Below are 107,300 nucleotides of genomic sequence, written 5' to 3'. Positions count from 1 at the left end.
CGGTGCGTCAGGCACTGGACCGGCTGGACGATGAGGACGCGGCGCGGGGTCAGGCGGACCTGGCGGCACTGCTCGCCGAGGTCCGGTCGGACGATCGCTGGGTTGCGCGCGCGCGGCCTGCATTCCTGTACGTGATGTACGCGCTGTTGTTGTGGGCGATCCCGATCGGGTTGCTGGCCGCGATAGACCCAGGCGCGGCCCAGGCGATCGCACGCGGGATGGCGGCCTATCTCGCCGCGCTGCCCGAGCCGCTCTATGCGTTGTTCGGAACGGGCTATCTTGGCTACACGGTGGCGCGCAGCTGGGGCAAGGCGCGCGGTGCCGAGCGCTAGGGCCCGCGCGGGTCACGGCGTGCAAGGCGCAGCGACCGGGCGCTGGACCCTGCCAGGACGCGCCGTCGGGGCAGGCGCATGGTGGCCAGTCTGCGGTTCGCGCTACGGAACGGCAAAGCTAATCGGGCGCTGAACCGTGACCAGCCCCAGTGCGGCGCGCCAAAGGGAGTGCTAAATTCGCGTCGACTGGATGTGGGTGTTCTCCGCGATGCGGGCGCCCTCTTGCTCGCCATAGACGAGATTCAGGTACATGGCCGCGAGTTGATGGTGTGCGCGGCGGGCGGGTTCGTTGCTGGCGCTGCGAGCGCGGGTGAGCTCTGTTTCGGCCCGCTGTGCCCAGTAGCGGTGGTCGGAATGCGATAACATGATCCAGGTACCCCTCAGTTCCCACCCAAGCAAATATCACCCAGAGTTTGTGGCTCCCAACGAACTGGATCAAAAACTTACACTTCACTTCACCTAGGTAAAACACGGTGTCGCGGAACCCGTTTGGATGAACGATGTCGCGCGATGAGGCAGCGTCATTGTGTCTGCCCGGGTCCTTCCTACATCGGCGGCCATGAGCGGGAACGATAGCGCCATGCCGGTCTGGCATGGCACCACGATCCTGTCGGTGCGACGCGGCGGCAAGGTCGTGGTCGCGGGCGACGGGCAGGTATCCATGGGGCAAACGGTGATGAAGCCGAATGCCCGAAAGGTCCGAAGGCTGGGTGACGGCAGCGTGATCGGCGGCTTCGCCGGTGCGACGGCCGACGCCTTTACGCTGTTCGAGCGGCTGGAGGCCAAGCTGGAGCGTCATGCCAGCAGCCCCGGCGGGCTGATGCGCGCGGCGGTTGAGCTGGCGAAGGACTGGCGCACGGACAAGTATCTGCGCAACCTGGAAGCAATGATGATCGTCGCGGACAAGGACGTGACGCTGATCCTGACCGGCAATGGCGACGTGCTGGAGCCGGAGGCCGGCATCGCGGCGATCGGGTCGGGCGGCAACTATGCCCTGGCCGCCGCGCGCGCGCTGGTGGACTATGAGGGCGATGCGGAGACAATCTGCCGCAAGGCGATGGGGATTGCCGCGGAGGTGTGCGTTTACACCAACGACCGGCTGACCGTCGAAACGCTCGACAGCAGCAACTGACATTTCCAGGACATCATGAACGACAATCTGACGCCCAAGGCGATCGTCGCCGCGCTGGACGCGCACATCATCGGACAAAGGGACGCCAAACGGGCGGTGGCGGTGGCGCTGCGCAATCGCTGGCGCCGCCAGAAGCTGTCGCCCGAGCTGCGCGACGAGGTGACGCCCAAGAACATCCTGATGATCGGGCCCACCGGGTGCGGCAAGACCGAGATCAGCCGTCGTCTCGCCAAGCTGGCCGACGCGCCGTTCGTGAAGGTGGAAGCGACCAAGTTCACCGAGGTGGGCTATGTCGGCCGCGACGTCGAACAGATCGCGCGAGATCTGGTCGAGGAAGCAATCCGGCTGGAAAAGGAACGCCGCCGCCTGTCGGTCAAGGACAAGGCCGAAGCCGCGGCAATGGACCGCCTGCTGGATGCTCTGACGGGCAAGGGATCGAGCCAGGCGACGCGTGAAGCGTTCCGGCAACGCTTCAGTGACGGGCACCTGGACGCGACCGAGATCGAGATCGAGGTGGAGCAGGCACCGACCGCTGCGTTCGAGATCCCGGGCGCGCCGCAGATGATCAACCTGTCCGAGATGATGAAGCAGTTCGGTGGCGGGCAACAGTTGAAGCGGCGCAAGCTGCCGGTGCGGGCTGCCTGGGACAAGCTGGTCGAGGAGGAGGCCGACAAGCGGCTGGACCAGGACGACGTGACCCGCACGGCGCTGGCCGATGCCGAAGCGAACGGCATCGTGTTCCTGGACGAGATCGACAAGATCGCGGTCAGCGACGTGCGGGGCGGGTCGGTGAGCCGCGAGGGTGTGCAGCGCGACCTGCTGCCGCTGATCGAGGGCACTACAGTTGCGACCAAGTACGGCCCGATGAAGACGGACCATATCCTGTTCATCGCTTCTGGCGCGTTCCACGTTGCCAAGCCGTCGGACCTGCTGCCCGAATTGCAGGGGCGCCTGCCGATCCGGGTCGAGCTGAAAGGGCTGACCGAGGCGGACTTCATCGCGATCCTGTCCGACACCAAGGCGTCGCTGCCCGCGCAGTACCAGGCGCTGATCGCGACGGAGGGCGTCGAGGTGAGCTTTACCGAGGACGGCATCGCCGCCGTCGCACGCATCGCGGCGGAGGTGAACGGCCAGGTCGAGAATATCGGCGCACGGCGACTGCAGACGGTGATGGAAAAGCTGCTGGAAGAAGTGAGCTTCGACGCCGAGGACCGCAGCGGCGAATCGCTGGTGGTCGATGGCGCTTATGTCGACAAGCAGCTTGCCAGCATTGCGCGCAACACGGACCTCAGCCGCTTCGTGCTTTGACCGTGGCGGGCGGCGCTGGCGGGGTCGCTAGCGCCGCTTCACCCGATCATAGGGCGTGAAGGTAGAAAAGAAGCAGGTGCGCGAGGGGATGGTGACCCCCGGCGTCAGCACCCGGAACCGGTCGTTGCGGCACAGCGGGCCGCCCCCGAAGCGTTCAATGACCAGCGTGGAATAAGGGTCGAGCGAGGGGCAGCTGGCGATCTCGCTCACCCACATCCGGTTGGACCCCCGGCGCAGCCCGATCCGATGACCGTCGAGGATCACGGGCGTGGCGGAACTGTCGGCCGCGCATCGGGTGGCCGGGCCGGACGGTGTATAGCCGCGCAATGGATCGTCTTTTGCGCCCGTCAGGGCGGCAAGTGCGGCCAGCGCGAGAAGGCTGCGTGCGATCATTTTGCCCTCCGATACGGCACGAAGTCGCCAAAGGCGCAACTGCCGGTCTGCATGCGTGAGGCGGGATCGACGGTGGTGGCGATGTCACCGCGGCAGGCACGCCCCTGAAGCTGCCGGGTGACCAGGATGTCGCTTTGCGCGATCCGCTCACACCCGCCGGTGGTGTCGTTGCGGTAGATCAGGTCGCGGCCGACCACGTACAGGATGGTCGAGCCATAGCCCTTTGTCTGGACGCCGCTGGACGGCAGGATGTTAAGCGGGAGGCAGGCCTGTGGCGGGCCCGGTGTCAAGCCCGCCAGCCGGCGTTGCAGTGAGTCGGCAGTCGCCTGTTGCGCCTGTTGCGCGCGGGCGGTGTCGGCCGGCAAGGCGGCGCAGCCGGCTAGCAACGCGCCTGTTATCACGGGTAACAGCAAGGCGGCACGGCGCATCAACAGTCTCCGGCGTAAACAGGTCGTTGTTCAGCCCTGGAACGCGTCCTTTCGAGCGCGCAAGGCCCCCAGTTGTTCCGCGCTGCCCGCGCGAAGGAAAGGGTTGGTCAGCTTTTCCTCACCGATCGTGGTCGGCACGGTTGGCTCGCCCCGCGCGCGCTGGCCGTCGACATGGCGCATCCGGTGGACGAGCGACTGGTTGTCCGGATCCTCCGACAAGGCGAAGCGGCCGTTGGACTGGGTATATTCGTGGCCGCAATAGACCAGCGTGCGGTCGGGAAGCTCGGCATAGCGTTGCATATTGCCCCACATGTCCGCAGGCGTGCCTTCGAAGAGGCGACCGCAGCCCATGGCGAACAGCGTGTCGCCGGTGAAGAGCAGGCCAGCGTCCTCGAACCAAAAGGCGAGGTGCCCTTGGGTGTGGCCGGGGACGCGCCAGACCTTTCCCGTCCAGCTGGCGAGGCGGACCACGTCGCCCTCGTCGATGGGCGTGTCCACCGGGCCCTTGATCCGGTCGATCTCCGTACGTGGGCCGATGATGGTGGCGCCCGCCGCCTTCATCTCCGCCACTCCGCCCGAATGGTCGGCGTGCCAGTGGGTCAGCCAGACCTGGCCGACCGTCCAGCCGCGCTCCCTTGCCGCGGCGAGCACGGGTGCGGCGTCACCGGGGTCGACGCACGCGGCCTCCTCCGTTTCCGGGTCGAACAGCAGCCAGGCGTAATTGTCCTGGAGGATGGGAACGCGCACCACCTCTGGCTTGGGCATGGCCTCTGCCACCTTACCATTCCCCGGTGTTGGGCATGGAGGACCACGGCTCCGCCGGGGGCAGCGGGTCGCCGGCCTGAAGCAGCTCGACGGAGATCAGGTCGGGAGTGCGGACAAAGGCCATGTTGCCGTCGCGCGGGGGGCGGTTGATCGTGACGCCGGCGTCCATCAGCCGCTGGCACGTCTGGTAGATGTTGTCGACGCGGTAGGCGAGGTGGCCGAAGTTGCGGCCGCCCGTGTAGCGTTCCGCCTCCTGCCCGTCGGTCGGCCAATTATAGGTGAGCTCCACCTCGGCATGGGCGCGTTCGCCGGGGCCTGCCATGTCCTCTGGCGCGGCGAGGAAGATCAGGGTGAAGCGTCCGGCCTGGTTCTCCATCCGTCGCACCTCGGACAGGCCGAGCAGGTTAAAGAAGCGGATGGTGGCGTCCGGATCGGTGACGCGGATCATGGTGTGAAGGTAACGCATGGGAACTCCGTGGCGGATTCCCTGCCAAGCGCGGCGGCCCCGTGCCGGGTTCCCTTATTGGGGGCTGGCGGGGTCGAATTGACGCAGGGCGGCAAGCGCGGCGCGACCCTCGGGCCCGTTGGGGGCAAGGCGCGCGGCTTCGGCCCAGGCGGCCCTGGCGGCGGCCTCGTCACGGGCGAGCGCGGCGATGTTGCCTGCCTCCAGCTGTACGCCGGCGTCGTCGGGGCTGCGGCGGAGCGCCTCGCCGATGTCGTGGCGGGCGCGGGGCACGTCGCCGGCGCGGCGGGCGAGCGTGGCGGACAGCAGCCAGGCGACGGGATCGCCGTCCAGGGCCGGCAGCGCGGCGTTGATGTCCTCGCGCGCGCCATCATTGTCGCCCGTCGCGACGCGGGCACGGGCGCGGTCGAGGCGGACCTGACCCAGTGGTTCGGCGGCTAGCGTCCCGGCCGCGACCGCCGAGTCGAGCGCGGCGAGGGCTCCCGATGCGTCGCCGCCGGCGAGGCGTGCATTCCCCGCCTGTGCCCAAAGGCGAGCGGCCTCATCATCCTTGGTCGCGGCAGCGGCGCGGGCGGCGGTTTCGAATGCCACCGCAGCGGCGCCCCAGCGGCTGAGCGCCGCGTTGGCCAGACCCTCGCACCGGCCACCCTCCACCGTGTTGGCGAGCGGGGCGCGCGCCGCCTGTACCAGCGCGGCGGCGGGATCGGTGCGGACGAGATCGAGGCAGCGCGCGCCGTTGTCGCTGGCCGGTGCCGGCGCGGCCTGGGCCAGAAGGAGGAGGAGCAGAGCGGTCATGCGCGGGCGACGAGATCCTCCACCGTCCGAAGCAGCAGCGCGACGTCGGTGTCGCGCGACAGGCGGTGGTCGCCATCCTTGACGAGAGCCAGATGCACATCGTCTGAACGCAGCAGGCTGGCGAGGTGGAGCGTGCGGTTCCAGGGCACGTCCGGGTCACGCTGCCCCTGGATCAACCGTACCGGGCAGTCGATCGCGATCTGCCCGAACATCAGCCGATTCGCTTCGCCCGACGACCAGAAGGCGCGGGTGTAGAGCGTCGGTTCGGGGCCATAAGGGTTGGCGCGCTCCAGCTGTCCGGTCTGGAGCAGGGTCATCTTGTCTTCCTGCGAGAAGCCCCAGTCGGTGAAGTCGGGGGCGGGCGCGATGCCGACCAGGCCGACGACGCGATCCGGCCGGGCCCGTGCGGCGAGCAGCATCAGCCATCCGCCCATCGAGGAGCCGACCAGCACCACCGGCCCGGTCGCGACCTGGTCGATCATGGCGAGCACATCCTCCAGCCAGCCGGCCAGCGTCTGGTCGGCGAAGTCGCCCTCGCTGGCGCCGCAGCCGCCATAGTCGAAGCGGAGAAAGGCGCGGCCGCGCGCCTTGGCCCAGACCTCCAGCGCGATCGCCTTAGTGCCGGTCATGTCGGACGCGTAGCCGGGCAGGAACACGACCGTCGGGCCGGTGCCGGGAGTATGGTGATAGGCGAGGTTGGGGCGAGTGCTGGTCATGCGCCGCCCTTACCCGCGCCTCAGCCCGCGAGAAAGGCGTCGAGCGATGTGGTGAAGGCTTGCGGCTGATCGAGCATGACGAAGTGGCCGCTGTCTGCGACATCGACGATGCTGTGTGCGGGCGCAGCGGCATAGGCGCGTTCGTAAAGGGCATGAGCCTGCGCCTGGGGCAGTGCGGCGCTGTAGGGCACGAGCACCGTGATCGGCTGTCGGATGGCGGCCATGTCGGGACGCAGATCCGTCACCATGTCCTCATAAAGGGAGAGAGCGGAAACGCGCGGGTCCGCCCGAGCCGCCCAGGCGGCGACCTGGGCCTGGCTCGCGGGTTTCAGCGCATTGTGGCTGGCGATCGCGGCGGTCATCGCGGGATCGGCGGGCTTGCCATAGGCGGCGGCGATCATGTCACGCATCGCGCGCGCCTGAGGTTCGAGGGCCGCGACGGTGGCGCCCGGGGCGAAGATCTCCCCCACAAAGGGCAGCGCGTCCACGATCAGGAGCTTGCCGACGTCGGCGGGATGCGCCTTGGCCAGCATCAGCGCGACCAGCCCGCCCATGGAATGGCCGACCACCGGCGCGGCCGCGATGTTCTGCGCGGTCGCGAACTGGTGAAGATCGGAGACGATGCCAGCCAGCAGCCCGGGCTGAAGGTTAGCGCGCGGTGCGTCGCCGGCGAACCCGTTCACCTGAACCACGTACACGCGATGGTGGCGAGCGAGCGCGGGAACGACGCCGGCATAGACGTCGCGCGGGCTCGACAGGCCAGGGATGAGAATGACGGGCGACCCCGTGCCGGTCACCTGGACGGAGATGTGCTGCATCTGCGTCGGCGCCGTCACAGCGGCCAACGCAGCCTGCTGGGCGCACGCGGGGGTGGCGTGGATCGCGATCAACGCGACGAACAGGCCGGCAAGGGGCTGGGGCAGGTGACGGATCATCTCAGGACTCCCTGGACGGGCTGGTGAATACCTGTTCGATGGCGAGGCCGAACAGTTCGGCGATCTTGAAGGCGAGGGGGAGCGAGGGATCGTAGCGGCCGGTTTCGATCGCGTTGACGCTCTGGCGGCTGACGTCCAGCCGTTCCGCCAGCTCCTGCTGGCTCCAGCCCCGCTCCCCGCGCAGGTCGCGAAGGTGGTTGTTCACCGGGCCCTCCGCTCGATCAGGGCGTTGACGCATGAGCCAACACCCAGGCCGGCGAACCAGACGACCGCGACGTAATAGCTGTCGATCCGGGGGGCGAGGTCGAAGCTGTTGAGAAAGCCCCACAGCGTCGCGAGGCTGAGCGCAAAGGCAGTTGCGACCAGCGACTGGCGCACCATCAGCATGCGGAGATACTCGTCCCGCTCCTCCACCAGATAGCGTCCGACCGCGACGAACACGCCGATGATGGCGAGCGCCGGGATGACGGCCGCGAGATAGGCGGTCGGCCCATGCGCGCCGGGATGATTGTTGAAGTAGCTGATGCCGCCGACCAGCGAGAAGCCGTAAGCTGCACAGGAGATGAGCACGCGCTTGTTGTAGCGGCGCAGGGCGGGGGTGGCGGGCATTGGTGACCTCCTTCGACTCGTTGTGAAGGAAGCTTTACATGGAAAGCGAGCTTTACGTCAAGGGTGCTTTACGTCCTTACGCGCAGGCTCTCGACCATGTCGGCGGCGAGGAGGCTTAGCGTGTCGTCGCGGGCGCCCATGACGGTGATGCGGTCGCCGGACTCGGCTTCGGCGACAAGGGCCGCGGCGGCGTGGGCTCTGTCGGGGATGTGGCGGGCGTCGTGGCCAAGGGCACGCAGGTCCTCGATGATGTCGGCGCTGGTCACCTCTCGCGTCACGGTGCCACCGAAATAGACGGGGTCGGGCATCACCAGCACGTCGCCGGGCGCGAGGCGGGCGGCGAGGCTGTCGACGAGTTCGCGGCGCATCACCTTGAGCGGGCCATAGCCGTGCGGCTGGAACAGGAGCAGCAGCCGGCCGGGAAAGGCGTGCAGCGTGTCGAGCGTCGCGGCGATCTTGTCGGGGTTATGGCCGAAATCGTCGATCACCGACACGCCGGCCGCCGTGCCGACCAGGTCGAAGCGGCGGCGCAGGCCGGCAAAGCCCTCGATCGCGCGGGCAGCGTCGGCAAGCGGCACGCCCGCCGCGACGCAGGCGCCGATCGCGGCGAGCGCGTTGGCGACGTTGTGGCGGCCCGGGACGGAGAGGCGGACGCGGTGACGCTCGCCCTGGCCGGCGAGGTCAAAGGCGATGGCGAAGGGTTCGGGCGCGAGGGCCGTTGCGGCGATGTCGGCTTCGGCGTCGGTCGCGACGGTCAGCAACCGGTCGCGGGGCAGCGTTGCGGCGAGGGTGGCGGCTTCGGCATCGCCGACGTTGACGACGCTGGTGCGCGCGGTGCCGGCGAAGTCGCCGAACAACTGGCGCAGCTCGTCCAGCCCCTTGTGGTCGAGGCTGATGTTGCCGATCACGGCGACCGCGGGGCGGTAAAGCGCGATGGAGCCGTCGCTTTCGTCCACTTCGCTGATGAACGCATCGCCCTTGCCGACCAGCGCGCTGGCGAAAGGCGCGTCGGGAGTGGCGAAGTTCTTCATCACCGCGCCGTTCATCACGGTGGGATCGCGGCCGAGCGCGTGGAAGATCCAGCCGATCATGCCGGTCACCGTCGACTTGCCGCTGGTGCCCGCGACGCCGATCGGCAGGGCGCTGTCGTTGAAGAGGGACGCTAGCACCTGTGCCCGGGTGGCGCGGGGGCAGGCGAGCTCTGCAGCGCGGACCATGTCGGGGACAGTCGCCTCGATCGCGGCGGAGGCGATCACGAGCTGGTCGGGGGAGGTGATGCCGCTGCCATCCTGGGCGAAGAGCCGGACGCCCCGGGCGCGCAGGTCGTCGAACTTGGCGGGAACGCGACCCTGGTCGAGGCTGCGGTCCGATCCCGACACATCGGCACCGCGGCCGGCGAGGATCAGCGCGAGGGGCATCATGCCCGATCCGCCGATGCCGACGAAAAAGGGGCGGTCCAGCGGGAGCTTGGCGTCAACCATGGCTTCGCGCTATCGGCTAAGGCGACACGGGGCAAGGAAGGGCAGGCGTTGAAGATCGGGATTTGCGCGCCGGCCCGGCCGATCGACCGGATCGTGGAGGCAAAGCTGTCCGCGCTCGCGGCACTTTCGTTTCCGGATGTGGAGCTGGTGTTTCATCCGCAATGCTATGAGTCGGACGGCCATTTCGCCGGGTCGGACGAGCGGCGCGGTGCCGCCTTCCTTGAGTTCGCCAACGACGCCGCCTTTGACGCGATCTGGTTTGCGCGGGGCGGCTATGGGTCGAACCGCCTCCTCCACAGCGTCATTCCGCAGCTGGGCCCGGCGGCGCGGCACAAGACGTATCTTGGTTATTCGGACAACGGGTTCCTGCTGGCGGCGCTGTATGCGCGGCGGATCGGGCGGCCGGTGCATGGGCCGATGCCGTCGGAGGTGAACCGGGCGGATGCGGGCGCGTGCGTGTCGCGGTCGCTCGCCTGGCTGACACGGGGGGAGCGCAGCGTGCTGGAGCCGGGGCTGGCGGGGCGACCGGCGGTGGCGTTCAACATCGCGATCCTGGACGCGCTGGTGGGGACGCCCTGGCTCCCCGACCTGACCGATCATGTGCTGATGCTGGAGGAGGTATCGGAGCCGATGTACCGCATCGACCGGATGCTGTTCACGATCGCGCATGCGACCCAGTTGAAAGGGATCGCTGGCGTCAAACTTGGCATGATCAAGGACGTGATCGAAAACGACCCGCCGTGGAAGGGAACGGCGGAGGACATGATCATTCGCTGGTGCGGCGAGATGGGCGTGCCGTATCTGGGCCGGGCGGTCATCGGCCATGATGCCAACAACCGCCTCGTACCGTTCGGGATCGCCTGACGCGCCCGGCCCCGGCGCACCTTAGCTGAGGGGCGTGTAGCGGTAGCCGTGCACCGTCATGGTCAGCGACCCGCCGGCGGGAAGGCCCGGCCAGGTGCCGGTCCAGCCAACCAGCCCGGCATTGGTGGGATTGGCCGCCCACATGGAGAACCAGGGGCGAAGCGGGGTGGTGATGAAGATGGGCGCCTTGTCCCGCGTCCAACGCTGAACCGACTTGCCGTCGAAGAACAGCTCGATCACCCCGGCGGCAAGATCCATGCGGATCCCGAAGCGATGGCGCTGGCCCGACATGTCCTTGCCAGGGAACAGGCGAACCGATGTCTGCTTCATGGCGCCGTTCACGTTGGCGTGAAGCGTTACGTCGAGGCCCTTCCGCCCGGCATATTCGAAGTCGATTTCGTCATGGGTCTTCTGATTGTAAAGCCACAAGGGCGCCACGACGAGGCCGTCCATCAGGGTCGGCAGGGTCACGTCCGCTTCCCACAAACCGTCGGTCTGTGCAGGCGTGCCGGTCACAGCCTGAAGCTCTGGCGCCCCCGCCTCGTCGAGCCGCAGATACGTGTCCGCGCGATTGGGCTGGGTGACGTGGTTATAGCGCCAGGGGATCGTGCTGACGGCATTGTCCCATTCGGACGCATGCCATTTGCCGGCATAGTTCCACAGCTTCATGTCCGACAGATCGACCGGGGGAAGCTGGGACAGGTCGCTCGCCGGATTGGCGGGCGTGGGGGTACCCTGCTGCGTGGTAGTGGCGGTTGGCGTGGGAGTGGGCGTCGGGCTGGGTGATGGCGTGGGTGTGCTGACCGGCAGGGGGCCGGGCACGACTGCCACGCTGTCCCCAATGGCAGCGCCGGTGCCGCCACCGCAACCAGCCACCGACGCTGCCAAGGCGAGGTGAGTCGCCGACCTGCCCAACCAATTCATAGCCATCACAACCGTTCTCCGTGTTGTGAAAAGCCTACGCTCCCAGTGGCTTAGGTCCGGTTAAAGAGGCGGTGACCATGTTGGCCGGCGACTTCGCGCCGCGGATTCTGCTGCGATGACCATTGCGTCTCCACGTGGTGATCGCAGCCGGTTGACCCGGCGTTCCGCCGCTGCTCTAGTAGGACAAGAATGCGGCGCAGGGCGACCGTGACAAGCGGGAGAGGAGATCTGATGTTGAACAGAATAGCGGGCGCACGCTCGGCATGGATGCGGGGCGCGGCGGCGGGGCTGGCGGCGGCGTTGCTGACGGCCGGGCCGGCGCAAGCGCAGAGCGACCAGATGGCCGCGATCTCCGTACCCGCGCAGCCCGGTGCGATTGCGCTCGGCACGGGGCCGCTGCCCGGCGCCAAGGCACGCGAATCTTGGCACAGCCAATATAACAGCGTGTTCGTCCGCAACGTGACCGAGGCGACACTGACCCCTTTCCTGCCCGATCCGGCCAAGGCGACAGGTACTGCGGTCGTGGTCGCGCCGGGCGGAGGCTTCACCACCCTGTCGTTGCAGAATGAGGGGTGGGACGTCGCCAAGGCGCTGGCCGCACGGGGCGTTGCCGCCTTCGTGCTCAAGTATAGGCTGAACCAGACGCCGGCGGACCTTGCCGGCTATGAAAAGGACCAGCGCGAGCGGTTTTCGGGGACGCGGCCGATGCCACGGCCCGATCCCGATCGCATGATGGCGAACCTCCAGCCGCAGATTGCGGACGCACGCGCCGCCTTTGCCCTGATCCGCCGACGCGCGGGCGAGTGGAAGGTCGACCCCAACCGGATCGGCATGGTGGGCTTTTCAGCGGGCGCGATGCTGACCATGACCACGGCGCTGCATGGCGAGGATGCCAAGCCCGCCTTTATCGGCAATATCTATGGCCCGCTGACGCCGGTAACGGTGCCAGCCGACGCGCCGCCGATGTTCGTTGCGCTGGCGGCCGACGATCCCTTGTTCGGCAATGGCGGCTTTGGCCTGATCGACAGCTGGCGCACGGCGAAGCGGCCGGTCGAGTTCCACCTGTTCGAACAGGGCGGCCACGGCTTTGGCATGTATCCCAAGCCGACGACCAGCACCGGCTGGTTCGACGAGTTCGCGCGCTGGATGGCGATGCACGGCTGGGTCAAGCCCGCCGCCTGAGCCAAAGGGAGAGAAGGCGCGGCTGGCGGGTTAAGGGGGCATGATCGCGCTTCTCCTTGCCGCCGCCGCGCTGCCCCAGGCTGCCACTTCTGCCGTCGCGTCGCCTGTCGTTGAGGATCGGGCCCAGCCGCTGGGCGCCGACCTGAAGCGGTTTGCTTACCCTTATCCCGTGCGCCGGTTCGAGAGCGGGGGCGTGGCGATGGCGTATATGGACGTGGCGCCCACCATCCGTGCGAACGGGCGTACGGCCGTGTTGCTGCACGGAAAGAACTTCTGCGCGGCGACCTGGGGAGGGACAGCGGCGGCGCTGGCCGCGCGCGGCTATCGCGTGATCGTCCCCGATCAGGTGGGTTTCTGCAAATCGGACAAGCCCGACGGCTTTCAATACAGCTTCGCCGCGCTGGCGACACGGACGCGCGACCTGCTGGCGGCGGCGGGCGTGGCGCGCGCAACGCTGGTCGGGCACTCGACCGGGGGCATGCTCGCGATCCGATATGCGCTTCTCTACCCGGACCGGGTGGACGCGCTGGTGCTGGTCAACCCGCTGGGCCTGAACGACACGCTGGCGGAGGGCGTGCCCTATGCCCCGATCGAGAAGCTGCGCGCCGAGGAGGCGAAGACAAACGCCGCGTCGATCAGGGCGTACCAGCTGAAGAACTATTACCACGGGGCATGGCGGCCCGAGTACGATCGATGGGTCGCGATGCTGGCCGGCCAATACGCCTCGCCCGATGGTGAAAAGGTGCGTGAGGCGCAGGCACGTTTGTCGGACATGATAGAGACGCAACCGGTGGCGGCCGAGCTTGAACGACTGCGCGTGCCGGTGACGTTGCTGATCGGGCAGGCGGATGCGACGGCTTTTCGCGGTGCAAGCGCGCCCAACCCCGCCGCGATCCGCACCGTGCCACAGGCAGCGGAGGGCGCGGCAAAGGTCATCCCGGGCGCGACGCTGGTGCGGCTGGAGGGGCTGGGGCACGCGCCGCAGGTGGAGGCGCCCGCCCGGTTCGAGGCGGCGTTGACGCAAGCGCTCGCACGACCGTGACCTGACGCGATTCCTTCCCTATATCGCGGGCGTTTTCATCCTGAGCTGAAAGGAATCCATGTCCGCGCATTTCCGTATCACGCTGCCCGACGGTTCCGTCCGTGAGGTAGCCCCGGGGACTACCCCGGCGGACGTCGCGGCGGCGATCGGGCCGGGGCTGGCCAAGGCGGCAATCGCGGCGCGGGTCGACGGACAGATCCGCGACCTGTCCCGCCCGTTCGAGGGTGATGCCAACCTGGCGCTGGTCACGTTCAAGGACGAGGCGGACGCGCTGGAGCTGGTGCGCCACGACTACGCGCACGTCCTTGCCGAAGCGGTGCAGCACCTGTTCCCGGGCACGCAGATCACCTTTGGCCCGGCGACGGACGACGGATTCTACTACGACTTCGCGCCAAAGGAGCGGCCCTTCACCGAGGAGGACCTGCCCGCGATCGAAGCGGAGATGCGGCGCATCATGGCGCGGAACGAGCCGTTCCAGCGCGAGGTCTGGTCGCGCGAGCAGCTGATCGAGACGTGGCAGCGCCAGGGCGAGACGTTCAAGGCCGAATGGGCCGCCGAACTGCCCGATGGCGAGGAACTGACCATTTATCGCCAAGGCCAATGGCTCGACATGTGCCGGGGCCCGCACATGCCAACGACCGGTCGCCTCGACCCGCAGGCGTTCAAGCTGACGCGCGTGTCGGGCGCGTATTGGCGCGGCGACCAGAAGAACGCGATGCTGTCGCGCATCTATGGCACGGGCTGGCTGAACAAGAAGCAGCTCGACGCGCACCTGACCATGCTGGAGGAGGCCGCCAAGCGCGACCACCGCCGGATCGGGCAGGAGATGGACCTGTTCCACCTCCAGTCCGAAGCGCAAGGGTCCGTGTTCTGGCACCCCAAGGGCTTTGTCCTGTGGCGGCAGCTGGAGGCGTATATGCGCCGCCGGCTTGATGCGGCGGGCTATGCGGAGGTCAAGACCCCGCAGCTGATGGACGCGCGCCAATGGGAGCAGTCCGGCCACTGGGGCAAGTATCGGGAAAACATGTTTGTCGTGCCCGACGAGATCCCGAACACGGAGGATGAGGGCGCGATCCTGTCGGGTGATGCCGACCTGATGGCGCTGAAGCCCATGAACTGCCCCGCGCACGTCCTGATCTTCCGCCAGGGGATCAAGTCATACCGCGACCTGCCGATCCGCATGGCCGAATTCGGCTGCTGCCACCGCAACGAGCCGCATGGCGCGCTGCATGGCATCATGCGCGTGCGCCAGTTCACGCAGGATGACGCGCATATCTTTGTGCGGGCCGACCAGTTGATCGAGGAGGTGCAAAAGTTCTGCGACCTGCTCGACTCGGTGTACAAGGACCTTGGCTTCGACCGTTACGCGATCAAGCTGGCACTGCGCCCGGACAAGCGTTTCGGGTCGGAGGAGATGTGGGACTGGTCCGAGCAGTCGCTGCGCGACGCGGTCGCGGCGACGGGCCGCAACACGGCCGAGTTCGGCTGGGAAGAACTGGAAGGCGAGGGGGCGTTCTATGCGCCCAAGCTGGAATTCCACCTGACGGACGCGATCGGGCGGACGTGGCAGGTCGGAACCATCCAGACGGACACGGTGCTGCCTGAACGGCTGGACGCGAGCTATGTCGGCGAGGATGGCCAGCGCCATCGCCCGATCATGCTCCACCGCGCGATCCTGGGGACGTTCGAGCGCTTCATCGGCATCCTGATCGAGCATCACGCCGGCCGATTCCCGCTGTGGCTGGCACCGGTGCAGGCGGTGGTCGCGACCATCGTGTCGGACGCCGACGGCTATGCCGACGAGGTCGCGGCCGAGCTGGCGCGCGCCGGCATCCGGGTCGAAACGGACAAGCGCAACGAGAAGATCAACTACAAGGTGCGCGAGCATTCGGTCGCCAAGGTGCCGGTGCTGCTGGTGGTCGGCAAGCGTGAGGCCGAGGAGGGCAAGGTCGCCATCCGCCGCCTGGGCAGCCAGGCGCAGGAGATCGTGACGGTTGCCGAGGTGGTCGCGATGCTGCGCGCAGAGGCGACGCCGCCCGACCTGTTGCGTTGAGGATGGGGGCGGCGCTGGCGCTGGCAGGGTGCGGCCGTGCGTCCGGCGACAAGGGCGCGGGGCAGGGCGCCCCGTCCGCCCATGCCGCCACGGGTGTGCCGCGGACCGCGGCCATGCGTGTCGATGACGAGGCAGCGGCGCGGAACCATCCGACATGGGTCCGGTGGATCGCGACCCGGACATCGCCTTTGCGGGCGGCATGATCGCGCATCATCGCGGGGCGGTCGACATGGCGCGGGTGGAGCTTAGCCATCACAATGACACCCAGATGCGGGCGCTGGCAACGGGCGTGACCACCGCGCACGAGGGCGGAATCGCGGCCATGGAACGCTGGATGCGGACAGGGGGCCAGCCACTATCGACGAAAGACCCCTCCGGGCACGCTCACTGACGCCGGCCGGCCTTTTGCTGGAACCGCAAAAACACTATATGGTTGGAAAGACAACCAACAGGAGAATTACCCATACGTCCTCCCATGATGCGCCGTCCCAACCAGGCGCCGCCGATGAACGGTCCTCGATTTAACGAGTGGATCCAGAGCCCCAAGGTCCGCGTGATCGACCATGAGGGTGAGAATCTCGGCGTGATGTACACGCGCGAGGCGATGGCTGCTGCCCAGGAAGTCGGGCTCGATCTGGTCGAGGTGTCGCCCAACGCGGACCCGCCCGTCGCCAAGTTCCTGGACGTGGGCAAGTACAAGTACGAGGCGCAGAAAAAGGCGAACCTTGCCCGTAAGTCGCAGAAGACGCAGGAGATCAAGGAGATCAAGATGCGTCCGAACATCGACGACCACGACTATGACACCAAGATGAAGAAGGTGGCGGAGTTCATCGAGGAAGGCGACAAGGTAAAGGTCACCATGCGCTTCCGCGGTCGCGAATTGAGCCACGGCCAGCTTGGCATGAATGTGCTGCAGCGTGTCGCCGAGCAGGTGGCCGAAGTCGCCAAGGTCGAGGCTTATCCCCGCATGGAAGGCCGGCAGATGCTGATGGTGCTGGCGCCCAAGTGAGTCGCTGACACGCCTGATCCGGCCCGCTTGCCCCAGGGTAAGCGGGCCGGTTCTGTTTCTGGCCGCCGGCAGCGGTGTGGCCGCCTTGTTACACTTTTGGCCCCAGCAGGACCCGTTTTTCGAAGGCGTGAGAAAAGCCTAGACGAACGCTCGAACTCGCCTCTACCTTTCCGGCAAACCCGGGGTTCAAAAACAAGGGAGAGGATACCATGCGGAAGACCGCATTTCTGCTGTCGGCGGCTGCGGCAGCGTTGGCGATGCCGGTCATGGCGCAGGAGCGCCCGACGACCGACCAGCCTACGACTCAGCAGGATGTTCAGGCGCCCTCCCAAGCGACGGCCAATGCCGACGTCGAGTCGCAGAACTCCCGGGTGACGGACGCCGACAACAGCCAGGACGCGACCGGCATCAACAGCCGCGACGTGGTGGTCACCGCCACCCGCCGTGCGGAGCGCCTGTCCAACGTGCCGATCGCAGTAACCGCGGTCAGCCAGGACACGTTGCAGAACACCGGCGCGACCGACATCCGCCAGATGACGCAGGTGACGCCGTCCCTGCTGATTTCGTCAACCGGCACGGAAGCCAACGCGTCCGCCCGTATCCGCGGCATCGGCACGGTGGGCGACAACCCTGGCCTGGAAAGCTCGGTCGCGGTGTTCATCGACGGCGTGTATCGCAGCCGCACGGGCTCGGGCCTCAACGACCTGGGCGAAGTGGACCGGATCGAAGTGCTGCGCGGGCCGCAGGGCACGCTGTCGGGCCGCAACGCGTCGGCCGGTACGATCAACATCATCACCAAGGCGCCCGACTTCCGCTTCGGCGGCTATGCCGAGGTGACGGGCGGTAATTACGACTTCTTCCGTGGCGCGGTGGGCATCACCGGCCCGATCATCGCCGACAAGCTGGCCTTCCGCGTCGATGGTGTCGCTTCAAAGCGTGACGGCTTCTTGTACGACGTGGTGAACCGGACCGATTACAACGACCGCAATCGCTACTTTGTCCGCGGACAGTTGCTGTTCAAGCCGTCCGACGACCTGCAGATCCGCCTGATCGGCGACTATACGTACCGCAACGAGAAATGCTGCGGCGCGGTTTATGTCGATACGCGCGAGAAAATCGATCCGACGCCGGGCGTCCCAGGGGATTTCGCACTGTCGCCGACCAACCGGATCGTCGACGTGATGACCAGCCTTGGCGGCCTGTTCCCCAGCCGGGGCGACCCGTACAACCGCCGCATCTCGCTGACGCCGGGCCGCGCCTACTCTGCCGTGACCAAGGATTATGGCGGGTCGGGGCAGATCGACTGGAACCTGGGCGGCGCGTCGCTGACGTCGATCACCGCCTATCGCGAGTATAAGTCGGAAGGCCAGTCCGACATCGATTACAACAACCTCGACATCGGTTACCGGCCGGACGACGGCAACAGCTATCGCCAGTTCCACACCTTTAGCCAGGAACTGCGCCTGAACGGCGAGCTGTTCGGTGATCGCCTCAACTGGCTGGTCGGCGGGTATTACTCCAAGGAAGACCTGGAGGTCGTCGACAACCTGAAGTTCGGCACCCAATATGGCGCATTCGCCGCGTGCCGCATCGTTGCCACGGTCAACCCGGCGGCGGCGCTGCGCAACCCCACGGCGCGTGGCTGTCTCAGCCCAACCGGGCGGGCGGTCCTGACCGGCGCGTTCGGAGCGGCGGCGCCGTTGGTGCTCGGCGGTATAGACCGGCTGTCGACGCTCAACAACCTCGGTTCGGTGCGGGACCGTTATTACCAGCAGAGCGAAAACTACGCGTTCTTCACGCACAACATCTTCAAGCTGACCGACCAGCTCTCCATCACGGCTGGCCTGCGCTACACGCATGAAAGCAAGGATTTCAGCGCCAACTTCACCAACAACAACACGGTCTGCCCGGCGCAACAGGCCGGCACCGCGCAGGGTGGCCTGGGCGGACTGTTGACCAACCCGGCGCTGGCGACGCTGGCCGGCGGGATCATCACCCTGTCGTGCACGGGCAATTCCAGCGCCACGCTGAACGGCAAGTCGATCAGCGACAATTTCGACGAAAGTCAGCTGACCGGCACGGGCGTGATCTCGTACAAGCCGACCCGCGAACTGCTGCTCTATGCGAGCTATTCGCGCGGCTACAAGGCGGGCGGCTATAACCTCGACCGGTCGGACCTGGGCTCCGCGATCAATCCGGCGGTGACGATCGCGCCAAACGCGTCACTGCTGCGCTTCGACCCGGAAACCGTGAATGCGTATGAAGCGGGCCTGAAGTTCACGACGTCGCAGTTCACCTTCAACGTCGCGGCGTTCCGGCAGGAGTTCAAGAACTTCCAGCTGAACACGTTCAACGGCACCGTTTATGTCGTGCAGAATATCGGGTCCTGCTCGGACAGCCTGAACGGCGGCGATCGCGACAACTCGCCCGCCACCGGCCGGTGCGCGGGCAACGTCAAGTACGGCGTGCGCTCGCAGGGCGTCGAGCTGGAGGCGGGCATCTACCCGACCAGCAACTTCGCCGTGAACCTGGGCTATACGCTGGCCGATACCAAGTACCGCAACAACCTGGTCGGCAGCGAGGCGGGCGAGGCGCTGGATCCTGCGCTGTTCCTGCTGTCGGGCAACCGCTTGTCGAACGCGCCCAAGCATGTCGTGACGTCGTCGGTCAGCTGGACGCCGGAACTCGGCTCCTCCGGTTATTCGGCGCTGTTCTATGTCGATGGACGCCTGTCGTCGGACTATAACACGGGGTCTGACCTGTTCCTGGAAAAGGCGCAGGACAGCTTCTTCCTGATGAACGCACGCATTGGCCTGCGCGCGCCTGATCGGCGCTGGTCGATCGAGGCCTGGGCGCAGAACCTGCTCAACCAGGATTACCAGCAGGTCGCGTTCAACGCCCCATTCCAGGGCGCTGGCAGCCTGGCGCAGACCATCCAGCTTGGCACCACGCCGGCGAACCAGATTTTCACCTCGTTTATTGCCGAGCCGCGCACTTATGGCGTGACTCTGCGCGGCCGCTTCTAAAAATTCGGCTTCGCGATCGGGCCGGGCCGTGGCGACACGGTCCGGCCTTTTCGTGTTCGGATCACCTGGACAGGCATGGAGCCGGTTGCATGAGCGGCGTGGTCCTTCTTCACGGCATCAGCCGCACGGCACGCTCGCTGCGGGCGATGGAGCGCCGCCTGGAGGGCGAGGGCTATGCCACCGCGAATCTTGATTACCCGTCGCGGCGGCGTGACCTGTCCGACATTGTCGACGGCTTGATCCCGGCCGTCCGCACCTTCGCGGAGGGGCTGGACGGGCCATTGCACTTCGTCACGCATTCGATGGGCGGGCTGGTCGCCCGTGCGCTGCTGACGCGGTACCGGCCACCAATGCTGGGCAGGGTCGTCATGCTGGCGCCGCCCAGCGGGGGAGCGAGATTGCGGACCTGTTGCATCGATGGGGGCCGTATCGACGCTGGTTCGGCCCGGCTGGCGGCGAGCTGGTGACGCGGCGGGGTGAGCGGCTGGCGGCGCTGCTGGGCCGTGTCGACTATGAATTGGGCGTTATCGCCGCAAGCCGCTCCATCTACCCGCTGGGGTCGCTGCTGCTGCCCCGGCCCAATGACGGCCGCGTGTCGGTCGCGTCCACGCATGTGCCGGGCCTGTCCAGCCATGTCGTCCTGCCGACCACCCATCCGGGCATCGTGAACAACCGTGCCTGTATCGAGCAGGCCGTGACCTTCCTTCGCAGCGGGAGCTTTGCGCCCTAGCCGCGCCGATCAGGCGGCCAGGTCGAGCGGTTCGCCCGCGGCCACGGCGCCAAGCCGGCGTTCGAGTGTCTTCAGGCGCGCGCCGTCTGGGATCTTATCGCCGGTCAGGTCGGTCAGGTAGAACGTATCCACCGCGCGTTCGCCATAGGTCGCGACATGGGCGGAATGGATCGTCACCTTGGACTGGAACAGCGCATGGGCAAGCTGGTTGAGCAGCGCCGGCCGGTCGCGCGCGTTCACCTCCACCACCGTGAAGCGGTTGGACGCGCCATTGTCGATCAACACGTTGGGTTCGATCGGGAAGGCATCCGCACGCGGGCGCGGGGGTGACTTGGCCAGCAGCCGGTCGGCCATCTTGCCGCGGTTGGCGAGCGCATCCTCTATCCCGCGCCGCAACCGGTCGAGCTGGCTTGTGTCGTCGAAGGGCCGGCCGAGAGGGTCCTGAACCAGGAAATTATCCACGGCCATGCCGTCGCGCGTGGTGTGAATGCGCGCGTCGATAATGTTGCCGCCCGCCAGGTGGATCGCGCCCGCGATCCGGTAAAACAGGCCCGGATGGTCGGCGGCGTAGACGGTGACCAATGTCGCGCCGCGCTCCGCATCCACCCGCGCGTCGATGGCAAGCTGGCCGGACCCGGCGGCATCGATGAACCGCGCGTTCTGCAACAAGACCTCGTCCGGCTCCGCGATCCAGTATGCGGAGGGCAAGCGGTGGACATAGGCGGCGAGCCGCTGGTCGTCCCAGCCAAGGGCGGTGCGCAGCCGGTCCTGCTTGGCCGCGATGCGTTCCGTCCGCCCGGTCTGCTTATGGCCGAGCCGCAGCACTTCTTCCGCCGCTTCGAACAGGTCGGACAGGAGCTGGCGCTTCCAGCCGTTCCACACGCCCGGGCCCACCGCGCGAATGTCCACCACCGTCAGGATCAGCAACAGGCGCAACCGCTCCGGGCTTTGCACCTGTTCGCAGAAATCGAGGATCGTCTTGAAATCCGACAGGTCGCGCTTGAACGCCGTTGCGCTCATCAGCAGGTGATAGCGCACCAGCCAGACAACCGTCTCCGTTTCCGCTGGCGTCAGACCGAACCGAGGGCACAGGCGCAGCGCCACTTCCGCGCCCAGCACCGAATGGTCGCCGCCGCGACCCTTGGCGATGTCGTGAAGCAGCACCGCCACATACAGGGCGCGGCGCGAGGCGATGCGATCGAACATGGCGGTCGCGATCGGGTGATCGATCTTGAGCGTGCCATGCTCGATCCGCGACAACAGCCCGATCGCGCGCACCGTGTGCTCGTCCACGGTGTAGTGGTGGTACATGTCGAACTGCATCTGCGCGACGACGCGGCCAAAGTCGGGGACGAAGCGGCCAAGCACGCCCGCTTCGTTCATCCAGCGCAGCACCAACTCCGGGTCGCGTGGAGAGCAGAGCACGTCGAGGAACAGCGCGTTGGCGCGCGGATCGCGGCGGTAGTCGCCGACCAGTTTCGCATCGCGGGCGGCGGCGCGCATCGCAAGCGGGTGGATTTCCAATCCGTTGAGGTCGGCCAGCTGGAACAGCTCGATCAGCCGAACCGGGTCCTCGGCGAAGAAGTCGTCGCGCGGCAACGCCAGCCGACCGCGGTCGAGCTGAAAGCCGGCAAGGCGGCGCGGCGTGCGGCGAATGGTGGGCAGCAGGAAGCGGCGACCCCGCGCGGCGAACTTCTCGTCCAGATGCGCCAGGAACACGCCCGTCAGGTCGCCGATGCTTTTCGCCTGCAGGAAATAGAGCTGCATGAACCGTTCCACCGCCGACTTGCCAGGCCGGTCGCGAAAGCGCATCCGGCTCGCAATCTCGCGCTGGTAATCAAAGGTCAGCCGGTCTTCCGCGCGCCCGGCGACCAGGTGGAGGTGACAGCGCACAGCCCACAGGAAGGTGTCGGCCCGGTGGAACAGCCGGTATTCGGCGCGGGTGAACAGCCCGACATCGACCAGCTGGGTCGCGCGCTGGACGTCGTAAATGTACTTGCCGATCCAGAACAGCGCATGAAGGTCGCGCAGCGATCCCTTGCCTTCCTTGACGTTGGGTTCGACGACGTAGCGGGTGTCGCCCATCTTGCGATGGCGCGCGTCGCGTTCGGCAAGCTTGTCCGCGATAAAGGTGCGGGCGGTATCGGCCTGTATCTCCGTCTTGAAGCGGCGCGCGGCCTCGTCGTACAGCTCGTGATCGCCCCAGATGTAGCGAGCCTCCAGCAGCGCGGTGCGCACCGTCACGTCGGCGCGAGCCTGGCGGATCATCTCGTCAAGCGATCGGCTGGAATGGCCGACCTTCAGCCCCAGGTCCCATAGCGCGTACAGGACGGACTCGATGACCTGTTCGGCATGGGGCGTCTGCTTGCCCGGCGTCAGGAAGCCGATGTCGACGTCGGAAAAGGGCGCCATCTCGCCCCGGCCGTATCCGCCGACGGCGATCAGCGTCAGCCGCTCCCCCTTGGTCGGGTTGTGCAACGGGTAGAGCCGGTTCGCGGCGAGCTCCATCAGCGCGCCGAGCAGGACATCCGTCAGGTAAGCCTGCGCGCCCGCCACTTCGAGCCCGCGAGAGGGCTGGTCGGCCAGGCGGCGGGCGATCTCGGCTCGCCCGGCCTCCAGGGCGGACTTCAGCTCGGCGGTAGCGGCCCGGCGCAGCGCAACCGGATCGCCGTCGGGTAGCGCGGCGAGAGTTTCTGCCAGCGCGCGCCGGTCAACGATTGCGCGGCGATTGGGGAGATGGTCGAAACGTCCTGCCATGGGCGCCGATGTAGCGTGAGCGGGGCGACGCGAACAGGGAGGTCAGGCCGGAGAAGCGCTCTCCAGTTCGTTGCGGAGCATCAGCGCGCGCGCGAACACCACCTCGAACATCTCGGCCGTCAGCACGCCCGTGTTCTGGTTGTAACGCGAACAATGGTAGCTATCGATCAGCACCCGGCCATCGGGCATGACGTGCTCTGCCAGATGGCCGAACTTCGCCTTGGGCAGGCGGCCGCCCATCGCCTTTACTGCCGATTGATGCGCGATGGCACCCAGCGCGACCACGATCCGCACCTTTGGCAGACGCGCGAGCGGCCCTTCCAGGAACGGGCGGCAGGTGCGGATTTCCTCGGGCGTGGGCTTGTTCTGTGGCGGCAGGCACCGGACGGAGTTCACGATGACCGTGCCGTTGAGCCGCAGGCCGTCATCGGCGCGCGCCTCGTAATTGCCTTCCGCCAAGCCATAGGTGAGGAGGGTACGGTAGAGCAGCTCGCCCGCGAAATCGCCGGTGAAGGCGCGGCTGGTGCGGTTGGCACCGTGCTTGCCCGGCGCGAGACCAGCGATCGCCAGCCAGGCGTCGGGGTCGCCGAACGCAGGGATGGGCGCGTTCCACCAGTCAGGGTGTTCGAGCCGCAGCTCATGACGAAAAGCGACCAACCGCGGGCAGAGCGGGCAGTCATGGGGCGGCTCGGTATCGGGCAAGGCGCTGGGTGCGAATTCCATTGCGGCGCGGTACGGAGCGTGAATGACGAGGGCAACCTACCTCATTGCGCTCGGCAGCAACCGGCCGGGGCGCCATGGCGGACCGGCGGCGGCGATCGGCGCAGCGCTGGCGGCGATCGGCGGGGTGGTGATCGCGTCGCCGGTGATCGCGACGCCGCCGCTTGGGCCGTCCATCCGCCGCTTCGCCAATGCCGCCGCGTTGATCGAGAGCGACGAGGCGCCGCCCGAGCTGCTCGCCCGGCTGAAGCGGATCGAGCGCGCGATGGGGCGGCGTCGCGGCCGGCGCTGGGGGGCGAGGGCGATCGACATCGATATCATCGCCTGGTCGGGCGGCATCTGGCGCGCACGTACGCTGATGGTGCCGCACCCGGCGTTCCGGCAGCGCGACTTCGTGTTGCGCCCCGTGGCCCGCATTGCGCCCGATTGGCGCGATCCTGTCACCGGGCTGACCATGCGACAGTTGGAGCGCCGGTTGACCCGGGCGCGCCCAATGCCTAGGCGGGCGGCGGCTGATGGCCGGGGTCCGTAGCTCAGTTGGTAGAGCAAGCGACTTTTAATCGAGAGGTCCCGGGTTCGAGCCCCGGCGGACCCACCATCGCCCTTCCTCTCACTCACTAACACAACCTGATTGTGCGGTTGGGGCACCCCACGCGCGGAGGCGTGCGTTGCCCGTCCGCGATCGCCCTTAGCTGTGTTGCAGGATCGAAGATCCCGCGCGTGACGTAGCCGTCTCCGCGCTATTCGGCCCTAGTCCCGGCACTGACGAAGCGGTTACGAGCACCGGCGCGGCCGGGCACTACGTCGTAGAAGCGGGGCGTGGCTTTGCAGTGGTAGCGGATCTCGTATCCGCCCTTGCAATGCGCTCCGAAGAGGAGGCGGCCCGCGCTCGGGAGCAATTGACCGTCACCCAGACCGACATCGTTTCGGCGCTAGGGATGGTACAGAAGGCGGACGGCGCGCTCGCCGCAATTTCGGGCGACGTTGCCGAGGTCCATAGCCTTCTTAGTCAGATGGCCAGCGACAACCAGGCGCAGGCGACAGCCATTGCTGAGATCAGCGTTGCCATCAGCACCATGGACCAGTCCACGCAGCAAAACGCAGCCATGGTCGAGGAAACATCGGCGGCATCCCGCAACCTTTCCAACGAAGTCACCACGCTTGCAGACCAAGCAGCGCTGTTCAAGGTCAGCGCCGGGCAGCCCAAGACGTTCCGTCCCGCTGCCTCGCCATCTATTGACAGCGATCCTCGCTATGGATTTCCAGTAAAGGCGCTGCCCGCCTCGATATCGCCCAATCGGACAGCGAGGACTGGACAACTTTCTAGCTGATCGCTTGGCCACCCGCTCCGCACCGCGACTATACCGCCAGACGGCTCTGCTTTCCCGTGTCCGAAGGTGAGCGAGGCACCTGTACGGCGGGCTCAGCGGCGACGTTTCTGCCGCTCAAATTGGAAGGCCGAAGCGCGGTCCAAACCAGGCCATGATGGAATAGAGCAGGATGGTGAGCGCGCAACCGACAACGAGAGCGGGCCAGAAGCCTGCTCCGTGCCGCAGCAGCGCTGGTATCACGAGGAACATCGGCAGGGACGGGATCACGTACCAGAACGTCGCTTCCGCGTGCGCCGCCATGTTCGCCGCGTCGGGCTTGGCGCGCCACAGCCACATCATGCCGAGCACGGATACGAGGGGAACCGAGGCGATCAGCGCGCCGAGGCCGGGGTATCTTGTCGCAACCTCCGACGCGGCGACGATGAGGACGGCCGATACCAGAGCTTTGATCACGAGGTAGAGCATTGGCGTATCCTATCCAGTGATCCGCAGCCGCGTGAACAGCATGAAGCTGGTCGGGTCCGAGCCATATCGCGGCTGCATGTCGCGCGGCAGGTCGTATTTGCTGACAAGCCCGCCAAGATCGAGTGCCACGGGGCCGAACGGGACCGAGTGGTACCCCCCTAGACTGAGCTTGCTGACGTTGAACACCCGCCCGGCGAGCATATCGTCGTCGTGCTCGTCCCCGAACAGCTCGTCCCCAAAAAGCTCGTCCTTGTCGACGTTCTCCGCGCGGCCGAACACGGTCCAGCGGCCGAGCTGGACGGCGCTGTCGAGCAGGAAGGCGTCGGTGGTGTGACGATGATCGCCGCCGGATGGATCGTTGCGGCCCCAGGCGAAGGTGGACTGCCAATTGCGGTCCTGACCCAACGGCAGGTTCCAGGTGATCGACGCGGAGGTGCGCCGCACGTCCTCGTCGGGGTGCAGCCCCTCGGGACTGTGAAGGAAGCCGTGGCTCACCTGCGCGGACAGGTTGGCTGTCGGGTTAACGGTGGCGCGGACGGACCAGCTGTCCATTCGCGGCCGCTCTATGTCCCAGCGGTTCTCGTCGGGCTCGCGGCCGGTGAAGATCGAGCCTTCGAGCTTCAGGCCCTTGTGGACGATGCCTGCCGTCGCGACGCCGAAGGTGACGTGCGTGCTGTCGAGCCAATGGTGCGAGATCGGCGCCTCCGGGTTCGCCATGCCGGAAAAGCGGTGCATGTAGGTTGCAGGCCCGAGCGCCGGCTCGCCGGGCAGGCCGAGGTAGACGAAGCCCGACAGGTCCCGCCCGAGCGGGTGGCTGAAGGTTGCCGACAGTTCCATGAACGCGTCGTGCGGATGCTGGCGGTCGACGAGCTCGGTTCGGCCGTCGGCGGTCTCTCCAGTGGCGAGTAGAAGCGGGTAGCCCGACTTGCCCATCAGCGGGTCGAGGCTGCCCATCGCGCGCAATGTGAGCGTGCCGCGGCCGAGCTCGCGCTGACCCATACCCATCAACATCGACGCGACGAACGCCTTCTGGTCGCCACGCGGGCCGCCCTGGTCGTCATAGACCAGCGTGGCGAAGCCGTGCACCATCGTGGACCAGTCGCCGTGCTTTCCCATGATGGCCCACATCGGCGAGCTCTCCGGCTGCCACGCGGTGCCTGACGCGTCACGCATCATGCTGTAGCCGCCGAGCATGCCCTTTATGCCGTGCATGTCCATGCCGCCGTGATCCATCCCAGCCACCGCGCCATGGTCCATGCCGGGCATGGAACCCTGGTCGATCTGGCCGTGGTTCTGGGGCGTCGATGCCACAGGTGCATCGGCCATCGTAGCCGGGGCCATATCGGCGCTGGAGGCTGGAGACACATGAGCGCTGCCCCCCGCTTGGCTGTGGTCCTTCGTGCTGTGGCCCGTCGCGGGCTGCGACGCAGCGGGCTTTGGGGCCGTCCGTGGTGCCGGCAATGTCCGGGGTTTCGCGGCGGGGCGGGCCGCCTTGGGCGCGGGCTTCGCCCTGGGTGCCGGGACCGCGTGCCCGGCGTGCTGGCCCATGTCCATGCCGGGCATGGACTGGGCGTCGGCGGCGATCGGCGCGGTAAACGCGGTGGCCGCGAGCATTGTCCTGATAATCATGCCGTGTCGTCCAATGTATGTGCCGGCCCGTCGGCGCGCGCCTGATCGCAGCGCCCGTCCCGGCCTGTCGTTCCTTCGGAAGTGGTGGAGCGGTCAGCCCGCCGGTCGCGTCAGGCGGCCCGCGGCGGCGGGGGCGCGGGCCCCCCGGCGAGCCCGGCGAGTAGCAAGGGGCGCGATGGGTCGGACGCCCCCGCCGCTGGAACGGCTACACCGTAGCTGGCGGGCGTGGCCCCTGGCAGTGTCACGCACAGCGCGCAGGCCGCGGCGTCCATCTTCAACGGCTTGTCGGGCTTGGCCGGCATGTCCGTGCAGTGGGACTGTTGGGCCGCGGGCTTAAGTGGTGCCGCCATCGCGTCGCACCCAGCTCCCATCCGCAGGACAAGCCCGAGCGCAAGCAACGCCAGCAATATCCGGCGTAGATCGAAGGATGGCAGCGCGCGCGGCATGGGCCCGTTCTAGGATCGCGATGGACGAGGGACAACCGAAGCGGTCACATCGCACCTGTGCCGACGAGCATCCAAACCGCCATCGCGATCATGCCGAGGTTCTCAGTCAGGGAAACGAAGCCGAGTGGCACGTTGGACGAGCCACCCACGCAGGCACACTTCAGCTCGCGTCCGTCGATGTAGACCGCCTTGAACACGGTCACGGCGCCGACGGTGCCGATGAACAGCGCGATCGGGATCGAAAGCCAGACAAGCGCGCCAGCGGCCATCAGCACGCCCGCCAGGCCTTCGGCGAACGGGTAGACGTAGCCATACCGTACCCACCGCTTCGCCAGCAGGTCGTAGTTGAGAAACATGGTCGAGAACCGTTCGACGTCCTGCAGCTTGAGCAAGGCAAGGACGGCCATGCTGAACCCGCCGAACCATTGGATTGCGTGGGCGGTGAACGGGGATCCGAACGCGCTTTGGCTGGCAGCCATCGCGAGCAGCGCGGTCATCGCGAAAAGTGCAGCGACCGGGCGATAGCTGGTCGCGCCGGGCTCGACGACGTGCATGCCAAAGCGGCGGCGCAGGTCGTCGTAGCCGCCGACGCGCTCGCCCGCGATGAATATCTGGGGCGTCGTCTTCACCCCCTGCTCGGCCTTGAACGCGTCCGTCTCGGCGCGCGTGGCGAGGTGGTGATCCTCGACGTCGAAGCCTCGGCGCCTGAGCAGATCCAGCGCCCTCAGCCCATAGGGACAGGTGTGTTCTGGCATCACCATCCGATGGATAACGGCTACTGGACGGCTGGACACGGGTGCGCTCCTGATTGCCTGCGGCGGTACCCGGCCCATATGGGGTCTGTACCATGGTGCGGAGTAAAGGGCCGATGGCAAGCATGACGGTCTCCAAGCTGGCGCAGGCCGGTGGCGTCGGCATCGAAACTGTCCGCTATTACCAGCGGCGCGGCCTGCTGACCGAGCCGGACCGGCCCGACGGCAGCGGCTTTCGCAGCTATGCCGAGAGGGACATCCAGCGGCTGCGCTTCATCCGCCAGGCCCAGGCCGCCGGATTCACACTTGAGGCGATCCGCGAATTGCTGGCGCTGGATGCCACGGATGATCGGGATCGGGCACGTGCGATCGCACGGGAACGCATCGCAGCGCTGGATGCAAAGATCGCTGAGATGCAGGCAGCAAGGGCGGCGTTGTCCAAACTCGCCGACGACTGCGCAGCCACCTCGACCGGGCCCTGTCCGATCTTGTCGGCATTTACGCCCGAGGTTGGCGTGGCGTCTTAGCCAAACCCGGCGAAGTCAGTGCCTGAACCAACGTCCGTTGATGGGCGCGCCTATCGCGTCCTGGTGACCAGTTCTGGATCGAAACGCGTCTTGGCTCATCGGCGCAAGGCTGCGGGACCTGCGCGTCGCAGCCGACCATACCCTGATACCCCTTGCGCCCGATAAGCACGCCTGAACCTCTCCCGCAAACCAGGGCTAGGCGCGGGTGATCCCCGCCCGCCGCGCGGCCTTGTCGACGGGCACGTCGTGCAGGATCCTGAAGCGTGCCTCGATCAGACTGAACAGCCCAAAGGCGAACAAGCCGACCGCCACTACCGTGTCCATCGGACTCGACAACCAGGACAAGGCCTGGGCCGTGCCGCCCGCCTCGCCAGCTTTTTCATGGAAGCCGGCTTTCAGGAGGGAGTAGCCGCTGATCAGGAAAACCAGGCCTCTGGCGGCGTAGCCTGCACGTCCGCTCCACTGTGCCCAGACGCGCTGCGCCACCTGCGGCTCCAGGTGGCGCAAGAACGTGCCCTTTATGGCCTTGATGAGCTGGATCACGCCAACGCTGATGAGGATCAGGCCGGCGACGACGATCAATGTGCCGCCAGCCGGCAACTGCAAGGCCGTTCGCGCACCCTCGCGTGTGCCATCGCCGGCTGAGGCTGCTCCACGCAGCAACCGGATCGCCTGCCAGGCGAGCAGCAGGTGAACCACCCCACTTGCAGCCGCCCCGACGCGCTCCATCGCGCCCTTCCGATCGGCAGCGTGGCGCTCGATGTTGAACGCTGCGTCAGACAGTCGCCAAAGGCTGTATGCAAGAAGCCCTGTTGTCATGATGATCAGCAGCACTTTGCCGCCGCCTTGGCCAAGGTACCGGAGGGCGCCGCTCGGATCCTCGGCGCGACCGGCGCGGACCACGAGAAAGGCGATGACGAGGTAGAGAAGCCCGCGCGTGGCGAAGCCAACCCGGGTAAGTGTCGTGAGCCGCGCCTGGGTATTCACTAAAGGGTACTCCCCGCTGAGCGGCAAAGAACAGCCGGTTCGACGTGTCCGTTCCGAAGTGGTCACGAGAACCGAACTGTAGCATCAGACTACCGTGAGAACTGCGTCGCGGACGTTGCATTGGTGCAGCAGCAGGCGCGATGCGCTAGCCGGTCGCATCAACGGTCCGTCTTACCAGCGCTGCAGCCGGCTCGACAGGTCCTGACGAACAGAAGGAACACCACTTGGCATTCAAGGAACGGATCGAGCGGGGCGGATTGATCACGTTCCTGGCCGCCATCACCATCGCGCTCGCGGCGGTGGTGTCCGGCTTTGCGGGCGCATTGCTATGGGCGGCGCTGGCTGGGCTGCTGTTCCAGCCCTTGCACCAGCGCGTGCTTTCGCGCTGGCCGGGTCGAAGTAACCGGGCTGCCGCGGTGACGATGCTGATCATCACCTTCGCCGTGGTCATGCCTGCGCTGATCGTCGCCAGCCTGGTCCTGGAACAAGCGGCGGGCGTGTACACGCAGGTGCGAAGCGGGCAGATCAACTTCGCGACCTACTTCCAGCAGATGCATGATGCGCTGCCGCTGCGCCTGCAGACGTTGATGGACAGTTCCGGCCTGGACAGCTTCGAACGGGTCCAGTCCCGTATCTCCGATGCTCTGGGTAGCAGCGTCAGCATGATCGCTCGGCAGGCGTTCTCGATCGGTCGCAACGCAGCCGCCTTCCTGCTGACATTCGGCGTCGGGCTGTATGTCACGTTCTTCCTGTTGCGTGACGGAGCAGAGATCGGTCCTGCCATTGTCCGAGCACTTCCCTTGCAGCCGGACGTCGCAGAGCGCCTGTCGGCAAAGTTCGTGGCGGTTGTGCGCGCGACGATCAAGGGATCTGGCGTTGTCGCGCTGGTTCAGGGTGCGCTGGGGGCGGTGACCTTCTGGATCGTCGGCCTCCCGGCTGCCTTGCTCTGGGGCATGCTGATGGCAATTGCGGCGCTGTTGCCCGCGGTCGGGCCAGCGATCATCTGGGTGCCGGTCGCGCTCTACCTGCTCGTCACGGGCGCGATCTGGCAGGCGGTCGCCGTTGTGTTGTCGGGCGTGCTCCTGATCGGCCTGGCCGACAACATCCTGCGGCCCATCCTGGTCGGACGGGACACCGGCGTCCCTGATTGGCTGGTGCTCGTGACAACGCTGGGCGGCATCAACCTGGTGGGCCTGAGCGGTATCGTTGTTGGCCCGCTGGTAGGCGCGCTGTTCATCACAGGCTGGCAGATCCTGACCGAACAGCGGGCGAGCGAACCGCTCGCTCGCGCACCATCGGCGACCGAGCCGGACTCCGGGTCCGGTCTTTAGCTTCAGCTCAGTTTTGACCCGAGCTGGCTGTCACTGGCAGACCAGACTGAATCAACGCGTGGGCATGCGCCCGAGATCAGGCGCGGTATCGCGTACAAACTTGATCAGGCGAATGACCGAGTTCGTGTTCATCCTTTCGTGACAGCCCGCGATGATGGGCTCCACGTGTCTACTTACGAAGCAGCCAGTCGGAAAGCAGGTCATTCGCCAGTGCGGGAACAGCCGATCGTCGAACTCTAGCCATGGTGACAACCTGATATCAGTGTGCCGCTTATCCATCATTATGCTCTGCATCAGAGTTGAGACGGCGTCGGCATCTCCCTCCAGGAATTGCGCGAAATGGTTCTGTGTCGAAACCAGGAATCCGGTGACATCCAGAGCTACATTTCGCAGATGGGAGAGTGCCTGAATGGCGAGAAGTTGGTCGCCTTCGTCGGCGTGCCCAACCAAGCTGCGGCTCACATATAACAGGGAGCTGAGCATGAGAGCAGTATGCCAGCCAGCATTCAGGTAAGATATCAGGGATGGTACGAACCGAACCGTCATCCCTCTCGCCCGATCAGCCGCTTTCGCCTGGGAACGCGTTGTCACGTCACCGGCGTTAGCGCCGCCGACGCTCTCGATGCAGTTGGTCTGAAAACCTGGGCGAAGCGGTGCCTGTCGTTCCTTGCAGCGCTCGCCAGTACGACCGTACCAACGCCTCTCGGCATCACCTCGGTAGGAACCCCGGTCGGCCCGCGATGGTCGGACCCTTTGCGTGCCCGTCTCGTTCACAAGCCAATCGAATTGGTGGAGCAGGCACATGCAGGGTTTGGATCAGATCCTCGGATCGAACGGCACGGACATCGGGCAACTCGCGGCCCGTTTCGGCATCAGCCCCGACCAGGCTAGCGCGGCGTTGGGCTCGCTCATGCCGGCGGTCGCTGGCGGCATGCAACGACTGGCGGACACGGGCGACCTTGCCCCGGTAGAGCAGGCGGGGTCGCAGATCGACCAGCCCAGCACGTCCGCCGGCAACGACATCCTCGGTCATATCTTTGGCAGCAAGGACGTCAGCCGCCAGGTTGCCGACCATGCGGCCGGGCAGAGCGGCCTGTCCTCAACGGTGATGAAGGCAATGTTGCCGGTGGTGGCGGCGATGGTTGCCAAGCACCTTGCCCAGAATAGCGGCGGTGGTGCGATGGCGCAGGGCGGCGCGGACGGCGGGCTTGGCGGCGGTTTGGGCGGCATGCTCGGATCGGTGCTGGGCGGCGGGCAGGCGGGCGGCAGCCAGTCGGGTGGCGTTGGGGGCCTGCTCGGCGGCCTTCTTGGCGGCGGCGGCAATCCGCTCGACGCGATCCTTGGCGGGAGGCGGTGAGATGACAGGCAAGATCCCGGGCAACGAGCCCGATAGCCGCGACATGGCGGCGGAACCCACCCCGGCGGACAGCGCTACCCCTGCTGCCCCGATCGACCCGGCGCTGGCGGCCGAGGAAGAAGAAGCGGCGAAGCTGGGCGATTTCGCCTGAGCCTCACCGCCCTCGGTCGGCTTACCAGTTCAGCCCGGCGCGGACGTACAGGAAGCGTCCGTTGAAGCCGAAGGGCGAATAATAGGGGAAGCCGACCACGCCCGTGGTGTTGTTCTGCGTGGGTGAGCGATCCGGATACACGTCGAACAGGTTGCTGACGCCCAGCGCGAATTGGCCACCCTTGGTCGCCTGATAGCGGACTTCCAGGTCGGTGATCGCATTGCGGCCGGTGTTGATGTCGCCCGCTTCCGTCGTGCCCGGCTGGTTGACGTTGCCGTAATAGGTGACGCGGGCAAGCGCGCCGAGCTGGCCGAGGGACCAGTCGATCGTCCCCGAGATCTTCTCGCCCGGCGTGCCTTCCTCCAGCGACAGCACGCGGCTGCGGGCGAACAGGGTGGGTGCCGGGTCCAGCGTCGCGGTCGAGGTGGGCACGCGCGTCACCTCGATCTTGTTGATGTTGCCCGCGACGGTAAAGTCGAACGCGCCCGCACCTTCCGTGCGCAGGCGGTAGTGGCCGACCACGTCGATGCCCTTTGCCGTGGAGCGCAGGCCATTGATGAAGAAACGGGCGGCCGTCGCCCCCGTGCCCGACTGGGCGAGAAGGCGGGCGATCTCCGCATTCACCGCCGCACTTTGCGTCGCGGATACCTGGATGTTCTCCGACAGGCCCAGCTGGTCGCGCAACTTGATGTAATAGCCGTCCACGGTCAGGTCGAAGCCGCCAAAGCGCAGCACCGTTCCGGCCGAGAAGTTGGTCGACTTTTCGGGGCGAAGCGGCAGGCCGCCCAGCGCCGCCGAGGTCGGGTCGATGGAGGGGAAGGTGCCGGTCAGCACGGGCGCGCCATTCTGCACGACCGAGGCGACGGAGGTGAAATATTGCTGCTGCAACGCGGGTGCGCGGAAGCCGGTGGACACCGTGCCGCGCAGTGCCAGCCAGCGCGCCAGGTCATAGCGCGCGGTGACCTTGCCCGTCGCGGTGGTGCCGAAGTCGGAATAATCCTCACCCCGGCCCGCGATGCCGACGAGCAGCTTGTCGGTCAGCTGCGCTTCCACGTCGAGATAGATCGAGCCATTGCGGCGGCTGCGATCCACCGCGTTGCGAGGGGAAAAGCCGCCAAAGCCTTGTGCGCCCTGCGCGACGCCCGCAACCGCGCCCGTTGCGGGCACGCCGTAGGAGGCAAGCTCACCCGGGCTGATCTGGTAGCTTTCACGACGCCCCTCGACACCGAAGGCGACGTTCAAGGACTGGAACACGTCGAACTTGCGGGTGACGTCCAGGCCGACGACCCATTGGTCATAGGTCAGCGCGCCGTCGGAGAAGTTCTGCGGGGTCGCGGCGCCATAAGCGTAGTTGGCCGAGTTGAGGGTCCGAAACGCCAGCTTGTTCCAGCCATAGGAGAGCGACAGGTCGATGTTCCACCCGGCCAGCTCACCACGCACGCCCAATGCCGAGTTGATGTCGTTCGACTTGGTGTTGATGATCGGCAGGAAGCCGTTCGGATAACCTGCCAGCGTCGTTGTCGCACTGGCCAGGCGCGGGAAGGCGGCGCCGCGCGTGTCGCGGTCCTGGTAGCCGACAAAGCCATAAAGCTGGATGTTATCGGCCAGCGACGTGCCGGCGTTGGCGAAGATCGTGTATTGCTGCACCGCCGGGTCGCCGAACCGGCCGGTGACGCGCGTCGGGGTGACGCGCGGGTCGAAGTCGGCGCGGTTGGTCGGCTGACGCTTCAGATACTCGCCCGACAGCGTCAGGAAGCCATCGTCGCCAAAGCCGATGCCCTGCCATGCCTGGGCGGTGACGGTATGCTCGCCCGTGACGCTACGGCTGCCGCGCGCGGTGTCGATGTCGGTGTTGTAGATGCCATAGGTGACGCTGGCGCCGCCGCCCGAGCGCGCCTCACGAAGGCGAAGGTTGATCACGCCTGCGATCGCGTCCGACCCGTATTGCGCCGACGCCCCGTCGCGCAGCACCTCGATACGGTCGAGCGCCACGGTCGGAATCGTGTTGAGGTCCACCGCAGCCGCGCCGCGTCCGACCGACCCATTTGTATTGAGCTGTGCCGAGGTGTGGCCGCGGATGCCGTTGACCAGCACCAGCACCTCATCCGGCGACAGGCCGCGCAACGTGGCCGGGCGGACTGCGTCGGTGGCATCGGTGGCCGCCGCACGTGGGAAGTCGATGGAGGGGGCGACCTGGGCCAGTGCCGCGCCAAGTTCCGTGGTGCCCTGGCGCTGAAGGGCCGCCGCGCTCAGCACATCAACGGGCGACGCACTGTCCAGCCGGGTGCGCCCGGCGACGCGGGTGCCCGTGACCACCACGTCGTTGCTTTCGTCCGGCGGCGTCGTCGCGCCGGTAGCGGGGGCGTTCTGAGCCTCCTCTGCCGGTAAGGTCGCCTGCTGGGCGGCGCGCGCCTGGTCGAGCGAGTCCTGTGCGGCCGCTGCCGTGGACAGGGTGGCCAATACCGAGCCGGACAGGAGGGTGAGAAGACGAACGCGAGGCATAAGGAACCCTTTCACCCTGCCGTCGGCGCGTTATGCGTCTCGGGCTCCGGCAGGCAGGGGCGGCTCCCTAACGGGCGCGGGGGGAAAAAGCGTCGCTAATCCTGATTTGTGAACCGCAAACTTTTCTACCGGCGCCCGAGCCTTGGCAGATGGTTTGCGGCCGGGGTGGTGGTGCCCCAGCCGCACGGGATCAGAAGCCGACCGCCAGCTTCGCGTACAGGAACCGCCCGTTGAAGCCGAACGGCGAGAAGTTGCTGTAGGGCAGGAACTGATAGGTGGCGGGATAGCTGCCCCCCACACCGCTCGGCCGCAGACCGTAAGGGCGGCGATCCGGATACACGTCGAACGCGTTATCGACGCCCACGGTCAGCTGCACGCCCTTCAGCTCATAGCTGAGCGAGAAATCGCTGATCCACTTGGGGCTGAGGATCTGGTCGTCCGGCCCCAGTGCGGTCAGGCTCAACGCATTGGCACCAAGCGGCGCGGTCGTTTCCGGCGAGATCACCGAGCCATAGCGGGTCGTGCGCGCGGACACGCCGAACCCGGCGATCTTGCCATCGGTCGCCAGCACCACCTTGGTACGCGGCTGTCCGCGTTCGAAGCGAATGCCCTCAACCCGGCCGAACAGCGCCAGGCCGGGGATCTGCGCCAGCGGGCCCAGCTCGTTCAGGCGCTTGTCGATCTTGTTCTGCGTGTAGTTGTACGCGGCCGAGAAGTTCCAGGCGCCCAGCACGCCCAGGTCCGCGCGATAGGTAGCGACCGCGTCCACGCCCTGTGTCGTGGTGTCGAGGCCGTTGAGGAAGAAGCGCGCCGCGCCGACGGTGCTGAAGCCGTTGGCAACCAGGATCGATTGCACCGCCGCATTCTGCGCCGCCGTGCCGACACCCGCTGCACCCAAATTCTCGGACAGGACTACGCGGTCGCGGATCTTGATGCGGAAATAGTCGACGGTCAGGTTCAGACGACGGATCGGGCTGGCCGTGAAGCCGCCGGACAGGTTGAACGACTTTTCGGGATCGAGCTGCTTCGAGCCGAGAGCGCGGGCGACCGGGCTGCTGACCGGTACGGTTGACACATCCACCGGCACGCCGGCCAGGAAGTTGGTCGAGGTGGTGGTGAAATATTGCTGGTGCAGCGAGGGCGCGCGGAAGCCGTTCGACACCGACCCGCGGATCGCCAGGCCGGGCACGAATTCATAACGGAGAGCCAGCTTGCCGTTCAGCGTGTCGCCGAAATCGGTGAAGTGTTCGAAGCGGCCGGCAGCCGTCGCGGTCAGGCCCGTGAACAGGTCCGCGTCGAATTCGATGTACCCGGCGAAGCTGTCACGGTTGACGTTGGTGCGCGCAGAGGCGGGCAGGCCGCCGAACCCTTGTGCCCCCGCCGCCGCGGCACGGCCGGGGAAGGAGCAGGCGCCGGTGGTGGTGTTGAACACGCCGCCCAGAACCGTGCAGTTCGCCGTGGTCGTCACGCGGGTCGGGATGAACAACGGCCCGGTCTGGTAGGACGCTGGGTCGCCGGGGCGGATTTCGAAGATCTCGTGCCGATATTCACCGCCCACGGCGAAGGTGAGGGGGCCCGCCAGCCCCGCGTCGAACTGGCGCGACAGATCGAGATTGGCGAGGATCTGTGAAAAGGCGAGGCCGCCCGCATCGAAATTGCGCTGGCTGGACGGGCCGAACGAGGTGTTGAGGCTGTTGCGCGTGCGGTAGTTGAGCTCATTGCGGCCGAACCCGACCGAGAAGTCGCTCTTGAACCCGGCCAAGTCGTCCATGCGCACGCCGCTGGTCATGGCGAGGTCGTCGATGTTCGACTGAATGAACGGCAGGAAGCCGTCGGGGGTCAGCGCGACGAAATTGGCGCTGTTGGGCGTCGTCGCGGGGCTGATCACAGAGTAGTTGCGGTTTGCCGCCGCGGAGGCCTGACGGTAGTTGGCCGCGGACAAACCATCGCGGTGGCCATAGGTGCCGAATGCGTAGAAATCGGCGAGGCCGAGCGGCACTTCCATGTTGAGCAGGAAGTTGAAATCCTGCGTCTTGGCGTCGCCATAGCGGAACTCTAGCCGGTCGAAGCCTGCCTCGCGCGGGTCGAACGTGGTCGAGCTGGGCTGGATATAGTTAGGCCGCAGGTCGAAGCCCTGGCGGTTGGTATAGTCGCGGTCGCGATATTCGCCCGTGAAGTTGAAGAAGCCGCCATCGCCGATCGGCAGGCCGACATTGACGCCATAGGTGATGAACTCACCGTCGCGTGCCTTGCGCTCGCCCGAACTGTTCGCCTGCAGGTACCGCGGGTCGGTGGTGTTCAGCACGGGCTGACCGGCTGCGTTGGTGACGAGGCCGTCGAAGTTGGACACATCGTCCAGCGTGGTGACGTACTTGCCATAGCTGATCTGGGCGCGGCCGCCCGAGCTTGCCGTCTTGAGCTGGACGTTGATCACGCCAGCGATCGCGTCGGAGCCATATTGTGAGGAAGCGCCATCACGCAGCACTTCGATCCGCCCGATCGCCAACGCCGGGACCATGTTCATGTCCACAGCCGCCGCACCGCGGCCAACGGTGCCGTTGATGTTGAGCAGCGCGGAAACGTGGCGGCGCTTTCCGTTCAGCAGCACCAGCGTCTGGTCGGGGTTGAGCCCGCGCAGCGTCGCCGGGCGTGTCACGTCCGATCCGTCCGAGATGGAGGGCTGGGGGAAGTTGAAGGACGGGACCAGCTGGTTGAGAATCTTGTTCGTCTCGCCCAGCCCCGACGATTGCAGCGCGCTGTCGGAAATCACGTCGATCGGCACGGGGCTCTCGGCGACGGTGCGGTTGGCGGCGCGGCTGCCCACCACGACCACGGTTGTTTCAGGCTCGCTGTTGGCGGGGTTCTGCGGCTCGGTGCTGGTTTCCTGGCTGGGCGCCGATTGGGTTGTCTGGGCCGTTGCCGGCGCCGCGAGCGCGATGACTGACACGGAAAGCATGTGGCTGAGCGGCAAGCGTCGCATGAAGATCCCCTGTTATGAGCGGGATCCCCATCCCGCCTTGCCCATCAGCATATGACGGGCCAGGCAACATGCACGTGCTGATTATTGCGTCGCAGCGCTGCTGTGGATTTTGCGCCGCCTTTGTTGCAGCGGCGCAACATAGGTTCGACCTTAGCGCCGAATCGTGCGCTCCTTTGGCCGATCGACGCCAAAGCGCCAGACCGTTGTCTGACGGTAGATCTGACCCGGCTTCAGCACCGTCGGCGGGAATGACGCGTGGTTCGGGCTGTCGGGCAGGTGCTGCACCTCCAGCGCCACCCCCGCGCCGGGGGCATAAGGCCGCCCGCCGGGACCAATGTCGGTGCCGTTGAGATAGCCGCCGGTATAGACCTGGATCGACGGTTCGGTGGTCTCGACGGTCAGTGTCCTGCCCGTAGCCGGATCGGCAAGGCGCGCGACGGGGGCAAGGGGGCCCGCCGGCTTGTTGAAGAGCCAGGCATGGTTGTAGCCGCGCGGCGTCAGCGGCGGAACGGGATTGGCCATTCGTTCGCCGATCGCGTGCGGCTGACGGAAGTCGAGCGGCGTTCCCGCAACCGGCGCCAGCGCACCCGTCGGGATGCCGCGATCGTCGGTCGGGAGGTAGCGATCAGCCTGCAGCTGGAGCGTCTGGCCCAGGACCGACCCGCTCGCTTCGCCCGCCAGATTGAAATAGCTGTGGTTCGTCAGGTTGAGCACGGTCGTACGGGTGGTGCGCGCGGTATAGTCAATGTGCAGCGCGTTGTCGGCGGCAAGGCGATAGGTAACAGACAGGGTCAACTGGCCCGGAAAGCCCTGAAAACCATCGGGGCTGATCGTGGTGAACGTCACCCGGTCGCGTGAGCCGCGCGGCTGCGACACCTGCCAGTCGAACGCTTCCAGCCCGGCCTTGCCACCGCCATGCAGGGCGTTGGGGCCGTCATTGGGCTCAAGCTGCACAGGCTTGCCGTCCAGAACGAAGCGTGCATTGCCGATCCGCCCGGCATAGCGGCCCACCGTGGTTCCGAAGAAGTTGTTCTTCATCTTGGTGCGATAGTCGGCCGCGGTGGCATAGCCGAGCACGACATTGGCAGTCTTGCCGTCGCGATCAGGCACCTCGATCGCGGTTACGGCGGCACCTTGCGGGATCAGGCGCACGGTCATGCCGCTGGCATTGCGCAGCGTGATCGTCGGATCGCTGCGATCCTGTGCCAAGCCCGTGGCGGGCATCGCAGAAGCAGCAAGGAGGAGCGTGGAAGCGAGGGTGCGCATCACTTGGCCTTTCCGTAAAGCTTGTCCGCCGCAAGGGCCAAGAACATGTAATTGGTGGCCCCGCCGCCCAGCACATACTCACCCTGTTGCCAGAAATAGGGCCAGACCTTCAGCTCCGGCAGGTCGGGGCGGACCAGGTTGGTGCCCGACACCACGCCGCCTGGCACATAGCTCCAGTCCGCGCGGTTGAAGCCGTATGCGGTCGTGTCCGATACCGCGCCCACGCCCGACACGAAGCTTGCCGTGTTCTCGCCCGGATGCGCGCCCAGCACGAAGTTGAGCGCATTGATATAGCTGTCGGTGGAGGTCAGCTGCGGCCAGCCCTTGTGGAAGAAGTATTGCTGGACCCCGCGCTCCTGGATCGTCCAGCCCGCGCCCCAGATCTGCGGCTTGTAGGGCACTCCATAGGGGCTGTCGGTGCGTGCGTCCGCGGTGACTCTTGCCTGATAGGTTTTCACCGCGGCCGTGACGCGGGTGCGAAAGGCGCCAGGCAACTGGTTCAGGATGTTGGCGAGCGCCCAACCATTCTTGTCGACATGGGCCAGGATCTCGGGCTCCAGCGCGACCAGGCGCGCGACCAGCGCCTTGTCATTCGTCGCCTGAATCAGTTCGGCCAGAGCGAACACCTCGTTCGACTTGTCCTTCGCACGCCCGAACGCCTTGCCCGCCACGTCGCGCGCGGCGGCCAGCGCCTCGCCTGCGAGTGTCGGATTGCTCCTTCGCAGAACCCGCGCCGCCGCCGCGAGCCCGCCCGCGGTGTTGAGCTCGCGATCGGGATTGTCCTCGGTGAAGACCCACCGGTCGTCCGCGACGATGGGCTGGCCGTTGTTGTCGACGCCCAGGCCCTCGACCGGCTTCCTGGAAATGTTGTCCGTCTCGTTCGCCGCTTCGCCCAGCAGGGCATATTGGCGCAGCGCCGGCACCTGGATGCCGCGATAGGTGCGGCCGAGCGCGCGATAGCCGCCGAGAACCGTCAGGAGCCCATGCTCGATCTGCTGGGTCGCATCGTTGATGCCGTCGGGATCGTGGATCTCGACCTGGTGGCGCACCTGGTCGATCCGGGTCGCGTCATAGTCGAGCCCGAACTCCTCGATCATCTTGGACAGGATCCAGACCTCTCCGATCTGAGACTCAACGCGCAGGTCATAGTCGCCCGCATCGTGCCAGCCGCCCGCGGCAAGGCCCGGCACGACATTGCCCGACTTGAAGCGCGACAGGGTGGAGGCGCCCTGTTCATAGCCGTCGATATGGTTGAGCGGCGCCGGGGCCATCAGCGCGTCGTCCATATGGTCGAGGCCATGCCAGACCCGATATTTCTCGCGCACCAGCATGTGGCACATCTGGATCGGCAGGAAATATTCCAGCGTCGGCTGCCAGGCGTGGCGGCTGTACACGGCCGGGTCGATGCGGAACGGGCTCGATAGCTGGTCGCCATAGGCGACCTGGTACATGCCCGGCTGCTTCACCCGGCTGAAGTCGAAGGTGAGATACTGGTAGCGCAGGAAATTACCCCAGCGCGTCGCCGGGGCAGACAGCTCCAGCCGGCGGCCCTCCGGCGTCAGGCGGAAGAGCTGCACCAGCTTGTCGGCGGTTTCCGCTGCGTCGAGCTCGATGACCGCCTGCTTGGGCTGGGCGGGTGCATAGCCGATCTGGGACGTCTGGATAACCGGAGGCCGCTTCCAGCCGGCTTCCGTCGATGGGGTCACGACCCACTCGATCGCCCGCTTGGTCGCGCCGGCCGCCACCGCGCCGCGCACGATGAACCAGCCATTATTATGGGCCGAGCGCCCGTCGATGAGTTGCAGTGCGCCCGTGCGGCTTTCGATCCTGATCCGCTGCGCTTCCGTTTCGGGCGCGACCACCAGCGTGCGCCCCGTGGCAAGCGGCACGCCCAGCGCCTGGCCGTTGGGATCCTGCACCGGGCCGTTCTTTTCGACATTGCGCGGCACGGGGAGCCCCCGGTCGGGCTCACGAGCCATGGGACCGTTCGGCTGGCGCGGGAAGATGCCGGTCTGGCCGTCGAGCAGCCATGCCTTGCCGAACAGCGCGCCCGGAAACAGTTCCAGGTTGAACCCGACCCGGCCGACCCATTTCGCGGGCAGCGGCTTGTCGAGATCCACCGTGATACGAAAGCTGTTGCCGCCCGCCGGCGACACGTTGACCTTATAGTCGAGGTCGAGATCGGGGTAGAAGATCGGGTTGAAGCCGTGCCCGTTCTTGGTCGGATCGGGATAGCGCAGCGCCTGCGTGATGGTGCCCGTCGCCTTGTCCACCACATGCCCGCCATTGGCGGTCGGCATGGGGGACCATTGGCCGGGTTCCGGCTCCAGCCGAAGGTCGCCGTTGGCGGCGACGCGGGTGCCCTGCTGAATCACGGTGACGCCCGTCTGGTGCCCGTCGGGATAGATGTCGTCGAACACGATCACGTCGAGCCCGGGCGCGGTCAGGTAGCCCTTGTCCCCGAGGCGCAGCCCCTGCTGCTGCTGCTGCTGAGCACCGGCGCCCGCTGCAACCGTTACCAGCAGCGAGGCAGTAGCCATCCAGCGCGCGACCCGTTTGCCAATCATGTGATCCTTCCCCTTTGTTGCTCGCGCCTTAGCGTTTCCGTGGCGCGTGCTCTTCCCCCTTCTTTGGTCGCAAGGCGTCGTGCTTGTCGAGGGTCGCGAACCAATCGGCATAGGTCGAACGGTTTGCCATGCGCCGGTTCTGGTCAGGGGCACCGTCGCTCCACCATACCGGGCCACGTTCGCCCAGCGCGACCTTGGCCGCATCGACCGCCGATCGTGCCGACCGGAGCGCATCCTCGTCGCCGGTCCGCAGCGCCGCCCCGACTGCCCGGCGCGCATCCATCAGTGCTGCCACCAACGCCACGCGATCCGCCTCGGGCAGGGCGGGGTTGGTCCGCCGCCACAATCGCCCGCGCACGACCAGGTAACGGCCGTCCGGCGTTTCGAGGGGCGGCGGGCCGCTCACGCCGGGCTACTCATGCTGCGTCAGGCGGCCCGAGAAGTTCCGCCAGCGTCACCGGCGCGAAGCCCCGGGCGTCGACGCCGACGTCGAACTGGCGGGGCATGGGCGTCAGCCGCCCATGGCTGTGCCCATGAAGGTTGATCGATTTGCGATGCTGCCCATTCCACGACCGGAAAGGATAGTGACACAGGACAAGCGCTCGCCCGTCCACCTCCAGCTCCATGTATTCATGTACGCTGTCCCAGCCCGCAGCGGCCAGCGTGTCGGCCGGATCGTTGTTGCCGCGGATCAGGTGCTTGCGACCGTTCAACTGGTCCAGCAGCCCGGCCACGGCTTCAGGCCGACGGGCAACATCGCCCAGATGCCATACCTCATCCCCCGATGAGACTCGCGCATTCCAGTTCGCGATCAGCGCTGCATCCATCGCCGCCGCATTCTCAAACGGGCGGCGCGAGATGTTGATGGCGCGGTGATCGCCAAAGTGGGTGTCGGCCGTGAACAGGATCATGCCAGCCCAGCCATATGTGCTGCACCCACAGGCGGCAACGGAGCGAGCGAATACCGGAAAGCGGGAACAGCGGCATCGCCCCGCTGTTCTCCTGCTATGACAACTATTTCCCCCAAGGCGACCTCCGCCAACGCCATCAGTCCCTGGCAGTTCGACTGGCCGGCATGGAAAGCGGTATTGTGGCGCAGCTGGTCAGAGGCGGGGAACGACAATGTCGGGCTGATCGCCGCTGGCGTCGCCTTTTACGGCTTTCTCGCGATCGTGCCCGTGCTTGGCGCGATCGTGCTCAGCTATGGTCTGGTTGCGACGCCCGAAACGGTGGTCCACAACGTCCAGGGCCTGACCAAGGCGCTGCCGGCGGACGCCGCGCAACTCGTCGGCGAACAGTTGATGAACGTGGTCAAGACATCCGACGGCAAGAAGGGGTTGGGGCTGCTGCTTGCCCTTGCGCTTGCCTTGTTCGGGGCGCGCAACGGCGCGGGGGCAATCATCACCGCGCTGAACGTCGCCTATGAGGAAACGGAGAAGCGCGGCTTCATCAAGGTGAACCTGATCGCGCTCGCCATGACCGCGGCGGGCGTCGTCGCGGCGGTGCTGGCGGTGGTCGCGACGGCGGCACTCGCCGCGCTTGAGGACCTGCTGCCGACCAGCGGGACGGCCACGGTGATCGCGGGCAAGATCGGGTCCTACCTGCTGCTGCTCCTCGCCGGATCGGCCACGGCCGCGGCGCTATACCAGTTCGGACCGTCACGTTCGCGCGCGAAGTGGAGCTGGATCACGCCGGGTTCGCTTCTGTGCTCGCTCGCCTGGCTGCTGCTGACGTTGGGTTTCGGGATCTATGTGTCCAACTTCGGCAACTACAACGCGACTTACGGATCGCTCGGCGCGGTGGTGGTGCTGCTCACCTGGCTGTACCTGTCGTCCTATATCCTGATGCTCGGCGCGGAGCTCAATTCGGAGTGCGAGCACCAGACCGCGACAGACACCACCACTGGCGCGCCGCAGCCGATCGGTCAGCGTGGCGCGTGGGTGGCCGACCATGTTGCCGGTTGCGACGATGCAGCTGGAACGACCGCGGGTAATCCCCGATCAGCCGGCCTCAGCGACGCACCGGCAGACGCCCCCATCCATCACCGGCCGGGCGCAGGGGTGGTCGCGGCCTTCGCAGGCGGGCGGGCCGGCTCGGCCATCGGGGGCAAGGGCGTGGGATTGCTGAACACCGGGCTCGCGACCGCAGGGCTTGCCCTGGTCCGCGGGCGTCGGCGAGCGCCGCTGGGCGCGGCAATGCTGGCCGCGGCGGGAGCACTCGCCTGGGTCCGCGGAAAGCCGGCCAAGCCAAAGCGTGCCGTCAAGCGCAAGTAACACCGGCGGTCGCCTTAGTTACAAACGCCAATTCGGAGCAATTGTACGGAAACGATCTTGCTCGCTACATAAGATCGGCGCATTTTCACGCCATGGCAGCGGCTGAACAGATGGCGATCGCGATCGTGCTCCTGGCGCTGCTCGCCTGTGTGGGGCTGGTGCTTGGACGGCGGCGGGCGCATCGGCGCCAGGTCCAGCACGTCCAGCAACGTCGAACTCGCGCGCTTCATGTTGCGCGCGGCACGTCGTCGGCCAGCGTACCGGCGGCTGCGGTGCGGCGCCGCTTCTGAACCGGCGGAACGCGGGGGGCGCTCCGCCGGTTCGTTGTTCGTGAACAGGATCAAGACTGCCCGTCGCCAGGGCCGACGCATGCCGCAGCTGCTGATGGGGGCGGGCATCGCCGCCGTTGCCGTCACGCTCGCGTTGCTTTTGGGGCTGATTGCTGACCGTTGGCCCTTCGCGATCGACCGCTGGATCATGCTGGCGGTGCGCGGGGAGGTAGGCGGGGTCGGCTGGGTTCGAAATGCCGCCGTCAACCTGACCGCGCTTGGCAGCGTGACCGTGCTGACCGTGGTCACGATCGCGGTTGTCGGCCTGCTGCTGGTGCAGCGGCTGTGGCTCACCGCGCTTGCCACGGGGGCCGCGTGCTGGAGTGGCGGCTGGGCGGTGACGCTGGTCAAGAACGAGGTCAGCCGCCCCCGCCCGACGCTGGTGCCGCATTGGGTCGACGTCCACAATGCCAGCTTTCCGAGTGGCCATGCCGCGGGCAGCGCGCTTGTCTACCTCACCATCGCCGCACTCGCGACGCAGGTGCTGCGGGACGAGGCGGCGCGCCGGTATGTCCTGGCGCTCGCGATCGTGCTGGTGGGGGCGATCGGGATCAGCCGGGTGGTGCTGGGCGTGCACTGGCCATCGGACGTGCTCGCCGGCTGGTGCTTCGGCACGCTGTGGGCGCTTGCCTGGTGGAAGGCGACGGCAGCCGCGCGCCGGTCAATCGGCGGCGAGCGCTAGTACCGCGCGCGCGGCCTTCAGGTGCGGCGCGTCGACCATGCGCCCGTCGAGTTGCAGCGCGCCCGCGCCCGGATTGGCCGCGAACAGGTCTATCACGGCCCTTGCATGCGCCACCTCCTCTGCAGAGGGGGTGAAGGCGGCGTTGATCACCGGCACCTGCGCCGGGTGGATTGCCATCATGCCGGTGAACCCGTCGCGCCGCCCGCGCGCGGCATAGGCGGCGAGCGCGTCCAGGTTGCGGAAATCGGGGAACACCGTCTCGATCGCCGGCACCCCCGCGGCGTGCGCCCCGAACAGCGTCAGCGAACGGGCAAGCTGGTAGGGTGCGGTATAGCTGCCGTCCGCCTCCCGGCTGGTCGCTGCACCGATAGCCGCGGGAAGGTCCTCCGCGCCCCAGGTCAGGCCTGCCAGCCGCTCGCTTGAGCCGCGATAGCTGCCCATCTGGAAGATCGCATGGGGCGTCTCGGTCGCGATCGGCAGGATGGCGATGTCGCCGGCCAGCTTTGCGGCGAGCTGGCGCACCGATGCTTCGCCCTCCGCCTTGGGCAGCACGATGCCGTCCGGCGCGCCCGGCAGGACTGTCTGGAGGTCGTCCGCCGCCAGCCCACTGTCTAGCGGGTTGATCCGTACGAATGCCGTGACGCTGCGCGGCTCCGCCAGATACGCGGCGATCGCGTTTCGCGCCGCGTCCTTGCGCTTGGGCGCGACCGAGTCCTCCAGGTCCAGGATAAGCGCATCGGCGCCGCTCGCCGCCGCCTTGGCGAAGCGCTCGGGCCGGTCGCCCGGCACAAACAGCAGCGAGCGCAGGCGCATGCTACCGGCCCCGCTCTGCCAGGATCCGCTCCCAGGCGAGCGCGTCCTTGACGATCACTTCCAGGTCGTCGCGCTCCGGCCGCCAGGGCAGCGCCGCCAGGATCGCGCCATTGTCGGCGACGAGCTCGGCGGGATCGCCCGCACGGCGGCCTTCCAGCCGGCGCTCGATCGTCATGTTGGTGACCCGGTCCACCGCGTCGAGCACTTCGAGCACAGAGAAGCCACGGCCATAGCCGCAGTTGAAGGTATGGCTCTCGTCCGGCTGCTGCACGAGCAACTCCAGCGCCGAGACATGAGCGGCGGCGAGGTCCGCGACGTGGATGTAGTCGCGCACGCCCGTGCCATCGCGGGTCGCGAAGTCCGTGCCGTACACGCCAACCGCTGGCCGCTTGCCGGTCGCTGCCTCCACCGCAATCTTGATCAGGTGCGTCGCGCCAACGGTGGACTGGCCGGAGCGTCCCTGCGGATCGGCACCCGCCACGTTGAAGTAACGCAGCGCGCAATAGTTGATCGGGTGCGCCGCCGCGACGTCCCTCAGCATGATCTCCGTCATCAGCTTGGACGTGCCGTACGGGTTGATCGGCTGCTTGGGATCGTCCTCCCGGATCGGCACGCGGTCGGGCGTCCCATAGGTCGCGGCGGTGGAGGAGAAGATGAAGTGCGGCACGCCCTCTGCCACGGCGCTTTCGACCAGGCTGCGGGAGGCCGCGGTGTTGTTGCGGTAGTACTTCAGCGGATCGGTGACGCTCTCGGGTACCACCACCGATCCGGCGAAGTGCATGATCGCCTTGACCCCATGGTCCCGGATCGCGGTGCGAACCTTGGCGTCGTCGGCCACGTCCGACACCACCAGCGCTGCGCGCGGGTCCACCGCCCAGTCGAACCCGGTAACCAGGTTGTCGAGCACCACCACCTGGTACCCCGCGTCCAGCAGCGCCAGCACCGCATGGCTGCCGATATAGCCGGCCCCGCCCGTCACCATCACCTTGCCGTCGAGCATCACCATCTCCCAGTTTGCGGGTCGCCTAGCGCGTTCCTACATCGGCGCAAAGGAGATCAACGGTTATGGCAATCGAACAGGTAACGCTGGCGGGCGGCTGCTTCTGGTGCACGGAAGCGGTGTTCAAGGACGTGGTCGGCGTGACGAGCGTCGAGTCCGGTTACATCGGCGGGTCGGTCGAGAACCCGACCTATCGCCAGGTATGTGGCGGCGATACGGGTCATGCGGAGGCGATCCGCGTCGGATTCGACAACGACCATGTGAACCTGTCGGACATCCTCGACATCTTTTTCGCGACGCATGACCCGACCCAGCTCAACCGTCAGGGTAATGACGTCGGCACCCAGTACCGCTCGGCCATGTTCCCGGCCGACGAGGGGCAGGAGCGTGAGATGCGCGCCGCGATCGAGCGGGCACAGGCGGACCAGACCAAGCCGGTCGTCACCACCATCGAACCGATGACCACCTGGTACCCCGCCGAGGATTATCACCAGGATTACTGGGAAACCTCCGGCCGTTCGAACCCGTATTGCATGGCGGTGATCCCGCCCAAGCTGCAGAAGCTGCGCAAGAGCTTCGCGGCTCGATCCCGCGCGCAGGCGGTGGCCTAACGGGTCGCGGCCCGGGCGAGGCGGTCGTTGATCGCCTCGCCAATGCCGGTCGCCGGGATTGGGGCAACGGCGATACGGGCGCGATCGCTGGCGTCGGCCCGGTGAAGCGCATCGAACAGCCCGGCGGCCGCCTCGATCAGGTCGCCGTTTGCCGACAGGGTGGTGTCGCCCGCGACCGGGCCGAAGCCGATCAGATACTCATCGCCCTCTGCCCTCACTGCGTTCAGCCGCAACGCCTTGTTAGGCGCATAATGTGTCGCAAGCTGCCCCGGCGCCGTTACCACACCCTCAGTGCTTCCGCGCAGGCCGGAGTTCAGGGGCACCCCTTCGCCGGGGAACAGCACGTCCCGCGTCAACGGCCCGGGCCGCAGCACCTCGCGCCCGCGCACGATGGTCGACTCCAGCCCCGTCTCGCATGCTCCATCGTCGACGATCAGCGGCACCCTGGCGCCAAGGCTCGCCGCGACATGCGACGCCCGCGTCGGGCTGATCCCGTTCGACCGATTGGCGGACGGTGCCGCGAGCGGCCGGCCCGCTGCCTCCAGAAGCGCCCGCATGGCGCGGTGAGCGGGCACCCGGATAGCGACCGTGTCCAGCCCCGCCGTCACGAGGCTGGCAATCGGCGCCCCGGCGCGGAGCGGCAGGACAAGCGTCAGCGGCCCCGGCCAGAACCGATGCGCCAGCGCGCGAGCTTGCTCGTCCACCTCTGCCAGCGCTTCCACGGTGGTGAGGTCGGGGACATGTACGATGAGTGGATTGAAGCTGGGGCGCCCCTTGGCCGCATAGATGCGCGCCACCGCTTCCGCATTGCCTGCGTCGGCAGCGAGGCCGTACACGGTTTCGGTGGGCACCGCGACGATCTCGCCCGCCGCGATCAGCGCAGCTGCCGCCGCGATCGCGTCGGGGCCGAAGGGCATGATGCGCGGGGCTGGATCGGCCATGGCCGCGCGCTATAGCCGGACGCACACAGGAGAGAAACCGATGCCTTTCACCCCTGCGCTTGTCGAACAGCGCTTCGTGCTCGACCAGATCGTGCGCGTGGGCGATCTGGCCGCGAATGACCGCTTCGCGGCCGCGAGCAATGACGTGGTCGATGCCGTGCTGGAGGGGGCGGGGCAGTTCGCGGCGGGCGAGTGGGCGCCGCTCAACCGCATCGGCGACACAGGTGGCGCCAAGTGGACGCCCGATGGCGTGAACATGCCCGACGGCTACGTACAGGCTTACCGCGACTATGTGGAGGGCGGCTGGGGCACGATCGGCGTGCCCGAGGCATGGGGCGGGCAGGGGCTGCCTTTCGCGATTCAGACCGCTGTGCTGGAGACGCTGGGCTCGGCCAACATGGGTCTCGCGCTCTGCCCGACGCTGACCGTGGGTGCGGTGGAGGCGCTGGTGCATCACGGCAGCCAGGCGCAACAGGCGCTCTACCTGCCCCATCTCGCGACGGGCGAGTGGACCGGCACCATGAACCTGACCGAGCCGCAGGCGGGCAGCGACGTCGGCGCGCTGCGCGCCACAGCCAGCCCGCGCGACGACGGGACGTGGAGCATCAAGGGCACCAAGATCTATATCTCGTTCGGCGACCACGACATGGCGCCCAACATCGTCCACCTGGTGCTGGCACGCACGCCCGGTTCGCCGCCGGGCACCAAGGGCATCAGCCTGTTCCTGGTCCCTAAATACCGCCTCGATGCCGATGGGCGGCCGGGCGACTTCAACGACGTCCGCGTGGTGTCGATCGAGCACAAGATGGGCCTGCACGCCTCGCCCACCTGCGTGCTGTCGTTCGGGGACCATGACGATTGCGTGGGCGAGCTGATCGGGCCGGAACATGGCGGCATGCGCGCGATGTTCACCATGATGAACAATGCCCGCCTCAATGTCGGCCTGCAGGGTGTGCAGGTGGCGGAGGCGGCGACGCAGCAGGCGGTCGCCTATGCGCTCGACCGGGTTCAGTCCGCCCGCACCGGCAGCGCCAGTCGCGAGTCCGTTGCGATCGTGGAGCACCCCGACGTTCGCCGCATGCTGTTGCGGATGAAGGCGCAGACCCAAGCGGCGCGTGCATTGGTCTACTATGCCGCGGGCCAGGTCGACCGCGCCGCGCTGGGCGACACGGCCGCGCGCGATCGGCTGGAGGTCGTCACACCGCTTGCGAAGGCGCATGCCACTGACCTTGGCAACGAGGTCGCCAGCCTGGGCATCCAGGTGCATGGCGGCATGGGCTATATCGAGGAAACGGGTGCCGCCCAGTTCTTCCGCGATGCCCGCATCACGCCGATCTATGAAGGCACGAACGGCATACAGGCCGCCGATCTGGTCGGCCGAAAGCTGGCGCTGTCGGGCGGCGAAGCGTTCGCGTCGCTGGTCGCCGACATGCGCCGCGGTGCCGAGCATGAGGATCTGAAGGCGCTTGTCGAAGCCTGCGAACTGGTCGGAACGCGCCTTGCCACCGCCGGACATGACGATCGACTCGCCGCCAGCTATCCATTTCTCACCATGTTGTCCGTCGCAGTCTGCGGCTGGTTGTTGGAGCAGCAAGGGCGCGCTGCCGGTGACGATCCGTTCGGGGCGACCAAGCGGGCTTGCGTTGATTTCTACCTTGCCCAGATTGTCCCGGAAGCACTGGGGCTGCGCGCCGCCGCGACTGCGAGCGCCGACATCCTTTACCGTCTTCCTGCCCAGGCCTTTGCCATATGACCTTTGACCTCGACGCTTACCTCGCCCGCCTGCGCCTGCCCGCGCGCATCACGGTTGATGCCGAGGGGTTGGGCCGGCTCCAACGCGCGCATCGGCAGTCGATCCCATTCGAGAATCTGGACGTGCTGCTCGGCCGTCCGATCCGGATCGATTCGGACGCGGTGTTCGCGAAGCTGGTGGGGCAGGGCCGTGGCGGCTTCTGCTTCGAACATAACCGGCTGTTCCTGGACGCGCTGGCGGCGCTGGGCTTCGTTGCGCGGCCGCTGCTGGCGCGCGTGTGGCTGGGGGCCACGGAAGCGCCGCCGCAAACCCATAGCCTGGCGCTGGTCGAAGTGGATGGGCAGTCCTGGATCGCGGACCCCGGCTTCGGGGGCAGCTACACGCCGCCAATGCCGCTGGTCGACGGAGCCGAAGCGACCGCGCCTGACGGGGCCCGCTTTCGCCTGGTCCGCGATGAAGCGCATGGCTGGATGCTGTTGCGGGATGGCGAGCCCGGCACCACTGACGGGCGCGACACCGCGGCAGGCTTTCGGCCGCAATACAGCTTCACCACCGACGATGTCTGGGATGCGGACCTCGCCATGGGCGCGCACTGGGCGGCGACCGCGCCCGGCAGCCGGTTCACCGATGCCTCAATCGTCAGCATCGTCCTGCCGCGTGGCTTTGCGTGCCTGACGAACCGATCCTATCGGCGCAGTGCTGGAGGGGAGGAGACCAACGCCGTGATCGACGATCCGCGGGTCTATCGGATGCGGCTCAGCATGATGTTCGGGATCGACCTGACCCGTGACGAGGTTGCCGCGCTGCCCGTCTTTGCGGCAAACTGATCGGTCGGCCGGGTCCGGCGTAAGGCCTAGGCACGCTCCATCAGGTCAGTGACGTCCAGCCCGAGCAGGTCGATATAGCCGCGGATGCGCGGCCATTGGTTGACCACGAAATTGTCGCGTTCCGCCAGACGCAGCCGCTCGGCCGCGCCTGGCAGCACGAACATGCCGACGCCGCGCCGAACCTCGACATAGCCCTCGTCCTGGAAGCTTTGATACGCCTTGGCGACGGTCAGCGGGTTTGCGCCATGTTCGGCGGCCAGTGCGCGAACGGAGGGCAATTGGTCGCCCGCCTGATAGTCGCCGCGCAGGATCCCCGCTGCGACCGTGCCCCGCAGCCTCAGGTAAACCGGGCTGTCCTCCCCGGTGAGAGAGCCGTTCTTTGCTGTCATGGTGCTATAATACAGCACATGGGCAATCAGTCGAGTCCCGCGGAGGCTGGCGGGGTCCAACGGGTCGCGACCTGCGACAGGTCGGGGCGGGGCCGCTCTTCCAGCGGGCGGGCAGGGGTGCCGATAAAGGTGAAGCCCGCGATCCGTTCCGGGGCGGCGCCGAACGCATCGCGCACCGTGTCGTTGAATGTTGCCCAGCCTGTCAGCCAGCCTGCGACATAGCCCAGCGCATGGGCCGCATGGTTGAGGTTCATCAGCGCCGCGCCTGCCGACAATTCCTGCTCCCACAGCGGGATGCTGCTGTCGAGGTTGGGGGAAGACAGGGTGACGACCAGGGCGGGGGCCTGGTGGGCGAACTGGCTGAACGCGGCGACCTCGCTGTCGGACGACTGTGGCCGCTCCGCGCGATAGGCATCCTGGATGACCTGCGCCAGCGCATCGCGCTGGTCGGCGCCCACCACAACGAAGCGCCAGGGGGCAAGCTTTCCATGGTCGGGCGTGCGTGCCGCGATCGTCAGGATCGTGTCGAGTTCCGCCTCGCTCGGCCCGGGACCCGCCATGTCGCGCGGCTTGCCGGAGCGGCGGGTGAGAAGAAGCGAAAGCGGGGTGGAGCGGTCGTTGAACATGGCCGCGCATGTAGGCCGGCCCCGCGCGGATTGCGACGGGTGGAACAAGCGTCCGCCCCCGACCGCTTGGATCGCCGAGCAACGGAGATTTGGACGATGGACGACGACCGGCTGTGGAGCTTCGAGCAGAGCTTGTGGACCGAAGGCCCCGACAACTACCGTGAAAAGGTGGACGACCAGGTCGTGATGGTGCTGCCGCAGCCGCCCTATGTGTACGTCGGCCAGGCCGCGATCGAGGCGGTGGCGTCGACCCCGGTATGGGAAAGTGCCGAGCTGACCGATCGCCAGGTGACGCGCCCGCAGGAAGGATTGATCGTCATCGGCTATCACGTCCGTGCCGAACGCGACGGCCATGCCGGCTATGAAGCGCATTGCACGTCCGTGATCCGCCGGCTGGACCATGAAGTGTGGCGCGTGGTCCAGCACCAGCAGACGCCATTGCTGGCGGCCAACGCCGACCAGAAATGACCATCGCGCGCGTCGCAGGGACCATTTCGGTGGCGCGCGTGGGTTGCTGAAACGAGCGGCGGGCCGGCGTCTTTCCGGCACCAATGGTGGACAGCGCCTGTCGAAACGCTAGTTTCCCCTGTAACCGAGCCGTCATATCGGCCGAATTCCAGGGAGCTTCACCCACCTCATGGTAGACACCCCGACCGCGGATACTCCGCGCGAGCCGGATATCAGCCACATCAATCCGGCGGCGGAGGCGACCTGGTTCGGCCACCCGCGCCAGCTTGCACGCCTGTTCACCACGGAGATGTGGGAGCGTTTCGGCTATTACGGGATGCGCGCGCTCCTGACGCTGTATCTCACCAAGCATTTCATCTTTGGCGATCGACAGGCGACCGGGCTGTACGGCGGCTTCACGGCGCTGGTGTACCTGACCCCGCTGATCGGCGGCTATCTGGCCGACCAGTATCTCGGCTCCAAGCGCGCGGTGAAGTTCGGCGCGATCATGATGAGCCTTGGCTATTTCACGCTTTGTTTCGGCGGGCAGACCGCAACCCCGTTCGCGACGGTCGATGGCCAGCGCTACCAGGTGCAGGTCGTCGAGCAGAACGGCGCGGAAACCCGTTACGTTGTCGACCAGGGCCAGCAACTGCGCATCAAGGGCAATGACGACCGCTCGGTTGACCTGATTGCCGCCAATGGCGCGGTCGCCCGCCATGTCGCCCCCGATGCCTTCGTCTCCGACGCGGAGCGTTCGCCGCTGTTCGTGACGGTGATGCTGCTGGCGCTGTGCCTGATCTCGGTCGGCAACGGTTTCTTCAAGCCCAACATCTCGACCATGGTGGGTGAGCTTTACACGCCCGGCGACCGCCGCCGCGACACTGGCTTCACCATCTTCTACATGGGCATCAACATCGGCTCCCTGGGATCGCAGATCCTGTGCCCGTTCCTGGCCGAGGCAGTCGGCTGGTGGGCAGGATTCGGCCTGGCGGCATTCGGAATGTTGCTGTCGTTCGCGCTGATCCAGTTCAACGGCGGGCGCCTGAACGGCATCGGGGAAGCGCCCGCCAACCAGCCGGCCAGCCGCGCGATCGGCATCTTCGCGCTCGCCACCCTTGGCGTGCCGGCCTTCTACCTCCTGTTCACGAACCTGATGAACGCGGTTCCGCCAGTGCCGGGATCGGGGATCATCGGCTATATCGCGTCGCTGTCGCTGATGGGGAAGCTGCTGTTCGGGACCTTCCTGATCGGCGTGCCCGCCATCCTGATCTGGTCGTACCTGAAGGGTAGCCGCGTGGAGTTCCAGATGATGCTGGCGGCGATGGTGATGATCGTCTTCAACGTCGTGTTCTGGACATTGTTCGAACAGGCCGGATCGTCGCTGATCCTGTTTGCCGACCGCAACACCGACCTGCGCGTGTTCGGCGATTTCGGGATCAATGCCGGGCAGACGCAGTTCTTCAACGCCGCTTTCATCGTCATGTTCGCGCCGATCATGGCGGCGATGTGGACCACGCTGGCGAAGCGCGGCATCGAACCGTCGGTGCCGGTGAAGTTTGCCCTGGCGCTGATCGGCGTTGGCCTGGGCTTCCTGTTCCTGGTCTGGGGCGGGCAGTTCGCGGGATCGGACTTCAAGGTCGCGATCTGGTGGCTGGCAGGGCTCTACCTGATCCACTCGGTGGCAGAGCTGTGCATCTCGCCCGTGGGCCTGTCGATGGTGACCAAGCTGTCGATCGCCCGCGTCGTGGGCCTGATGATGGGCGTCTGGTTCCTGTCGATCTCCGTCGCGCAATATGTCGCGGGCGTGATCGCGCAGGTGGCGAGTGTCGAAACAGTGGGTGGCGAGGTCACCAACCTGAAGGTCTCGCTCGACACCTATAACGGCGTGTTCTGGACCATCGGCCTGGTTGCGGCCGGCATCGGCGTGGTGCTGCTGTTGATCTCGCCGCTGATCAAGCGTTGGATGCACGGCGTACAGTAGGGCGCAGCGCACAAGCGCGGCTGCGCTCGGGAGGGCAGGACATGGAGGAAGTAACAGCCGCGGCGGCGGCGTTCGTGGGAACGCACTTCCTCCTGTCGCATCCGTTCAGGGGCGGCATCGTCGGGAGGATCGGCGAGCGCGGCTTCCTGCTCGTCTACTCGCTGGTGGCGTTCGCCACGCTCGGCTGGCTCGCTTCCGCTTATCGCCGGGCGCCCGCGACGCCGCCCCTGTGGTGGGTCGGCGATGGCATCTGGGCCGTGGCGACGCTGATCATGCTGGCTGCGAGCGTGCTGCTGCTCGGCTCCCTGATCGGCAATCCGGCCCTGCCGTCCGGTGGTGCGCCGGTGAAGGCCCCGGCGGAGCCGCGGGGCGTGTTCGCGGTGACGCGGCACCCGATGATGTGGTCATTCGCGCTCTGGGGCGTCGCGCACATCCTGGTCTATCCGATCGCGGCCAACATCGTTCTGGCGGCATCGATCATCATCCTCGCCCTGGTCGGCGCGGCGTTGCAGGATCGCAAAAAGGAGCGGCTTCAGCCCGAGAGCTGGCCCGCCTGGGAAAGGCGAACCAGCTTTTGGCCCTTTGCCGCGATCATTGCCGGTCGCGCCCGCTTCGGTGGTTTTCGGCCGCACGACCTGGCGGGTGGCGTCGTGCTATGGCTGGCCGCCACCTGGGCGCATTGGCCGCTCGCCGGCTGGGCCGCCGGCGTGTGGCTCTGGATCCTGTGACGGGCGGCTAAAGCCGCACCATCCGCATCGCCTGTTCGCCATAGCGCGGCCCCGCCGTCCGGCCCCGTGGTGCCGCTGCATCCAACGCGGCGAGATCGTCGGGGCTGAGCGTCACCTCGACCGCGCCCACGCTGTCCTCCAGCGTTACACGCCGCTTGAACCCGGGGATCGGGACCACATCCTCACCCTGCGCCAGCAACCAGGCGAGCGCGACCTGGGCGTTGGACACACCATGCGCCTTCGCCACCCGATCCACGGCATCAACGATGGCAAGGTTGGCGGGCATGTTCTCCGCCGAGTAGCGCGGGTCGCGGCGGCGATAGTCGTCCGGCGCGAGGTCGTCGATGGAGCGGATCTGCCCTGTCAGGAACCCGCGCCCCAGCGGCGAATAGGGCACGAAGCCGATGCCGAGTTCCCGGCAGGTCGGCAGGATCTCATCCTCCACATCGCGCTCCCACAGCGAATATTCGCTTTGCAGGGCCGCGATGGGGTGGGTTGCCGCGGCGCGGCGGATCGTCTCGGGACCGGCCTCCGACAGCGCGATGTGGAGAACCTTTCCTTCCCGGACCAGGTCGGCCATCCCGCCCACCGTTTCCTCGATTGGGACGTTGGGGTCGACGCGGTGCTGGTAGAACAGGTCGATGTGATCGATCCCCAGCCGCTGGAGCGATCCCTCCACCGCGCGCCGGGCATTGGCGGGGCTGCCGTCCAACCCCTCGTTCTTGGTGCCGTTCCAACGCATGGCGAACTTGGTCGCGATCACCAGCCCGTCGCGCTTGCCGCGAATGGCGCGCCCCAGCAGCTCCTCGTTACGGAATGGCCCGTACATCTCGGCTGTGTCGAAGAAGGTGACGCCCAGGTCGATCGCCCGGTGAATGGTCGCGATCGATTCATTGTCGTCGGTGGTGCCGTACATGTTCTGCCCGACCCCGGCCATCGGCATGCAACCGACGCCGAGAGCGGAAACGGAAAGGTCCTGGCCAAGAATACGCTGCTTCATCTGCATGGGCTCCAGCTCCGCTCGCGGGGGTGCGACGGAGCAGTTGCGCGCCGAACGAGCGGAGGCGGGCTTGGGTCCAATAGTCAGCCGGCTCGCGCCTCCGGAACCGTCTGGTCGCGCGTCGCGACTGCGGTCAGCGCCAGGTTGCTCGTTACGTTGCCAAGGGTACGGAAGATGTCGGGGATCGTCTCCACCGCGATCAGCAGACCCAGCGGCGCAAGCGGCGTTCCCATCGCGGATGAGATCGGCGCGACCGAGGCGAAAAACGTCAGCTGGCTCGGCAGGCTGATCGAGCCGAGCGATGTCACCACCCCCGTCAGCACGCCCAGCGCCACCGCCGCGACCGGCACCTCCACCCCGAACCAGCGCCCGATGTAGAGCGCGATAGCGACGTTCATTGCCGGCTGAGTCATGCGCACCATGGCGACGCCCAGTGGCAGCGTCACGCCCGAGGCGGCGGACGGAATGCCCATCTCTCCCGCCGCCTTCAGCATGGTCGGCAGGGTCGCGAGTGATGACTGGGTAGAAACAGCAAAGGCCTGTGCCGGCAACGACGCGCGCGTGAACCGGCCGGTGCCTACCCGGCTGCCGATCGCCGCGAACAGATAGGCGGTCAGCGTCACCACGATGCCGATGGTGGAGATCACCGCCAGGTAATGGACCAGCGCGCCGAACGCGGCGCTGCCCGCGCGCGCGCCGACCAGGTACGCAAGCGCGAACACGCCGAGCGGGGCGAGCCACAGCACCCAGCCGACCACCACCAGCATGGTGTCGCGGATCGCGGCGAACATCCGGACGAGCAGCGTCCGTCCCTCACCATCGATACGGGTCAGGGCAAAGGCGAACACCAGGGTGAACACGATCAAGGACAATAGCGCCCCGCCAGCGGCCGCCGCAAAGGCGTTGCTCGGCACGATCGCGGCAAAGATTTCGCCGGGGGAGGGCGGCGTCGCGACCGGCGGTACCCCGGCCAGCGCCGCCCGCAACGCCTGCGCCGCGGCGCCCGGGATTGGCACGGTGTTCAGGATCAGCGGGGTCAGCATTGCCGAGATGGTGGCGTTCACCGCCAGCATGATCAGCGCATAGCCGATCGTCCGCCCCGCCAGCCGGCCGGCGTTCGCCGCTTCGGTCGTGGATGCGATGCCGGTGATCAGCAACGACACGACCAGCGGGATCACCGTCATCTGCAACGCATTCAGCCAGGCGGTGCCGATCGGCTGGGCGACCAGGATGCCGGTCTGCGCCGCGGACGGGCCCACCCTGGACAGGAGGATGCCCACGGCAAGGCCCGCGATCAACGCCAGGAGGATGCGGACTGGTTGCGACATGCTTGGCTCTTCTCCGGGTCAGGCGCTATGCGTTCGGGATCAAACCCTTTGCATAGCGGAACGGTCGCGTGGGAAGCCCAAGGAAATATTTCGGCACCGATGGTATTCGGGGCGCCACCAACGCCCGGCTGATGACGGCGGAGATGGCGATGCGGGTCGGCATGGCTGCCGGCGCCTACTTCCAGCGCGGCGATCATCGCCATCGCGTGCTGATCGGGAAGGACACGCGGCTGTCGGGCTATATGCTCGAATCGGCACTGGTCGCGGGTTTCACCAGTGTTGGGATGGACGTGATCATGGTGGGGCCGATGCCGACACCGGCCGTCGCGATGCTGACCCAGTCGATGCGCGCGGACATCGGCGTGATGATTTCCGCCAGCCACAACCCCTTTGCGGACAATGGCATCAAGCTGTTCGGCCCCGACGGCTTTAAGCTGTCGGACGAGGCGGAGGCCGCGATCGAGGCGCTGATCGATAGCGAGGTGCCCCTGGTTCCTTCCGCTGAGATCGGCCGCGCTCGCCGTATCGAGGATGCGCAGGGGCGGTACATCCACTTTGCCAAATCGACCTTCCCCGACAACCTGCGCCTCGACGGCATGCGTGTCGTGCTCGATTGCGCGCATGGCGCAGCGTACAAGGTCGCGCCGACCACCCTATGGGAACTGGGCGCCGATGTGGTCGCGATCGGCGTCACCCCCAACGGCACCAACATCAACGACGGCGTCGGCTCCACCGCGCCGGCAACGCTGGCCGAAACGGTGGTGGCCGCGGGCGCCGACATCGGCATCGCGCTGGACGGTGATGCCGACCGGCTGATCGTGGTCGATGATCGCGGCCAGGTCGTCGATGGCGATCAGTTGATGGCGACCATCGCGGCCGGCTGGGCGCGGGCTGGGCGGCTGAAGGGCGGCGGGCTGGTCGCGACGGTGATGTCCAACCTTGGCCTGGAACGCCACCTGTCGGCACAAGGGCTGGGGCTGGTGCGCACCGCCGTTGGTGATCGCCACGTGCTCGAAAAGATGCGTTCGTCCGGCTACAATGTTGGTGGCGAGCAGTCAGGGCACATTATCTTATCCGATTACGCCACGACCGGCGATGGACTGGTCGCGGCGTTGCAGGTGCTGGCGGAGGTGAAGCGCGCCGGCGCGCCGGCGTCCGAAGTGCTGCACCGCTTCGATCCCCTGCCGCAATTGTTGCGCAACGTCCGTTTCACGGGCGGCAAGCCACTCGACGCCGAGCCGGTGAAGGCAGTGATCGCGGGCGCGGAGGAGGAGCTGAAGGGGCGCGGGCGCCTGGTCATCCGTCCGTCGGGCACCGAGCCGGTGATCCGTGTCATGGCGGAAGGGGACGATCCCCAACAGGTCGAGGCGGTGGTCGCTCGCATCTGCGACGCCGTGCAGGCGGCCGCCTAGATGCTGGACATGCGCCCCGACTGCCAGCGCTGCGGCACGGACCTGCCCGCCAACGCGGGCGGCGCGTTCATCTGTTCGCTCGAGTGCACCTTTTGCGCGGAATGCGCCGACGATCTTGACGAGCGTTGCCCGAATTGCGGGGGCGAACTGCTCGATCGCCCGACCCGCACCGGCGCTGCCCTGAAGAAGCACCCCGCCTCGACGAAGCGCCAGCATGAGGGCTGAAGGGCGCCGTGCCGACGCGTCGCCCGGCAGCGACGCTGAGTGTCGACCGGCGGGCTTGCCCCGGTACGGCGAGGCAAAAATGCCTGCTCAGTCGACGGGGCGCGTCGGCGATGATAGAGATTGCGGTTCCGGAACAAAGTCCGGCTCGGTGGCTTGACCCCGCCAGTCAGTCACTTCGCGTTTCAAAGGGAGAAGATCATGAAGAAAATCATCGTATTGGGTGCCGCTGTAGCCGCACTGAGCCTGTCGGCTTGCAACAAGAGCCCGACCGAGCAGGCAGCGGACAACATCCAGGCGAACGCTGAGGCGACCGCTGACAACCTTGAGGACCTGTCCTCCAATGCCGCATCGCCGGCGGCGGCTGATGCCCTGCAGAACGAGGCCGATGCCACCCGCGCGACCGGTGACAACCTGGCGGCTGACCTGACGACCCATGATGCGGACACCAACCTGTCCAACGGCATCTGATTCAGCAGGTCGGGGCCGGTCGGGCGTAAGCGCCGGGCCGATCACGGCCATGCCGACCAAAGCCGGCGGCAGCCTCTGCCGCCGGCTTTTTGGTAGCTTGCGGGTTCGGGCGGCTAGTGCAGTTCCCCGGACTTCTTGAGGGTCGAATAGCCGGTCTGTCCTACACCGGCCCGATCGTGGCATAGCGCCGCCATGACTCGTTCGACCCGGCCCGCCGCGCTGCCGTTCCGATTATCATGGCACCTTTCGCCCGTTGCGATCTCGCGGCGCGGTTCAGGCGTGTCCGGGCCACTTAGACGGGGCGGTGGTTGCCAGTTCGGCCCTCAACTCCCCACCGCGTTGCCATTGCATCTAGGCCGGGCGCGATGATCCCGCGCGTCCTCATCATCGCCGGGTCGGATTCGGGCGGCGGTGCCGGCATCCAGGCGGACATCAAGACCGTGACTATGCTCGGTGGCCATCCGATGACTGCGATCACCGCGCTGACGGCGCAGAACACGCTGGGCGTGCAGGCGGTAATGCCCGTGCCCGCCGCCACCGTGCTCGCGCAGATAAACGCCTGCCTTTCGGATCTCGGCGCAGACGTTGTGAAGATCGGCATGATCGGATCGGCGGAGGTTGCGAACGCGGTCGCGGACCTGCTGGACGGGATCGAGATGCCTGTCGTGTTCGATCCCGTGATGGTCGCCACCAGCGGGTCGGTGCTGGCCGACCCGGCCACGATTGCCGCCTTCGCCCGGCTGATGCGGCGGGCCAGCGTCATCACGCCCAACCTGCCTGAATTGGCCGCGCTGGGCGGGGAAGCCGCTGTGCTGGCGACTGGCGCGGCGCTGCTGGTCAAGGGCGGCCATGCCGATGGTGATGTGATCGAGGATCGATTGATCGAGGCGGACGGGACGGAGACGATCTGGACCCACCCGCGGCTCGACACGCGTCACACCCATGGCACCGGCTGCACACTGGCGAGCGGGATCGCGACCGGCCTCGCGGCGGGGATGCCGCTATCCGCGGCGACCGGTCGTGCCGTCGCCTTTGTGGAGAGCGCGCTGGCGGCAGCGCCGGGGATCGGCCAGGGGCACGGCCCGCTGGGACATGCGCTGGGCGCGATCCCGTTCGATGTGGTGGTGGCCCATGCCGGGTAGGAAGCTGGAACAGGCGTTTGCGTCCCCCGTGGTCGGGGTGGACGAGGCGGGGCGCGGGCCGCTCGCCGGTCCCGTGGTCGCGGCTGCGGTGATCCTGCCCGATCGTGGCGTGCCGCGCGGCCTTGATGATTCGAAGAAGCTGTCCGCAGCGACCCGTGAACGCCTCCACGACCGGCTACGTGCCTGCGCGCGAGTGGGCGTGGGGATCGTCGAGCCGGCGGAGATCGACCAGCTCAACATCTATTGGGCGACCATGAAGGCGATGACGCTGGCGGTGGAAGCGCTGGCGGCGGATGGCGGCTGCGCACCGGGACATGTGCTGGTCGATGGCAACCGCCTGCCGCGATGGACCTTTGCCGCGACCCCGATCGTCGGCGGCGATGCCAAGAGCATGTCGATTGCCGCTGCGTCGATCATTGCCAAGCACACCCGCGACCAGATCATGATCGCCGCGGCGGAACTGCATCCCCTTTATGGTTGGCATTCGAACAAGGGCTATGGCTGCGCGGTGCACCTGGCCGCCTTGCGCGAACACGGCCCGACCCCGCTCCACCGGCGCAGCTTTGCGCCCGTCGCGCAGGCGGAACTGCCGTTTCCCGACCTTGAACGGCCGAACCGGACTCGCTTCGTCGCAGAGGGCGCCGGCTGAGTCTTTCCGGTGACACCCCAACGGGCGGGGGTCCGGGACTCCCAGATTCGCAATATCTGGTCTGGGTCGCAGAACGTTCCGCGTCCTTAACGAGATCCGCCCGACACGCCTTAACCAATCTACTCTTGACGGAGTCATGGGTGTTTTGGCTTCTTCGGGCGTGAAGGGGACGCGACTTGGGGGCAGTTGATACGATCGCACGGCAACGTGCGGCTGCGGCACCGACACTGACGGACGAGCTGCCGCTCGACCAGATCGTCATGGCCGATTGCATCGCGGCCATGCGCGCCCTGCCTGCGGGGAGCGTCGACCTCGTATTTGCCGACCCGCCCTACAACCTCCAGCTTGGTGGCGAGCTGTTCCGGCCGGATGGCACCCATGTCGATGCGGTCACCGACGATTGGGACAAGTTCGACAGCCTGAAGCATTATGACGCCTTCACCCGCGCCTGGCTGGCGGAGGCGCATCGCGTGCTGAAGCCAAACGGCGCGATCTGGGTGATCGGCAGCTACCACAACATCTTTCGTCTGGGCGCGGCCTTGCAGGACCTGGGCTATTGGATCCTGAACGACATCGTGTGGCGCAAGGCCAACCCGATGCCCAACTTCAAGGGTACCCGCTTCACCAACGCACATGAAACGCTGATCTGGGCGTCAAAGGGCGAAAAGGCGAAGTACACCTTCAACTACCGTTCGATGAAGACGCTGAACGACGAGATCCAGATGCGCTCGGATTGGGAATTTCCCATTTGTGGCGGTGCCGAGCGGCTGAAAAAGGGAGGGCACAAGGTTCACCCGACCCAGAAGCCCGAAGCGCTGCTGTACCGGGTGCTGCTCGCCAGCACCAAGCCGGGCGACGTGGTTCTCGACCCGTTCTTTGGCACCGGCACCACCGGCGCGGTCGCCAAGCGATTGGGGCGGCACTGGATCGGCATCGAGCGCGAGCCCGATTACTGCGCCGCAGCGGCCGAGCGGATCGAGGCGGCGCTGCCGCTCGACGAATCGGCGCTGGCTACCATGCAGAGCCCGCGCGCCCAGCCCAAGGTCGCCTTTGGCGTGCTGGTGGAGAACAGTTATGTCCTGCCCGGCACCGTCCTGGTCGATGCGCGCCGCCGCTGGAGCGTGACGGTGCGCGCTGATGGCTCGCTCGCCAGCGCGTGCGGCGCGACCGGGTCGATCCACAAACTCGGCGCGACGCTGCAAGGGGCGCCCGCGTGCAATGGCTGGACCTTTTGGCATCACGAGGTGGATGGCGCGCTGAAGCCCATCGACACGCTGCGCCAGACCTATCTGCTCGCAACCCAGCCCTGATCGGCGATCGCCTTTCCTGCCGGGTAAGCGGCGGATAGAGCGGGGGCCATGAGCCAGATCCACCTACGCCCCGTTCAGTTTGTCGATACGCCGATCGGGCAGCCGGACGGCGCGGTCGCGCGGCTGGCGGGCGGGATGCAATGGTTCGCCGCCTATGAGGTGACCGAGGATGGCCGGCGGCGAACGGTTCCGGTGGCGGACATCGGGGCGCTCGGGGAGCGAGCCGCCCACCTGCATGGGGCGATCACCGCCCCACGTGCGCCGTTGATGCTTGGCGAGCGCACGCTGCGGTTCGACCAGCCGCTGGTTGCCGGCATCCTGAACGTCACGCCCGACAGCTTTTCGGACGGCGGCACGCATGGGGACGATGCGGCCGGTGCTGCGGAGGCTGGGTTCGCCATGGGCACCGCTGGCGCAGCGATCATCGACGTGGGTGGGGAGTCGACCAGGCCCGGCGCCACCACCGTGTGGGAGGGTGACGAGATCGCCCGGGTGGTGCCGGTCGTCGAACGGCTGGTCCGCGGCGGGGCACTGGTGTCGGTCGACACGCGCAAGGCGGCGGTGATGGAGGCGGCGTTGGCCGCGGGCGCTCACCTGGTCAACGACGTGTCCGCGCTGTTGTGGGACGAACGCTCGGCAGAGGTGGTGGCGCGAGCCGGATGCCCGGTGGTGCTGATGCACTCACCCGATCCGCGCCAGGGTGGGCACGGCCGCGTGACCTATCGCGACGTCGCCGTGGAGGTGTTCGACTGGCTGGAGATGCGGATCGAGGCAGTCGTGGCGGCTGGCATCGCGCGCTCACGCATCCTGGTCGATCCCGGCATCGGCTTTGGCAAGTCGCTTTCCGACAATCTGGCGTTGCTGAACAACCTGGCGATCTTCCACGGTCTGGGTTGCCCGGTCATGCTGGGCGCCAGCCGAAAGCGCCTGATCGGGGCGCTGTCGAACGAGGCACCCGTGGCCGAGCGACTAGGCGGCAGCCTGACGCTCGCGCTCAGGGGAGCGGAAGCCGGCGCGCAATTGCTGCGCGTCCATGATGTTGCCGATACCGCGCAAGCATTGCGCGTGTGGCGTGGCCTGCGCGACCGGGCCCTGGTCGGTTAGCCCGGATATGCCAAGCGTACCGGTCGATTTGCATCGGCATTTCGGCTGACGCGCAGCCACTTTGTAGACCGGCCGCAACGATAGATTTCTGCTGCGCTGCGGCAAAGCTTTGTTACCCTGGGTTCAAGCAAGGTTTGGATTGGGCACGCATCTCCGCCGGGCAACAGCCAAGGAGTTTCGCATGCCGGCCGACAATGATCAGAACCAGTCGCTTCTTTATCGCGCCCGTGCTGCCCTGACCGCGCTGGTCTTCGGCCTTGCCGTGCTCGCCTTCCTGGTCGCGATCGATCGCCCGCACTGGTTCAAGCTGAAGCCGATTTCCGGAACCGCAGCAGCGATGGCCTATGCAGCCGATCCCGGATCCGCCGAGCGTCCCCGATCGTAACAGGCGGCCGGCCGCATGGGTCGGCCCAGCACCGGAGAGCGTTCCCGCAACCATGATCGTCAGTCCTACACCCCGCCTCGGCCAGATCATCTCAGAGGTCTGGAAGCCGCTCGCGATCCTGTTCGTGTGGGACGTGGTGGTCACCGCGACCTATTACATTCTCCCCTTTCGCGCACCCGAGCTCCCCTTGCCCCTGTTCGGCACGGCGCTGGCGCTGTTCCTGGGGTTCCGGGTCAATTCCGCTTACCAGCGTTGGTGGGAAGGGAGGACACTGTGGGGAGCGATGATCAACGCGTCGCGCTCGATCGCGCGCGCAGCCCGCAATTTCCTGCCGGAGCCGCACGCCCATGACCTGAAGCGTAGCATCGTGTTGAGGCAGATCGCCTATGTGAACGCGCTGCGCTGCCAGTTGCGGCGCCAGCCGCGTGATGAGGAAGTGCTGAAACGCCTGTCGAGGGGCGAGGCCGAACCCGCGCTGGCCCGTGCCAACGCTGCCAACGGGTTGCTGGACGGGACCGGCCGACGGATCGCCGACGCGGTGGGCAAGGGGTGGATCGACACCATCCAGCAAACGCAGATGGAAGCGGTGCTGGTCGACATCGCCAACGCGCAAGGCGGCATGGAGCGGTTGAAGAACACCCCGCTGCCCAATCAGTACCGCTTCCTGCCGACGTTCTTCACCCATCTGTTCTGCGTGTTGCTGCCGATCGGGTTGGTCGAAACGCTTGGTTTCGCGACGCCGCTCGGCTCTACGGTGGCGGGGCTGATGTTCCTGGCGGTGCTGCAGATCGGCGAAGACCTGGTCGATCCCTTTGCCAATACCGTTCACGACGTGTCGCTGTCGGCGATGTGCCGGACGATCGAGATCGACCTGCTCCAGGCGATTGGCGATGAGGCGCCAGAGCCGCTGGCCCCGGTCAAGGGTGTGCTCTGGTAAGGCCGGATCGGGCCGTATTTCGTTGGCAGCACGGGCGAGAAGGCGTATAGTTCTCGTGGCGGTCGCGACCGGCCGCTTGGGGGGCCAAAGGAGGCTTGCCATGACGGACGTCCAGGACGACCATGATCTGATTTCCTCGTCGCGGGTCGAGGGCACAGCCGTTTACGACCGACACGGTGAGAAGTTCGGTTCGATACATTCGCTGATGGTGCACAAGGAGACTGGCCAGGTCGCCTATGCGGTGCTGCACTTCGGCGGCTTCCTGGGAATAGGGAACCGCTGCTTGCCGCTACCGTGGGACAAGCTGCGCTATGACCGGGAGCTCAAGGGCTATCAGCTCGAAATAACGCGTGAGGAGGTCGAGGCTGCGCCCTACATGGCGCTCGACAAGACTCGCCGCCCACAAGAAATGCCCGAACCGCTATACCGGCACTGGGACCAGTATATGTGATCGCACCGTTCCGCGCCGCCCCGATCAGGCGGCGTGGTCGATGCCGAGTTCGCCGAGCTTGCGGTAAAGCGTCGAACGGCCGATGCCGAGCCGACGGGCGACCTCCGTCATGCGGCCGCGATAATGGCCGATGGCAAGGCGGATCACGTCGGCCTCGATTTCTTCGAGCGCGCGCATGTTCCCGTCCGGGCGGAACAAGGTCACCCCGCCAGCCATCGCGGCGGAATGGGTCGCCATGCGATGCTGACCCATGCTGGCGATCTGAGGGAAATCGGCGCGGGTCAGCGCTGCCCCTTCACACAGCACCGCCGCACGGAAAAGGGCGTTCTGCAATTGGCGGACATTGCCCGGCCAATCATAGCCGGATAGCAATTGCAGCGCGTCATCGGTGATGCCCAGCGCGCGCAGACCCGGCTGCTGCGCGATTCGGGCGAGCAGGTGGCGGGTCAGGGCGGGGATGTCGCCGGTGCGTTCGCGCAAGGGCGGGATCGTGACCGGCACGACGTTCAGGCGATAGAACAGGTCCTCGCGGAAGCGCCCGGCCTCCACCTCTTCCAGCAGCCGCTTGTTGGTCGCGGCGATGACCCGCACATCGGCCTCTCGCGCGTGGCGGGCGCCGATGGGCTGCACTTCGCCCGACTGGAGCACGCGCAGGAGCTTCACCTGCGCGTCAAGCGGCATCTCACCGATTTCGTCGAGGAAGATCGTGCCCCCGTCCGCATCGGCGAACTTGCCGATCTTGCGTTCGAACGCGCCGGTGAACGCGCCTTTTTCGTGCCCGAACAGCTCCGATTCGACGAGGTTGGCGGGGATGGCACCGCAGTTGACGGTGACCATCGGCTTCTTGGACCGTGGGGAGGCGGCGTGGATCGCCTCTGCCACCACCTCCTTGCCGACGCCGCTTTCACCCTCGATCAGCACGGGGACGCGGGCGCGGGCCGCCTTGGCCGCAATCGCGAGCGCCGCGCGAAAATCGGGCGCGGAGCCGACGATCTCATCAAAGCCGAGCAGCGCGGGGATCTTTTCGGTCAGAGGGCGCAATTCGCCGGTGCCCGTGTCCGCCACCGCGCTTTCGAGCGCCGCGAGCAGGCGTTCGGGAGCGAGCGGCTTTACAAGGAAATCAGTCGCGCCTGCGCGCATGGCGGCGACCGCATGTGCGACCGACCCGTTTGCGGTGAGCATCAGGATCGGCAGCGCCGGGCGGCGTGCGCGCAGTTCGGCGATGGTTGCCGCGACATCGGCATCCGGCGCCGGATGGTCGAGCAGGATCGCGTCGAGCTGCATGCCATCCTGCGTGCCAAGCGTCGCAATCGCCATCTCGCCGTCATTGGCGAACACCGATCGCCAGCCTGCGCGCGTGGCAAGGGCCGACACCAGCCGGCGCTGCGCCGGCTCGTCGTCGATCAAAAGAAGCAGGCGCTGTCCGTTACGCGTCATTGATTTGTCCGTCCCGTTCCGGGGCACATCTACGCACGCTGCGGTAAAGACCGGTTTAAGGGCGATGTGCGGCGCGGGGCTTGAGGCGCTGGGGACCCGCGGTTACAGTCGGGGCAGATCCTGTATTTTCCTGGAAGCGACCAACATGGCCGACGACGTCAACATAAAGGGCCATGTGGCCACCTATTCCAGCATGATCGCGATGCTGAAATGGGGCGGCCTGGCGGTGTTCATCATCGCCGCGCTGGTTGTCTGGCTGATCTCCTAGTCCGCGCACCCATGAAGATCGCCGTCCTTCGTGAACAAGCTGACGGCGAGAAGCGCGTTTCCGCGACGCCCGAAACCGTCCGCAAGCTGATCAGCCTGGGTGCCGACGTCGCCGTCGAAGCGGGATCGGGCTTTGCGGCATCCTTTGCCGACCAGGGCTATGCCGAGGCCGGAGCGCAGGTTGCCGATCGCGCAGCGACGCTGGCTGGCGCCGGGATTGTTCTGGGTGTGCAAGGGCCCGATCCCGCCAGCCTTGCCGGCGCGGCGCCGGGCGCCTGGGTCGTCGCCAGCCTGAACCCCTTTGGCGCACGCGACCGGGTCGAGGGCTATGCCGCGGCCGGGCTGGAAGCGCTGGCGATGGACCTGATGCCGCGGATCACGCGCGCGCAGTCGATGGACATCCTGTCGTCGCAATCGAACCTGTCGGGCTACAAGGCGGTGCTGGACGCGGCCGCCGAATATGGCCGGGCCTTTCCGATGATGATGACCGCGGCAGGCACGGTGTCCGCCGCGCGGGTGTTCGTGATGGGCGTGGGCGTTGCGGGATTGCAGGCGATCGCGACGGCGCGGCGGCTGGGTGCGCAGGTTTCGGCAACGGACGTCCGCTCCGCCACGCGCGAACAGATCCAGAGCCTGGGTGCCAAGCCCATCTTCGTGGACTCGGTTGCCGGCATCGAGGGCGAAGGCACCGGCGGCTATGCGGGGGAGACGAGCCCTGAATACCAGGCGGCCCAGGCCGAGCTGGTATCAGGCCACATCGCCAAGCAGGACATCGTCATCACAACCGCGCTGATCCCGGGCCGGCCGGCACCGCGGCTGATCACGGACGGGCAGGTCGCGACCATGCGGCCGGGCAGCGTGATCGTCGACCTGGCCGTGGAGCAGGGCGGCAATGTCGAGGGCGCGGTCGCGGGCGAGGTGGTGGAGCGGCATGGGGTCCGCATCGTCGGCCATCGCAACGTGCCAAGCCGGCTGGCCGCGGACGCATCAGCGCTGTACGCGCGCAACCTGTTCAATTTCCTGTCCGCCTTCTGGGACAAGGAACAGGGGCGGCCCGTGCTGGACGCGGAGATCGGGGATGCGATCCGCCTGACCCAAGGCGGCAAGATCGTGAACCCGCGCCTGCTTTGAACGTGCGGCGCGTCGGGTCTGGCCAAGTTGCGTGATCGGCCGTCAACCGCCGCTTCGGCAGAGCAGTCGCGTGGGGCGACAACGGGCAGGCGGCCGATGATCCTCCGACAGCGGACCATGCAGGCAGGCTTTGCGAAAATGCTGTCCTAAAGCGGGCGAATCTGATTTACCCGTCTGCGCTGCCCGTGGCGGGGCGGCCCGTGAATGAGCCGCGTCGGCCCGAATGGTTGAGCGGTTGGGGGAGTGACCTGATGGACTTCATCTCGATCCTGTCCCTGTTCGTGCTGGCCTGTTTCGTCGGCTATTATGTCGTGTGGTCGGTGACGCCCGCGCTGCACACGCCGTTGATGGCGGTGACCAACGCGATTTCTTCGGTCATCATCGTCGGCGCGCTGATCGCGGGCGCGGCGGCCGGGTCGCCGGGATCGAAGTGGCTGGGGCTGGCGGCCGTGGTGCTGGCCAGCATCAACATCTTTGGCGGCTTTGCCGTCACCCATCGCATGCTTGCCATGTACAAGAAGAAGGAGCGGCCCGCCGCTCACAAATAGTTCGCCGTCCTGGCGAGACGCGGGGCCATCACGCCCTGTGTGCGGGAGGAAAGATCGACCCCGGCACGCGCCGGGGTAACGGTTAGGGGATCAAGGTGGAACAGACGGCAACCATGAACTCCTGGGCAGCGCTGGCGTACCTCGTCTCGGGCGTGTGCTTCATCCTGGCGCTGCGCGGCCTGTCGTCGCCGACCTCCAGCCAGCGCGGCAACCGGTTCGGCATGATCGGCATGGGCATCGCCGTCGTGACCACCTTGCTGACCCACGTCCCGGTTCAGTCGCTGGGCCTGGTGCTGAACGGTCCCACTGGTCCGATCGCGCAGACCGGTCCGCTGTTCGCCCGTGTCGACCTGGTCACGATCGCCGAGATCCTGGCCGCCATTGCGATCGGGGCGGTGATCGGCCTGGTCATCGCCCGCCGCATCGCCATGACCGCGATGCCGCAGCTGGTCGCCGCGTTCCATTCGCTGGTTGGGCTCGCAGCGGTGCTGGTCGGGGTCGCGGCCTATCTCAACCCGCAGGCGTTCGGGATCGCGGACCTGGTGATCCCGCTGATCGGGGAGCCATTCGCGGTCATTCACCCGGCCAGCAAGGTCGAGATGGGGTTGGGCGTCGCCATCGGCGCCATCACCTTTTCAGGTTCGGTGATCGCGTTCCTGAAACTGAACGGCAACATGGGCGGGAAGCCAATCCTGCTGCCGATGCGGCACGCGATCAACCTGAGCGTGCTGCTCGCGATCCTGATCCTGATCACACAGTTCGCGCATACCCAGCTGGCGTGGCCGTTCTGGGCGCTGTTGGCCCTGTCCTTTGCGATCGGGTTCCTGCTCATCATCCCGATCGGCGGCGCGGACATGCCGGTCGTGGTGTCGATGCTGAACAGCTATTCCGGCTGGGCGGCCGCGGCGATGGGCTTTACCCTGCACAACAGCGCCATGATCATCACCGGCGCGCTGGTCGGGTCGTCGGGCGCGATCCTGAGCTATATCATGTGCCGCGCGATGAACCGCAGCTTCCTGTCGGTGATCGCCGGTGGCTTTGGCGCGGAGGCCGGCAGCGGCGCGGGTGGCGAGGTGATCGACCGCCCCTGGAAACGGGGATCTGCCGAGGACGCGGCGTTCCTGATGAGCCAGGCCGAGCAGGTCATCATCGTTCCCGGCTATGGCATGGCGGTGGCGCAGGCCCAGCATGTCCTGCGCGAAATGGCGGACAAGCTGAAGGAGGAGGGGGTTCGCGTGAAATATGCGATCCATCCCGTCGCCGGCCGCATGCCCGGCCATATGAACGTGCTGCTCGCCGAGGCAAACGTGCCCTATGACGAAGTGTTCGAGCTGGAGGACATCAACGGCGAGTTAGCGCAAACCGACGTCGCGTTCGTCATCGGCGCCAACGACGTCACCAATCCTGCCGCCAAGACCGACAAGACGTCGCCCATCTATGGCATGCCCGTGCTGGACGTGGAGAAGGCCAAGACGGTGCTGTTCGTGAAGCGGTCGATGGGCGGGGTAGGCTATGCCGGCGTCGACAACGAAGTGTTCTACCGCGACAACACCATGATGCTGCTCGCCGATGCCAAAAAGATGGTCGAGGAGATCGTGAAGGCCCTTGGCTGATCGACCGGGGCGTGTGACGGGGCTGGCGCGCGCCATTAGGTCCATAATGGCGGCAGTCTTGTTTCGACCGGGATCGTTGCGCCGTTTCGGAGTTATTCGTCTAGTCCACCGAGACTGTTGCGTCGCATAGCCTGATCGCCTTCACTGAAAGTTCCTGATGTTTGAGCCGCTTGCTGACCTTGCGCCGCAGCAGTCCTTTGCCGCCGTGCTTATCGCCGAGCCCGCCATGGGCGGCGCGCCGGAAGAAGCGCTGCGGCTGGCCGGCGGCCGGTTGCAGTCGCGGCTGAGCTGGGCGGAGGTTCCCACCAAGCTCGGCAAGCAGGGCGGGCGCCCGCTGATCCTGGTCGAGGTGGAGGGGGTGCCGGAGGCCGTGCTGGTCGCCATGCTGCCCCGGATCGACGCTACCGCCACCACCCTGGACTGCCGGTCATCGTCGCGCTGGACGAATCAGTAATCGACGTCGTCTCTGCCGCCTTGTTCGGGACGGCGGTGCAGTTGCTCGTTCGCCCGGCGTTGTCGGAGCGCGTTGCGGCGCTGGCGGTGGCGCAAGGAAGCCGCGAGCCGTTGACCCATGACGGCGGTGTTCGGGAGGGCGAGGCCGCGCGATTGCAGCGGCTGAACGAAGAAGTCGCACGGATCGCGGACACGCTGGCCCGGCTGACCCGGCGAGAGGGCGTGACGCCGATCGAGGCGTTGCGGCGCGGGGTGGAGGATCGGCGCGGCGGCTTCGATGCCGGGCCCGCGCCCGACGACATCGAGATCGACCCGGGCGAAGTGCGACGCGCCATTCGGGCCCGCCGATTAAGGGACCAGTTCTTTGGCGCCGGCCTGTTCGAAGATCCGGCCTGGGACATGCTGCTCGACCTGTTCGCCGCCGTACTGGAGGGGGTGCAGGTGTCCGTCTCCAGCCTCTGCATCGCTGCCTCCGTGGCGCCCACCACGGCGCTGCGCTGGATCGGCAAGATGGTGGACACGGGATTGTTCGTGCGTGACCCCGATCCGTTCGACCGCCGCCGCGCTTTCATGACCCTGACGCCACGGGCCAGCCAGGAAATGCGGCGATATATGTCGGCATTGAAGCGCGCAGGGCTTGCCATCGGGTGACAAGCCGGGGCATGGCGATTGCGGAGGGCGCTTAGCTCAGCTGGTAGAGCGGCTCGTTTACACCGAGTAGGTCGGCGGTTCGAACCCGTCAGCGCCCACCATCCCCACTCGATCAACCGTCTACGGGCTGCACTGCTGCTGCGATCAACCGCGCGGGTGGCGAGGCACTACCGTTCGTCCTGCGCGTTCATGACCCCTGCACAAGGAGTTTTGCATGGCCGACGAGCATATCGAGAAACCCGTCCTGTACATCCCCGACAGCCCGAACGTCGGTGCGGCCCCGACCGATATCGACCCGGACGATGCGAAGCGCATCCTGAAGGAACAGGCACGCGCCGACGACCTGGCGGCCAAGGTCGCGATTGCGGACGAGCTGTCGGGCTATGAAAAAGTAGCTGGGCGCGGCCTGCCGACCGAGTGACCCGACTTCATTGAACGAACTTACGCTGGCGGTGGTCGGGCTCGACCACCCCAACACCGACCGGACGCGCAGCAACCGCCGTTATGAGGCGTTGCTGTGCGCCCCCGGCGACCCTGTCACCCTGCGCCCCGACCCGGCCAACCCGGTCGACCCACAGGCGGTCGCGGTGTGGAGCGAGCGTGATATCCAGATCGGATTTCTGACCGCCGAACGCGCGCCGTTGATCGGCGCACGCATCCGTGCGGGGCAGGAAGTCGCGGCGATCTTTCAGGGGATATCCGCGCGCGCGGCCTTTATCCGGGTGCGCCTTGGCGGCGGAGCGCCGACCCTGCCCGACGTCCGCGAAGCCCCGGACGCGGCGGCGTTGCGGGAGGATGACGTGATCGACCCGGACGGCCCCGACTGGGGCGCCTGACCGCTCAACCCTCCCTGGCCAGCGCCTTTAGTCGATACAGCGTGTCCAGTGCCTCTCGCGGGGTCAGCGCGTCGACGTCGATCGTCTCCACCGCCGCGCGGATCGCGTCGCATTCGGCGACCTCCGCCTCCGCCGCAGCCGCGAACAAGGGCAGGTCGTCCAGCCCCGCCGCGAGCCCGCCCGTCTTCTGGCGTCCCGCCTCCAGTCGCGACAGGATCGCCTTTGCCCGGGACAGCGCGGCGGGGGGCATGCCGGCAAGCTTGGCGACGGCAATTCCATAGCTGCGGTCGGCGGGGCCGGCCGCGACCTCGTGCAGCAGCACCAGCTCGCCCTTCCATTCGCGGGCGCGGACATGGTGAAGCGACAGGGCGTCCAGCCGTTCCGCGAGGCGGGTCAGCTCATGATAATGGGTCGCGAACAGGCAGCGGCAGCGGTTCACTTCATGGATCGCCTCCACCACCGCCCAAGCGATGGCGAGGCCGTCGTAAGTGGAGGTGCCGCGCCCCACCTCGTCCAGGATCACGAAGCTGTTGGCGGTCGCCTGTGCGAGGATGGCGGCGGTTTCGACCATCTCGACCATGAAGGTCGACCGCCCGCGCGCGAGATTGTCCGACGCGCCCACCCGGCTGAACAGGCGATCGACCAGTCCCAGGGTCGCGGTCGTTGCCGGCACGAAACTGCCCGCCTGTGCCAGCACCGCGATGATCGCGTTCTGGCGCAGGAAGGTGGACTTGCCGCCCATGTTGGGCCCGGTCACCAGCCACAGGCGCGACGCGTCCGACAGGCGGCAGTCATTCGCGACAAAGCGATCACCCGACTTCGCGACCGCCGCTTCCACGACCGGGTGGCGTCCGCCCTCGATCTCGAAACAAGGGCGCTCCACCAGTCGTGGTCGCGTCCAGCCGCCCTCGGCCGCTCGTTCCGCGAGCGCGGCGGCGACGTCCAGCCGGGCGATCGCGTCGGCGGTGCGGGCGATCGCATCGCGCGGCGCCAGTGCGGCGGCGATCAGGTCCTCCAGATGCGCCGCTTCAGCCGCCTGCGCATGGGCGCCGGCCTGGGTCACGCGGGTGGCAACGTCGTGGAGCTGGGGCGTGGTGAAACGAACCGCGCCGGCCATGGTCTGGCGATGGGTGAAGCCTGACTCCGCCTTCATCAGCGGGTCGGCGGCGCGGGCGGGCACCTCGACATGATAGCCGAGCACGCCGTTGTGCCGGATCTTCAGCGTGGCGATCCCGGTCTGCTCGCGCAGTTCGGCTTCCAGCGCCGCAATCGCGCGACGGCCGCCGGCGCCAGCGTCGCGCAGGTCGTCCAGCGCCACGTCATAGCCCGCTGCGATGAAGCCGCCGTCGGACGCGTCGACCGGCGGCTGTGCCACCAGCGCCCGGCGCAACAGGTCGATCAGCCCGCCATGCCCGCGCAGGTCGGGCGCAAGGTCGGCGAGCAGCTTGGGTCCGGGGTCGACCGCCGTCCGCCCAATCGCGCTCAGCCGCTCCCCCAACTGCCACGCGCCATCCAGCCCATCGCGAAGCTGCGCCAGGTCCCGCGGCCCCCCACGCCCCGCCGCCAATCGGCCAAGCGCGCGGCCGATGTCCGGCAGCGCCCGAAGCGTGGCGCGAAGCCGCTCGCGGGCGCCCGCGTCGTCGTGGAAGAAGGCAACCAGGTCTAGCCGCGCGTCGATGGTGCCGCGATCCATCAGCGGCGCCCCGATATCGGCGGCCAGCAGCCGCGCGCCCGCACCCGTCACCGTGCGATCGGTGGCGTCCAGCAGCGACCCGCGTCGCCCGCCACCTTGCGCCTGGCACAGCTCCAGGCTTTCGCGGGTGGCGGCGTCGATCGCCATCGTGCCCGCCGCCCGGGTGACGGTTGGTGGTCGCAGAAAGGGCAGGTCGCCCCGCGCGGCGTGTTCGAGATAGGCGACCAGCCCGCCCGCCGCCGCCAGTCCCGCTCGCCCGATTTCCCCGAACCCGTCGAGGGTCGCGACGCCAAAAAGCCGCTTCAGCCGCGCTTCCCCTGCTTCGGTCGCGAAATCGGCGCGTGGGCGAAGCGACGTGGCGGCTTCGGCAAAGGCGCTCGTTTCGGCGGCGACCACCTCTGCCGCCGCCAGCCGCGCGAGTTCCGCGCCTAGGCCGCCTGCGTCGGTGTGGACGATCTGGAACAGCCCGCTCGAGATGTCGGCTGCCGCCACCGCGACCTCTCCACCAGCTTCGCCGATGGCGACGCACCAATTGTCGGCGCGCGCGTCCAGCAGCGCTTCTTCGGTCAGGGTGCCGGCGGTGACGAACCGGACGATGGCGCGGTTGACCAGCGCCTTTGACCCGCGCGCCTTGCGGGCCGCGTCCGGGCTTTCGGTTTGTTCGGCGATGGCGACGCGGTGCCCGGCCTTGATCAGCCGTTGCAGGTAGGCGGTCGCGGCGTGAACGGGGACGCCGCACATCGGCACCTTCTCCCCCTCATGCTCGCCACGCGCGGTGAGCGCGATGTCGAGGCAGGCGGCGGCAGCCTTTGCGTCGTCAAAGAACAGCTCGAAAAAGTCGCCCATTCGGTAGAACAGCAAGCTGTCGCCCGCCTCCGCCTTGAGCGCGAGATATTGGGCCATCATGGGGGTAGGGGCGGCAGAATCGGCCATCGCGTGCCCGGTTAGCTTCCCTTGCCGCCCGCGTCATGCTGAACCTGATGTCGGACTATATGTCCCTTTGGGGTGACGACCCGGCATCCATTGCCTAAGGACGTGAGCAATAGTCGGGTGAGGGTGCGATGTCTGACGATCGATCCGTTCAGTTTTCCGAGCGCGAAGCGCTGTTGTTTCATTCCGAGGGGCGGCCCGGAAAGATCGAGATCGTGGCGTCCAAGCCGCTCACGACTCAGCGCGATCTCGCGCTCGCCTATTCCCCCGGCGTCGCGGTGCCGGTGCAGGCGATCGCGGACAACCCCGCCATGGCCTATGATTATACCGCCAAGGGCAACCTGGTCGCGGTGATCTCCAACGGCACCGCGATCCTCGGCCTTGGCAATCTGGGCGCGCTGGCGTCCAAGCCGGTGATGGAAGGCAAGGCGGTGCTGTTCAAGCGCTTCGCCGACGTTGATTCGATCGACATCGAGCTGAAGACGGAGGACGTCGACCGCTTCATCGACGCGGTTGAGCTGATGGAGCCGACGTTCGGCGGCATCAACCTGGAAGACATCAAAGCGCCCGAATGCTTCGTGATCGAGCAAACGCTGCGCGAGCGGATGAACATTCCCGTCTTTCACGACGACCAGCATGGCACCGCGATCATCACCGCAGCGGGCCTGATCAACGCCTGCCTGCTGACCAAGCGGCGGCTGGACGAGGTTCGCATCGTGGTCAACGGCGCGGGCGCTGCGGCAATCGCCTGCACCGAGTTGATGAAGGCGATGGGCGTACGGTCCGACCATGTCATCATGTGCGACCGGTCGGGCGTGATCTATCAGGGGCGTGAGGACATCAACCAGTGGCAGTCGGCCCACGCCGCCGCCACCGACCGCCGCACCCTGACCGAGGCACTGCATGGCGCGGACGTGTTCCTGGGCCTGTCCGCCGCGGGCGCGCTGAAGCCTGAAATGGTGAAGGACATGGCGCCAGCGCCCATCATCTTCGCCATGGCCAACCCGGAGCCCGAGATCCGGCCGGAACTCGCCAAGGCAGCGCGCCCGGACGCGATCGTGGCGACCGGCCGGTCGGACTATCCGAACCAGGTCAACAACGTCCTCGGCTTCCCGTTCATCTTCCGCGGCGCGCTGGACGTGCGCGCGACGGGCATCAACGATGCCATGAAGATCGCCGCCGCCCACGCCATCGCGGAACTCGCCCGCCAGCGCGTGCCCGAAGAGGTCGCCGCCGCCTATGGCGTTGCGCATGTGTTCGGCCCCGAATACATCATTCCGGCGCCGTTCGACCCGCGGCTGATGGAGGTGGTGCCCGCCGCTGTCGCCAAGGCAGCGATGGATTCAGGGCTCGCCACCCGGCCGATCCTGGACCTCGACGGCTATCGCCAGTCGCTGCGCGCGCGGCTCAATCCGACCACGTCCGTGCTCAGCCTTGCCTATGAGGGGGCGCGCGCGCGGCCCAAGCGGGTGATCTTCGCCGAGGGCGAGGAGGAGGTTGTCCTCCGCGCCGCCATCGCCTTCAAGGAAGGCGGCTATGGCACTCCCGTGCTGGTCGGGCGCGAGGAGGTGTACGACAAGCTGCGCGCGCTCGGCATTGCCGACCCGACCGAATATGAGCTGCACAACAGCCGCGTGTCGCCGCTGGTGCCGCAGATGGTCGACTTCCTGTACAAGCGCCTGCAGCGCCGCGGTTACCTTCGCCGCGAGATCGAGCGCATGGTGAACCAGGAGCGCAACATCTTTGGCGCGCTGCTGCTTCAGCTGGGCGAAGCCGACGCGATGATCACCGGCACCACGCGCACCTGGGCGCAATCGATGCGCGAAGTGCTGCGCGTGATCGACGCGGCAGAGGATCGCACCCCGTTCGGCATCCATGTGATGGTCGGCCAGAGCCACACGGTCTTCATCGCCGACACCACCGTCAACGAGCGTCCGACCGGCGAACAGCTGGCCGACTTCGCCGAACAGACCGCCGCGGTGGCGCGGCGGATGGGACATGAACCGCGCGTCGCGTTCCTCAGCTTCTCCACCTTCGGCAATCCCAAGGGCGTGTATCTCGACAACATCCGGGACGCGATCACCGAGCTGGACGGTCGCGGTGTCAGCTTCGAATATGAAGGCGAGATGCCACCCGACGTGGCGCTCAATCCCAAGCAGCTCGCCAACTTCCCGTTCGCGCGGCTGTCGGCGCCGGCCAACATCCTGATCATGCCGGGCCTCCAGTCGGCGCACATCTCGGCCAAGCTGCTGCGAGAGCTTGGCGGTGAGACGGTGATCGGCCCGATGCTGATCGGCATGGAAAAGCCGGTCCAGATCGCGCCCATGACGGCGACGGCGAGCGAACTCGTCACGCTGGCGGTGCTGGCGGCGGGCGAGATCGCGCGTTGAGCCATCCGGGCCGTGTCGGGCCCGGACACGCGCGGTATCGGATCGGACTGACCCGAACGGTCGGGCTGGCGGCGGGCATGTTCGCCGCCGCCTGTTCACCGCTGCGGGTGTTCGACACGCTGGTACCGAAGGATGGTGGCGTGCGTGTCGCCGTGCGCGGGGCAGCGTTCGGGGCCGACCCGCGCCAGCGCCTGGACGTGTATGTGCCGCGCGCCGTTGGCCGCCCGTTGCCGATCATTGTCTTCTTCTATGGCGGGTCGTGGAACTCGGGCTCGCGGCGGGGCTATGCCTTTGTCGGGCGGGCGCTGGCGGCACGCGGCTTCGCGGTTGCCGTGCCGGATTACCGGCTGGTGCCGCAGGTCCGCTTTCCGGCATTTCTGGACGACAATGCGGCGGCCGTGCGCTGGGTGCGCGCCCATGCGGCGGCGTTCGGGGGCGATCCTGACCGGCTGGTGCTGGCGGGGCATTCGGCCGGCGCTTACAATGCCGCGATGCTGGCGTTGGACCCGCGCTGGCTGGGGCGGGACCGAAGCGCCGTCAGGGGCTGGATCGGGCTGGCCGGGCCCTATGATTTCCTGCCGCTCGACCAGCCAGTCACCCGTGCCGCGTTCGGCGGCGCTGCCGACCTTGCGGCGACGCAGCCGGTCCGGTTCGCTGGGGCAGGGGACCCGCCAGCGCTGCTGGCCACCGCGGGCCGCGACACGCTGGTGGGCGCATACAACAGCGATCGCCTTGCCGCGCGGCTTCGATCGGCGAACGTAGAGGTCGAACGCCGGCGTTATCCAGCGATCGGCCATGTCGGGCTGGTGACCGCGATCGCGCGCCCGCTGCGGTCCCGCGCGCCGGTACTGGCGGACATGGCGGCCTTTGCAACGCGGGTCACCACGCCGCGCTGAGCCATCCTTCAGCCGTCGATGCTGGTGCCGAGCGATGCGTGAACAAGGCCGCCATCGACGGTGATCGTCTCCCCCACCACATAATCGCCGGCCCGGCTGGCGAGGTAGATGGCGGCGCCCGCCATGTCCTCATCCACCCCGATCCGTTGCGCCGGGATGCCCTGCGCCACCGTGTCGGCATGGTCGCGTGCGGCGCGGTTCATCTCGCTCGCAAAGGCGCCAGGCGCGATGGAGGTGACGTTGATCGCGTCGCGGACCAACCGCGCCGCCATCCGCTTGGTCAGATAGATCAGCGCCGACTTCGACGCATGGTAGCTATAGGTTTCCCATGGATTGAGCCGCTGCCCGTCGATGGAGGTGATGTTGATCACCTTTGCCGGGCGGTCGCGCGACGCAGCGGCCTTCAACGCCGGATGCAGTGCCTGCGTCAGGAAAAAGGGCGACTTGACGTTCAGATCCATGACCTTGTCCCAGCCTGCTTCCGGGAACTCCTCGAACGGGACGCCCCAGGCCGCACCCGCGTTGTTGACCAGGATGTCGAGCCTGTCCGTCCGCTCCGCAAGCTGCGCTGCAAGGGCGCGGCAGCCGTCAACCGTTGAAACGTCCTGGGGCAGGGGGATGCAGGATGGCCCCAGCGCCGCCGCAGTCTCTTCACACGCGTCCGCCTTGCGACTGGAGATGTACACGGTGGCGCCCTGCGCGATGAAGCCGGCCGCGATCATGCGGCCGATCCCGCGCGATCCGCCGGTGACCAGGGCGATGCGTCCGTCCAGGCGGAACAGCGTGCTCGTGTCCATGTTTCTTCCCCTTATCCGCCGCGCTTCAGCGTTTCGCGCGCGATGATGATCTGCTGGATCTGGCTGGTGCCTTCATAGATGCGGAACAGCCGCACATCCCGGTAAAGCCGCTCTATCCCATAGTCTGCGATGTAGCCGGCCCCGCCGAAGATCTGCACCGCGCGATCGGCGACTCTGCCGACCATCTCGGATGCGAAATACTTCGCCGCCGCCGACTCCATCACGACGTCGCAGCCCGCGTCCTTCGCCGCCGCGGTCTCCATCACCATCGCGCGGGCGACCAGCGCTTCGGTCTTGGCGTCGGCGATCATGCCCTGGATCAACTGGTGTTCCGCGATAGGCTTGCCGAACTGGCGCCGTTCCAAAGCATAAGCGACACTGTCCGCGATCAGACGCTCGGCAACCCCGACGCACACGGCCGCGATGTGCAGCCGCCCCCGGTCGAGGACCCGCATCGCGATCTTGAAGCCTTCGCCTTCCGCGCCCAGCCGGTTGGCGACAGGCACGGGCACCTCGTCCAGTTGCAGGTCGGCGACCCTCGCGCCCTTTTGCCCCATCTTCTTTTCGGGCGCGCCAATGGACACGCCCGGCAGATCGCGCGGGACCAGAAAGGCGGACACCCCGCGCGCGCCTTGTTCGCCCGTGCGCGCCATCACGGTGAACAGGTCGGCGCGATCGGCATTGGTGATGTACCGCTTGGTCCCCGACAGGCGGTACACATCACCGTGCAACACAGCGCGTGTCTTCACCGACCCCGAATCGGAACCGACGTCGGGCTCCGTCAGCGCAAAAGAGGTGACGATCTCACCACTGGCGATCTGCGGCAGCCAGCGCGCCTTTTGTTCGGGGGTTCCAGCCATAACCAGCCCCTGGCTGCCGATGCCGACATTGGTGCCGAACGCGGAGCGGAAGGCGGGCGTGGTCCGGCCCATCTCCATGGCGACGCGACATTCCTCCACCATGGACAGGCTGAGGCCGCCATATTCTTCGGCGATGGACAGGCCGAACAGCCCCATCTCCTTCATCTCGGCGATGATCGTGTCGGGGATCGCATCGTCCGCCTCGACCTGCGCCTCAAGCGGGCGCAGCCGCTCGCCCACAAAGCGGCGCACCGCCTCGATCAGCGCGTCAAAGGTGTCGGGATCGAGAGCCATGGTCCTTACGTCCGCGTGGTGGTCCGAATAAGGGCTAAACTGCCCCCTACGGGGCCAAGAAGCAAACCCAACGTTCAAATCTGCCAAGATAACGAGCCGGCGGGCCATACTGTGTGCAGCAAAGGCGTGTTTCCGGCAGCGTTTCCATTGCGCGGGTGCCTACATGGGCGCGGTCACGACCATATCAGCCGCGTAAAGCCCGGGGCGCCGGCCTAAGTCACTACCAAATCACTAACTTTTCGCGTCTTTATAGGCGGTTCCACGGTTCATCGTCCGCTCATCGGCTAACGGGAACGGCTGACCGCTAGTCGCTTTCCCTCCGCCGATGGCTCGCCTAGCCAACCATTATCGGTTTCAGAGCGGCGGGGGTCGCAAGTGACATTCAAGATGTTGGCAGCGCGTTTTGCGCTGGTGTTCTCGTGCGCCCTGATGACGGCGGTTCCGGCCTCCGCTCAGTTCTGGCAGTGCGCTCCTTATGCCCGCGAGATCAGCGGCATCCAGATCCGCGGCAATGCGAACACCTGGTGGGGCCAGGCCGCAGGTCGCTATGATCGCGGTCACACGCCGAAGGAGGGCGCGGTCCTCTCGTTCGAATCCACCCGCCGGATGCGCGTTGGCCATGTCGCGATGGTGTCGCAGGTCGTCAGCGACCGCGAAGTGCTGCTGACCCATGCAAACTGGTCGCGCCCCGGCCGGATCGAGCATGACGTCCGCGCTATCGACGTATCGCCGGCTGGCGACTGGAGCCAGGTTCGGGTCTGGTACGGCCCGCAGGCGGGGCTGGGCACCAGCGTTTATCCGACCAACGGCTTCATCTACTCCGGCAGCGCGCCGAAGACCGACGAGCTGGACAGCCCGGTCGTGATCGCCACCGCCGCCACCGTTCGTCCGTAATTACTTCTTTGCAATTGCGGGGGCCTCGCCGGATGCGGTGGGGCCCCTTTTTCGTGTCCGACGATCAGGCGGGCGTGAAGGTCATCGCGACGCCGTTCATGCAGTACCGCTTGCCGGTCGGCTTGGGCCCGTCGTCAAAGACATGGCCCTGGTGGCCACCGCAACGGCTGCAATGGATCTCCGTGCGGGCCATGAACAGCGACCGGTCCGTCTTGGCAGCGACCGCGCCCTTCAACGGCGCCCAGAAGCTCGGCCAGCCAGTGCCGCTGTCGAACTTGGTCCGTGATGAGAACAGCGCCTGGTTGCAGCCCTTGCAGTGGAAGACGCCGGCGCGATGTTCGTTGTTGAGCGGGCTGGAAAAGGGCCGCTCGGTCGCTTCGTGGCGCAACACGTCATAGGCCTGGCCGGGCAAGCGCCGCCGCCATTCGGCGTCCGGCAGCTGCACGGGAAACCGCTCTGCCGCCTCCGCCTCGCGAGGGCGCGACCAAAAGGCGAGGCCGGCAACGCCGGCGCCAAGGGCTGACAACAAGGTGCGGCGAGTGGGCGGTTGGGTCATGGCGATGATATAGTTTGCCGACGCGCGATTTGAACGACCTAACCTGGAACATTGATAGAGATCAGGCGCTGGCGGCCCGAATGGAGCCACCATGTCTTTCCAGCAACTCGACCCGCCACTTCCTGTCCACGTTCTCGACAAGGGGCCGGGCTATGCCTTTGCCGTGATCGACTACGGGCAGGAGCATAACCTGATCTGGGTCACCGCGATCAACGACACGGGCGAGATCTGGTGCGCGCCCAACCCGCGCGTCCGCTTGCAGCCGAACTGGACCATGAGGCGACAGAAATCGCCAGCGCTCAATGCTGGCGGGCAGGGCGACTGCGCGATCGTCGCCGAGCCGCTACAGGCAGCGATCGTGAAGCCGAACTAGCGTTCGTCCACGACGATCAGGATGCGGGCGCCCTTTTCCACCATGGCCGCGCGCTGCCCGATTGCAGCACGCCCCGCCGGAACAGCCGGGCGCCGACGGTGATGAACAGCCCCACCCACAGCAACTGCCACCCGATCGCGAGCAGGTGCGGCCAGATCTCCGCCCGGTTCGCCGCCCGGCCCGCCATGGCGAAGGGCGACGACAGCGGGAACACCTCTGCAAAGGTAGCGATCCAGCTATCGGGTTGCGCGACCGCGGCCGCGGAAAGGCCGAACATCGCCATCTGGCCAAAGGTGATCGGCAGTGAAAGGAGCTGGATTTCCCGCATGGTCGTCGCCTGTGCGCCGACGCCCAGGAACACCGACCCGAGCAACAGGTAAGCAGTCGTGAAGTAACAGGCGAACAGGATGCCAAAGGCAGGCGTTCCGGTGGCCGGCGCTACCGAGCCCAGCTCACGCGCCAGGCTGGGAGGCATCAGCGCGCCGATATTGCCGACAATCGTGCCCCAAAAGGCGACAAACAGCACCGCCACCCCGAACATGCCGAGCAGCTTGCCCAGGAACACCGATTCCAGCGGCACCGCGGCGGCGAGCACTTCCACCACCTTGTTGCTGCGCTCCTCCGCCATGGTGCCCACCACTTGTCCCGACAGGAACAGCGTCAGGAAGAAGATGCCGAACACGGCGAAGAAGGCCGACGGGTTGCGCCCGTTGGGGGCAGCCCCGCGCGGGCGGGTGAACCGGGTCTTCGTCACCGACACCGCGGGAAGAGCGCTGCCGAGCTTTTCCGCCGCCAGCGTCTGCCCCGCAAGCACGCCCAGATAGTCTGCGGTCCGGCTGCCAAGGCCGCTGTAGAGCACGATCGGCCTGTCCAGCGGCCCATACAGCACCGCCGAGGCTTCGAAATCCTTGGCCGCGAACGCCTCGCGCGCCTGCTCTGCCGGATCGGCGGCAGGAGCCAGGGTCGTGAGCAGCGGTGGTGTCTCATCCCGCCGAAATACGGCGCGCAGGCGGGTGTCGGCATCCGCCATGGCGCGGGCATGTTCGGGGGCGACGATGGCCACCACCCGCGCGCGATCCTTGTTGCCCGCCATGCTCGACGCGCTGAGGCCGCCGACCGTCCCGCCGATCGCGCCAAAGATCATCGGCGCGAACAGGAACAGGAGGAAGATGGGGGTGAACACGGTGGCGACGAAGTCACGCCGCGCGATGGTCATGGTCTGGCGAACGGTGCGGCGGAAGCGGCTCATTGTGCGGCCTCCAAGGCGTCACGGCCGACAATCTGGACGAACGCTTCGTGCAGGCCGGGCCGCTCGATGGACAGGCCCGCAATGCCATGCCCAGCCTCGATAAGCCGCACCAGCACCTGCTCGATCCCCTCGGGCGGCATTTCGAAATGCCATCCCGCTGCGCCCGCCGTGCCCTCGGGCCGGGCATCGTGCGGCAGGGCGACCGCCACCTCCGCGCCGGGCCGCTGCGGGGTATAATGGACGCGCGCCGGCAACATGCCCCGCGCGTCGTTGACGGTGCCCTCAAAGCGCCGCTTGCCGCCCGAAATGATCGCAAGCCGGTCGCACAACCGCTCGGCATGGGCCATGACGTGGGTGGAGAACAGCACGGTTGCACCGCGATCGCGCTCGGCCAGGATCAGCGCTTCCAGCCGTTCCTGATTGACCGGATCCAGGCCTGAGAACGGCTCGTCCAGCACCAGCAGATCGGGTTCGTGCACCACCGAGCCGAGCAACTGGACCAGCTGCGCCATGCCCTTGCTGAGCTTGCGGATCTTGGTGTCGGCGGCATGGCCCAGCCCGGCACGCTCCAGCAGCTGCACCGCGCGGCGGCGGCCAGTGGCCCAGGCAAGCCCGCGCAGCGCGCCCATGAACGCGATCGCCTCCTTCGCCTTCATCGCCGGATACAGCCCGCGCTCCTCGGGCAGGTAGCCGACCCGGTCGCTGGCGTCGCGCGGATGCGCTTCGCCCAGCAAGGATCGGCTGCCCCCATCGGGTTCGATGATGCCCAGAAGCATGCGCAGGGTCGTTGTCTTCCCCGCGCCATTGGGGCCGAGCACGCCATAAATGGCGCCGGCCGGCACCAACAGGTCGACCCCGTCCACCACGCGCCGATCCCCAAACAGCTTGACCAGGCCCGAGGCGCTGACCGCCGCATCCGTCATTCCATCACCCCGCCATGGACCTCTGCGGTTGCCGAAGAGCGTTGCACCCTCCACCTGACCCCAACCAGCGTGGTAGCGGGGCGTCGTGATCGAAGACAAGCTAGAAGACAGGATCAAACGGGAAGCGGCAGCGCTGGGCTTTGCCGCGTGCGGGATCGCGCGTGCCGATGCGGCGCCGCGTTCAGGCCAGCGGTTGCGCGAATGGCTGGGCGATGGCCGCCACGGCGACATGATCTGGATGGAGGAGCGCGCTCACCATCGCGAAAGCCCGACGGGGCTGTGGCCGGAGGTGCGGTCGGTGATCTCGCTCGGCATGAGCTACGCGCCCTCGTCCAATCCGCTTGCCCTGGCAAATGAAACGGAGAGGGGCCGCATCTCGGTTTACGCGCAGGGCGGCGACTATCATGATGTGGTGAAGCGCGCGCTAAAGGCACTCGGGCGTTGGATGGCGGCAGAGGCACCGGCGCCGCTCAAGGTCTTCGTCGATACCGCGCCCGTGATGGAGAAGCCGCTGGCCGAAGCGGCGGGCCTTGGCTGGCAGGGCAAGCACACCAACCTCGTCAGCCGCACCCAGGGCAGCTGGCTGTTCCTGGGCGCGATCTATACCACGCTCGACCTCCAGCCCGACACCGCCGCACGGGCGAGCTGCGGGTCCTGCGATGCCTGCCAGCGCGCCTGCCCGACCGACGCGTTCCCGTCGCCCTACCAGCTCGATGCACGCCGGTGCGTGTCCTACCTGACCATTGAGCATTCCGGCCCGATCCCGGCCGAGTTCCGCCGTGCGATCGGCAACCGCATCTATGGCTGCGACGACTGCCTGGCCGTGTGCCCGTGGAACAAGTTCGCCGTAACCGCGCGGGCAAACCGCGCCTTTTTGCCCCGCGCGGAACTCGCCGCGCCCGAACTCGCCGACCTGCTCGCGCTCGACGACCCAAGCTTCCGCCAGGTGTTCAGCGGTTCACCGATCAAGCGGATCGGCCGCAACAAGATGGTGCGTAACGCGCTGATCGCGGCGGGGAACAGCGGGCGAGAGGCGCTGGTCGCACCTGTCGCCGCTCTGCTGGACGACGAGGCGCCGGTCGTGCGGGGCGCTGCGGTATGGGCGCTCGCCCGCCTCGACCCGGTTCGCTGGTCGATGGAGCGGCAACGCCGCGTGGTCGCCGAAGCGGACCCGTCCGTGATGGCGGAATGGGACGCCTTGGCTTTCGCATAGCGGCCGTGGCGAGCCGTTCGCCGTGCCCGGCCCGCCGCAGCGGAATAGCCGTTGGTTCGGCCCAGGTCGCCATTGCCGACACCGGCGTTCGGGCCGGTGCCGTTTTCGACATCGCCCTGCTGCGTGCTGGCCGCTTCGAGCAGGTCGGGGTCCTCGCCGGTCGCGAACAGTCCCTTGGGCTGGCCGATGCCGGGGTCGTCGTCCAGGTCGCTGGTGAACGGGCCCTTGTCGGGCGACTTGTCGTGCTTGCTGGCCGTCATCGGCCTTATCCTTGCCGATGAGTTCAACCCTGCACGGGCGCAAGCGGTTCAGTCACTTTCCACCATCTCGCCGAGTCAGGGCCGCAACGCAGCTTGCCCGGTCGATGGCGCTGCCGTCGGGCTCGCGCGCGTCGAGGTACGTGACCTTCGCCTCATCCTGCCCCTTGGGGTACAGGTAGGCGTCGAGCACGCAGAAGCTGCCGGCGAATTGCAGCTTGCGGCCGGCGCCTTCGCGCACATCCGCGTCTGCCGGCCCGAACAGGCTGACCAGACCCGCCGCATTCTGGCCAAGCACGCGCTCCAGACCGATCGGCGAATAGCTGGGCTGGGGCGCGGGTGCCACGTTTGGCCGCCCGGCGCTCGGTGCGACGCACCCGCCAAGCGAGCCTGCCGCTACCAGAACCATTCCCGTCGCTATCGATCGCCACCGCATGGCCGCTGTCCACCATGCCTCGCCCGCACGCGCAAGCCCCGCCGCCACGTTGCGCGCGACGGGGTGCCCCTCTAGGGCGGCGCTTTCCCGATTGGAGCGCTTCCTTGACCCAGCCCGCCTACCATGTCGTCGCGATCGGCAACGCGATCGTCGACATCCTGTCCCAGACCGACGACGCCTTTATCGCTGCAGAAGGCATGACCAAGGGGTCGATGCAGCTCGTCTTTTCGCCCGAAGAGGCGGACGCTTTGTACGCCAAGATGGGGCCTGGGTTGGAAGCGAGCGGCGGGTCGGCCGCCAACACCATCGCCGGCATCGCGGCGCTTGGCGGCAAGTGCGGCTTTATCGGCCAGGTCGCCGACGACCAGCTGGGCGAGGTATTCGCCCACGACATCCGTTCGGTCGGCATCCAGTTCGACACGCCGACCCGGTCGGGCCAGCCGACCACCGCGCGCTGCCTGATCTTTGTCACGCCCGATGGCCAGCGGACCATGAACACGTTCCTGGGCGCGTCGCAGTTCCTGCCCGCCGAAGCGCTCGACCGTGATCTGATCAGCAACGCTGCGATCCTCTACCTCGAAGGTTATCTGTGGGATCCAGAGGAACCCCGCGCTGCGATGCGTGAGGCGATCAGCATCGCGCGCGACGCCGGCCGCCGCGTCGCTTTCACCCTCTCCGACGTGTTCTGCATCTCGCGGCACGGCGGCGACTTCCGCCAACTGATCGCGGATGGGCTGGTCGACATCCTGTTCGCCAATGAAGGCGAGCTGGTCGCGCTGGCGCAGGTCGACGACGTCGAGGCGGCGATCGCCAAGCTTGCGCCGCAGGTGCAGACTCTGGTGGTGACTCGCGGCGAACATGGCGCGGTCGCGGTGCACGGCGCGGAGCGGGCAGAGGTTGCGGCCGAACCGATTGCGCGGGTGGTCGACACCACGGGCGCGGGCGACCTGTTCGCGGCAGGCTTCCTTCACGGTGAGGCTCAGGGCTGGCCGCTTGAGAAGTCGCTCCGCCTGGGCGCGATCTGCGCGGCGGAGATCATCAGCCATTTCGGTGCACGCTCGCAGGTGGACCTGAAGGCGCTGGCGGCAAAGGTCGCCTGACCCCGTCACGCGGCGGGCCGGCCGGGGAGGCTGGTCCGTCGCTGATCCGACGAACAACCCTTTAAACCGAAAAAGGCCGGGGAGCGATCCCCGGCCTTTTCGTTGTCCGTTCAGGTCAGGCGCTTACCGATCGAGCGGCCGCGCGACCTCTGGCTGCAGGTTGGGATCGTCCACCACGTCGATGATGCCACGGCCCACATGGCTGCGCTTGCGGCTATAGCCGAAGTAGATCAGCAGCCCGATCGAGCCCCAGATCGGCAGCACCAGGATCGCGGCCCAGGGCAGCGATACATACAGGTAGATGCAGCCCAGAACGGCGAGCGGCGCGACGATGTTGACCAGCGGGGTGCGGAACGGGCGATGGCGGGTCGGATCGACGCGGCGCAGCACCAGCACCGAAATGCCGACCATCATGAACGCGAACAGCGTGCCCGAGTTCGAGTAATCGGCCAGCTTGCCGACCGGCAGGAACGCGGCGGCAAGCGTGGCGGCAATGCCGGTCACGATCGTTACCACGTGCGGGGTGCGATAGCGCGGGTGCACCGCCGCCAGCCGCTCCGGCAACAGCCCGTCGCGGGCCATGGTGAAGAACACGCGGGTCTGGCCGAACATCATCATCAGGACGACCGACGGCAGCGCCAGCGTTGCCGCCAGGCCGATCAGGTTGCCGATCTTCACCCAGCCGATGGTGCGCAGCACGTGCGCCAGCGCCTCACGCGAACAGGACAATGGCTCCAGTGCGCCAGCCGCCACGACCGCCTTGCAGCGTGCGGCGAGTTCGGTGGTGCCCGGGTCGAGCACGCGGCCCGCCGCATCGGCAACAGGCTGTGCGCCCAGCGGCGACCCGATCGCCCCCGCCGACACCAGCAGGTAGAAGACCGTGCAGACCGCCAGGCTGCCGATCAGGCCGATCGGCACGTTGCGCTGCGGGTTCTTGGTCTCCTCCGCCGCCGTGGAAACCGCGTCAAAGCCGACATAGGCGAAGAAGATCGACGCCGCGGCGCCCATAACGCCGGTAAAGCCGGTCGGCATGAACGGCTCGAAATGCTCCTTTTGCGCGACGGGCAGGGCGAGCGCGATGAACAGGGTCAGCGCGGCGACCTTGATGCACACCAGGATCGCGTTGACCCGGGCGCTTTCCGTCGTGCCGATCACCAGCAGCCAGGTGACGAGTAGGGAGATCAGCACCGCGGGCAGGTTGATGATCCCGCCGGCATAGGGCCCGTTCACCAGCGCGGCTGGCAGGGTTATCCCCAATTGGTTCTGGAATTGGCCCACGACATAGCCGGACCAGCCGACAGCGACCGCACTGGCGCCCACGGCATATTCCAGGATCAGCGCCCAGCCGACCATCCAGGCCAGCAACTCGCCCATCACGGCATAGGTGTAGGTATAGGCGGACCCGGCGACCGGGACCATGGAAGCCAGTTCCGAATAGCACAACGCCGCAACGGCGCAGACGAAGCCCGCCACCACGAAGCTCAGCATCATGCCCGGCCCCGCTTTCTGCGCGGCCTCGCTGGTCAGAACGAAAATGCCGGTGCCGATCACCGCGCCGATCCCGAGCATGGTGAGCTGGAACGCACCAAGAGAGCGGTGCAGGCCGCGTTTTTCGGCCGTGGCAAGAATGGCGTCGAGAGGCTTGACGCGCCCGAAGATCATGTACTCGTTCCCCCGGGTCACGGCGGGACACGCCGCAACAAAAGTGAAAGGTGAAGCCTAGTCGCAAAACGACCGGGCGCAATCCCTTAACGCGGGCCCTGCGCCTGTCCCAACCGTGGACGGCGGGGCTTCATCGCGCCAGCATCGGCCCAAGCGGCTGCCCGCCGAACAGGTGAACATGCAGGTGGGGCACCTCCTGCCCGCTGTGCCGGCCCGTGTTGGCGAGCAGGCGATACCCGCTGGCGACCAGCCCTTGTTCGCGCGCGACGTGCCCCACCGCGCGGACGAAGCCGGCAATCTCTTGGGCGGACGCACGGGCGCTGAAATCATCCCACGACACATACGCGCCGCGCGGGATCACCAGGATATGCGTCGTCGCCTGGGGCATGATGTCGTGAAAGGCGACTGCCCAGTCATCCTCATACACCCGCTGCGACGGGATCTCGTCGCGCAGGATGCGGGCGAAGATGTTGTTGTCGTCATAGGGCAGGGTAGCGTCGATCGGCATGAGCGGGCTCCTGGCAAGATGGTCTGGACGGGGCGGCCGCATCGTGTCGGCCCCGCGCTGGGGGCTGAACAAGGACGGCAGCACCTGTCATCGACTCGGGTGCTGCCATGTTGATGGCGTGTAGGACAGATAAATCGCGCAACCGGACGGCGGGCCGGGTCGGCTTCCGTCAGCGGGCGCGTGCCGCCTTTTCGTCATGCCCCGACAGGCCCTCGCGGCGGGCAAGCTCGGCGCGAACATCGTCCAGCGACAGGTCGGCGTCGGCGAGAAGGACGAGGAGGTGGAACAGAAGGTCGGCGGCCTCGGACGTGATCTTTTCGGGCTCGCTTGTAGCCGCGATCACGGTTTCGACCGCTTCCTCGCCCAGTTTCTGCGCGATCTTGCCGCGCCCCTTGGCAAACAGGCTGGCGACGTAGGACGCGCCCGCGTCCGTGCCGCGTCGCTCGCGAATGGTGGTTTCCAGGCGGTCGAGCACATCCATGCCGCGCCCGTGCGCCGGGGCGGGCGCGCGGTCAATCCCGCTCGCGCCAAGTTGCCCGTGCTCCCCAAGTTGAAAGCACCGCCCTCAACCGATCGCTCCCAGCACATGGAGCGCCACCCCCGCAGCGGCGGTCGCCAGCAGCGTCACGATCACATTGGCGCGCAGGACAAAGACGGCCACCATTGCGCCCGCGGCCAGAACCACTGACCAGGGATCGATGCTGGCAAGGACCGGCGCGTCGAACCTGACGGGGCCCGCCCTCACGGCCACCGTGGCGCGGAAAAGCGTATGCAGCGCGAACCAGACCGCCAGGTTCAGCACGACGCCGACCACCGCCGCCGTGATCGCCGACAGGGCCCCCGCGACCGCCGCATTGCCGCGCAGCCGTTCGATGAAGGGCGCACCCAGGAAGATCCACAGAAAGCAGGGCGTGAACGTGACCCAGGTGCCAAGCAGGCCGCCAAGCGTCCCCGCGAGCAGCGGCGACAGCTGCCCGGAGTCACGGAACGCGCCCAGGAACCCGACGAACTGCAGCACCATGATCAGCGGACCCGGGGTCGTTTCCGCCATGCCCAGTCCGTCCAGCATCTCCTTCGCGTTCAGCCATCCATAATCCTGCACGGCTCCTTGCGCGACATAAGCCAGCACGGCGTAAGCCCCGCCAAAGGTGACGGTCGCCATGACGGAAAAGAAGGTTGCGATACGGCTGAACACATGGTCGGGCCCAAGCGAGATCAGCAGCGCCGCGACCGGCAGCAGCCAGAGCGCCAGCCAGACCAGCGCCGTTCGCCCCGTTTCGCGCCATGTCGGCCGGGCATGGGCGGGCAGCTCTTCGCCGAGCAATGTGTCGGCATCGGCAACCACCGCCCCCTTTGTCCCGCCATGCCCATTGCCGGCAAAGGCAGTGCTTCCCATCCGCCCGGACCACCAGCCGATCATCCCGGCGCCAAGCACGATCAGCGGAAAAGGCACGCCTGCGAAAAAGATCATCGCGAACGCCAGGGCCGCAAGCGCCCGCGCGGCCACGCTTTTCAACGCGCGCGATCCGATACGCACCACCGCTTGCAGCACCACGGCCAGCACAGCAGCCTTCAGGCCAAAGAACAGTGCAGAGACGATGCCGACCCGGCCATACAGGACATAAATCCAGCTCAGCGCCATGATCGCGATCGCGCCGGGCAGGATGAACAGCACCCCGGCGACGATGCCGCCCTTTGTCCGGTGCATCAGCCAGCCGATATAGGTGGCGAGCTGCTGCGCCTCCGGGCCCGGCAGCAACATGCAATAATTGAGCGCATGCAGGAACCGGTGTTCCCCGATCCAGCGTTTCTCGTCGACCAGGATGCGGTGCATCACCGCGATCTGCCCCGCCGGTCCGCCGAAGGAGAGCAGGGCGATCCGCAGCCACACCCAGAATGCCTGGCCCAGGGTGACCGACTGTGGCCGCGCGAGCAGGGCGGCGCCGATCGTGGTCGCGGTCATGCCAGCACCTGTTTTGGCGCGGTGCCCTGTGCCGGTCCGCGCGCCGGCTGGTGCGACGCCCAGTTGTGCTTTTCGCCCTGCGCGTCGCGACACCAGCGATAGAGCGCATCATAGACAATCATGCCGGCATCAAGTTGGGCGTGGTCGTCGCTGTGGATGCGCGACAGCCCGAGCGAGATGGCGAGCAACCCTGCCGCTTCCGGCACCAGGTCGAGCCGATCGGTATCGGCGCCGCGCACGATCGCGGCCAACACGGCAAGCGGGGCGTGGGTGGCAAGCCCGAACGCCTCCACCATGGTGTCAAAGGTGCACCGCTCGCCCCGATGGCTCCAGAACACGCGGTCGTCCTCAATGTCGAACGGTTCGGCCTGTTGCCGGGCGGCGACCGCCAGCACATCGCCTGGCGGGACGAACAGGAACCGCGCGTTCGGGTCCACGAAGCGGCGGATCAACCAGGGGCAGGCGATCCGGTCGACCTTGGGCCGGGCCCGGGTGACCCACCAGGTCCGGTCATCGTCATGCCGCGGCGGCAGATGGGCGAGCGACACTGTGGGAAGATCGGCCGCCAGCCATGCCGAAAAACCGCCCTCCAGTGCCTCCGCCGCCACACCATCGCTGCGCAGGATGGCGGCGGCGGCGACCGCCGGACCCGAGCCATCCTCATCGACCACCACCACCGATTGACCGGTCGAACCATTCCACCGGCTGGGGTCGGGATCAGGGGCGGGCAGGGAGCCGGGCACGGCCTTTTGCGGCAAGACCCGCAGGTCGATGATGCGCGGAGAACCGGGCAGCGCGATCAGGCGCGCTAGCTTGTCTGGCGTGATGGCGAAATGAGCAGGCATGGCGCGTCCCTTGCGTAATGGTGCTGGACGCGATTCTTCGGCTGACGCCTCGTGGGGCAATCGCGGTCCCCATGGCGACAATCAGCCATGGCGATGCGCGCCTGTCAATCCAGTGGACGCTCGATGTGGGTAGTCGCAGGGGCGGGAGCTAGTGTGTCCTGACCGGGACGCCCGCCGCCGCCAGCGCGGCGTGGGCATCGGCGATGCTTGCTTCGCCAAAGTGGAAGATCGACGCGGCGAGCACGGCGGAGGCGCCGCCCTCCACGATCCCGGCGACCAGGTCCGGCAAGCCGCCGACGCCACCGCTCGCGACCACGGGCACGCCCGTCCGGCTGGCAATGGCGCGGATCAGGTCGAGGTCATAGCCCGAGCGCGTGCCGTCCTTGTCCATGGAGGTGACGAGCAGCTCGCCCGCGCCGAGTTCCGCAAGGCGCAGCGCATGCGCGACCGCGTCGATGCCGGTCGCCCGGCGACCACCATGGGTGAACACTTCCCAGCCCTCGCCCGAACGGCGCGCATCGATTGAGGCGACGCAGCACTGGCTGCCGAAGCGTTCGGCGATCTCCGTCACCACCTCGGGGCGCGACACGGCGGCGGAGTTCACCGCGACCTTGTCCGCTCCCGCCAGCAGCAACGCGCGCGCGTCGTCGGCCGAGCGCACGCCGCCACCGACGGTCAGTGGCATGAAACACACGCCCGCCGTGCGCCGGACGATGTCGAGCAGGGTGCCGCGTTCCTCGCTCGACGCGGTGATGTCGAGAAAGCAGAGCTCGTCCGCGCCGGCGGCATCATAGGCGCGGGCCTGCTCCACCGGATCGCCCGCGTCGATCAGGTCGACGAAGTTGACGCCCTTCACCACACGGCCGTTCGCGACGTCGAGACACGGGATGACGCGCGCGCGAACGCTCATGCGGCGGCCGCAACGCTGAGCGCGGACGCGAGGTCGAGGCGCCCGTCATACAGCGCGCGGCCGGTGATGACCCCCTCGATCCCGTCGCGGGCGTGGACGGCAAGCATGTGGATGTCGGCGATTCCCTTCACGCCGCCGCTGGCGATGACGGGAATGGATACCGCGCGGGCGAGGTCCACTGTTGCCTCGACATTGCAGCCCTTCAGCAGCCCGTCGCGGCCGACATCGGTGAACAACAGGCTGGCGACGCCCGCATCCTCGAACCGGCGGGCAAGCTCGGTAACGGTAACGTCCGACACATCCGCCCAGCCGCGGGTCGCGACCAGGCCATCCTTGGCGTCCACCGCGACGACGATGCCACCAGGAAAGTCGCGTGCGGCGCCCCGGACGAAGTCGGGGTCCTCCAGCGCAGCAGTGCCGATCACCACGCGGCTGACGCCCAGGGCGAACCACCGCTCGACCGACTCGCGGGTGCGGATACCGCCGCCTAGCTGCACGTGACCGGGAAAGCGTTGCAGGATCGCGGCGACCGCGTCGCCATTGATGCTGGTGCCGGCGAACGCGCCGTCAAGGTCAACGACATGGAGGTGACCGGCGCCCGCCGCGGCGAAGTCCGCCGCCTGGGCCGCGGGGTCGTCGCCATAGATGGTGGCACGGTCCATGTCGCCTTCGGCCAGGCGAACGACCTTGCCACCCTTTAGGTCGATGGCGGGAAAAACGATCAGGCTCATGAAAACTCCTAGGGCCGCCAGTCGAGGAAGCGGCTGAGCAGCGCGATTCCGTAGCCCTGGCTTTTCTCGGGGTGGAATTGCACGCCGGCAAGGTTGTCGCGGCCGATCGCGGCAGTCACCCGCCCGCCATGCTCCGTGGTGGCGAGCACATCCTCGCCCCGGAATGCGAAGCTGTGGAGGAAATAGGCTTCGCCCGGTACCAGCAGCGGGTGGCCGGCAAGGGGCACCACGTCGTTCCAGCCCATATGCGGCACCTTGGCGTTCGCATCGGCCGGGTTCAGGTGCTCCACGCGGCCACGGATCCAGCCAAGGCCGGCATGGGTGCCGAGCTCCTCGCCCGTATCCGCCATCAACTGCATCCCGACGCATACGCCAAGGAACGGGCGGGCGCGGGCAAAGGCGGCCTCAACCAGCGCTTGCTCCAGGCCATCGACGGCGCGCAAGTTCGCGGCGCAGGCACCGAACGCCCCAACGCCCGGCAGAACGACGCGATCGGCATTCCGGACGACCTCGGGATCGGCGGTAACGGTGATGTCGCGGGCCCCTGCTGCCCGCAGCGCATTCTCGACCGAGTGAAGGTTGCCCGAATGGATGTCGATCAGGACAAGGGTCACAGGATCCCCTTGGTGGACGGTATCGCGTCCGCCTTGCGCTCGTCGATCTCAACCGCAGTACGCAGCGCGCGGGCCAGGCCCTTGAAGGCGCTTTCGGCGATGTGGTGGTTGTTCTCGCCGTGGAGCAGGTCGATGTGGAGTGTGATCCCGGCGGCCTGCGCGAACGAATGGAACCAGTGCTTGAACAGCTCGGTATCCATCTCGCCCAACCGCTTTTGCGAGAACTCGACGCCCCAGACCAGCCAGGGTCGGCCCGAAATGTCGAGCGCGACTCGGGTCAGCGTCTCGTCCATCGGCGACAGGGCGTCACCGTAGCGGCGGATGCCGCGCTTGTCGCCAAGCGCCTTGGCCACCGCTTCGCCGATCGCGATGCCGGTATCCTCCACCGTATGATGCTGGTCGATGTGGAGGTCGCCCTCCGTCCGGACGTGCAGGTCGATCAGCGAGTGGCGCGACAACTGCTCCAGCATGTGGTCGAAGAAGCCGACGCCGGTCTTCACGTCATAATGGCCGGTGCCGTCCAGATCGATCGTGACGGCGATCCGCGTCTCGGCGGTGTTGCGGTTGATGGTAGCGGTGCGCATGGCGAGATTGCAAATAGCGGCGGCGAGCAAGCATGCAATCTTGACCGCTTCATAAAGAGCGCTACCCCAAGGAACATGAGTGACGGCCTTCCCGACAGCCTGATTCCGTACGACGAGATCGTGCAGGAGGCGCTGCGCGCGGTAGTGGGGCGCGTGCTCGGCTCGGTTGCCAAGGATGGCGGCCTGCCGGGCGAGCACCATTTCTACATTACCTTCAAGACCCAGGCACCCGGCGTGGACATCCCGCGCCGGCTGGTGGAGCGCTTCCCGGACGAAATGACCATCGTCCTGCAGAACCGCTATTGGGACCTGCTGGTGGACGATCAGCGCTTTTCGGTGGGGCTGAGCTTCAACCAGGTGCCGTCCAAGCTGGTGGTGCCCTATTCGGCGATCACCGGCTTCCACGACCCTGCGGTCAATTTCGAACTGCGCTTTCAGGCGCAGGAAGGGCCGGACGACGGCCCCGGGCCGCATGACGAGGCCGAGAATGACGGTCCCGCTGTCCAGCCCGTCGAGGATGGATCGAACGTCGTCAGCGTGGACTTCAAGCGGAAGAAATAACGCCAGCGCGAACGCGGGGCAGCCGGGCTGGCCGGCGAGCGCGGTAGGTGGGACGCAATAGCTCCGTTTGACGGCGCGGGCTTTGCCTGCGGCGCAGCTGGCGTGCGTTGCTCTCGAGGGCGGCGATGCAGCTATGCCAAGCACTGTGCGTCCGCGCACGCAGGCCCTGCGAGCAAGCGGCCCTCCGGCGAAGGCCGGGGCTCAGGTGGAAGGTCTTGCGATACCGCTCCGACCTCATCGCACCTTTATCCAACTGAACGCCGGCCTTCGCCGTGGAGAGGGCGGGTAGGCAAGGTGCTCGCCAGCAACCCCTTCGCCCCACGCGGGAGCGAAGCGGCTGCGCGGGCGTTTTCGAAGCCACCATGCCTCACGCCAGCAACATAGTTTATCCCGATGGCCCTGACGCTCCCCACGCGTTCGACATCGTTCCGCTGAAGCCCCGGAACGGCACGCTCGATGCGATGTGCCCAGTGTGTCACGGCCATGGCGAGTGGAACGTCGAGATCGACCTGGTCAGTTTTCGCTGCAAGCGCGCGATCTGCGATCGATGCTCGGGCGCGGGATGGGTGGAGACGGGGGATGACCCGGTCGGCTTCCCCGACATCGAGCTCGCGCCGAACGGCCAGCCCCATTGGGTGACCAACTATATCCCGCGCGAGGATGTGGACGAGGAGGACCTGGGGGGAGGCAATCTGCTGGCGCCCTGAGCCGCCAGCCTGCCGCTAAAAGCTGAACTGTGCCCGGGCGAGCAGCCGTTTGCCGCTGTTGCGCCGGTCCCCGATCGGATCGACCATGCCGTCCGACAGGTTCGTCGCCGTATAATCCAGCCCGACCGTCAGCGGCCCGGTGACATGATCCACGCCGATCCTCCAATCGGAATAATCGCCACCCGGCCCCAGCCGATCGGAGCGCAACCCGTTGTCGCTGCCGATCGAACGGCCGAGGGAAGCGGACACGGTGAACGGTGTGGCCGGGATGCCCGCATTGGCGCCCGCAAAGAGGTAGAAGTTGCTGCCCCCGATCGACCTCTGGCTCGGGGCGTAGTTCGCGCCCGCTTCGACCTGCAAGGGGCCAAAGGTGTAGCTGGCGTCCGCCGCGACCTCGCCATAGTCCATCCTGTCGTTGGCACCGGTGAACAGGTGCCCAATCGCGCTGACGTTGAGGCGAACCCCGGACTGGTCGAAGCCGGTGCCGAGCGTCAGGTCCGTCACCATGTCGGCACCGGCATGGCGGGCCGATCCCCGCAGCGCGGTTACGCGTGCACCGGCGTTCAGGCCGGTGAGCTGAAGGTCCACGCTCGCTGATGCGGACGCGTCGCCATCGCTCCAGCTAAGGCCACGGCGGCGTTCATCGGTTGTGACGCTTACCTCGACGGCAGGTTTCGCTTGCGCATGAGCAAGGGCGGGGGCGAGCACCAGCAGCGCCGTCGCCGCCGGCAAAAACAGGCTGCGTCGGCGGCGGGTGTCAGCCCTGCAATCGGTCGAGTTCTGCACGAAGTACCGCATGATCCTCTTGTGCCGTGGCGACGAGATGGTCGCGCAACTCGCCATGTCGGCGAGCAATTTCCTGCCGGATAGCGGAACGGTGGCTGTCGCACCAACCCGGACGGCTGCCCTCGATCACGTTAGCGCGTTCGAAGCTGCGCGAATGGGTCGATCCTGACGCGTGCCGCGCCTGCCGATTGACGACCAGCCCGGCAGTCCAGCGACAGCTCAAGGTCGACTGGCGGCCTCCAGGGGCGGGGTTGCCGACCTGGCGATGCTCAACGACGATGTCGCCCCGGTAATCGGTGTGGGCCGCGCCGGAATGATGGTCCAGCCGCGTCTGGTGGCTCAGCACGCCCCCGGTGCTGGCAGCGAGGGCACCCGATGCCAGGGCCACCCACGGGAATATGGTCATGATCCTCTCCTCGGCGGCGACTGGCTGCATGCCGGCCGGCATGGCCTCCGCGTCCGCCAGGAAAGGAGCTAGGGAACGGCAGGTTTCGCTGCCTTGCCCCCATGCAACGAAGCATTGCAATCGACCCGGGCCGGGAGCGACGCGCGGCCGCCCCCGGCACTCAGGCTTACCAGATGCGGACGCGGTCCGCAGGGGCGAGGTATTGCTTCTGGTCGGGCGTGATCTTCCAGGCGGCGTACCAGGCATCGACGTTGCGCAGCGGGTTCACCGCCCGGATCTGGCCGGGCGAATGGGGATCGCTGACCAGCTGTTGGCGAAGCGCCTCGTTGCGGAACAGCGTGCGCCATACCTGGCCCCAGCCAAGGAAGAAGCGCTGGTCGCCGGTATAGCCGCCGATCGTCGGCGCCTTTTTGCCCTTGAGGGACGCGTGATACGCATCGAGCGCGATCAGCACGCCGCCAAGATCGCCGATATTTTCACCCATCGACGCGCGGCCGTTGATGTGAACACCGGGCAGCCCGTCAAAGGTGTAGGCCTCGTACTGGTCGCCCAGCCGAACGGCCTGTGCCTCGAACTTCGTGGCGTCCGTCGCGGTCCACCAGTCACGCAGCACGCCGTGACCGTCGGACTTGCGTCCCTGGTCGTCGAAGCCGTGGCTGATCTCATGCCCGATCACGCCGCCGATGCCACCGTAATTGACCGCATCGTCCGCCTTCGGGTCGAAGAACGGCGCCTGAAGGATGGCGGCCGGGAACACGATCTCGTTCTTGACCGAGTTGTAATAGGCGTTGACCGTCTGCGGCGTCATGCCCCACTCGGCCTTGTCCACCGGGCGGGCCAGGCGGTTGCGGTCATAATCCCATTCGAACCGCGCCGCGCGCTCGGCATTGCCGACCAGGTCGCCGGGCACGACCTGAAGCGCGGAATAGTCCCGCCACTTGCTGGGGTAGCCGACCTTGACGGTGAAGCCCTTCAGCTTTTCCTGGGCCTGCGTCTTTGTTTCCGGGCTCATCCAGGCGAGGTTCTGGATGCGGCCGGCGAGCGCAACGCGCAGGTTGGCGACCAGCGTGTCCATCTTCGCCTTTGACTCGGGCGGGAAATACAGCGCGACATAATCGCGTCCAATGCCCTCACCGATCGCGTTCTCGGTAAAGCCGATCGCGCGTTTCCACCGATCACGCTGCTGCGGCTGGCCGTTCAGGAATTTGGAGCGGAAGTCGAACTGCGCATCGACGAACCGCTTGGACAGGAGCGGTGCGATCTCGTCCGTGGTGCGGAAGGCTTCCCATGCCTTCAGCGTGTCGAGATCGGTGTCGGCAAACACCTTGGCGATCGACGGAAAAGCGGTGTTCTGCGCGACGATGGCGCGCTCCGCCCGGCCAACTCCGGCTGCCTGCCAGAACGGGTCCCAGGGGAAGCCCGGCGCTGCCGCCTTGAGCTGGGCAAGCGTCATCAGGTTGTACGTCTTGTCGCGATCGCGGCTTTGCGCACGCGTCCAATGGGCCCGCGCGATCTGCGTTTCCATCGCGACGACCTTGTCCGCCATCGCCTGTGCATTGGCCCAGCCGGCCATGCCCAGCATCTGCGCGACATATTGGCGGTAGCGCGCGACCTGGGGCGCGAACTTCGAGTCAAGGTACAGGTCGCGGTCGCCAAGGCCCAGGCCCGACTGGCGCAGGTACAGCGAATAAGTGTCGGGCTGCTTCGCATCGTCCGCCACACCGGGGCCGAAGAAGCTTGCGCCAAAGCCGCCGATCGAGCGGCCCATCACGCGCGCCATGTCGTCCTTGGTCGCGACCGCCTTGATCGGCGCCAGGCGCTGCGTCAGCGGGGCGGCGTCGAGGCGCTCGGCCGCTGCCTCGTCCATATAGCCCGAATATAGGATCGCCGCCTTCATGCGATCGGGATGCGCGGTGTCGGTCGCGCTATAGCCTGAGACGAGCTGTCGCAGCCGCACCTCCGACAGGTCGCGCAGCACGCCGAACGCGCCCCAGGATGAGCGGTCGGCAGGAATCTGGGTGTTCGCGGACCAGGTGCCGTTGACGAACTTGTACCAATCGTCACCCGGGCGAACATTCTTGTCCATGCCGCTCGTGTCGAAGCCCCAGGGGCCATAGCTGCTGGCCGCCGCAGATGCCGCGGCGGGCGCCGCACCCGCCTGCTGTCCCCGGCTCATCGCGGGACCTGCCAAAACCGCCAGGCCGAGCGCGCCCGCCAGCAGAATATGCTTCGTCAACAAGGATTTCTCTCCACCGCGGGCAGGACGCCCGGACCGGAGGGATGCTGGCACGGCCGCTGCTGCGACGCAACAGGATCGCTGACCTATCGCACCCAGGCAACCGGAGGCGGCCAACCCCGTTGAGGGTGCATGACAGACACCCGCACCGAAACAGACTCGATCGGCCCGATCGAGGTTCCCGCCAGCGCCTATTGGGGGGCGCAGACCGAGCGATCGATCGAGAACTTCCCGTTCGGTGAGCGTGAGCGCATGCCAATCGGCATCGTGCACGCGCTGGCGATCGTGAAGCGGGCCTGCGCGCGGGTAAACCGCCGCCATGGCCTTGACGCACAAAAGGCGGACGCGATCGAGGCCGCGGCAGGAGAAATCGTGGATGGCAAGCTGGATGACCAGTTCCCGCTGGTGATCTGGCAGACGGGCAGCGGCACCCAGTCGAACATGAACGTGAATGAGGTGATAGCCGGCCGCGCCAACGAGGTGCTGTCGGGTACGCGCGGCGGCAAAACGCCGATTCACCCCAATGACGACGTCAACCGCGGCCAGTCCTCCAACGACAGCTTTCCAACCGCGCTGCACGTCGCGGCGGCGCTGGCCGTGACGCAGCAGCTTTATCCGGCGCTCGACCGGCTCCATGCGGCGCTGCACGCCAAGGCGACCGAGTGGGACGATGTGGTCAAGATCGGCCGCACCCACCTTCAGGACGCGACGCCGCTGACGCTGGGGCAGGAGTTCTCCGGCTATGCGCAACAGATCGCCAACGCGCGCCACCGGATCGAGGGGACGCTGAAGTACAACATCATGCCGCTGGCCCAAGGCGGCACCGCGGTCGGCACGGGGCTGAACGCACCGCGCGGATTTGCCGAGGATGTGGCGAAGGAGATTGCGGACCTGACCGGGCTGCCCTTCATCACCGCGCCCAACAAGTTCGAGGCGCTGGCGTCGAACGACGGGCTGGTCGACCTGCACGGGACGCTCAACGTGCTGGCGGTGGCACTGACCAAGATCGCCAACGACATTCGCTTGCTGGGCTCTGGGCCCCGCTCTGGGCTGGGTGAGCTGGAACTGCCCGCCAACGAGCCCGGTAGTTCGATCATGCCGGGCAAGGTCAACCCGACCCAGGCGGAGATGCTGACCATGGTTGCGGCCCAGGTGATGGGCAACAACGTCGCCGTCACCGTCGGCGGCATGCAGGGGCATATGGAGCTCAACGTGTTCAAGCCGCTGATCGGCGCGAATGTCTTGCGGTCGGTGCAGTTGCTGTCGGTAGGCATGGTCAGCTTTGCCGAGCGGCTGGTCGAGGGAACGGTGGCGCGGCGCGACAATATCGCGGCGCTGGTCGGGCGGTCGCTGATGCTGGTCACTGCGCTCGCGCCCGAAATCGGCTATGACAATGCCGCCAAGATTGCCAAGCACGCGCACGCAAACGGGCAGACGCTGAAGGAAGCGGGGCTGGAACTGGGGCTGGTGGACGAGGCGACGTTCGATCGCGTCGTGCGACCCGAGGCCATGCTGGGCGAGAGGTGAGGCGGACTAGTCGAAGAACAAGCCCAGGATACGCCTTGGGAACTCGCCCGCTGCTCCCGCGTCTGTCCTCCAAAGGAGTATAGTGCGTGAGTGCAACCACTATCGGCGGCCTGATCGGCGGCGCGATCGATTCGATGAGCGGCGACGACAGTGCCGCGGACGGCGCCATCTACGGCGCGATCACGGCCAATGTGCTGAAGGTCGTCGCGCCGGTGGTCGTCACCTATGCCGTCGGCTGGGCAGTTCTGCGCGGCGCGACCGAACTCAAGGATCGTGTTTTCGGAAAGGTGGAGCAATGATCGGCAGGATTGTGGGTGCGCTTGTCGGGCGCGAGATCGATTGTCGCGATGGACGCGGCGGTGTGAAGGGCGCCATGGTCGGCGCGCTTGCCATGGGCGCCATGCGTCGCATGGGTCCGCTCGGCATGCTGTTGGGCGGGGCTTACGTCGCTAAGAAGGCTTATGACCGGCGCAGGGATACCGGCGTCCGCTGACACATCTGCGTCTGGTTAGGTGGTCAGCCCGCCTGCCAGACGCGCACGGCCTCTATGGGCCAGACCAGCATCAGCACGTTGAGCGTCAGATTGTCGCGGATCACCAACAAGGCCAGCAACTCGCACCCGACCCCGAGCAGCACCGACGCCCGCCAGGGCAGCCGCCAGGCGAGCACGAAGCCCAGGGTCATGCAGCCAATGTCGGACAGCGAATTGACGATGCTGTCGCCGGCATAGCCCCAGGCCATCGTGACAGCGCGGTACCGGTCTATGATGATCGGGGAGTTTTCCAGTATTTCCCACGCGGCCTCTGCCGAGACGGCCGCGATCAGGCGGCGGTGGACGGGCCAGCGGCGCAACAGGAAAGCGCCTGCCATGTAGAAAAGCAGCCCGTGGACAAGGTGGGTCAGACTGTACCAGTCCAGCAATTGCTGGCTGTTCTCAGCCGACTGCACGGTGCCGTGCCAAAGCCGGACTGTGCCGCACGGACAGATAGGCGAGCGACCAAGCGCGAGCAGCGCCGCCGCTGTTGCCAGCAACAATCCCAAAATCGCCAGCGCGGTTTTCGCCGCCGCGGCGCAGCATTGGCTTGACGCCCACCCCATCGCGCCGCCACTAGCCCACATGGACCCTGCCGCCCAGACCGACTCCCACCCTGGCCCGGACGGACATGGCGACGCGCACGGCTTCAGGCGGCGCGGCGTGCTGTTCGTGCTGTCTTCGCCCTCTGGTGCGGGCAAGTCGACCATCGCCCGCAAACTGCTGGCCGCCGAGCCTGAGCTTGGCATGTCGGTATCGGTGACCACTCGCCCGATCCGCCCGGGCGAAGTCGACGGCAAGGACTATCACTTCGTCGATCTGGAAGAATTCCGCCGCATGGTGGCGGAAGACGAGTTCCTGGAATGGGCGCACGTCTTTGGTCACCGTTATGGCACCCCTCGTGCGCAGATCGAGACCATGCTGGCCGCGGGCAAAGACGTGCTGTTCGACATCGACTGGCAGGGCGCGCAGCAGTTGTTTCAGATCGCGGGCGGAGACGTGGTGCGCGTGTTTATCTTCCCGCCATCCATGGACGAACTGCGCCGCCGCCTTTCGGGCCGCGCCACCGATTCGGCCGAGGTCATCGAGGCGCGCATGGCACGTGCGGCCAACGAGGTCAGCCACTGGGACGGCTATGACTATGTCCTGGTCAACGACGACGTCGAGTCGTGCTTCGAAGGCGTGCGCACCATCCTGTGTGCCGAACGGCTGAAGCGGTCGCGGCAGACCGGGCTGATCGGCTTTATCCGCCGGCTGACGCGCTAAGGCCGACTAGAAGGGCATTTTCAGGTGCAGCATGACGCGGTTGCTGACCGCGCCTTGCGGCATCTGTTGCTTGTCGACTGTCGCCGATCCCTTGACGTTGCCGAACAGGGTTGTCTCCGCCTTGGGCAGCGCGGCCGCTTCCTGCTGGTCGGGCAGGGGCTTTAGCCGATAGCGATACGGATCGCGCCTTCCGCACACCACCACTTCGTCACCGTTGCCGTTGCACGGCGCCGGGCCGACCAGCGGCAGCACGATGCGGGGCAGTTGATGCGCCGCCGGGGCGGAGGCGGGGCCAGGGGCTGGAGCGGCGGCCTGCAACAACGACACGAGCACGACGGACGACGGCATAGGCGACCTCTCGACAGCGAAGGTTGACGGTGACGCGCGAATCAGGCGGGAGCAAGGCCGCCCTGACGGTGCAGTTCAGCCCAGCAGCGACAGGAAACGCACCGCGGCGTCGAACTCGGCGCGGCGCGCGGCACGGGCCTGGGTCGCGAGCACATCCTGGCCCCACAGCTCCGCCTGCCAATCCTCATCGACATGCGCTGCGGACCAGGCGGCCTCGGGCGAGGTCGCCCGCTCAACCAGCATCAGCGCCAGTACAAGCGAGCCGGTCAGGGTCACGACCGGGGACAGCCCCGCCAGCGTGAAGGGAGGCAGCGCCGCCACCGCCTCGCCCAGCCGGCGAAGCGTTGCGGGTGGCTGGGCGCGGTGGATGATGCCCGTCACGCGCTCGAAACCGACATCGAAGCGGCGCTGTGCCCAGTCGAGCGGCGGGTCCCAGGCGGCAGCCTGACGCTCCACCAGCGGTTCGGGGCTGTCCGCGCGGTAACAAAGCAGGTCGCTCTCGCGATATCGGGCAAGGTCGGCGGCAAAGCGGGCCGGGTCGGGCGCGATCCGGTCCACCGCAGCATTGGCAAGCCCGGTCAGCGGCATCGCGCGCGGGTCCAGAGTGTCGCCGACAGCGCGCCACTCCTCCGCGACCGCCTGCGCCAGGGCATCGGTTTCCAGCAGTAGCGGCGATCGGCCGGGCGTACGCACCGGGCGACCATCGAGCAGCACGCCGCGATCCGCATCCAGCGTGACCTGTTTCCAGAAGCGCTTCATCGCGATTTCCATCGCCGGGCAAGCGCGCGGGGCAGGGTGGCGAGCACCAGCAACGCGGACAAGACGATGCCGAGCCCCAACAGTTTCTGCGGCCATTCGGTCGCGCGCCCGATCAGCACTATCCCGAACGCCGCGCCCAGTGCCGGGACGATGCGCGCCAGAGTCAGCAACAGCCAGCGCTGTCGAGCCTGATCCTCACCGCCGCTCATGGCCGCGCCACAAGCGCCAGGAGCTCGCGCGCATGAGTCGCGACGACATCCGCACCAGCGCCGGCCAATTCCTCGGGTTGGTGATAGCCCCAGGCGACGCCCACCGCGCGCGCACCTGCGGCACGGCCCATCGCCATGTCGAAGCTGGTGTCGCCGATCATGGCTGTTCGGTCGGCGGCGGCGCCGGCCTCCCTCATGCCGGCAAGCAGCATGGCGGGGTCCGGCTTGGACGGGTGACGGTCAGCGGTCTGCAACGTCACGAACAGGTCGGTGAGCCCGTGGTGATCGAGGACATGGGCCAGCCCCCGGTCCGACTTGCCGGTCGCCACGCCCAGCAGCCAGCCCGCCTCCCGCAAGGCGTCCAGCGCCTCGCGCACCCCCTCGAACAACGGCTCTTCGTCCAGCCGGCCGTCAGCGCGGCGGGCGCGGTACGCCTCCTTATAGTCGTGGGCCAGGCGGTGGTGAGCTTCGCCATCCGCGACGGGCAAAAGCACGCGCATTGCCTCCACCAGGCTCAGCCCGACGATCCGCCGGGTGGCGGCGCGGGTCGGCGGGGTCAGGCCGTTGGCGGCGAAGGTGTCCTCCATCGCCAGGCAGATATTGGCCTGGCTGTCCACCAACGTGCCGTCGCAATCGAACATGGCGAGCTTGATCGTCATGGCCGCAGCGCTTGGCCCGCTATCCGCACTCGCGCAACCCGCATGACCGGACACCGCGCGTCAGCGAGTGCCGCGACCGCGCCGCTCCCCCCGCCGTGCCTTGCGCATGTCCTTGGCATGGGCGCGACCAGCCTTTTTCTCGGCCTGCTTCTTCGCCTGCCCGGTCGGCGCGACATAGTCGTCGATCGGCATCCGGTCGCCGAGCGCGAACTCGAACCCCAGCCCGGCCAGGCTTTCGGCGAAGTGGGTGGGCAGTTCCGCCGACACGTCGATCACGCCGCCATCGGGATGGTCGACCCGGATGCGGCGGGCATGAAGGTGCATCTTGCGGCTGATGCCACCGGTCAGGAAGGCAGCGGGGCCGCCATATTTGCCGTCGCCGACGATAGGGTGGCCGATCGCGGCCATGTGGACGCGCAACTGGTGTGTGCGCCCGGTGAACGGCTGTAGCTCGACCCAGCAGGCGCGGTTGCCGGCGCGCTCGATCACGCGATAGCGCGAGCGGGCGGGCTGACCCTCCGCCTCGTCCACGTGCATCTTCTCGCCGCCGGTGCCCGGCTGCTTGGCAATGGGCAGCTCAATCGTGCCATCGTCGATGGAAGGAACGCCGACGACCAGCGCCCAGTACACCTTGCGCGCGGTACGGCCCGAAAACGCCTTGGCGAAGAAGGCCGCCGAGCGGGCAGATCGCGCGACCAGCAACGCGCCCGACGTGTCCTTGTCCAGGCGGTGGACCAGCTTGGGCCGGGAGGCGGACTCGAACTGGAGCGCGTCGAGAAGCCCATCGACATGCTGCGTCGTCTTGGTACCGCCCTGGGTCGCGAGGCCGGGCGGCTTGTTGAGCACCAGCGCGGCGGCATCCTTGTGGATCACCATCTCGCGCGCGAACGTCGCTTCGTCGTCGCTTAGCGGCGGTCGCTCGCGTACGGGCCGCGCACCGGCAGGGACGGGCGGCTCGGCCGGGGGAACGCGCAACACCTGGCCCGCCTTGATCCGGTCGCCCGGACCCACCCGCGCGCCGTCCAGTCGCAACTGGCCGGTACGCGCCCATTTCGCGACCAGGGTGAAGCTGGTGTCAGGCAGGTGCCGCTTGAACCAGCGATCGACGCGAATGTCGTCATCGTCATAGCCGATGTTGAACTGGCGCACCTGCGCGGGATCGGGCGCGGTCATGCCGGCACCCGCGACAGGAACAGGCCCGCAGCCAGGGCGGCGATCGATCCGATCACCGACAGCATCACATAGCCAAGCGCCCAAGCCGCCTCACCCCGCTGCCACAACAACACCGTGTCGAGCGAGAAGGAGGAAAAGGTGGTGAAGCCGCCCAGGATGCCGACGCCGAGGAACATCCGCCACGTCTCCCCCTGCGCGCTGTCCCACCGTGCGAGAAGGCCCGTGAGGAATCCCATCAAGAGGCCGCCGGCAAGGTTGACGGTCAGTGTGCCGTAGGGAAGGCCGGCGCCGAACAGGGACAGCGTCGCGCGGCCGGTCAGGTGCCGCGCGCCAGCGCCGATCGCGCCGCCGGCCATAACAAGGAATAAAGTTGGCATGGCGCCCGCCCTAGACCGTTCGGGGCTGCGGCGAAACAGGCGCGGTTAAAAGGGTCGGGGCTGTTGAAAAAGACCGGGTGAGGCGATCACGCTTCTGACGGGTTCCCGCCGAAACGGATCGGAGCAGCGGCCATGATGGGCGAGCAGCAGCGAGGCGGCAGGGGCACGCGCTGGCGTGCTATAGAGGCGATGCTTCCTGCCGATCACATCTTGCGCCGGATAGATCGGCTGATGGATCTAGACGAGCTGCGCAATGCTCTCGCCCCGCATTACAGTCGCAAGGGGCGGCCTTCGATCGCGCCTGAGCTGCTGATCCGCATGGCGCTGATCGGTCGCCTGTACGGCATCACGTCTGAGCGCCGCTTGTGCGA

Annotated in this window: 119 protein-coding genes and 2 tRNA genes (1 of these 121 running past the window's edge); 61 read left to right on the top strand and 60 right to left on the bottom strand. The window is 67.1% G+C overall.

The annotated features are described in order from the left end of the window. Window positions 1–332, top strand: the 3' portion of a protein-coding gene (locus FHS94_RS08860; protein ID WP_184056904.1) for a 3TM-type holin. The gene continues 73 nt to the left of window position 1, outside the view; 332 of the gene's 405 nt are visible here — the last part of the coding sequence; its start codon lies beyond the left edge, outside the window; its stop codon occupies window positions 330–332. A gap of 171 nt (window positions 333–503) precedes the next feature. On the opposite strand, the gene FHS94_RS08855 is transcribed toward FHS94_RS08860, so the two are convergent. Continuing rightward, window positions 504–698: a hypothetical protein gene (locus tag FHS94_RS08855; RefSeq protein WP_184056902.1), complete on the bottom strand. Its 195-nt coding sequence runs from the start codon at window positions 696–698 to the stop codon at window positions 504–506. A 214-nt stretch (window positions 699–912) separates the two neighbouring features. Between FHS94_RS08855 and hslV the strand changes: the two genes are divergently transcribed. Together hslV and hslU are read left to right on the top strand one after the other, a co-directional pair. Next, window positions 913–1,464: an ATP-dependent protease subunit HslV gene (hslV, locus tag FHS94_RS08850; RefSeq protein WP_184057296.1), complete on the top strand. Its 552-nt coding sequence runs from the start codon at window positions 913–915 to the stop codon at window positions 1,462–1,464. Window positions 1,465–1,479: 15 nt separating this feature from the next. Next, on the top strand, window positions 1,480–2,772 hold the full coding sequence (gene hslU / locus FHS94_RS08845) for an ATP-dependent protease ATPase subunit HslU (RefSeq protein ID WP_184056900.1): 1,293 nt from the start codon (window positions 1,480–1,482) through the stop codon (window positions 2,770–2,772). A 27-nt stretch (window positions 2,773–2,799) separates the two neighbouring features. Here hslU and FHS94_RS08840 read toward each other — a convergent pair whose 3' ends face one another. The 10 genes from FHS94_RS08840 to FHS94_RS08795 form a co-directional block, all read right to left on the bottom strand. After that, window positions 2,800–3,165: a hypothetical protein gene (locus FHS94_RS08840; protein WP_184056898.1), complete on the bottom strand. Its 366-nt coding sequence runs from the start codon at window positions 3,163–3,165 to the stop codon at window positions 2,800–2,802. Further along, the gene (locus FHS94_RS08835) at window positions 3,162–3,593 is read right to left on the bottom strand and encodes a hypothetical protein (protein WP_184056896.1); all 432 of its coding nucleotides are present in this window, start codon (window positions 3,591–3,593) and stop codon (window positions 3,162–3,164) included. The genes FHS94_RS08840 and FHS94_RS08835 overlap by 4 nt, the downstream gene beginning before the upstream one ends. A 30-nt stretch (window positions 3,594–3,623) precedes the next feature. Beyond that, window positions 3,624–4,358: a hydroxyacylglutathione hydrolase gene (gene gloB, locus FHS94_RS08830; RefSeq protein ID WP_184056895.1), complete on the bottom strand. Its 735-nt coding sequence runs from the start codon at window positions 4,356–4,358 to the stop codon at window positions 3,624–3,626. 13 nt (window positions 4,359–4,371) lie between these two features. Then, a complete protein-coding gene (locus FHS94_RS08825; protein WP_184056893.1) occupies window positions 4,372–4,824 on the bottom strand; it encodes a VOC family protein in 453 nt (150 codons plus the stop codon). A gap of 54 nt (window positions 4,825–4,878) precedes the next feature. Continuing rightward, window positions 4,879–5,616 (bottom strand): tetratricopeptide repeat protein, encoded by a 738-nt coding sequence (locus FHS94_RS08820; RefSeq protein ID WP_184056891.1) that lies wholly within the window; start codon window positions 5,614–5,616, stop codon window positions 4,879–4,881. Then, a complete protein-coding gene (locus FHS94_RS08815) occupies window positions 5,613–6,332 on the bottom strand; it encodes an alpha/beta hydrolase (protein ID WP_184056889.1) in 720 nt (239 codons plus the stop codon). Before FHS94_RS08815 ends, FHS94_RS08820 begins: the two co-directional genes overlap by 4 nt. Before the next feature lie 20 nt (window positions 6,333–6,352). Continuing rightward, window positions 6,353–7,267, bottom strand: coding sequence for an alpha/beta fold hydrolase (locus tag FHS94_RS08810; protein WP_246348468.1), 915 nt, complete (start codon window positions 7,265–7,267; stop codon window positions 6,353–6,355). Window position 7,268: 1 nt separating this feature from the next. Then, window positions 7,269–7,472 (bottom strand): helix-turn-helix domain-containing protein, encoded by a 204-nt coding sequence (locus FHS94_RS08805; protein ID WP_184056887.1) that lies wholly within the window; start codon window positions 7,470–7,472, stop codon window positions 7,269–7,271. Further along, complete coding sequence (locus FHS94_RS08800; protein ID WP_184056886.1) at window positions 7,469–7,876, bottom strand: hypothetical protein; 408 nt, start codon at window positions 7,874–7,876, stop codon at window positions 7,469–7,471. Before FHS94_RS08800 ends, FHS94_RS08805 begins: the two co-directional genes overlap by 4 nt. 68 nt (window positions 7,877–7,944) lie before the next feature. After that, entirely contained in the window at window positions 7,945–9,357 is a 1,413-nt protein-coding gene (locus FHS94_RS08795; RefSeq protein WP_184056884.1) for a UDP-N-acetylmuramate--L-alanine ligase, read from the bottom strand. 48 nt (window positions 9,358–9,405) lie between these two features. Here FHS94_RS08795 and FHS94_RS08790 point away from each other — a divergent pair, with 48 nt between their 5' ends. Beyond that, a complete protein-coding gene (locus FHS94_RS08790; protein ID WP_184056881.1) occupies window positions 9,406–10,221 on the top strand; it encodes an LD-carboxypeptidase in 816 nt (271 codons plus the stop codon). Between the two features lie 21 nt (window positions 10,222–10,242). Here FHS94_RS08790 and FHS94_RS08785 read toward each other — a convergent pair whose 3' ends face one another. Beyond that, window positions 10,243–11,151, bottom strand: a complete 909-nt coding sequence (locus FHS94_RS08785; protein ID WP_184056878.1) for a family 16 glycosylhydrolase — start codon at window positions 11,149–11,151, stop codon at window positions 10,243–10,245. A 225-nt stretch (window positions 11,152–11,376) separates the two neighbouring features. On the opposite strand from FHS94_RS08785, the gene FHS94_RS08780 reads away from it, so the two are divergent. The 8 genes from FHS94_RS08780 to FHS94_RS19135 all read left to right on the top strand — a co-directional run bounded on the left by FHS94_RS08780 (window position 11,377) and on the right by FHS94_RS19135 (window position 20,187). Then, window positions 11,377–12,327, top strand: a complete 951-nt coding sequence (locus FHS94_RS08780; protein ID WP_184056876.1) for an alpha/beta hydrolase — start codon at window positions 11,377–11,379, stop codon at window positions 12,325–12,327. Between the two features lie 40 nt (window positions 12,328–12,367). Continuing rightward, entirely contained in the window at window positions 12,368–13,369 is a 1,002-nt protein-coding gene (locus tag FHS94_RS08775; protein ID WP_184056873.1) for an alpha/beta fold hydrolase, read from the top strand. 58 nt (window positions 13,370–13,427) lie between these two features. Continuing rightward, window positions 13,428–15,422, top strand: a complete 1,995-nt coding sequence (thrS, locus tag FHS94_RS08770) for a threonine--tRNA ligase (RefSeq protein WP_184056870.1) — start codon at window positions 13,428–13,430, stop codon at window positions 15,420–15,422. A gap of 154 nt (window positions 15,423–15,576) precedes the next feature. Further along, complete coding sequence (locus FHS94_RS08765) at window positions 15,577–15,813, top strand: DUF305 domain-containing protein (RefSeq protein WP_184056867.1); 237 nt, start codon at window positions 15,577–15,579, stop codon at window positions 15,811–15,813. An 84-nt stretch (window positions 15,814–15,897) separates the two neighbouring features. Continuing rightward, the gene (gene infC, locus FHS94_RS08760) at window positions 15,898–16,431 is read left to right on the top strand and encodes a translation initiation factor IF-3 (RefSeq protein ID WP_184056864.1); all 534 of its coding nucleotides are present in this window, start codon (window positions 15,898–15,900) and stop codon (window positions 16,429–16,431) included. A 209-nt stretch (window positions 16,432–16,640) separates the two neighbouring features. Further along, window positions 16,641–19,457, top strand: a complete 2,817-nt coding sequence (locus FHS94_RS08755) for a TonB-dependent receptor (RefSeq protein WP_184056860.1) — start codon at window positions 16,641–16,643, stop codon at window positions 19,455–19,457. A gap of 89 nt (window positions 19,458–19,546) precedes the next feature. Next, window positions 19,547–19,924, top strand: coding sequence for an esterase/lipase family protein (locus tag FHS94_RS19140; protein ID WP_221234664.1), 378 nt, complete (start codon window positions 19,547–19,549; stop codon window positions 19,922–19,924). Then, window positions 19,921–20,187 (top strand): hypothetical protein, encoded by a 267-nt coding sequence (locus FHS94_RS19135; protein ID WP_221234663.1) that lies wholly within the window; start codon window positions 19,921–19,923, stop codon window positions 20,185–20,187. Before FHS94_RS19140 ends, FHS94_RS19135 begins: the two co-directional genes overlap by 4 nt. A 9-nt stretch (window positions 20,188–20,196) precedes the next feature. Here FHS94_RS19135 and FHS94_RS08745 read toward each other — a convergent pair whose 3' ends face one another. Beyond that, the gene (locus FHS94_RS08745; protein WP_184056857.1) at window positions 20,197–22,944 is read right to left on the bottom strand and encodes a [protein-PII] uridylyltransferase; all 2,748 of its coding nucleotides are present in this window, start codon (window positions 22,942–22,944) and stop codon (window positions 20,197–20,199) included. Between the two features lie 42 nt (window positions 22,945–22,986). Then, window positions 22,987–23,667: a uracil-DNA glycosylase gene (locus FHS94_RS08740; protein WP_184056854.1), complete on the bottom strand. Its 681-nt coding sequence runs from the start codon at window positions 23,665–23,667 to the stop codon at window positions 22,987–22,989. A 22-nt stretch (window positions 23,668–23,689) separates the two neighbouring features. Here FHS94_RS08740 and folK point away from each other — a divergent pair, with 22 nt between their 5' ends. From folK to FHS94_RS08725, 3 genes are all read left to right on the top strand, one after another. After that, entirely contained in the window at window positions 23,690–24,196 is a 507-nt protein-coding gene (folK, locus tag FHS94_RS08735) for a 2-amino-4-hydroxy-6-hydroxymethyldihydropteridine diphosphokinase (RefSeq protein ID WP_184056851.1), read from the top strand. Continuing rightward, window positions 24,187–24,262: transfer RNA gene (locus FHS94_RS08730), tRNA-Lys, on the top strand. The genes folK and FHS94_RS08730 overlap by 10 nt, the downstream gene beginning before the upstream one ends. A gap of 262 nt (window positions 24,263–24,524) precedes the next feature. Then, window positions 24,525–24,995: a methyl-accepting chemotaxis protein gene (locus FHS94_RS08725; protein ID WP_425506170.1), complete on the top strand. Its 471-nt coding sequence runs from the start codon at window positions 24,525–24,527 to the stop codon at window positions 24,993–24,995. Window positions 24,996–25,109: 114 nt separating this feature from the next. Here the strand turns inward: FHS94_RS08725 and FHS94_RS08720 are convergent, their stop codons facing one another. From FHS94_RS08720 to FHS94_RS08705, 4 genes are all read right to left on the bottom strand, one after another. Beyond that, window positions 25,110–25,460, bottom strand: a complete 351-nt coding sequence (locus FHS94_RS08720) for a DUF3147 family protein (RefSeq protein ID WP_184056848.1) — start codon at window positions 25,458–25,460, stop codon at window positions 25,110–25,112. A 9-nt stretch (window positions 25,461–25,469) separates the two neighbouring features. After that, the gene (locus tag FHS94_RS19665; protein WP_184056846.1) at window positions 25,470–27,074 is read right to left on the bottom strand and encodes a hypothetical protein; all 1,605 of its coding nucleotides are present in this window, start codon (window positions 27,072–27,074) and stop codon (window positions 25,470–25,472) included. Window positions 27,075–27,199: 125 nt separating this feature from the next. After that, window positions 27,200–27,535, bottom strand: coding sequence for a hypothetical protein (locus FHS94_RS08710; RefSeq protein WP_184056843.1), 336 nt, complete (start codon window positions 27,533–27,535; stop codon window positions 27,200–27,202). A 44-nt stretch (window positions 27,536–27,579) separates the two neighbouring features. After that, the gene (locus tag FHS94_RS08705; RefSeq protein WP_281396875.1) at window positions 27,580–28,368 is read right to left on the bottom strand and encodes a MauE/DoxX family redox-associated membrane protein; all 789 of its coding nucleotides are present in this window, start codon (window positions 28,366–28,368) and stop codon (window positions 27,580–27,582) included. Between the two features lie 35 nt (window positions 28,369–28,403). Here FHS94_RS08705 and FHS94_RS08700 point away from each other — a divergent pair, with 35 nt between their 5' ends. Next, entirely contained in the window at window positions 28,404–28,814 is a 411-nt protein-coding gene (locus tag FHS94_RS08700) for a MerR family transcriptional regulator (protein ID WP_221234662.1), read from the top strand. Window positions 28,815–29,009: 195 nt separating this feature from the next. Here the strand turns inward: FHS94_RS08700 and FHS94_RS08695 are convergent, their stop codons facing one another. Then, the gene (locus tag FHS94_RS08695) at window positions 29,010–29,801 is read right to left on the bottom strand and encodes a DUF1206 domain-containing protein (protein ID WP_184056839.1); all 792 of its coding nucleotides are present in this window, start codon (window positions 29,799–29,801) and stop codon (window positions 29,010–29,012) included. Window positions 29,802–30,025: 224 nt separating this feature from the next. Between FHS94_RS08695 and FHS94_RS08690 the strand changes: the two genes are divergently transcribed. Next, on the top strand, window positions 30,026–31,132 hold the full coding sequence (locus FHS94_RS08690; protein WP_184056835.1) for an AI-2E family transporter: 1,107 nt from the start codon (window positions 30,026–30,028) through the stop codon (window positions 31,130–31,132). Window positions 31,133–31,183: 51 nt separating this feature from the next. Here the strand turns inward: FHS94_RS08690 and FHS94_RS08685 are convergent, their stop codons facing one another. Then, a complete protein-coding gene (locus FHS94_RS08685; protein ID WP_184056832.1) occupies window positions 31,184–31,615 on the bottom strand; it encodes a BLUF domain-containing protein in 432 nt (143 codons plus the stop codon). Window positions 31,616–31,934: 319 nt separating this feature from the next. Here FHS94_RS08685 and FHS94_RS19660 point away from each other — a divergent pair, with 319 nt between their 5' ends. Beyond that, window positions 31,935–32,489 (top strand): DUF937 domain-containing protein, encoded by a 555-nt coding sequence (locus FHS94_RS19660; RefSeq protein WP_184056828.1) that lies wholly within the window; start codon window positions 31,935–31,937, stop codon window positions 32,487–32,489. Between the two features lies 1 nt (window position 32,490). Continuing rightward, the gene (locus FHS94_RS08675) at window positions 32,491–32,640 is read left to right on the top strand and encodes a hypothetical protein (protein WP_184056825.1); all 150 of its coding nucleotides are present in this window, start codon (window positions 32,491–32,493) and stop codon (window positions 32,638–32,640) included. A 21-nt stretch (window positions 32,641–32,661) separates the two neighbouring features. Here FHS94_RS08675 and FHS94_RS08670 read toward each other — a convergent pair whose 3' ends face one another. The 6 genes from FHS94_RS08670 to FHS94_RS08645 form a co-directional block, all read right to left on the bottom strand. Continuing rightward, the gene (locus FHS94_RS08670) at window positions 32,662–35,142 is read right to left on the bottom strand and encodes a TonB-dependent receptor plug domain-containing protein (protein ID WP_184056822.1); all 2,481 of its coding nucleotides are present in this window, start codon (window positions 35,140–35,142) and stop codon (window positions 32,662–32,664) included. A 190-nt stretch (window positions 35,143–35,332) separates the two neighbouring features. Continuing rightward, window positions 35,333–38,122, bottom strand: a complete 2,790-nt coding sequence (locus tag FHS94_RS08665) for a TonB-dependent receptor plug domain-containing protein (RefSeq protein ID WP_184056818.1) — start codon at window positions 38,120–38,122, stop codon at window positions 35,333–35,335. A 150-nt stretch (window positions 38,123–38,272) separates the two neighbouring features. Further along, complete coding sequence (locus FHS94_RS08660) at window positions 38,273–39,346, bottom strand: aldose epimerase family protein (protein WP_221234660.1); 1,074 nt, start codon at window positions 39,344–39,346, stop codon at window positions 38,273–38,275. Window positions 39,347–39,387: 41 nt separating this feature from the next. Beyond that, entirely contained in the window at window positions 39,388–41,955 is a 2,568-nt protein-coding gene (locus FHS94_RS08655; protein ID WP_184056813.1) for a cellulase N-terminal Ig-like domain-containing protein, read from the bottom strand. Window positions 41,956–41,983: 28 nt separating this feature from the next. Continuing rightward, window positions 41,984–42,361 carry a hypothetical protein gene (locus FHS94_RS08650; protein WP_184056810.1) on the bottom strand — a complete coding sequence of 126 codons (378 nt, stop codon included), beginning with the start codon at window positions 42,359–42,361 and terminating at the stop codon, window positions 41,984–41,986. Window positions 42,362–42,371: 10 nt separating this feature from the next. Further along, on the bottom strand, window positions 42,372–42,866 hold the full coding sequence (locus FHS94_RS08645) for a metallophosphoesterase family protein (RefSeq protein ID WP_184056806.1): 495 nt from the start codon (window positions 42,864–42,866) through the stop codon (window positions 42,372–42,374). 96 nt (window positions 42,867–42,962) lie between these two features. Between FHS94_RS08645 and FHS94_RS08640 the strand changes: the two genes are divergently transcribed. The 3 genes from FHS94_RS08640 to FHS94_RS08630 all read left to right on the top strand — a co-directional run bounded on the left by FHS94_RS08640 (window position 42,963) and on the right by FHS94_RS08630 (window position 45,239). Further along, entirely contained in the window at window positions 42,963–44,228 is a 1,266-nt protein-coding gene (locus FHS94_RS08640; RefSeq protein WP_184056803.1) for a YihY/virulence factor BrkB family protein, read from the top strand. A 92-nt stretch (window positions 44,229–44,320) separates the two neighbouring features. Next, the gene (locus FHS94_RS08635) at window positions 44,321–44,518 is read left to right on the top strand and encodes a hypothetical protein (RefSeq protein WP_184056800.1); all 198 of its coding nucleotides are present in this window, start codon (window positions 44,321–44,323) and stop codon (window positions 44,516–44,518) included. A gap of 79 nt (window positions 44,519–44,597) precedes the next feature. Further along, window positions 44,598–45,239 carry a phosphatase PAP2 family protein gene (locus tag FHS94_RS08630; protein WP_184056797.1) on the top strand — a complete coding sequence of 214 codons (642 nt, stop codon included), beginning with the start codon at window positions 44,598–44,600 and terminating at the stop codon, window positions 45,237–45,239. Here FHS94_RS08630 and FHS94_RS08625 read toward each other — a convergent pair. Both FHS94_RS08625 and galE read right to left on the bottom strand, forming a co-directional pair. Further along, window positions 45,219–46,052: an HpcH/HpaI aldolase/citrate lyase family protein gene (locus FHS94_RS08625; protein ID WP_184056794.1), complete on the bottom strand. Its 834-nt coding sequence runs from the start codon at window positions 46,050–46,052 to the stop codon at window positions 45,219–45,221. The two genes, FHS94_RS08630 and FHS94_RS08625, sit on opposite strands and share 21 nt — an antisense overlap. 1 nt (window position 46,053) lies before the next feature. Next, window positions 46,054–47,052, bottom strand: coding sequence for a UDP-glucose 4-epimerase GalE (galE, locus tag FHS94_RS08620; protein WP_184056791.1), 999 nt, complete (start codon window positions 47,050–47,052; stop codon window positions 46,054–46,056). 65 nt (window positions 47,053–47,117) lie between these two features. Between galE and msrA the strand changes: the two genes are divergently transcribed. Beyond that, complete coding sequence (gene msrA, locus FHS94_RS08615) at window positions 47,118–47,663, top strand: peptide-methionine (S)-S-oxide reductase MsrA (RefSeq protein WP_184056788.1); 546 nt, start codon at window positions 47,118–47,120, stop codon at window positions 47,661–47,663. Here msrA and FHS94_RS08610 read toward each other — a convergent pair. Further along, the gene (locus tag FHS94_RS08610) at window positions 47,660–48,604 is read right to left on the bottom strand and encodes an L-threonylcarbamoyladenylate synthase (protein ID WP_184056785.1); all 945 of its coding nucleotides are present in this window, start codon (window positions 48,602–48,604) and stop codon (window positions 47,660–47,662) included. The genes msrA and FHS94_RS08610 overlap by 4 nt on opposite strands. A 40-nt stretch (window positions 48,605–48,644) precedes the next feature. On the opposite strand from FHS94_RS08610, the gene FHS94_RS08605 reads away from it, so the two are divergent. After that, on the top strand, window positions 48,645–50,357 hold the full coding sequence (locus tag FHS94_RS08605; protein ID WP_184056782.1) for an acyl-CoA dehydrogenase family protein: 1,713 nt from the start codon (window positions 48,645–48,647) through the stop codon (window positions 50,355–50,357). Next, the gene (locus FHS94_RS08600; protein ID WP_184056780.1) at window positions 50,354–51,184 is read left to right on the top strand and encodes an arylamine N-acetyltransferase family protein; all 831 of its coding nucleotides are present in this window, start codon (window positions 50,354–50,356) and stop codon (window positions 51,182–51,184) included. Before FHS94_RS08605 ends, FHS94_RS08600 begins: the two co-directional genes overlap by 4 nt. Before the next feature lie 26 nt (window positions 51,185–51,210). On the opposite strand, the gene FHS94_RS08595 is transcribed toward FHS94_RS08600, so the two are convergent. Next, window positions 51,211–51,573 carry a GntR family transcriptional regulator gene (locus FHS94_RS08595; protein ID WP_184056778.1) on the bottom strand — a complete coding sequence of 121 codons (363 nt, stop codon included), beginning with the start codon at window positions 51,571–51,573 and terminating at the stop codon, window positions 51,211–51,213. A 26-nt stretch (window positions 51,574–51,599) separates the two neighbouring features. Continuing rightward, window positions 51,600–52,199 carry a nitroreductase family protein gene (locus FHS94_RS08590; protein WP_184056775.1) on the bottom strand — a complete coding sequence of 200 codons (600 nt, stop codon included), beginning with the start codon at window positions 52,197–52,199 and terminating at the stop codon, window positions 51,600–51,602. Window positions 52,200–52,295: 96 nt separating this feature from the next. On the opposite strand from FHS94_RS08590, the gene FHS94_RS08585 reads away from it, so the two are divergent. The 3 genes from FHS94_RS08585 (at window position 52,296) to FHS94_RS08575 (ending at window position 55,358) form a co-directional block, all read left to right on the top strand. Beyond that, window positions 52,296–52,667, top strand: coding sequence for a nuclear transport factor 2 family protein (locus FHS94_RS08585; protein ID WP_184056772.1), 372 nt, complete (start codon window positions 52,296–52,298; stop codon window positions 52,665–52,667). Window positions 52,668–52,836: 169 nt separating this feature from the next. Then, complete coding sequence (locus tag FHS94_RS08580) at window positions 52,837–54,630, top strand: peptide MFS transporter (RefSeq protein ID WP_184056769.1); 1,794 nt, start codon at window positions 52,837–52,839, stop codon at window positions 54,628–54,630. A gap of 41 nt (window positions 54,631–54,671) precedes the next feature. Next, complete coding sequence (locus FHS94_RS08575) at window positions 54,672–55,358, top strand: NnrU family protein (RefSeq protein ID WP_184056767.1); 687 nt, start codon at window positions 54,672–54,674, stop codon at window positions 55,356–55,358. A 7-nt stretch (window positions 55,359–55,365) separates the two neighbouring features. On the opposite strand, the gene FHS94_RS08570 is transcribed toward FHS94_RS08575, so the two are convergent. Both FHS94_RS08570 and FHS94_RS08565 read right to left on the bottom strand, forming a co-directional pair. Further along, on the bottom strand, window positions 55,366–56,358 hold the full coding sequence (locus tag FHS94_RS08570) for an aldo/keto reductase (protein WP_184056764.1): 993 nt from the start codon (window positions 56,356–56,358) through the stop codon (window positions 55,366–55,368). Between the two features lie 83 nt (window positions 56,359–56,441). Continuing rightward, the gene (locus FHS94_RS08565; RefSeq protein ID WP_184056761.1) at window positions 56,442–57,686 is read right to left on the bottom strand and encodes a dicarboxylate/amino acid:cation symporter; all 1,245 of its coding nucleotides are present in this window, start codon (window positions 57,684–57,686) and stop codon (window positions 56,442–56,444) included. Between the two features lie 68 nt (window positions 57,687–57,754). Here FHS94_RS08565 and glmM point away from each other — a divergent pair, with 68 nt between their 5' ends. The 10 genes from glmM to FHS94_RS08515 all read left to right on the top strand — a co-directional run bounded on the left by glmM (window position 57,755) and on the right by FHS94_RS08515 (window position 65,769). Then, complete coding sequence (gene glmM / locus FHS94_RS08560) at window positions 57,755–59,098, top strand: phosphoglucosamine mutase (RefSeq protein ID WP_184056758.1); 1,344 nt, start codon at window positions 57,755–57,757, stop codon at window positions 59,096–59,098. Then, window positions 59,099–59,323 (top strand): DUF1272 domain-containing protein, encoded by a 225-nt coding sequence (locus FHS94_RS08555; RefSeq protein WP_184056755.1) that lies wholly within the window; start codon window positions 59,099–59,101, stop codon window positions 59,321–59,323. It begins immediately after the preceding gene. Between the two features lie 198 nt (window positions 59,324–59,521). Further along, on the top strand, window positions 59,522–59,791 hold the full coding sequence (locus FHS94_RS08550) for a hypothetical protein (protein WP_184056751.1): 270 nt from the start codon (window positions 59,522–59,524) through the stop codon (window positions 59,789–59,791). Window positions 59,792–60,156: 365 nt separating this feature from the next. Beyond that, window positions 60,157–60,933: a bifunctional hydroxymethylpyrimidine kinase/phosphomethylpyrimidine kinase gene (thiD, locus tag FHS94_RS08545; protein WP_184056749.1), complete on the top strand. Its 777-nt coding sequence runs from the start codon at window positions 60,157–60,159 to the stop codon at window positions 60,931–60,933. Beyond that, entirely contained in the window at window positions 60,923–61,582 is a 660-nt protein-coding gene (locus FHS94_RS08540; RefSeq protein ID WP_184056746.1) for a ribonuclease HII, read from the top strand. Before thiD ends, FHS94_RS08540 begins: the two co-directional genes overlap by 11 nt. A 227-nt stretch (window positions 61,583–61,809) precedes the next feature. Further along, window positions 61,810–62,892, top strand: coding sequence for a site-specific DNA-methyltransferase (locus tag FHS94_RS08535; RefSeq protein ID WP_281396878.1), 1,083 nt, complete (start codon window positions 61,810–61,812; stop codon window positions 62,890–62,892). A gap of 48 nt (window positions 62,893–62,940) precedes the next feature. Further along, window positions 62,941–63,996: a dihydropteroate synthase gene (gene folP / locus FHS94_RS08530; RefSeq protein ID WP_184056743.1), complete on the top strand. Its 1,056-nt coding sequence runs from the start codon at window positions 62,941–62,943 to the stop codon at window positions 63,994–63,996. Window positions 63,997–64,177: 181 nt separating this feature from the next. Further along, window positions 64,178–64,381, top strand: coding sequence for a hypothetical protein (locus tag FHS94_RS08525; protein WP_184056740.1), 204 nt, complete (start codon window positions 64,178–64,180; stop codon window positions 64,379–64,381). Between the two features lie 52 nt (window positions 64,382–64,433). Then, a complete protein-coding gene (locus FHS94_RS08520) occupies window positions 64,434–65,318 on the top strand; it encodes a bestrophin family protein (RefSeq protein WP_184056736.1) in 885 nt (294 codons plus the stop codon). A gap of 100 nt (window positions 65,319–65,418) precedes the next feature. Beyond that, window positions 65,419–65,769 carry a PRC-barrel domain-containing protein gene (locus tag FHS94_RS08515; RefSeq protein ID WP_184056733.1) on the top strand — a complete coding sequence of 117 codons (351 nt, stop codon included), beginning with the start codon at window positions 65,419–65,421 and terminating at the stop codon, window positions 65,767–65,769. Between the two features lie 24 nt (window positions 65,770–65,793). Here FHS94_RS08515 and FHS94_RS08510 read toward each other — a convergent pair whose 3' ends face one another. Further along, window positions 65,794–67,206: a sigma-54-dependent transcriptional regulator gene (locus tag FHS94_RS08510; protein ID WP_184056730.1), complete on the bottom strand. Its 1,413-nt coding sequence runs from the start codon at window positions 67,204–67,206 to the stop codon at window positions 65,794–65,796. A gap of 145 nt (window positions 67,207–67,351) precedes the next feature. Here FHS94_RS08510 and FHS94_RS08505 point away from each other — a divergent pair, with 145 nt between their 5' ends. The 9 genes from FHS94_RS08505 to FHS94_RS08465 all read left to right on the top strand — a co-directional run bounded on the left by FHS94_RS08505 (window position 67,352) and on the right by FHS94_RS08465 (window position 72,705). Next, entirely contained in the window at window positions 67,352–67,474 is a 123-nt protein-coding gene (locus tag FHS94_RS08505; RefSeq protein ID WP_221234659.1) for an aa3-type cytochrome c oxidase subunit IV, read from the top strand. Window positions 67,475–67,485: 11 nt separating this feature from the next. Beyond that, window positions 67,486–68,604 (top strand): NAD(P) transhydrogenase subunit alpha, encoded by a 1,119-nt coding sequence (locus tag FHS94_RS08500; RefSeq protein WP_184056728.1) that lies wholly within the window; start codon window positions 67,486–67,488, stop codon window positions 68,602–68,604. A gap of 251 nt (window positions 68,605–68,855) precedes the next feature. Beyond that, entirely contained in the window at window positions 68,856–69,152 is a 297-nt protein-coding gene (locus tag FHS94_RS08495; RefSeq protein ID WP_184057280.1) for an NAD(P) transhydrogenase subunit alpha part 2, read from the top strand. Window positions 69,153–69,265: 113 nt separating this feature from the next. Further along, window positions 69,266–70,765 carry an NAD(P)(+) transhydrogenase (Re/Si-specific) subunit beta gene (locus tag FHS94_RS08490; protein ID WP_184057278.1) on the top strand — a complete coding sequence of 500 codons (1,500 nt, stop codon included), beginning with the start codon at window positions 69,266–69,268 and terminating at the stop codon, window positions 70,763–70,765. 157 nt (window positions 70,766–70,922) lie between these two features. Continuing rightward, the gene (locus FHS94_RS08485; RefSeq protein WP_184056725.1) at window positions 70,923–71,219 is read left to right on the top strand and encodes a hypothetical protein; all 297 of its coding nucleotides are present in this window, start codon (window positions 70,923–70,925) and stop codon (window positions 71,217–71,219) included. Window positions 71,220–71,239: 20 nt separating this feature from the next. Beyond that, a complete protein-coding gene (locus FHS94_RS08480; protein WP_221234658.1) occupies window positions 71,240–71,869 on the top strand; it encodes a helix-turn-helix domain-containing protein in 630 nt (209 codons plus the stop codon). 25 nt (window positions 71,870–71,894) lie between these two features. After that, a tRNA-Val gene (locus FHS94_RS08475) sits at window positions 71,895–71,970 on the top strand. A 113-nt stretch (window positions 71,971–72,083) separates the two neighbouring features. Continuing rightward, a complete protein-coding gene (locus tag FHS94_RS08470) occupies window positions 72,084–72,290 on the top strand; it encodes a hypothetical protein (protein ID WP_184056720.1) in 207 nt (68 codons plus the stop codon). 10 nt (window positions 72,291–72,300) lie between these two features. After that, complete coding sequence (locus FHS94_RS08465; RefSeq protein WP_184056717.1) at window positions 72,301–72,705, top strand: HIRAN domain-containing protein; 405 nt, start codon at window positions 72,301–72,303, stop codon at window positions 72,703–72,705. Window positions 72,706–72,709: 4 nt separating this feature from the next. On the opposite strand, the gene mutS is transcribed toward FHS94_RS08465, so the two are convergent. Further along, on the bottom strand, window positions 72,710–75,304 hold the full coding sequence (mutS, locus tag FHS94_RS08460; RefSeq protein ID WP_184057276.1) for a DNA mismatch repair protein MutS: 2,595 nt from the start codon (window positions 75,302–75,304) through the stop codon (window positions 72,710–72,712). A 155-nt stretch (window positions 75,305–75,459) separates the two neighbouring features. On the opposite strand from mutS, the gene FHS94_RS08455 reads away from it, so the two are divergent. Together FHS94_RS08455 and FHS94_RS08450 are read left to right on the top strand one after the other, a co-directional pair. Next, window positions 75,460–77,718, top strand: a complete 2,259-nt coding sequence (locus FHS94_RS08455) for an NADP-dependent malic enzyme (RefSeq protein WP_184056714.1) — start codon at window positions 75,460–75,462, stop codon at window positions 77,716–77,718. After that, complete coding sequence (locus FHS94_RS08450) at window positions 77,715–78,614, top strand: alpha/beta hydrolase (RefSeq protein ID WP_246348466.1); 900 nt, start codon at window positions 77,715–77,717, stop codon at window positions 78,612–78,614. Before FHS94_RS08455 ends, FHS94_RS08450 begins: the two co-directional genes overlap by 4 nt. An 8-nt stretch (window positions 78,615–78,622) precedes the next feature. On the opposite strand, the gene FHS94_RS08445 is transcribed toward FHS94_RS08450, so the two are convergent. Next, on the bottom strand, window positions 78,623–79,411 hold the full coding sequence (locus tag FHS94_RS08445; RefSeq protein WP_184056711.1) for an SDR family oxidoreductase: 789 nt from the start codon (window positions 79,409–79,411) through the stop codon (window positions 78,623–78,625). 11 nt (window positions 79,412–79,422) lie between these two features. Next, window positions 79,423–80,565 carry an acyl-CoA dehydrogenase family protein gene (locus FHS94_RS08440; RefSeq protein WP_184056707.1) on the bottom strand — a complete coding sequence of 381 codons (1,143 nt, stop codon included), beginning with the start codon at window positions 80,563–80,565 and terminating at the stop codon, window positions 79,423–79,425. 387 nt (window positions 80,566–80,952) lie between these two features. Here FHS94_RS08440 and FHS94_RS08435 point away from each other — a divergent pair, with 387 nt between their 5' ends. Then, window positions 80,953–81,459, top strand: a complete 507-nt coding sequence (locus FHS94_RS08435) for a CHAP domain-containing protein (protein ID WP_184057272.1) — start codon at window positions 80,953–80,955, stop codon at window positions 81,457–81,459. A gap of 64 nt (window positions 81,460–81,523) precedes the next feature. Here the strand turns inward: FHS94_RS08435 and msrB are convergent, their stop codons facing one another. Next, the gene (gene msrB, locus FHS94_RS08430; protein ID WP_184056704.1) at window positions 81,524–82,015 is read right to left on the bottom strand and encodes a peptide-methionine (R)-S-oxide reductase MsrB; all 492 of its coding nucleotides are present in this window, start codon (window positions 82,013–82,015) and stop codon (window positions 81,524–81,526) included. 91 nt (window positions 82,016–82,106) lie between these two features. On the opposite strand from msrB, the gene FHS94_RS08425 reads away from it, so the two are divergent. After that, window positions 82,107–82,388, top strand: a complete 282-nt coding sequence (locus FHS94_RS08425) for a hypothetical protein (RefSeq protein ID WP_184056701.1) — start codon at window positions 82,107–82,109, stop codon at window positions 82,386–82,388. A 16-nt stretch (window positions 82,389–82,404) separates the two neighbouring features. Here the strand turns inward: FHS94_RS08425 and FHS94_RS08420 are convergent, their stop codons facing one another. Both FHS94_RS08420 and FHS94_RS08415 read right to left on the bottom strand, forming a co-directional pair. After that, a complete protein-coding gene (locus tag FHS94_RS08420) occupies window positions 82,405–83,637 on the bottom strand; it encodes an ABC transporter permease (RefSeq protein ID WP_184056698.1) in 1,233 nt (410 codons plus the stop codon). Next, window positions 83,634–84,560, bottom strand: coding sequence for an ABC transporter ATP-binding protein (locus tag FHS94_RS08415; RefSeq protein WP_184056694.1), 927 nt, complete (start codon window positions 84,558–84,560; stop codon window positions 83,634–83,636). The genes FHS94_RS08420 and FHS94_RS08415 overlap by 4 nt, the downstream gene beginning before the upstream one ends. A gap of 85 nt (window positions 84,561–84,645) precedes the next feature. Between FHS94_RS08415 and queG the strand changes: the two genes are divergently transcribed. Together queG and FHS94_RS08405 are read left to right on the top strand one after the other, a co-directional pair. After that, on the top strand, window positions 84,646–85,773 hold the full coding sequence (gene queG / locus FHS94_RS08410) for a tRNA epoxyqueuosine(34) reductase QueG (RefSeq protein ID WP_184056691.1): 1,128 nt from the start codon (window positions 84,646–84,648) through the stop codon (window positions 85,771–85,773). A 5-nt stretch (window positions 85,774–85,778) separates the two neighbouring features. Continuing rightward, window positions 85,779–86,054, top strand: coding sequence for a hypothetical protein (locus FHS94_RS08405; protein WP_184056688.1), 276 nt, complete (start codon window positions 85,779–85,781; stop codon window positions 86,052–86,054). A gap of 31 nt (window positions 86,055–86,085) precedes the next feature. Here the strand turns inward: FHS94_RS08405 and FHS94_RS08400 are convergent, their stop codons facing one another. Further along, window positions 86,086–86,466, bottom strand: a complete 381-nt coding sequence (locus tag FHS94_RS08400) for a hypothetical protein (RefSeq protein WP_246348465.1) — start codon at window positions 86,464–86,466, stop codon at window positions 86,086–86,088. 104 nt (window positions 86,467–86,570) lie between these two features. Between FHS94_RS08400 and FHS94_RS08395 the strand changes: the two genes are divergently transcribed. Then, complete coding sequence (locus FHS94_RS08395; RefSeq protein WP_184056682.1) at window positions 86,571–87,566, top strand: adenosine kinase; 996 nt, start codon at window positions 86,571–86,573, stop codon at window positions 87,564–87,566. Between the two features lie 123 nt (window positions 87,567–87,689). Here FHS94_RS08395 and FHS94_RS08390 read toward each other — a convergent pair whose 3' ends face one another. The 9 genes from FHS94_RS08390 to hisB form a co-directional block, all read right to left on the bottom strand. After that, window positions 87,690–89,228 (bottom strand): amino acid permease, encoded by a 1,539-nt coding sequence (locus tag FHS94_RS08390; RefSeq protein ID WP_184056680.1) that lies wholly within the window; start codon window positions 89,226–89,228, stop codon window positions 87,690–87,692. Window positions 89,229–89,358: 130 nt separating this feature from the next. After that, complete coding sequence (locus tag FHS94_RS08385) at window positions 89,359–89,736, bottom strand: histidine triad nucleotide-binding protein (protein WP_184056677.1); 378 nt, start codon at window positions 89,734–89,736, stop codon at window positions 89,359–89,361. Window positions 89,737–89,905: 169 nt separating this feature from the next. Beyond that, the gene (locus tag FHS94_RS08380) at window positions 89,906–90,217 is read right to left on the bottom strand and encodes a phosphoribosyl-ATP diphosphatase (RefSeq protein ID WP_184056675.1); all 312 of its coding nucleotides are present in this window, start codon (window positions 90,215–90,217) and stop codon (window positions 89,906–89,908) included. An 84-nt stretch (window positions 90,218–90,301) separates the two neighbouring features. Continuing rightward, entirely contained in the window at window positions 90,302–91,699 is a 1,398-nt protein-coding gene (chrA, locus tag FHS94_RS08375) for a chromate efflux transporter (RefSeq protein ID WP_184056672.1), read from the bottom strand. Further along, complete coding sequence (locus tag FHS94_RS08370) at window positions 91,696–92,544, bottom strand: chromate resistance protein ChrB domain-containing protein (RefSeq protein ID WP_184056669.1); 849 nt, start codon at window positions 92,542–92,544, stop codon at window positions 91,696–91,698. Before FHS94_RS08370 ends, chrA begins: the two co-directional genes overlap by 4 nt. 148 nt (window positions 92,545–92,692) lie before the next feature. Then, the gene (hisF, locus tag FHS94_RS08365) at window positions 92,693–93,454 is read right to left on the bottom strand and encodes an imidazole glycerol phosphate synthase subunit HisF (RefSeq protein WP_184056666.1); all 762 of its coding nucleotides are present in this window, start codon (window positions 93,452–93,454) and stop codon (window positions 92,693–92,695) included. Then, window positions 93,451–94,185, bottom strand: coding sequence for a 1-(5-phosphoribosyl)-5-[(5-phosphoribosylamino)methylideneamino]imidazole-4-carboxamide isomerase (hisA, locus tag FHS94_RS08360; protein ID WP_184056663.1), 735 nt, complete (start codon window positions 94,183–94,185; stop codon window positions 93,451–93,453). The genes hisF and hisA overlap by 4 nt, the downstream gene beginning before the upstream one ends. An 8-nt stretch (window positions 94,186–94,193) precedes the next feature. Next, the gene (gene hisH / locus FHS94_RS08355) at window positions 94,194–94,799 is read right to left on the bottom strand and encodes an imidazole glycerol phosphate synthase subunit HisH (RefSeq protein WP_184056660.1); all 606 of its coding nucleotides are present in this window, start codon (window positions 94,797–94,799) and stop codon (window positions 94,194–94,196) included. Further along, entirely contained in the window at window positions 94,796–95,383 is a 588-nt protein-coding gene (gene hisB, locus FHS94_RS08350) for an imidazoleglycerol-phosphate dehydratase HisB (RefSeq protein ID WP_184056657.1), read from the bottom strand. The genes hisH and hisB overlap by 4 nt, the downstream gene beginning before the upstream one ends. Window positions 95,384–95,458: 75 nt before the next feature. Between hisB and FHS94_RS08345 the strand changes: the two genes are divergently transcribed. Both FHS94_RS08345 and FHS94_RS08340 read left to right on the top strand, forming a co-directional pair. Continuing rightward, window positions 95,459–95,944 carry an SspB family protein gene (locus FHS94_RS08345; RefSeq protein WP_184056655.1) on the top strand — a complete coding sequence of 162 codons (486 nt, stop codon included), beginning with the start codon at window positions 95,459–95,461 and terminating at the stop codon, window positions 95,942–95,944. A gap of 362 nt (window positions 95,945–96,306) precedes the next feature. Next, complete coding sequence (locus tag FHS94_RS08340) at window positions 96,307–96,651, top strand: hypothetical protein (RefSeq protein WP_184056653.1); 345 nt, start codon at window positions 96,307–96,309, stop codon at window positions 96,649–96,651. A 15-nt stretch (window positions 96,652–96,666) separates the two neighbouring features. Here the strand turns inward: FHS94_RS08340 and FHS94_RS08335 are convergent, their stop codons facing one another. From FHS94_RS08335 to FHS94_RS08325, 3 genes are all read right to left on the bottom strand, one after another. Continuing rightward, entirely contained in the window at window positions 96,667–97,449 is a 783-nt protein-coding gene (locus FHS94_RS08335) for a TorF family putative porin (protein ID WP_184056650.1), read from the bottom strand. Continuing rightward, entirely contained in the window at window positions 97,409–97,843 is a 435-nt protein-coding gene (locus tag FHS94_RS08330; protein WP_184056647.1) for a hypothetical protein, read from the bottom strand. The genes FHS94_RS08335 and FHS94_RS08330 overlap by 41 nt, the downstream gene beginning before the upstream one ends. Before the next feature lie 166 nt (window positions 97,844–98,009). Then, a complete protein-coding gene (locus FHS94_RS08325) occupies window positions 98,010–100,079 on the bottom strand; it encodes a M13 family metallopeptidase (protein ID WP_246348461.1) in 2,070 nt (689 codons plus the stop codon). 132 nt (window positions 100,080–100,211) lie between these two features. Between FHS94_RS08325 and fumC the strand changes: the two genes are divergently transcribed. The 3 genes from fumC to FHS94_RS08310 all read left to right on the top strand — a co-directional run bounded on the left by fumC (window position 100,212) and on the right by FHS94_RS08310 (window position 102,099). After that, window positions 100,212–101,606 (top strand): class II fumarate hydratase, encoded by a 1,395-nt coding sequence (gene fumC / locus FHS94_RS08320; protein ID WP_184056640.1) that lies wholly within the window; start codon window positions 100,212–100,214, stop codon window positions 101,604–101,606. A gap of 86 nt (window positions 101,607–101,692) precedes the next feature. Further along, the gene (locus FHS94_RS08315) at window positions 101,693–101,905 is read left to right on the top strand and encodes a hypothetical protein (protein ID WP_184056637.1); all 213 of its coding nucleotides are present in this window, start codon (window positions 101,693–101,695) and stop codon (window positions 101,903–101,905) included. Beyond that, window positions 101,902–102,099, top strand: coding sequence for a hypothetical protein (locus FHS94_RS08310; RefSeq protein ID WP_184056634.1), 198 nt, complete (start codon window positions 101,902–101,904; stop codon window positions 102,097–102,099). The genes FHS94_RS08315 and FHS94_RS08310 overlap by 4 nt, the downstream gene beginning before the upstream one ends. A 23-nt stretch (window positions 102,100–102,122) precedes the next feature. Here FHS94_RS08310 and FHS94_RS08305 read toward each other — a convergent pair whose 3' ends face one another. Continuing rightward, window positions 102,123–102,704, bottom strand: coding sequence for a DUF2585 domain-containing protein (locus tag FHS94_RS08305; protein ID WP_184056631.1), 582 nt, complete (start codon window positions 102,702–102,704; stop codon window positions 102,123–102,125). Between the two features lie 19 nt (window positions 102,705–102,723). On the opposite strand from FHS94_RS08305, the gene gmk reads away from it, so the two are divergent. After that, window positions 102,724–103,404, top strand: a complete 681-nt coding sequence (gmk, locus tag FHS94_RS08300; RefSeq protein ID WP_184056628.1) for a guanylate kinase — start codon at window positions 102,724–102,726, stop codon at window positions 103,402–103,404. 6 nt (window positions 103,405–103,410) lie between these two features. Here the strand turns inward: gmk and FHS94_RS08295 are convergent, their stop codons facing one another. From FHS94_RS08295 to crcB, 6 genes are all read right to left on the bottom strand, one after another. Next, window positions 103,411–103,752, bottom strand: coding sequence for a hypothetical protein (locus FHS94_RS08295; protein ID WP_184056625.1), 342 nt, complete (start codon window positions 103,750–103,752; stop codon window positions 103,411–103,413). A 75-nt stretch (window positions 103,753–103,827) separates the two neighbouring features. Continuing rightward, complete coding sequence (locus FHS94_RS08290) at window positions 103,828–104,511, bottom strand: ATP12 family chaperone protein (protein ID WP_184056623.1); 684 nt, start codon at window positions 104,509–104,511, stop codon at window positions 103,828–103,830. After that, a complete protein-coding gene (locus FHS94_RS08285) occupies window positions 104,508–104,720 on the bottom strand; it encodes a hypothetical protein (protein WP_184056621.1) in 213 nt (70 codons plus the stop codon). Before FHS94_RS08285 ends, FHS94_RS08290 begins: the two co-directional genes overlap by 4 nt. After that, window positions 104,717–105,379 carry an HAD-IA family hydrolase gene (locus FHS94_RS08280; RefSeq protein WP_184056619.1) on the bottom strand — a complete coding sequence of 221 codons (663 nt, stop codon included), beginning with the start codon at window positions 105,377–105,379 and terminating at the stop codon, window positions 104,717–104,719. Before FHS94_RS08280 ends, FHS94_RS08285 begins: the two co-directional genes overlap by 4 nt. A gap of 60 nt (window positions 105,380–105,439) precedes the next feature. Beyond that, window positions 105,440–106,552, bottom strand: a complete 1,113-nt coding sequence (locus tag FHS94_RS08275) for an RluA family pseudouridine synthase (RefSeq protein WP_184056617.1) — start codon at window positions 106,550–106,552, stop codon at window positions 105,440–105,442. Then, on the bottom strand, window positions 106,549–106,929 hold the full coding sequence (gene crcB, locus FHS94_RS08270; RefSeq protein WP_184056615.1) for a fluoride efflux transporter CrcB: 381 nt from the start codon (window positions 106,927–106,929) through the stop codon (window positions 106,549–106,551). Before crcB ends, FHS94_RS08275 begins: the two co-directional genes overlap by 4 nt. 132 nt (window positions 106,930–107,061) lie before the next feature. Between crcB and FHS94_RS08265 the strand changes: the two genes are divergently transcribed. Further along, on the top strand, window positions 107,062–107,300 hold a 239-nt coding region (locus FHS94_RS08265; RefSeq protein ID WP_184056613.1), incomplete at its 3' end, for a transposase.

The sequence above is a fragment of the Sphingomonas aerophila genome (assembly GCF_014199305.1).
Lineage (GTDB): Bacteria > Pseudomonadota > Alphaproteobacteria > Sphingomonadales > Sphingomonadaceae > Sphingomonas > Sphingomonas aerophila.
This window is presented reverse-complemented; position numbering and strand designations above follow the sequence as displayed.

What these genes read in the sequence shown, in the direction of transcription:
- FHS94_RS08855 (WP_184056902.1), bottom strand. Translation starts at nt 698, where the DNA reads ATGTTATCGCATTCCGACCACCGCTACTGGGCACAGCGGGCCGAAACA.
- hslV (WP_184057296.1), top strand. Translation starts at nt 913, where the DNA reads ATGCCGGTCTGGCATGGCACCACGATCCTGTCGGTGCGACGCGGCGGC.
- hslU (WP_184056900.1), top strand. Translation starts at nt 1,480, where the DNA reads ATGAACGACAATCTGACGCCCAAGGCGATCGTCGCCGCGCTGGACGCG.
- FHS94_RS08840 (WP_184056898.1), bottom strand. Translation starts at nt 3,165, where the DNA reads ATGATCGCACGCAGCCTTCTCGCGCTGGCCGCACTTGCCGCCCTGACG.
- FHS94_RS08835 (WP_184056896.1), bottom strand. Translation starts at nt 3,593, where the DNA reads ATGCGCCGTGCCGCCTTGCTGTTACCCGTGATAACAGGCGCGTTGCTA.
- gloB (WP_184056895.1), bottom strand. Translation starts at nt 4,358, where the DNA reads ATGCCCAAGCCAGAGGTGGTGCGCGTTCCCATCCTCCAGGACAATTAC.
- FHS94_RS08825 (WP_184056893.1), bottom strand. Translation starts at nt 4,824, where the DNA reads ATGCGTTACCTTCACACCATGATCCGCGTCACCGATCCGGACGCCACC.
- FHS94_RS08820 (WP_184056891.1), bottom strand. Translation starts at nt 5,616, where the DNA reads ATGACCGCTCTGCTCCTCCTCCTTCTGGCCCAGGCCGCGCCGGCACCG.
- FHS94_RS08815 (WP_184056889.1), bottom strand. Translation starts at nt 6,332, where the DNA reads ATGACCAGCACTCGCCCCAACCTCGCCTATCACCATACTCCCGGCACC.
- FHS94_RS08810 (WP_246348468.1), bottom strand. Translation starts at nt 7,267, where the DNA reads ATGATCCGTCACCTGCCCCAGCCCCTTGCCGGCCTGTTCGTCGCGTTG.
- FHS94_RS08800 (WP_184056886.1), bottom strand. Translation starts at nt 7,876, where the DNA reads ATGCCCGCCACCCCCGCCCTGCGCCGCTACAACAAGCGCGTGCTCATC.
- FHS94_RS08795 (WP_184056884.1), bottom strand. Translation starts at nt 9,357, where the DNA reads ATGGTTGACGCCAAGCTCCCGCTGGACCGCCCCTTTTTCGTCGGCATC.
- FHS94_RS08785 (WP_184056878.1), bottom strand. Translation starts at nt 11,151, where the DNA reads ATGGCTATGAATTGGTTGGGCAGGTCGGCGACTCACCTCGCCTTGGCA.
- FHS94_RS08780 (WP_184056876.1), top strand. Translation starts at nt 11,377, where the DNA reads ATGTTGAACAGAATAGCGGGCGCACGCTCGGCATGGATGCGGGGCGCG.
- FHS94_RS08775 (WP_184056873.1), top strand. Translation starts at nt 12,368, where the DNA reads ATGATCGCGCTTCTCCTTGCCGCCGCCGCGCTGCCCCAGGCTGCCACT.
- thrS (WP_184056870.1), top strand. Translation starts at nt 13,428, where the DNA reads ATGTCCGCGCATTTCCGTATCACGCTGCCCGACGGTTCCGTCCGTGAG.
- FHS94_RS08765 (WP_184056867.1), top strand. Translation starts at nt 15,577, where the DNA reads ATGGGTCCGGTGGATCGCGACCCGGACATCGCCTTTGCGGGCGGCATG.
- infC (WP_184056864.1), top strand. Translation starts at nt 15,898, where the DNA reads ATGATGCGCCGTCCCAACCAGGCGCCGCCGATGAACGGTCCTCGATTT.
- FHS94_RS08755 (WP_184056860.1), top strand. Translation starts at nt 16,641, where the DNA reads ATGCGGAAGACCGCATTTCTGCTGTCGGCGGCTGCGGCAGCGTTGGCG.
- FHS94_RS19140 (WP_221234664.1), top strand. Translation starts at nt 19,547, where the DNA reads ATGAGCGGCGTGGTCCTTCTTCACGGCATCAGCCGCACGGCACGCTCG.
- FHS94_RS08745 (WP_184056857.1), bottom strand. Translation starts at nt 22,944, where the DNA reads ATGGCAGGACGTTTCGACCATCTCCCCAATCGCCGCGCAATCGTTGAC.
- FHS94_RS08740 (WP_184056854.1), bottom strand. Translation starts at nt 23,667, where the DNA reads ATGGAATTCGCACCCAGCGCCTTGCCCGATACCGAGCCGCCCCATGAC.
- folK (WP_184056851.1), top strand. Translation starts at nt 23,690, where the DNA reads ATGACGAGGGCAACCTACCTCATTGCGCTCGGCAGCAACCGGCCGGGG.
- FHS94_RS08725 (WP_425506170.1), top strand. Translation starts at nt 24,525, where the DNA reads ATGCGCTCCGAAGAGGAGGCGGCCCGCGCTCGGGAGCAATTGACCGTC.
- FHS94_RS08720 (WP_184056848.1), bottom strand. Translation starts at nt 25,460, where the DNA reads ATGCTCTACCTCGTGATCAAAGCTCTGGTATCGGCCGTCCTCATCGTC.
- FHS94_RS19665 (WP_184056846.1), bottom strand. Translation starts at nt 27,074, where the DNA reads ATGCTCGCGGCCACCGCGTTTACCGCGCCGATCGCCGCCGACGCCCAG.
- FHS94_RS08710 (WP_184056843.1), bottom strand. Translation starts at nt 27,535, where the DNA reads ATGCCGCGCGCGCTGCCATCCTTCGATCTACGCCGGATATTGCTGGCG.
- FHS94_RS08705 (WP_281396875.1), bottom strand. Translation starts at nt 28,368, where the DNA reads ATGGGCCGGGTACCGCCGCAGGCAATCAGGAGCGCACCCGTGTCCAGC.
- FHS94_RS08700 (WP_221234662.1), top strand. Translation starts at nt 28,404, where the DNA reads ATGGCAAGCATGACGGTCTCCAAGCTGGCGCAGGCCGGTGGCGTCGGC.
- FHS94_RS08685 (WP_184056832.1), bottom strand. Translation starts at nt 31,615, where the DNA reads ATGCTCAGCTCCCTGTTATATGTGAGCCGCAGCTTGGTTGGGCACGCC.
- FHS94_RS19660 (WP_184056828.1), top strand. Translation starts at nt 31,935, where the DNA reads ATGCAGGGTTTGGATCAGATCCTCGGATCGAACGGCACGGACATCGGG.
- FHS94_RS08675 (WP_184056825.1), top strand. Translation starts at nt 32,491, where the DNA reads ATGACAGGCAAGATCCCGGGCAACGAGCCCGATAGCCGCGACATGGCG.
- FHS94_RS08670 (WP_184056822.1), bottom strand. Translation starts at nt 35,142, where the DNA reads ATGCCTCGCGTTCGTCTTCTCACCCTCCTGTCCGGCTCGGTATTGGCC.
- FHS94_RS08665 (WP_184056818.1), bottom strand. Translation starts at nt 38,122, where the DNA reads ATGCGACGCTTGCCGCTCAGCCACATGCTTTCCGTGTCAGTCATCGCG.
- FHS94_RS08660 (WP_221234660.1), bottom strand. Translation starts at nt 39,346, where the DNA reads ATGCCCGCCACGGGCTTGGCACAGGATCGCAGCGATCCGACGATCACG.
- FHS94_RS08655 (WP_184056813.1), bottom strand. Translation starts at nt 41,955, where the DNA reads ATGATTGGCAAACGGGTCGCGCGCTGGATGGCTACTGCCTCGCTGCTG.
- FHS94_RS08645 (WP_184056806.1), bottom strand. Translation starts at nt 42,866, where the DNA reads ATGATCCTGTTCACGGCCGACACCCACTTTGGCGATCACCGCGCCATC.
- FHS94_RS08640 (WP_184056803.1), top strand. Translation starts at nt 42,963, where the DNA reads ATGACAACTATTTCCCCCAAGGCGACCTCCGCCAACGCCATCAGTCCC.
- FHS94_RS08635 (WP_184056800.1), top strand. Translation starts at nt 44,321, where the DNA reads ATGGCAGCGGCTGAACAGATGGCGATCGCGATCGTGCTCCTGGCGCTG.
- FHS94_RS08630 (WP_184056797.1), top strand. Translation starts at nt 44,598, where the DNA reads ATGCCGCAGCTGCTGATGGGGGCGGGCATCGCCGCCGTTGCCGTCACG.
- FHS94_RS08625 (WP_184056794.1), bottom strand. Translation starts at nt 46,052, where the DNA reads ATGCGCCTGCGCTCGCTGCTGTTTGTGCCGGGCGACCGGCCCGAGCGC.
- galE (WP_184056791.1), bottom strand. Translation starts at nt 47,052, where the DNA reads ATGCTCGACGGCAAGGTGATGGTGACGGGCGGGGCCGGCTATATCGGC.
- msrA (WP_184056788.1), top strand. Translation starts at nt 47,118, where the DNA reads ATGGCAATCGAACAGGTAACGCTGGCGGGCGGCTGCTTCTGGTGCACG.
- FHS94_RS08610 (WP_184056785.1), bottom strand. Translation starts at nt 48,604, where the DNA reads ATGGCCGATCCAGCCCCGCGCATCATGCCCTTCGGCCCCGACGCGATC.
- FHS94_RS08605 (WP_184056782.1), top strand. Translation starts at nt 48,645, where the DNA reads ATGCCTTTCACCCCTGCGCTTGTCGAACAGCGCTTCGTGCTCGACCAG.
- FHS94_RS08600 (WP_184056780.1), top strand. Translation starts at nt 50,354, where the DNA reads ATGACCTTTGACCTCGACGCTTACCTCGCCCGCCTGCGCCTGCCCGCG.
- FHS94_RS08595 (WP_184056778.1), bottom strand. Translation starts at nt 51,573, where the DNA reads ATGACAGCAAAGAACGGCTCTCTCACCGGGGAGGACAGCCCGGTTTAC.
- FHS94_RS08590 (WP_184056775.1), bottom strand. Translation starts at nt 52,199, where the DNA reads ATGTTCAACGACCGCTCCACCCCGCTTTCGCTTCTTCTCACCCGCCGC.
- FHS94_RS08585 (WP_184056772.1), top strand. Translation starts at nt 52,296, where the DNA reads ATGGACGACGACCGGCTGTGGAGCTTCGAGCAGAGCTTGTGGACCGAA.
- FHS94_RS08580 (WP_184056769.1), top strand. Translation starts at nt 52,837, where the DNA reads ATGGTAGACACCCCGACCGCGGATACTCCGCGCGAGCCGGATATCAGC.
- FHS94_RS08575 (WP_184056767.1), top strand. Translation starts at nt 54,672, where the DNA reads ATGGAGGAAGTAACAGCCGCGGCGGCGGCGTTCGTGGGAACGCACTTC.
- FHS94_RS08570 (WP_184056764.1), bottom strand. Translation starts at nt 56,358, where the DNA reads ATGAAGCAGCGTATTCTTGGCCAGGACCTTTCCGTTTCCGCTCTCGGC.
- FHS94_RS08565 (WP_184056761.1), bottom strand. Translation starts at nt 57,686, where the DNA reads ATGTCGCAACCAGTCCGCATCCTCCTGGCGTTGATCGCGGGCCTTGCC.
- FHS94_RS08555 (WP_184056755.1), top strand. Translation starts at nt 59,099, where the DNA reads ATGCTGGACATGCGCCCCGACTGCCAGCGCTGCGGCACGGACCTGCCC.
- FHS94_RS08550 (WP_184056751.1), top strand. Translation starts at nt 59,522, where the DNA reads ATGAAGAAAATCATCGTATTGGGTGCCGCTGTAGCCGCACTGAGCCTG.
- thiD (WP_184056749.1), top strand. Translation starts at nt 60,157, where the DNA reads ATGATCCCGCGCGTCCTCATCATCGCCGGGTCGGATTCGGGCGGCGGT.
- FHS94_RS08540 (WP_184056746.1), top strand. Translation starts at nt 60,923, where the DNA reads ATGCCGGGTAGGAAGCTGGAACAGGCGTTTGCGTCCCCCGTGGTCGGG.
- folP (WP_184056743.1), top strand. Translation starts at nt 62,941, where the DNA reads ATGAGCCAGATCCACCTACGCCCCGTTCAGTTTGTCGATACGCCGATC.
- FHS94_RS08525 (WP_184056740.1), top strand. Translation starts at nt 64,178, where the DNA reads ATGCCGGCCGACAATGATCAGAACCAGTCGCTTCTTTATCGCGCCCGT.
- FHS94_RS08520 (WP_184056736.1), top strand. Translation starts at nt 64,434, where the DNA reads ATGATCGTCAGTCCTACACCCCGCCTCGGCCAGATCATCTCAGAGGTC.
- FHS94_RS08515 (WP_184056733.1), top strand. Translation starts at nt 65,419, where the DNA reads ATGACGGACGTCCAGGACGACCATGATCTGATTTCCTCGTCGCGGGTC.
- FHS94_RS08510 (WP_184056730.1), bottom strand. Translation starts at nt 67,206, where the DNA reads ATGACGCGTAACGGACAGCGCCTGCTTCTTTTGATCGACGACGAGCCG.
- FHS94_RS08505 (WP_221234659.1), top strand. Translation starts at nt 67,352, where the DNA reads ATGGCCGACGACGTCAACATAAAGGGCCATGTGGCCACCTATTCCAGC.
- FHS94_RS08500 (WP_184056728.1), top strand. Translation starts at nt 67,486, where the DNA reads ATGAAGATCGCCGTCCTTCGTGAACAAGCTGACGGCGAGAAGCGCGTT.
- FHS94_RS08495 (WP_184057280.1), top strand. Translation starts at nt 68,856, where the DNA reads ATGGACTTCATCTCGATCCTGTCCCTGTTCGTGCTGGCCTGTTTCGTC.
- FHS94_RS08490 (WP_184057278.1), top strand. Translation starts at nt 69,266, where the DNA reads ATGAACTCCTGGGCAGCGCTGGCGTACCTCGTCTCGGGCGTGTGCTTC.
- FHS94_RS08485 (WP_184056725.1), top strand. Translation starts at nt 70,923, where the DNA reads ATGTTTGAGCCGCTTGCTGACCTTGCGCCGCAGCAGTCCTTTGCCGCC.
- FHS94_RS08470 (WP_184056720.1), top strand. Translation starts at nt 72,084, where the DNA reads ATGGCCGACGAGCATATCGAGAAACCCGTCCTGTACATCCCCGACAGC.
- mutS (WP_184057276.1), bottom strand. Translation starts at nt 75,304, where the DNA reads ATGATGGCCCAATATCTCGCGCTCAAGGCGGAGGCGGGCGACAGCTTG.
- FHS94_RS08455 (WP_184056714.1), top strand. Translation starts at nt 75,460, where the DNA reads ATGTCTGACGATCGATCCGTTCAGTTTTCCGAGCGCGAAGCGCTGTTG.
- FHS94_RS08445 (WP_184056711.1), bottom strand. Translation starts at nt 79,411, where the DNA reads ATGGACACGAGCACGCTGTTCCGCCTGGACGGACGCATCGCCCTGGTC.
- FHS94_RS08440 (WP_184056707.1), bottom strand. Translation starts at nt 80,565, where the DNA reads ATGGCTCTCGATCCCGACACCTTTGACGCGCTGATCGAGGCGGTGCGC.
- FHS94_RS08435 (WP_184057272.1), top strand. Translation starts at nt 80,953, where the DNA reads ATGTTGGCAGCGCGTTTTGCGCTGGTGTTCTCGTGCGCCCTGATGACG.
- msrB (WP_184056704.1), bottom strand. Translation starts at nt 82,015, where the DNA reads ATGACCCAACCGCCCACTCGCCGCACCTTGTTGTCAGCCCTTGGCGCC.
- FHS94_RS08425 (WP_184056701.1), top strand. Translation starts at nt 82,107, where the DNA reads ATGTCTTTCCAGCAACTCGACCCGCCACTTCCTGTCCACGTTCTCGAC.
- FHS94_RS08420 (WP_184056698.1), bottom strand. Translation starts at nt 83,637, where the DNA reads ATGAGCCGCTTCCGCCGCACCGTTCGCCAGACCATGACCATCGCGCGG.
- FHS94_RS08415 (WP_184056694.1), bottom strand. Translation starts at nt 84,560, where the DNA reads ATGACGGATGCGGCGGTCAGCGCCTCGGGCCTGGTCAAGCTGTTTGGG.
- FHS94_RS08400 (WP_246348465.1), bottom strand. Translation starts at nt 86,466, where the DNA reads ATGCGGTGGCGATCGATAGCGACGGGAATGGTTCTGGTAGCGGCAGGC.
- FHS94_RS08390 (WP_184056680.1), bottom strand. Translation starts at nt 89,228, where the DNA reads ATGATCTTCGGGCGCGTCAAGCCTCTCGACGCCATTCTTGCCACGGCC.
- FHS94_RS08385 (WP_184056677.1), bottom strand. Translation starts at nt 89,736, where the DNA reads ATGCCGATCGACGCTACCCTGCCCTATGACGACAACAACATCTTCGCC.
- FHS94_RS08380 (WP_184056675.1), bottom strand. Translation starts at nt 90,217, where the DNA reads ATGGATGTGCTCGACCGCCTGGAAACCACCATTCGCGAGCGACGCGGC.
- chrA (WP_184056672.1), bottom strand. Translation starts at nt 91,699, where the DNA reads ATGACCGCGACCACGATCGGCGCCGCCCTGCTCGCGCGGCCACAGTCG.
- FHS94_RS08370 (WP_184056669.1), bottom strand. Translation starts at nt 92,544, where the DNA reads ATGCCTGCTCATTTCGCCATCACGCCAGACAAGCTAGCGCGCCTGATC.
- hisF (WP_184056666.1), bottom strand. Translation starts at nt 93,454, where the DNA reads ATGAGCGTTCGCGCGCGCGTCATCCCGTGTCTCGACGTCGCGAACGGC.
- hisA (WP_184056663.1), bottom strand. Translation starts at nt 94,185, where the DNA reads ATGAGCCTGATCGTTTTTCCCGCCATCGACCTAAAGGGTGGCAAGGTC.
- hisB (WP_184056657.1), bottom strand. Translation starts at nt 95,383, where the DNA reads ATGCGCACCGCTACCATCAACCGCAACACCGCCGAGACGCGGATCGCC.
- FHS94_RS08345 (WP_184056655.1), top strand. Translation starts at nt 95,459, where the DNA reads ATGAGTGACGGCCTTCCCGACAGCCTGATTCCGTACGACGAGATCGTG.
- FHS94_RS08340 (WP_184056653.1), top strand. Translation starts at nt 96,307, where the DNA reads ATGCCTCACGCCAGCAACATAGTTTATCCCGATGGCCCTGACGCTCCC.
- FHS94_RS08335 (WP_184056650.1), bottom strand. Translation starts at nt 97,449, where the DNA reads ATGCGGTACTTCGTGCAGAACTCGACCGATTGCAGGGCTGACACCCGC.
- FHS94_RS08330 (WP_184056647.1), bottom strand. Translation starts at nt 97,843, where the DNA reads ATGACCATATTCCCGTGGGTGGCCCTGGCATCGGGTGCCCTCGCTGCC.
- fumC (WP_184056640.1), top strand. Translation starts at nt 100,212, where the DNA reads ATGACAGACACCCGCACCGAAACAGACTCGATCGGCCCGATCGAGGTT.
- FHS94_RS08310 (WP_184056634.1), top strand. Translation starts at nt 101,902, where the DNA reads ATGATCGGCAGGATTGTGGGTGCGCTTGTCGGGCGCGAGATCGATTGT.
- FHS94_RS08305 (WP_184056631.1), bottom strand. Translation starts at nt 102,704, where the DNA reads ATGGGGTGGGCGTCAAGCCAATGCTGCGCCGCGGCGGCGAAAACCGCG.
- gmk (WP_184056628.1), top strand. Translation starts at nt 102,724, where the DNA reads ATGGACCCTGCCGCCCAGACCGACTCCCACCCTGGCCCGGACGGACAT.
- FHS94_RS08295 (WP_184056625.1), bottom strand. Translation starts at nt 103,752, where the DNA reads ATGCCGTCGTCCGTCGTGCTCGTGTCGTTGTTGCAGGCCGCCGCTCCA.
- FHS94_RS08290 (WP_184056623.1), bottom strand. Translation starts at nt 104,511, where the DNA reads ATGAAGCGCTTCTGGAAACAGGTCACGCTGGATGCGGATCGCGGCGTG.
- FHS94_RS08285 (WP_184056621.1), bottom strand. Translation starts at nt 104,720, where the DNA reads ATGAGCGGCGGTGAGGATCAGGCTCGACAGCGCTGGCTGTTGCTGACT.
- FHS94_RS08280 (WP_184056619.1), bottom strand. Translation starts at nt 105,379, where the DNA reads ATGACGATCAAGCTCGCCATGTTCGATTGCGACGGCACGTTGGTGGAC.
- FHS94_RS08275 (WP_184056617.1), bottom strand. Translation starts at nt 106,552, where the DNA reads ATGACCGCGCCCGATCCCGCGCAGGTGCGCCAGTTCAACATCGGCTAT.
- crcB (WP_184056615.1), bottom strand. Translation starts at nt 106,929, where the DNA reads ATGCCAACTTTATTCCTTGTTATGGCCGGCGGCGCGATCGGCGCTGGC.